Annotated in this window: 91 protein-coding genes, 3 tRNA genes, 1 other RNA gene and 2 pseudogenes; 70 read left to right on the top strand and 27 right to left on the bottom strand. The window is 38.3% G+C overall.

What is annotated here, in order from left to right:
• Positions 1-921 precede the first annotated feature (921 nt).
• Complete coding sequence (locus DB41_RS06925; RefSeq protein ID WP_039385804.1) at positions 922-1,491, top strand: BON domain-containing protein; 570 nt, start codon at positions 922-924, stop codon at positions 1,489-1,491.
• Between the two features lie 379 nt (positions 1,492-1,870).
• Here DB41_RS06925 and DB41_RS06920 read toward each other — a convergent pair whose 3' ends face one another.
• The 4 genes from DB41_RS06920 to DB41_RS06905 all read right to left on the bottom strand — a co-directional run bounded on the left by DB41_RS06920 (position 1,871) and on the right by DB41_RS06905 (position 4,319).
• The gene (locus DB41_RS06920) at positions 1,871-2,251 is read right to left on the bottom strand and encodes a hypothetical protein (protein WP_232044377.1); all 381 of its coding nucleotides are present in this window, start codon (positions 2,249-2,251) and stop codon (positions 1,871-1,873) included.
• A gap of 456 nt (positions 2,252-2,707) precedes the next feature.
• Positions 2,708-3,313: a class I SAM-dependent methyltransferase gene (locus tag DB41_RS06915; RefSeq protein ID WP_039385802.1), complete on the bottom strand. Its 606-nt coding sequence runs from the start codon at positions 3,311-3,313 to the stop codon at positions 2,708-2,710.
• A 28-nt stretch (positions 3,314-3,341) separates the two neighbouring features.
• Positions 3,342-3,854, bottom strand: coding sequence for a hypothetical protein (locus tag DB41_RS06910; protein WP_039385798.1), 513 nt, complete (start codon positions 3,852-3,854; stop codon positions 3,342-3,344).
• 3 nt (positions 3,855-3,857) lie between these two features.
• Positions 3,858-4,319, bottom strand: coding sequence for an Asp23/Gls24 family envelope stress response protein (locus tag DB41_RS06905; protein ID WP_039385850.1), 462 nt, complete (start codon positions 4,317-4,319; stop codon positions 3,858-3,860).
• A gap of 67 nt (positions 4,320-4,386) precedes the next feature.
• Between DB41_RS06905 and DB41_RS06900 the strand changes: the two genes are divergently transcribed.
• Positions 4,387-4,884 carry a DUF4339 domain-containing protein gene (locus DB41_RS06900; protein WP_039385796.1) on the top strand — a complete coding sequence of 166 codons (498 nt, stop codon included), beginning with the start codon at positions 4,387-4,389 and terminating at the stop codon, positions 4,882-4,884.
• A 140-nt stretch (positions 4,885-5,024) separates the two neighbouring features.
• Here DB41_RS06900 and rpsN read toward each other — a convergent pair whose 3' ends face one another.
• Positions 5,025-5,330: a 30S ribosomal protein S14 gene (gene rpsN, locus DB41_RS06895; protein ID WP_039385795.1), complete on the bottom strand. Its 306-nt coding sequence runs from the start codon at positions 5,328-5,330 to the stop codon at positions 5,025-5,027.
• 15 nt (positions 5,331-5,345) lie between these two features.
• Positions 5,346-5,483, bottom strand: a complete 138-nt coding sequence (gene rpmJ / locus DB41_RS06890; RefSeq protein WP_039385792.1) for a 50S ribosomal protein L36 — start codon at positions 5,481-5,483, stop codon at positions 5,346-5,348.
• 318 nt (positions 5,484-5,801) lie between these two features.
• Between rpmJ and rpmH the strand changes: the two genes are divergently transcribed.
• The 3 genes from rpmH to DB41_RS06880 are packed head-to-tail and all read left to right on the top strand — an operon-like array spanning position 5,802 to position 8,279.
• Entirely contained in the window at positions 5,802-5,939 is a 138-nt protein-coding gene (rpmH, locus tag DB41_RS11315; protein WP_042242994.1) for a 50S ribosomal protein L34, read from the top strand.
• The gene (rnpA, locus tag DB41_RS11310; protein WP_080502442.1) at positions 5,936-6,289 is read left to right on the top strand and encodes a ribonuclease P protein component; all 354 of its coding nucleotides are present in this window, start codon (positions 5,936-5,938) and stop codon (positions 6,287-6,289) included. Before rpmH ends, rnpA begins: the two co-directional genes overlap by 4 nt.
• The gene (locus tag DB41_RS06880; protein WP_039385791.1) at positions 6,273-8,279 is read left to right on the top strand and encodes an ATP-dependent helicase; all 2,007 of its coding nucleotides are present in this window, start codon (positions 6,273-6,275) and stop codon (positions 8,277-8,279) included. Before rnpA ends, DB41_RS06880 begins: the two co-directional genes overlap by 17 nt.
• A 272-nt stretch (positions 8,280-8,551) precedes the next feature.
• On the opposite strand, the gene DB41_RS06875 is transcribed toward DB41_RS06880, so the two are convergent.
• Complete coding sequence (locus DB41_RS06875) at positions 8,552-9,592, bottom strand: thioredoxin family protein (RefSeq protein WP_039385788.1); 1,041 nt, start codon at positions 9,590-9,592, stop codon at positions 8,552-8,554.
• A gap of 80 nt (positions 9,593-9,672) precedes the next feature.
• Between DB41_RS06875 and DB41_RS06870 the strand changes: the two genes are divergently transcribed.
• Together DB41_RS06870 and DB41_RS06865 are read left to right on the top strand one after the other, a co-directional pair.
• Positions 9,673-10,143: a DTW domain-containing protein gene (locus DB41_RS06870; protein ID WP_039385785.1), complete on the top strand. Its 471-nt coding sequence runs from the start codon at positions 9,673-9,675 to the stop codon at positions 10,141-10,143.
• 554 nt (positions 10,144-10,697) lie between these two features.
• Positions 10,698-12,065, top strand: a complete 1,368-nt coding sequence (locus DB41_RS06865) for an amino acid carrier protein (protein ID WP_052243980.1) — start codon at positions 10,698-10,700, stop codon at positions 12,063-12,065.
• A 1,355-nt stretch (positions 12,066-13,420) separates the two neighbouring features.
• Here DB41_RS06865 and pgsA read toward each other — a convergent pair.
• Entirely contained in the window at positions 13,421-14,023 is a 603-nt protein-coding gene (gene pgsA / locus DB41_RS06855) for a CDP-diacylglycerol--glycerol-3-phosphate 3-phosphatidyltransferase (protein ID WP_039385782.1), read from the bottom strand.
• A 92-nt stretch (positions 14,024-14,115) separates the two neighbouring features.
• Entirely contained in the window at positions 14,116-15,642 is a 1,527-nt protein-coding gene (gene glgA, locus DB41_RS06850; protein WP_039385779.1) for a glycogen synthase GlgA, read from the bottom strand.
• 544 nt (positions 15,643-16,186) lie between these two features.
• On the opposite strand from glgA, the gene DB41_RS06845 reads away from it, so the two are divergent.
• The 11 genes from DB41_RS06845 to dnaG all read left to right on the top strand — a co-directional run bounded on the left by DB41_RS06845 (position 16,187) and on the right by dnaG (position 25,422).
• Positions 16,187-16,258, top strand: a tRNA-Gln gene (locus DB41_RS06845).
• Between the two features lie 26 nt (positions 16,259-16,284).
• The gene (locus DB41_RS06840) at positions 16,285-17,211 is read left to right on the top strand and encodes a ribose-phosphate pyrophosphokinase (protein ID WP_039385777.1); all 927 of its coding nucleotides are present in this window, start codon (positions 16,285-16,287) and stop codon (positions 17,209-17,211) included.
• 79 nt (positions 17,212-17,290) lie between these two features.
• Positions 17,291-17,854, top strand: a complete 564-nt coding sequence (locus DB41_RS06835) for a 50S ribosomal protein L25/general stress protein Ctc (RefSeq protein WP_039385775.1) — start codon at positions 17,291-17,293, stop codon at positions 17,852-17,854.
• 36 nt (positions 17,855-17,890) lie between these two features.
• Positions 17,891-18,463: an aminoacyl-tRNA hydrolase gene (pth, locus tag DB41_RS06830; RefSeq protein WP_039385773.1), complete on the top strand. Its 573-nt coding sequence runs from the start codon at positions 17,891-17,893 to the stop codon at positions 18,461-18,463.
• A gap of 41 nt (positions 18,464-18,504) precedes the next feature.
• Positions 18,505-18,852, top strand: coding sequence for a 30S ribosomal protein S6 (gene rpsF, locus DB41_RS06825; RefSeq protein ID WP_039385771.1), 348 nt, complete (start codon positions 18,505-18,507; stop codon positions 18,850-18,852).
• Between the two features lie 21 nt (positions 18,853-18,873).
• On the top strand, positions 18,874-19,122 hold the full coding sequence (gene rpsR / locus DB41_RS06820) for a 30S ribosomal protein S18 (protein WP_155117602.1): 249 nt from the start codon (positions 18,874-18,876) through the stop codon (positions 19,120-19,122).
• Between the two features lie 18 nt (positions 19,123-19,140).
• A complete protein-coding gene (rplI, locus tag DB41_RS06815) occupies positions 19,141-19,638 on the top strand; it encodes a 50S ribosomal protein L9 (RefSeq protein ID WP_039385768.1) in 498 nt (165 codons plus the stop codon).
• Between the two features lie 95 nt (positions 19,639-19,733).
• Positions 19,734-20,579, top strand: coding sequence for a 4-(cytidine 5'-diphospho)-2-C-methyl-D-erythritol kinase (gene ispE / locus DB41_RS06810; RefSeq protein ID WP_052243979.1), 846 nt, complete (start codon positions 19,734-19,736; stop codon positions 20,577-20,579).
• A 232-nt stretch (positions 20,580-20,811) separates the two neighbouring features.
• The gene (rfaD, locus tag DB41_RS06805) at positions 20,812-21,798 is read left to right on the top strand and encodes an ADP-glyceromanno-heptose 6-epimerase (protein WP_039385766.1); all 987 of its coding nucleotides are present in this window, start codon (positions 20,812-20,814) and stop codon (positions 21,796-21,798) included.
• A gap of 29 nt (positions 21,799-21,827) precedes the next feature.
• Complete coding sequence (locus DB41_RS06800) at positions 21,828-23,084, top strand: bifunctional heptose 7-phosphate kinase/heptose 1-phosphate adenyltransferase (RefSeq protein WP_238578455.1); 1,257 nt, start codon at positions 21,828-21,830, stop codon at positions 23,082-23,084.
• 550 nt (positions 23,085-23,634) lie between these two features.
• Positions 23,635-25,422: a DNA primase gene (gene dnaG, locus DB41_RS06795; protein ID WP_039385763.1), complete on the top strand. Its 1,788-nt coding sequence runs from the start codon at positions 23,635-23,637 to the stop codon at positions 25,420-25,422.
• A 315-nt stretch (positions 25,423-25,737) separates the two neighbouring features.
• Here dnaG and DB41_RS06790 read toward each other — a convergent pair whose 3' ends face one another.
• From DB41_RS06790 to pgm, 3 genes are all read right to left on the bottom strand, one after another.
• A complete protein-coding gene (locus tag DB41_RS06790) occupies positions 25,738-26,922 on the bottom strand; it encodes an autotransporter domain-containing protein (RefSeq protein ID WP_039385762.1) in 1,185 nt (394 codons plus the stop codon).
• A gap of 162 nt (positions 26,923-27,084) precedes the next feature.
• Positions 27,085-27,495 (bottom strand): thiol-disulfide oxidoreductase DCC family protein, encoded by a 411-nt coding sequence (locus DB41_RS06785; RefSeq protein WP_039385760.1) that lies wholly within the window; start codon positions 27,493-27,495, stop codon positions 27,085-27,087.
• Positions 27,496-28,022: 527 nt separating this feature from the next.
• Positions 28,023-29,687 carry a phosphoglucomutase (alpha-D-glucose-1,6-bisphosphate-dependent) gene (gene pgm / locus DB41_RS06780; RefSeq protein ID WP_039385759.1) on the bottom strand — a complete coding sequence of 555 codons (1,665 nt, stop codon included), beginning with the start codon at positions 29,685-29,687 and terminating at the stop codon, positions 28,023-28,025.
• Between the two features lie 362 nt (positions 29,688-30,049).
• Here pgm and DB41_RS06775 point away from each other — a divergent pair, with 362 nt between their 5' ends.
• From DB41_RS06775 to cyoE, 6 genes are all read left to right on the top strand, one after another.
• A complete protein-coding gene (locus tag DB41_RS06775; RefSeq protein WP_039385757.1) occupies positions 30,050-30,556 on the top strand; it encodes a Dps family protein in 507 nt (168 codons plus the stop codon).
• A 446-nt stretch (positions 30,557-31,002) separates the two neighbouring features.
• Positions 31,003-31,899, top strand: a complete 897-nt coding sequence (gene cyoA, locus DB41_RS06770) for a ubiquinol oxidase subunit II (RefSeq protein WP_052243978.1) — start codon at positions 31,003-31,005, stop codon at positions 31,897-31,899.
• Positions 31,900-31,938: 39 nt separating this feature from the next.
• The gene (cyoB, locus tag DB41_RS06765; protein ID WP_039385755.1) at positions 31,939-33,903 is read left to right on the top strand and encodes a cytochrome o ubiquinol oxidase subunit I; all 1,965 of its coding nucleotides are present in this window, start codon (positions 31,939-31,941) and stop codon (positions 33,901-33,903) included.
• A 2-nt stretch (positions 33,904-33,905) separates the two neighbouring features.
• A complete protein-coding gene (gene cyoC, locus DB41_RS06760; protein WP_052243977.1) occupies positions 33,906-34,514 on the top strand; it encodes a cytochrome o ubiquinol oxidase subunit III in 609 nt (202 codons plus the stop codon).
• A 1-nt stretch (position 34,515) separates the two neighbouring features.
• Positions 34,516-34,881, top strand: a complete 366-nt coding sequence (gene cyoD, locus DB41_RS06755; protein ID WP_052243976.1) for a cytochrome o ubiquinol oxidase subunit IV — start codon at positions 34,516-34,518, stop codon at positions 34,879-34,881.
• A gap of 52 nt (positions 34,882-34,933) precedes the next feature.
• Entirely contained in the window at positions 34,934-35,782 is an 849-nt protein-coding gene (gene cyoE / locus DB41_RS06750; protein WP_039385829.1) for a heme o synthase, read from the top strand.
• 321 nt (positions 35,783-36,103) lie between these two features.
• On the opposite strand, the gene DB41_RS06745 is transcribed toward cyoE, so the two are convergent.
• A complete protein-coding gene (locus DB41_RS06745; RefSeq protein ID WP_052243975.1) occupies positions 36,104-39,160 on the bottom strand; it encodes a glycine--tRNA ligase in 3,057 nt (1,018 codons plus the stop codon).
• A 475-nt stretch (positions 39,161-39,635) separates the two neighbouring features.
• Between DB41_RS06745 and rlmN the strand changes: the two genes are divergently transcribed.
• From rlmN to DB41_RS06675, 13 genes are all read left to right on the top strand, one after another.
• Positions 39,636-40,703, top strand: a complete 1,068-nt coding sequence (gene rlmN, locus DB41_RS06740) for a 23S rRNA (adenine(2503)-C(2))-methyltransferase RlmN (RefSeq protein ID WP_039385752.1) — start codon at positions 39,636-39,638, stop codon at positions 40,701-40,703.
• 112 nt (positions 40,704-40,815) lie between these two features.
• Entirely contained in the window at positions 40,816-41,025 is a 210-nt protein-coding gene (locus DB41_RS06735) for a DUF6444 domain-containing protein (protein ID WP_130589480.1), read from the top strand.
• A 425-nt stretch (positions 41,026-41,450) separates the two neighbouring features.
• Positions 41,451-43,280, top strand: coding sequence for an excinuclease ABC subunit UvrC (uvrC, locus tag DB41_RS06725; RefSeq protein WP_039385746.1), 1,830 nt, complete (start codon positions 41,451-41,453; stop codon positions 43,278-43,280).
• 96 nt (positions 43,281-43,376) lie between these two features.
• Positions 43,377-43,453 (top strand) — tRNA-Val (locus DB41_RS06720).
• A 10-nt stretch (positions 43,454-43,463) separates the two neighbouring features.
• Positions 43,464-45,164 (top strand): threonine--tRNA ligase, encoded by a 1,701-nt coding sequence (locus DB41_RS06715; protein WP_162180928.1) that lies wholly within the window; start codon positions 43,464-43,466, stop codon positions 45,162-45,164.
• An 80-nt stretch (positions 45,165-45,244) separates the two neighbouring features.
• Positions 45,245-45,823 carry a translation initiation factor IF-3 gene (gene infC / locus DB41_RS06710; protein WP_368730546.1) on the top strand — a complete coding sequence of 193 codons (579 nt, stop codon included), beginning with the start codon at positions 45,245-45,247 and terminating at the stop codon, positions 45,821-45,823.
• Between the two features lie 33 nt (positions 45,824-45,856).
• Positions 45,857-46,051, top strand: a complete 195-nt coding sequence (gene rpmI, locus DB41_RS06705) for a 50S ribosomal protein L35 (protein ID WP_039385743.1) — start codon at positions 45,857-45,859, stop codon at positions 46,049-46,051.
• A gap of 96 nt (positions 46,052-46,147) precedes the next feature.
• Complete coding sequence (gene rplT / locus DB41_RS06700; RefSeq protein ID WP_039385742.1) at positions 46,148-46,504, top strand: 50S ribosomal protein L20; 357 nt, start codon at positions 46,148-46,150, stop codon at positions 46,502-46,504.
• Positions 46,505-46,587: 83 nt separating this feature from the next.
• On the top strand, positions 46,588-47,616 hold the full coding sequence (gene pheS, locus DB41_RS06695; RefSeq protein ID WP_039385740.1) for a phenylalanine--tRNA ligase subunit alpha: 1,029 nt from the start codon (positions 46,588-46,590) through the stop codon (positions 47,614-47,616).
• A 91-nt stretch (positions 47,617-47,707) separates the two neighbouring features.
• Positions 47,708-48,583, top strand: a complete 876-nt coding sequence (locus DB41_RS06690) for an RluA family pseudouridine synthase (RefSeq protein ID WP_039385738.1) — start codon at positions 47,708-47,710, stop codon at positions 48,581-48,583.
• Entirely contained in the window at positions 48,580-48,912 is a 333-nt protein-coding gene (locus tag DB41_RS06685; RefSeq protein WP_039385737.1) for a hypothetical protein, read from the top strand. The genes DB41_RS06690 and DB41_RS06685 overlap by 4 nt, the downstream gene beginning before the upstream one ends.
• Positions 48,851-49,648 (top strand): glycosyltransferase family 9 protein, encoded by a 798-nt coding sequence (locus DB41_RS06680; protein WP_080502439.1) that lies wholly within the window; start codon positions 48,851-48,853, stop codon positions 49,646-49,648. Before DB41_RS06685 ends, DB41_RS06680 begins: the two co-directional genes overlap by 62 nt.
• 92 nt (positions 49,649-49,740) lie before the next feature.
• Positions 49,741-51,066 (top strand): hypothetical protein, encoded by a 1,326-nt coding sequence (locus DB41_RS06675; protein WP_039385733.1) that lies wholly within the window; start codon positions 49,741-49,743, stop codon positions 51,064-51,066.
• A 776-nt stretch (positions 51,067-51,842) separates the two neighbouring features.
• Here DB41_RS06675 and DB41_RS06670 read toward each other — a convergent pair.
• Entirely contained in the window at positions 51,843-52,307 is a 465-nt protein-coding gene (locus DB41_RS06670) for an NUDIX hydrolase (RefSeq protein ID WP_039385731.1), read from the bottom strand.
• 310 nt (positions 52,308-52,617) lie between these two features.
• Between DB41_RS06670 and DB41_RS06665 the strand changes: the two genes are divergently transcribed.
• The 10 genes from DB41_RS06665 (at position 52,618) to DB41_RS12115 (ending at position 65,609) form a co-directional block, all read left to right on the top strand.
• A complete protein-coding gene (locus tag DB41_RS06665) occupies positions 52,618-53,283 on the top strand; it encodes a MazG family protein (RefSeq protein WP_080502438.1) in 666 nt (221 codons plus the stop codon).
• A gap of 15 nt (positions 53,284-53,298) precedes the next feature.
• Positions 53,299-53,397: signal recognition particle sRNA small type (ffs, locus tag DB41_RS11305), an RNA gene on the top strand.
• Positions 53,398-53,690: 293 nt separating this feature from the next.
• Positions 53,691-54,305: a hypothetical protein gene (locus DB41_RS06660; protein WP_039385729.1), complete on the top strand. Its 615-nt coding sequence runs from the start codon at positions 53,691-53,693 to the stop codon at positions 54,303-54,305.
• A gap of 77 nt (positions 54,306-54,382) precedes the next feature.
• Complete coding sequence (locus tag DB41_RS10820; RefSeq protein ID WP_162180927.1) at positions 54,383-55,273, top strand: CPBP family intramembrane glutamic endopeptidase; 891 nt, start codon at positions 54,383-54,385, stop codon at positions 55,271-55,273.
• A complete protein-coding gene (locus tag DB41_RS06650; protein WP_039385728.1) occupies positions 55,273-56,541 on the top strand; it encodes a serpin family protein in 1,269 nt (422 codons plus the stop codon). Before DB41_RS10820 ends, DB41_RS06650 begins: the two co-directional genes overlap by 1 nt.
• A gap of 188 nt (positions 56,542-56,729) precedes the next feature.
• Positions 56,730-57,497, top strand: coding sequence for a Stp1/IreP family PP2C-type Ser/Thr phosphatase (locus DB41_RS06645; protein ID WP_238578453.1), 768 nt, complete (start codon positions 56,730-56,732; stop codon positions 57,495-57,497).
• A complete protein-coding gene (locus tag DB41_RS06640) occupies positions 57,481-58,623 on the top strand; it encodes a cysteine desulfurase family protein (RefSeq protein WP_039385822.1) in 1,143 nt (380 codons plus the stop codon). The genes DB41_RS06645 and DB41_RS06640 overlap by 17 nt, the downstream gene beginning before the upstream one ends.
• Before the next feature lie 405 nt (positions 58,624-59,028).
• The gene (locus DB41_RS06635; protein WP_039385724.1) at positions 59,029-60,657 is read left to right on the top strand and encodes an IS1634 family transposase; all 1,629 of its coding nucleotides are present in this window, start codon (positions 59,029-59,031) and stop codon (positions 60,655-60,657) included.
• Between the two features lie 258 nt (positions 60,658-60,915).
• Positions 60,916-63,291 (top strand): leucine-rich repeat domain-containing protein, encoded by a 2,376-nt coding sequence (locus DB41_RS10815; protein ID WP_052243973.1) that lies wholly within the window; start codon positions 60,916-60,918, stop codon positions 63,289-63,291.
• A 422-nt stretch (positions 63,292-63,713) separates the two neighbouring features.
• The gene (locus DB41_RS12115) at positions 63,714-65,609 is read left to right on the top strand and encodes a leucine-rich repeat domain-containing protein (protein WP_052243972.1); all 1,896 of its coding nucleotides are present in this window, start codon (positions 63,714-63,716) and stop codon (positions 65,607-65,609) included.
• A 279-nt stretch (positions 65,610-65,888) separates the two neighbouring features.
• On the opposite strand, the gene DB41_RS06620 is transcribed toward DB41_RS12115, so the two are convergent.
• From DB41_RS06620 to DB41_RS06610, 3 genes are read right to left on the bottom strand one after another with little or no spacing between them, the layout of a single operon-like run.
• Positions 65,889-67,133, bottom strand: a complete 1,245-nt coding sequence (locus DB41_RS06620) for a CNNM domain-containing protein (protein ID WP_039385723.1) — start codon at positions 67,131-67,133, stop codon at positions 65,889-65,891.
• A gap of 6 nt (positions 67,134-67,139) precedes the next feature.
• On the bottom strand, positions 67,140-68,381 hold the full coding sequence (locus tag DB41_RS06615; protein ID WP_039385721.1) for a hemolysin family protein: 1,242 nt from the start codon (positions 68,379-68,381) through the stop codon (positions 67,140-67,142).
• The gene (locus DB41_RS06610) at positions 68,378-68,599 is read right to left on the bottom strand and encodes a hypothetical protein (protein ID WP_238578452.1); all 222 of its coding nucleotides are present in this window, start codon (positions 68,597-68,599) and stop codon (positions 68,378-68,380) included. The genes DB41_RS06615 and DB41_RS06610 overlap by 4 nt, the downstream gene beginning before the upstream one ends.
• 896 nt (positions 68,600-69,495) lie before the next feature.
• On the opposite strand from DB41_RS06610, the gene DB41_RS06605 reads away from it, so the two are divergent.
• Complete coding sequence (locus DB41_RS06605) at positions 69,496-70,092, top strand: superoxide dismutase [Ni] (RefSeq protein WP_039385719.1); 597 nt, start codon at positions 69,496-69,498, stop codon at positions 70,090-70,092.
• 316 nt (positions 70,093-70,408) lie between these two features.
• On the opposite strand, the gene DB41_RS06600 is transcribed toward DB41_RS06605, so the two are convergent.
• The gene (locus DB41_RS06600) at positions 70,409-70,819 is read right to left on the bottom strand and encodes an NUDIX hydrolase (RefSeq protein WP_238578451.1); all 411 of its coding nucleotides are present in this window, start codon (positions 70,817-70,819) and stop codon (positions 70,409-70,411) included.
• A 532-nt stretch (positions 70,820-71,351) separates the two neighbouring features.
• Here DB41_RS06600 and DB41_RS06590 point away from each other — a divergent pair.
• On the top strand, positions 71,352-72,521 hold the full coding sequence (locus DB41_RS06590) for a branched-chain amino acid transport system II carrier protein (RefSeq protein ID WP_039385716.1): 1,170 nt from the start codon (positions 71,352-71,354) through the stop codon (positions 72,519-72,521).
• Positions 72,522-72,785: 264 nt separating this feature from the next.
• On the opposite strand, the gene DB41_RS06585 is transcribed toward DB41_RS06590, so the two are convergent.
• Positions 72,786-73,316 (bottom strand): VUT family protein, encoded by a 531-nt coding sequence (locus DB41_RS06585; RefSeq protein WP_039385714.1) that lies wholly within the window; start codon positions 73,314-73,316, stop codon positions 72,786-72,788.
• Positions 73,317-73,758: 442 nt separating this feature from the next.
• Between DB41_RS06585 and DB41_RS06580 the strand changes: the two genes are divergently transcribed.
• Positions 73,759-74,985: a cation:proton antiporter gene (locus DB41_RS06580; protein WP_238578450.1), complete on the top strand. Its 1,227-nt coding sequence runs from the start codon at positions 73,759-73,761 to the stop codon at positions 74,983-74,985.
• 5 nt (positions 74,986-74,990) lie between these two features.
• Positions 74,991-75,431 (top strand): NAD(P)-binding protein, encoded by a 441-nt coding sequence (locus DB41_RS12315; protein ID WP_039385713.1) that lies wholly within the window; start codon positions 74,991-74,993, stop codon positions 75,429-75,431.
• Positions 75,432-75,924: 493 nt separating this feature from the next.
• Here DB41_RS12315 and DB41_RS06570 read toward each other — a convergent pair whose 3' ends face one another.
• Both DB41_RS06570 and DB41_RS06565 read right to left on the bottom strand, forming a co-directional pair.
• Positions 75,925-76,209 (bottom strand): hypothetical protein, encoded by a 285-nt coding sequence (locus tag DB41_RS06570; RefSeq protein WP_039385711.1) that lies wholly within the window; start codon positions 76,207-76,209, stop codon positions 75,925-75,927.
• The gene (locus tag DB41_RS06565; RefSeq protein WP_039385709.1) at positions 76,209-76,631 is read right to left on the bottom strand and encodes a hypothetical protein; all 423 of its coding nucleotides are present in this window, start codon (positions 76,629-76,631) and stop codon (positions 76,209-76,211) included. The genes DB41_RS06570 and DB41_RS06565 overlap by 1 nt, the downstream gene beginning before the upstream one ends.
• Positions 76,632-76,672: 41 nt before the next feature.
• On the opposite strand from DB41_RS06565, the gene DB41_RS10805 reads away from it, so the two are divergent.
• The 6 genes and pseudogenes from DB41_RS10805 (at position 76,673) to DB41_RS11700 (ending at position 79,854) form a co-directional block, all read left to right on the top strand.
• Positions 76,673-77,383 carry a sel1 repeat family protein gene (locus tag DB41_RS10805; RefSeq protein ID WP_052243971.1) on the top strand — a complete coding sequence of 237 codons (711 nt, stop codon included), beginning with the start codon at positions 76,673-76,675 and terminating at the stop codon, positions 77,381-77,383.
• Positions 77,384-77,699: 316 nt separating this feature from the next.
• Positions 77,700-77,827: pseudogene (locus DB41_RS12310) on the top strand (IS5/IS1182 family transposase); the annotation flags it as partial.
• Between the two features lie 98 nt (positions 77,828-77,925).
• Positions 77,926-78,232: pseudogene (locus tag DB41_RS12985) on the top strand (type II toxin-antitoxin system RelE/ParE family toxin).
• A gap of 18 nt (positions 78,233-78,250) precedes the next feature.
• Complete coding sequence (locus DB41_RS06550; protein WP_039385706.1) at positions 78,251-78,559, top strand: HigA family addiction module antitoxin; 309 nt, start codon at positions 78,251-78,253, stop codon at positions 78,557-78,559.
• A 427-nt stretch (positions 78,560-78,986) separates the two neighbouring features.
• Positions 78,987-79,346 carry a helix-turn-helix domain-containing protein gene (locus DB41_RS06545; RefSeq protein ID WP_052243970.1) on the top strand — a complete coding sequence of 120 codons (360 nt, stop codon included), beginning with the start codon at positions 78,987-78,989 and terminating at the stop codon, positions 79,344-79,346.
• A 184-nt stretch (positions 79,347-79,530) separates the two neighbouring features.
• Entirely contained in the window at positions 79,531-79,854 is a 324-nt protein-coding gene (locus tag DB41_RS11700) for a hypothetical protein (protein WP_130589483.1), read from the top strand.
• Between the two features lie 369 nt (positions 79,855-80,223).
• Here the strand turns inward: DB41_RS11700 and DB41_RS06535 are convergent.
• Positions 80,224-80,305 (bottom strand) — tRNA-Leu (locus DB41_RS06535).
• A 160-nt stretch (positions 80,306-80,465) separates the two neighbouring features.
• On the opposite strand from DB41_RS06535, the gene DB41_RS06530 reads away from it, so the two are divergent.
• The 5 genes from DB41_RS06530 (at position 80,466) to DB41_RS06510 (ending at position 84,168) form a co-directional block, all read left to right on the top strand.
• On the top strand, positions 80,466-81,845 hold the full coding sequence (locus DB41_RS06530; protein WP_039385703.1) for an insulinase family protein: 1,380 nt from the start codon (positions 80,466-80,468) through the stop codon (positions 81,843-81,845).
• Positions 81,846-82,007: 162 nt separating this feature from the next.
• The gene (locus DB41_RS06525) at positions 82,008-82,298 is read left to right on the top strand and encodes a hypothetical protein (protein WP_039385701.1); all 291 of its coding nucleotides are present in this window, start codon (positions 82,008-82,010) and stop codon (positions 82,296-82,298) included.
• 608 nt (positions 82,299-82,906) lie between these two features.
• The gene (locus DB41_RS10800) at positions 82,907-83,566 is read left to right on the top strand and encodes an IS5/IS1182 family transposase (RefSeq protein WP_052243969.1); all 660 of its coding nucleotides are present in this window, start codon (positions 82,907-82,909) and stop codon (positions 83,564-83,566) included.
• 25 nt (positions 83,567-83,591) lie between these two features.
• A complete protein-coding gene (locus DB41_RS06515) occupies positions 83,592-83,777 on the top strand; it encodes a transposase (RefSeq protein WP_162180926.1) in 186 nt (61 codons plus the stop codon).
• On the top strand, positions 83,725-84,168 hold the full coding sequence (locus DB41_RS06510) for a hypothetical protein (protein WP_162180925.1): 444 nt from the start codon (positions 83,725-83,727) through the stop codon (positions 84,166-84,168). Before DB41_RS06515 ends, DB41_RS06510 begins: the two co-directional genes overlap by 53 nt.
• 20 nt (positions 84,169-84,188) lie before the next feature.
• On the opposite strand, the gene DB41_RS06505 is transcribed toward DB41_RS06510, so the two are convergent.
• Positions 84,189-84,446 (bottom strand): transposase, encoded by a 258-nt coding sequence (locus tag DB41_RS06505; RefSeq protein WP_039385696.1) that lies wholly within the window; start codon positions 84,444-84,446, stop codon positions 84,189-84,191.
• A gap of 1,453 nt (positions 84,447-85,899) precedes the next feature.
• On the opposite strand from DB41_RS06505, the gene DB41_RS06495 reads away from it, so the two are divergent.
• The 7 genes from DB41_RS06495 to pdeM all read left to right on the top strand — a co-directional run bounded on the left by DB41_RS06495 (position 85,900) and on the right by pdeM (position 97,224).
• Entirely contained in the window at positions 85,900-86,400 is a 501-nt protein-coding gene (locus DB41_RS06495) for a hypothetical protein (protein ID WP_039385693.1), read from the top strand.
• Entirely contained in the window at positions 86,391-87,917 is a 1,527-nt protein-coding gene (locus tag DB41_RS06490) for an ankyrin repeat domain-containing protein (RefSeq protein ID WP_255350921.1), read from the top strand. The genes DB41_RS06495 and DB41_RS06490 overlap by 10 nt, the downstream gene beginning before the upstream one ends.
• Before the next feature lie 1,285 nt (positions 87,918-89,202).
• Positions 89,203-91,287 carry a tetratricopeptide repeat protein gene (locus tag DB41_RS06485; protein WP_039385613.1) on the top strand — a complete coding sequence of 695 codons (2,085 nt, stop codon included), beginning with the start codon at positions 89,203-89,205 and terminating at the stop codon, positions 91,285-91,287.
• Positions 91,288-91,591: 304 nt separating this feature from the next.
• The gene (locus DB41_RS06480) at positions 91,592-92,596 is read left to right on the top strand and encodes a ligase-associated DNA damage response exonuclease (RefSeq protein WP_039385611.1); all 1,005 of its coding nucleotides are present in this window, start codon (positions 91,592-91,594) and stop codon (positions 92,594-92,596) included.
• Complete coding sequence (locus tag DB41_RS06475; protein WP_039385609.1) at positions 92,593-94,185, top strand: ATP-dependent DNA ligase; 1,593 nt, start codon at positions 92,593-92,595, stop codon at positions 94,183-94,185. Before DB41_RS06480 ends, DB41_RS06475 begins: the two co-directional genes overlap by 4 nt.
• Positions 94,175-96,586 (top strand): ligase-associated DNA damage response DEXH box helicase, encoded by a 2,412-nt coding sequence (locus DB41_RS06470; RefSeq protein WP_039385607.1) that lies wholly within the window; start codon positions 94,175-94,177, stop codon positions 96,584-96,586. The genes DB41_RS06475 and DB41_RS06470 overlap by 11 nt, the downstream gene beginning before the upstream one ends.
• Positions 96,583-97,224 carry a ligase-associated DNA damage response endonuclease PdeM gene (gene pdeM / locus DB41_RS06465; RefSeq protein WP_039385606.1) on the top strand — a complete coding sequence of 214 codons (642 nt, stop codon included), beginning with the start codon at positions 96,583-96,585 and terminating at the stop codon, positions 97,222-97,224. Before DB41_RS06470 ends, pdeM begins: the two co-directional genes overlap by 4 nt.
• Positions 97,225-97,590: 366 nt before the next feature.
• On the opposite strand, the gene DB41_RS06460 is transcribed toward pdeM, so the two are convergent.
• The 4 genes from DB41_RS06460 to DB41_RS06450 all read right to left on the bottom strand — a co-directional run bounded on the left by DB41_RS06460 (position 97,591) and on the right by DB41_RS06450 (position 104,996).
• Positions 97,591-98,895: a tetratricopeptide repeat protein gene (locus DB41_RS06460; protein ID WP_039385604.1), complete on the bottom strand. Its 1,305-nt coding sequence runs from the start codon at positions 98,893-98,895 to the stop codon at positions 97,591-97,593.
• A 58-nt stretch (positions 98,896-98,953) separates the two neighbouring features.
• Positions 98,954-101,323 carry a DUF294 nucleotidyltransferase-like domain-containing protein gene (locus tag DB41_RS06455; RefSeq protein ID WP_039385602.1) on the bottom strand — a complete coding sequence of 790 codons (2,370 nt, stop codon included), beginning with the start codon at positions 101,321-101,323 and terminating at the stop codon, positions 98,954-98,956.
• A gap of 632 nt (positions 101,324-101,955) precedes the next feature.
• Positions 101,956-102,063 carry a hypothetical protein gene (locus DB41_RS12980; RefSeq protein ID WP_368730547.1) on the bottom strand — a complete coding sequence of 36 codons (108 nt, stop codon included), beginning with the start codon at positions 102,061-102,063 and terminating at the stop codon, positions 101,956-101,958.
• 35 nt (positions 102,064-102,098) lie between these two features.
• A complete protein-coding gene (locus DB41_RS06450) occupies positions 102,099-104,996 on the bottom strand; it encodes a tetratricopeptide repeat protein (protein WP_039385601.1) in 2,898 nt (965 codons plus the stop codon).
• A gap of 358 nt (positions 104,997-105,354) precedes the next feature.
• Between DB41_RS06450 and DB41_RS06445 the strand changes: the two genes are divergently transcribed.
• Entirely contained in the window at positions 105,355-108,363 is a 3,009-nt protein-coding gene (locus DB41_RS06445; protein ID WP_039385591.1) for an ATP-binding protein, read from the top strand.
• The last annotated feature ends 168 nt before the right edge of the window (positions 108,364-108,531 follow it).

Raw genomic sequence — 108,531 nt, 5'->3', positions numbered from 1 at the left:
AAAGATATCGCCGAAAAAATAAGGCAGCGTTTTTCAATTGTAGAATGGTCGTAAGTACTTTTTAGATTGTGGTGAGCTAAATGAAATAAAAAACTTTTAGCGGTAGTTCCATTTTTTTATAAGGTTAAAGTGAGTAATTGGTTTATTATTAAATACTTAGGTTTTTTTATTAAAAATTGTAGTCGCCAAAAAATTATTTAGGCTGGTTTTCAGCAAATTCCAGAACCACGCCATCAAAATAGACAAATGCTTGAGGCTTTAAAGATAGAGTTACCAAAAGTTTTACCAAAGAATTATGCGCCTGTAGTCATCAGGAAAAAGCGCCGATAATACGCGTAACTTTTTAATAATCAATAAGTTGATTACTACTGATTATTTCTAAAGAAATGGAACTTCCCGTTTAAAGAAAAATTAAGTCAATCTCTCCTTACCTATTTCAAAAGATGGACGCTATTAAAAAGCTTATAGAAGTTAACTTTAGCTTTTTTCTTTCTTCTTCTTCTTCTTCAATTTTCCTTTAGGTTGTCCTATCCCTCTCCTATAAATATTTGAATAAGAATTGAATAGATTAAAAGTCTAAGCTTTTACAATGGATGATTAAAAAATATAATTTACAATTTTTTTAGATAAGGTATATTACAAAATAATGCCTCCTTTATCCCTAAATGAGCGCTGCTACTTAAAGTTGGTTTTATTCAGCTGTATAGGTGTATTTTACCCAGCATCTTGTTTTGAAATAAGTGCGAATTAAAGGGTGAACTAGCAGCCCAAATAGCTAGGTAAGGCAGGAAAGAAAAAGAGATTTTTAAACTAGGCGCCTTTCTGCCTCATTTTTTAATGCTCGACTTTGCAGCTCTTCCACTAAATTGGCTAGGGGATTAGCAAAAAACAATCATTTACCTATATCTTAAAGGAGATGCTATGAAGATTTCTCTCTCTATTTTTTCTTATACATGCGCGGGGATCCTCCTTGCAACAATGAGCTCGGCTTATGGGCAATGCACAGAGGAGGATTGTCCTATTTTTAATTCTTATTTTGATCATCCTGCTTCTTCTCCATCTAGTTACTCTCTTCAAACTTCGCAAGAGAGCCGAGCTTTCAGCTCGCAAAATAGCTCAAAGACAGAAAGTAAAAGGAAGAATGGCGGGGAAAGCAGGGTGCAGCAAGGCTTTAATCGAGAGGGAAGTCCTAATCAAAGAGAGATAAACAGTAAGCAGATAAGTAGCTATCAAAATAAGGGGTCCGATAGCGTAATCTACTACCAGATTGAAGAAACTTTAAAAAATAACCGTTTAAAGAAAAATTACCCTTTGGTGAATATACGCTTTTATCAGGGCATGGCCACTCTGTCTGGTACGGTAGAAACAGAAGATGATAGGCAACAGGTTGAGAGTAGAGTCCGTGCGATTCAAGGGGTTGCTGATATTAATGATCAGCTGCAAGTCGAATCTTCTACTCCACATAACCAAGGCAGCAAACCTACCAACTAGCAAGCAACCAATTTACCCCGACCTAAAGGCATGAATCTTTTCATTAAAAATACGGGTTTAGAAATAAAGAAGGGAACTCAGAAGAATCAACGTAAAACAAAGTGAGGATTGAATTGGAATTATTCTATCCATAGAGATAATCATTATTATAAGCTGGGTAGGAAATGATGAAGGGTTGCTTGGCCTGGGTGATAGAAGGCAAAAACATACACATGCATAGACAATCAGCCTCAAGAGAAACTTTTGCCAATCAACCCTTTAAGATAATAAATGATTTTTTAAGGCCATCTATTTAGATATCTTTTAAGGGGCGCAAGTAGCTTCTTTGGCTGGGTTCCTCCCTCTAGGGAGAAGGCATCGTAGGCGCGAAATAAAGAATTCAATTTTGGGCACTGAGAAGAATTTCTAATCCCATTTCTTCGGGTATATACTTGTGTTGAAGGTAAACTCGGCGTAAGCATCCCTGCTCATCAAATTGTAAAATAAACTCCATCCAGCCTTCATTAAAGTAATAGGAAAATAAGCTTTTTTGAGAGAAACGATCGATACGAAGAGCAGATTTGAATGCCTCCTCGGCTTGCTGGCGGGGCATATATTTTTTTAAGCGAGTAGATCTTAGCTGAGGGCATTGCAGTTGAGCAACAAACTCCTCGAAAGTCAAGCCATACGAAAACTCTACCCCTAAAGCATGGGCGATATCTTCTGGCAAGGATACGGGATAACGAAATCGTCGTAAGATACGATAGATAAAGTTAAACATTTTCATCTGGTACAGAAAATAAAAAAGTTTTTTTAACAACAGAAAGTGCTGCTATACATTTGCCCACTTTCCGCTCATTTTGAATGACTGACCTCCTATTTAACCAGGCGGAGAAAAAATTCGCAATATATAATTTTAGGTTATTTGCAAAGTAAGATGCACATGAGGCCGCTTTTTCCCGTCGGAATGAGAGCCTAAACATTACTTTTCCTCAAAGGGGTAAAGCATGCTTTAAGCTTTCGCGGATTTTTCTTTACTACTAATCAACACTTGCCTTTTAGCTTTTGCGCTTTTCTTCTTCTTTGCCCACCTGGCCATTTCCTATCTAAAAAATCTTAAAACCTAAAAAAAAAATTTTATCAGTTAGGTATAGCTTATGGTGTTTAGGCTAATAATTGTTTTAAAAGTAAGCGGTTTTTGATTTATAGATGTTTTAATAAGTTAAAGAGAAGGCTTTTATATGACTAGACGCTTTTGAATAAAGAGTAGATGGGGGCTTTTTTTATGTCGATTGATCCATTGATGATGACTGCAGCTCCACTCTAAGGGGTTCAGTTTTTCTACGAGAGATAGCACACTCTGCTCCTCACACTGCCCTTCAGGATGGCCTGGATAAAGGGTAATGCTTATCGCTCCACCTGGTTGAAGCAGCAGCATCGCTTTTTTTATACTTTCTAGAGTAGTTTTTGCGGTAGTGGTTAGCGTTTTATCACCACCTCCTGGTAGATATCCTAGATTATAAGTAATCAATTTAACACTTTCTGGGGAAATTTCCTCGGGAAAGGTAGAATGACATCCTAAAATAAATCTCACTTGTTGAAAATGAACAGAGGGTAATTTTTCATGTAAATATTTTTGAGTAAGCTCTATTGCTCTTGGCAAAATGTCTAAGGCATAGATTAATCCTCCTTTAAGGTCCGCGCATAATTGGGCCAATATTAACGTGTCTTGGCCATTCCCACATGTAGCGTCAATAACAAGGTCACCTTTATGAACTAATTTTTCCCAATATAGGTGGGCAAGTTCTAGATGGGAATTAAAAAGAGGAAATTGAGCTCGCATAGAATTTTTAAAAAGTATTAAAAAATTATTAGGAGGTTTCTTTTTGAAAGCTTAAAGCAAGGACATATTCCTGCTGATAGCCTAGCAAACGAGCTAACATCTTTTTCACGTCATCATTTATGCGTGCCAACAATGCTTTTTGTTTAGCAGAAGGAATATAAGGAAGATCGGCAGTAATTACTATTTTATTTTTTTTGATAAGAATGGAGTTAGGAACCTCTTCTTTAGGAAAGAGCTGTTTCCAATAATCATGCATATATTCTTGGAAAATGTTTTCGTCTAAAAAATAAGCATGATTATCTTTGGAATTAATTTTTAGATAACTTTTCTTTAAATTAGTCCGTAAGTAAAAGATGATAGCCACTCCGATCGCCAAACATCCTATCCCAAATAATGAAAGAAAAAGCTGATCTTTCTCAATAAAAGCTACAAACTCTGCACGAACATGTGGGGAGGCTTGCACCAAGATACTTAGTAAGCCAAGCACCACAAAGAATAGAGAGATAACAAAGGTAAGCAAGGGATAAAAAAATTGGTTCATAATTTAGAACTCATCGCTATAGTCTTCTTGGGTGCTAACCAAGTTTACAGGGTTTGTGACGGGAGAAAGAGATTTCTTGGAATCGGCAGTTACTACATTTTTAAAGACCACATGGACATAGGAGACGTGTAAACCGGTAAGATGGGTAATCTCCTCAGAAACAAGCGTTTGTATTTCTTCAGCTTTTTCAGGGATAGAAATTCCATAAAAGACATTTACCTCAATTTTTATACCTACAGAATGGTTCTTATTATCTTGCTCTGCTATGATTCCACGTGCTCCTTCGGTAGTATTGCGTCCAAAAATACTGTCGATGAAAGTGCTTTCTACCAAAGTAACGCCTTCAATGCGATTCAGGCATTCAAGGACAATTCCTTGGAAGACTTTGTTGTCAACGTCACGAATAAACAGCGTTTCAGGTAGCTCAAATTCTTTTGTATCCACTTTTTTCACATCAATAGGCATTTTCTTCTCCCCCATGCTAAATTGTCCTTATAATAGTTGACAGCATCATAAATAAGAATATAATAAAATGCTAACTGAAATAGTTGATGCTGCTCTATTAAATCGAAATTTATACTTAAAGATAGCAGGATGTGAAGAGAAGCGTATGATGGTTAGTCTTTTTTTACTTTTTTTTCTGGCTGCCTTTTCTGCTTATGTGGCTAAACAAAGGGGACGGGATCCATTAGTATGGTTTATGCTAGGCATACTTTTAGGAATTTTTTCTCTTATTTTGCTTTTTGTTTTAAAACCTTTTGAAGGTGATCACCTAGAACAAAAAAATAAGATAGAAGAGAATCTGACTCCTAAATATGGGGCTCTAGCGGAAGAAATAGGAGAAGTTTCTTATGAGAATAAAGAATGGTTTTATTTGGACCAGGCACACCACCAACAAGGCCCTATCTATTTTAGAGAGCTATACACCTTGTGGCTAGATAACAAAATAACCCCCTTAACTTATGTATGGTCAGAAGGGATGGCTGATTGGCAGCGTATCCACGAGCTTCCCAACTTTATAAATAAATGATGAGCTGAAGGATTGCGAACTTTAAAGATTAGCTAACGATTGAGGTCAAACTAAAAAGGAGGATAGTAAGCTTAAGGCTTTGTAGAATCGTGCGTTATATTCTTTCAACCCTAAACTTACATCTTATGATTTTTTTGCTTTTACCAACTCGACTTAGTCACCCCAGGGATCAATCCATGCAAAGCCATTTCTCTAAAGGTAAGGCGGGATAGTTTAAACTGTCTAATAAATCCTCTTGCACGTCCTGTTAAAAGGCAGCGATTACGTAGACGAGTAGGGGATGAGTCACGTGGCATTTTGTTAAGCGCTACACGAGCTTCATGGCGTTCTTCTTCTGAAATATTGATGTCAGCTGCTGTTTTTTTAAGAGCTTGTCTTTTTTCCCATTTCAGCTTAACAACTTTTTCACGACGTTTTGCTTTTTCTATTGAGGACCTTTTTGCCATATGATTATAATCTTCCTATTTTTTACGAGCAGGGCCTTTTTGCCGCTGTTTACGATTCGGGTCTTTCTTATTAATCACATAAAGACGTCCTTGGCGACGTACGAGGATATCACCCTTCGATGGATCGGCTTTAACGGATGCTTTTACTTTCATATCTATTCCTGCATGTTACAATAATTTGTAAGTTAAGCGATTCTTATATCCTAAACCTTAATTTCCTTTCAATCCTTTTCTTGTAAAGGTAAAGAGAAGAGCTCTCAAGGAGCCTTAAATACTAGGTAGGGATGAGAGGGGCGTATTTATAAAGAGTAGATAGGTAAGCTTAAGTTAAAATACCACTGTTCTCTTTCATTTTTTTAGCTGCCTTCTGATCAGTTTCCTCTACTTCTTTTCTTGCATTTATTTTACCTGTTTTGTATTCTGCTGTTCATATTTATCTAATTGTCGAAAATTTTAATCAAGGAAGTTAATGTGAAGCGCACATACCAACCTAGTAAACGTCGTCGTAAATCCGAGCATGGCTTTCGTAAAAGAATGAAAACTGCTGATGGACGTAAAATCATCAATTCCCGTCGTCGCCGAGGTCGTAAGGCTTTAACAAGGGCGTGAAATACAGCTTTTCCAAGCTTTTTAGATTACGCAAGCGTTATCAATTTCAGAAGTTTACTCACAGCAGTAAACGTTTAATCGGGCGATGGATTACCATAGAAATCCTTCCTAGTCCTTTGCAAATGACCCGATTAGGGATTACCGTCACCAAACGCTATGGTAAAGCTCATGATCGTAATCGGTTTAAAAGAATTACGCGTGAGGCTTTTCGCTATTGCCAGTCAAGTCTTCCATTAGGGCAAGACCTTAATGTAAAGCCGCGCGTTAATGCTAAACAGGCAACGTCTTTAGACATTTATATGGATTTAATGAAGCTCTTAAGTACCAATCATCATGAGCGCGGGACTTAATACTCAGCAGAAGCAAGCTGTGGATACCATTACAGGCCGTGTCTTAATCTTGGCTGGAGCTGGTACGGGCAAAACGCGCGTTCTTACGATGCGTATGGCCCATCTAATCAATAACCTAGGCGTTCATCCTAGCCATATTCTCGGTCTCACTTTTACCAATAAAGCTGCAGCCGAGATGTATCATCGAATGGTCTCACTCGTCCCTCATAAGATAGCCAAGTTGGTTACCTTATGTACATTTCATAGTTTTTGCATTCAAATACTAAGAGAAGAGATCGTACGTTTGGGTTACACCAAAGAATTTACTATTTATCGTGAGTCGGATGTGCAACGTCTCATTTCTACTCTTGCACGTGATATGCTAGAAAGAGAAAAAGATCTGCCTTCGTTAGCCGCTACTTTAGCGGTGATCACGCAGGCTAAAAATAAAGGGCTTTGTGCAGAGCAGATTCAAAATACAGGATCTGCCTGGCATGATCAATTTTCAAGCACTCTTTATCGTCGCTTGCAAGAAAGTATGCGTGCCTATAATGCTGTTGATTTTGATGATTTATTGGTGCTTACGGTGCAGCTTTTAGAAAAGTATCCCGACGTCCTTAACCGCTACCAGGAACAGTATCGTTATATCATGATCGATGAGTATCAAGATACCAACCCTATTCAGTATCGCTTAGCAAAATTGCTTTCTGCTAAATATAATAATTTGTGTGTAGTAGGTGATGATGATCAGTCTATTTACGGCTGGCGAGGAGCGGAAGTACGCAACATTTTAGATTTTGAGCAAGCAGTAGTGATTAAGCTAGAACAAAATTATCGCTCCACCAATAGTATTCTTAAAGCCGCTAATGCGGTGATCAGCAAAAATCAGTCTCGTTATCCTAAGGCTTTATGGAGCACCAAGGGAGAGGGTGATCCCATTGAGATTTTTTATGCTCCTCAAGAGAGTGATGAAGCGGAAGCTGTCGTGTATAGAATGGTAAAAATGAAGGAAGAAAAAGGCCTGCGTTGGAATGATTTTGCTATTTTATACCGTTCTAATGCTCTTTCTCGTGCTTTTGAAACGGCTTTATTAAAATATACGTGGGTAGAGAATGGGCAATGGATGAAAGGGATACCTTATCAAATTTACGGGGGCATAGAATTTTATGAAAGGCGTGAAGTAAAAGATTTATGTGCTTATTTACGGGTGATAGTCAATAATAGAGATCAGGAAGCTTTACTACGTATTATTAATCAACCTCGACGTAATATAGGTGGAGTTTCTTTAGATGCTCTTACGGCCTATAATCGCCAGCAGAATATTTCTCTTTGGGAAGTTTTAAAAATGGTAGGTGATGACCAGCTTAAAGAGGAAGAGGTTAAGAGTTCCTTACCTGCAAAGACTTTGAAAGCTATCCGTGAGTTTGTAGCTCTTATTGAGGAAGCTCAAGAGCGCTTTAAAAAAATGCCTTTAGCAGAAACTTTTGAATGGCTAATTGAAAAAATTGATTACCGTAAAGCTATCGAGGAAGAGGTTAAAAGTTCTCAGATGAGGGAATTTAAATGGGAAAATTGCCTGGAGTTTGTGGAGACGTTGAGAGATTATGCATGTAAGGTGAAAGAAAAACTTCATAAGCAACCCCGACTCTATGATTTTTTAGGCACCGTTTGCTTAGAAAATGATTGGGAGCGTATGGCTCGTCAGCAGCAAACAGGAGAAGATAAAGTCAATTTAATGACTTTCCATAGTGCTAAAGGATTGGAATTTCCAGTATGTTTCTTAGTAGGAATAGAGGATCATATTATTCCTCATGAGAAAAGCTTAAAAGAAACAGGAGTAGAGGAAGAGCGGCGTTTAATGTATGTAGCGATGACGCGGGCGATGCAAAATTTAGTGATTAGCATGGCTTGCTCCCGCCATAAAATGGGAAAGAAAGTCTCTTGTAAGCCTTCACGTTTTCTCTATGAGATCCCCAAAGAGCTCTTGAGAGTCACGGAGTGGGGTGGGTAAAATAGCAAGTCCTTAAGGGTTGTCTTGCCCCTGGTTTAAACAAATATTCCTAAAAAGAGGTGGTAGATAACTGACTAGTCTACAATTTTATGGGGAGATGAGGGTGTAATATGTTTTAAAAAACTAACTCCCCGTACCCCATTGTTTAAAAGATGCCTCTCTATCTAAAGAAAAGGTTTTACAAGGATAGGGGGCATAAAGAATAATTTAAAGGGATAGAATATTCTAAACCGCTGCTTCAATTTTAACTTAAGCTAAACTTCCATTGTTAATTAATGCCTGACCACCGCCGTTTCAGTAGCCATTTGAGATTTAATATTCTTAATAGCAGTTGAGATCTCGATTTTTGCAGTAGGAGGGGCAGACGTAAAAGAACTTTCGGCAAAATTTAGGGCCTCTGTAAGATTATTTCGATCAAAATAAATTTGTGAAATAATCATCTGCAGGCGCCAAAGATGTTCTTTATCTTTAGGGCCAAACTTCTGAATATAATTGACAAGAGAAGCTACAGCTAGATCAGCTGAGCGTTTATCGCCCGCCTCTGTATATCCTTCAAAATCGATAAGAGCCAGATGATAGTGAGTCATCTTTTCGTTGTTAGGATCCATTAGCTGCAACTCTTTCTTTAATGCCGTAGCTTCAGCAAGCCCCGACAGACCTTCTTGAGTCATTTTGCGATAGCGTTCAATCATGAAGAAATGGCTATCTTCCGAATTAACGCCTACTTTAATAATTTGGTTAATATCGCTCTCATATCCAAAATTTTGGGCTACTGCATAAAGTTTTTTAAGTTCGGCGCTAGAATACTTTTGTTTGTTTATAGCCTCTAACTTTTTTTGATAGTCGAAATAGTCCGCGACAATTTTTGAAAGGTGGGCGGCATACATCTTTCCGCCTCCTGCGCGATATCCAGTGATACCGATCTGCTTTTGCTGCTGGCCATCTAAAATGATTAAAGTAGGAAAACTTCGTATATTATATTTTTTTTGGAGTTGTTTGTTTTGGACAGCTAAGGGAGTTGGTAGGGTAGAATTTACTGGAAAATCTAGCCTCATAAAAATAAATTTATCGCCTACCGCTTGTGCAAATTCTGGTGTATCTAAGCTTTCTTGCTCAAGCTTAGAGCACCAATTACACCAGTCTGAGCCAGTGAAAAATAAAATAAGGGGCTTAAAAGTTGCGCGCGAAAGGTTTTCTGCTTCCTCATAATTGGTCATCCACTGGAGGGAATCAGTAGAGATACCTTTAGCAGGAGTAATAAAAAAGGTCACTCCCACCATCATACTACACATATAGGTTAGCAGTGGCCTCATATATTTTTCCCTCTTGAAAATGAATTTAAACTCATGTTACTATACTTTTTTTAATGCATATTAACTAATTAATTTATATCATGCAATCCTTTCCTCCTACTGTAATTTTACGGCACCATAAAGAAAACCTTAAAAAATGTAGTTTAAGGGGTCTAGAAGGAGTTGAAGATTTCCATTTTTATACCTATCCTAAAAGCATTTTACCTTCCCTGGCAGGATATACCATGTTAACGTTAGAGGCTCCGGTTTTATCTTTAGAAGATGCAGGGCAGGGCCTGTTTATTTTAGATAGTACCTGGCGCTATGCAGAAAAAATGCTAAAATTTGTAGAAAGGCATGCCGATCTACCAAAAAGGAGTCTGCCTCCTCATTTTCGCACCGCTTATCCTCGGCGTCAAGAAGATTGCGTAGATCCAGCACGTGGATTAGCCTCTATAGAGGCTATTTATGTTGCTTATACGCTCCTAGGCCGTGATACTACTCAAGTGTTAAACCACTATCATTGGAAGGAAGATTTTTTGAAAATCAATGGATTTGAAAAGAAGAGTTAGATTTTCTATTCTAAAATTTTTTAAAAACTTTATGATACGCTTTTGAGCAGCTTTTTATGTAATCATAGGTTTAATAAAAAGATTGTTGCTACGGAGAGAGCCAGCTTGGAAAAAGGTTAACTTCTTTTTTGTTTATACAGACGGGGTTTCTTTAAAAGGTATAATTTTATTTATAAACTTCAATTTACTTGAATTTACTTGACTTTCATCCGTCGTAAGCCTGATCTGAGCTTTAAAATTGAGAAGTTAAAAAGATTAGAATAACAAGAATGCTTGTAGCTGCCATGAGTAAAAGGTTTGCGATTAAATAAATTTCAGCTCTCTTGTCCTAGTTAGTTATCTATTTAGTGAGGGAAACCGGCCGGCAGATACAAGAGAAAAAATCCATAAAAATCTTAATTTTTTATATTAAAGCTCTCAGCTTGCCAAAGAAAATTTTATTAAGATAACCATACTGAGTAAACTGCGGGAAATTCTTGACTAATACAAGATAGTAAGAATATAATATATTATTGCTCAAATAATTTTTGTAAATCTTTATAGTTTAATATCTAATGCTAGACAATTTTTTTATCCACCTGGAACAGGTGGAAAATATTCTATGGGGATATGTAGCCGTTCCCACCATTCTTCTATTGGGGGTTTTTTTAAGCTTTCAAGCTCGTTGGGTGCAAATCGTTCAGTTTCCTCGTGTGGTAAAAACATTTTTTGGCTTTTTATTTGTGCCAGATAAAGATAAAAGTGGTGTCCATCCTTTACAAGCCTTCTTTGCTTGCGTAGGTGGATGCGTAGGCATTGGGAATATTGTGGGAATTACTACAGCAGTGCAAATTGGGGGCCCCGGTGCTTTATTGTGGATTTGGCTCACTGCTATTGCTGGTATGATGATTAAATATAGTGAGGTATATCTAGGGATTCGTTATCGCGTACCCAATGCCCACGGAGGGTATAATGGGGGTCCCATGTATTTTTTGCAAAGGGTGTTCAAAGGCTCTTTTGTTCCCACTATTGTAGGCGGTCTTTTGTGCATTTACGGAGTAGAAGTTTATCAATTTAATGTGATTGTAAAGAGTGTGACAGCCAATGTAAATCTTTCTCCTTACCTTGTTCTGGCTATCTTGCTAGCTTTAGTGATTTTTGCAGGACAGGGAGGAGTGCGCCGAGTAGGTAATATCTCAGGGATTTCTATTCCGCTTTTTGTGTTTGTTTATCTAGGCATGGGATGTTGGGTACTTATCCAAAATATCGATAGGATTCCCGAGGTTTTAAAAGCAGTTTTTAATACAGCTTTTACAGGCCATGCCGCCGTGGGAGGTTTTATTGGCAGCTCAGCAATGGGAACTATATCGCAAGGAGTTCGCCGAGGATGCTATACAGGTGACCTAGGGGTAGGCTATGCTTCTGTTATTCATAGTGAAAGCTTTGTTAAAATACCAGAAAAACAGGCTTCCTTGGTGATTTTTGATATTTTTGTGGACACTTTCATGATTTGTACCACGAGCATTCTTATCATTTTAGTGACAGATCTATGGCATCAGCCCATTAATTCTAGCCTGCTCATTCAAACAGCTTTAGCTCAATATTTTCCTTACATGGAATGGTTTATGCCTTTGTTTTTGTTTTTGCTGGGATATTCCACTATCAATGCTTATTTTTGCGTAGGTCTTAAGTGCGCTGAATATTTGCACCCTAGGAAAGGTCGTAAACTTTATTATATCTATGCCGTAATTACTTTAGGCGCATTTGCTTTGGTAGATACAGCACAAGCACAGACTGTCATGACGATTGCTGGAGGACTTCTACTCGTTCTGAACTGTTATGGAATTTTTAAATTACGGCATGAGATCTCCTATAATTTCAATTTTCTTCAAAATGAGAAAACAGAAGGACGTTCTATAGCGGTATCAGCGGATCTAGGATGAAAATAGAAATGGGTACTTCCTGGATGTTTTCAACGCCACTAATACACTAACATATGGTTCTAACCCTGCTTAATAGAGATTTGGCATCTATTGCTAGACGCCTAGCTCTTTGCAAAGGATAACCTTATACTATTGAAGGGACTACGTCCCTATAACCCAGAAAAAAAACAAAGCCTTTAAAAGCCGGCCTCTTTCCTTAAGAAACGCATTTCATTAACTAGAGGACGGCATAAAGAACTTTTAAAAAAGCCTATAATGCCTTTTTGAGCTACTTCTTATACAACCCCGTACTTTATAAAATCCCTTGTGTAAGTAGAAAGACAGCTTTCAGAGGATTGGATATGTAGACGGAGTTTTTTTAAACGTATAATTTAATGATGCGGAAATTAAATTTTTTTTCAAAAATCCTCTCCTTCTACCGCGATTACACTTGTTTTTTGCGTTTGTTAATAAGGCCATTAAATGGCTCTTTGGGCCTGCTAGAAATTCTTTTTTACCCTCAATAAATGCTTCTGCTTGTTATCCTAATTGGAGCTACAACTCATCTAGATATTCGGTTTTCAGAGTTCATTTGCTTACCCCTTCCTAGTGGAAGCTCTGCTATCAATATTCCGATCAGGGTATGTCGCAAGTGGGAAAGAGCGGACCATAAACCTTACACTCCTGATCACCAGTTTCTTGGCTTGGTAGGGGCTCAGTAAAAATTAGAAGATTTGGTCCTTAGCTTTAATACCTAGCAATTGAAACCATGATTCATCTTACGCCTATAAAAACCTCCCTTAAATTTTATGATTCATGATAGGTCATCTGCTTGACTTTAAGGATTATATCGTTTAAACACACGACGTCTACGCAGCCTAAAAGGAGAATCACCTTTATGACAGCTCTCTTTTAAAAAAGAAGTTTTTATTAGCTGTATAATTGTGTAAAAAGTTGTCTTAAAGCATATGACGCTGGGATTTATAGCAAATTGATTTAAGTGAGAGTTAGATTGCAAGAAACTCCATCTTGTAGCAAGCGATAAGAGAGGCAAAGATACGATTCCTTTGAGGGCGGGCAATTTGTTGGGCGACCTCTCAAGGCGAGTATTTTGCTTTATTAATTGGCAATACTCTACTATCTTCCACCCTTTTTAGTCGACCTCATGATTTAGACCTCTAATCGCAAGGAGAAAATGTCGGTAAAACCCTCTTTTTTTGAAGATCTTTGTAATTGAAGCTGGGAGGAAGGATAGCTCTTTAAGATAAGACTATCTTTTGGTATCCATCTTCGAAATTAACCATAAGACTCTTTGGTAATCTCCTTTAGGCATGACCTACTAACAAAGGGGTAATCACCTAAAAATTTATGATGGCTTAGGGTTTAGCTGGGTGCAAAGACAATAGCTTGGCAATGTATTGTCTATTGGCATACACATAGTCTACTCCAGAATAAGCAGTATAAATTCCTGCTATACCTACAACCCATGTGCTTATGTATTGTAGATCAGGGCTGGACAGATAACCTAAGGAATGAGGAATCATCAGGATTAATACAGTTAAAGCAGCCATCGCTTGAATTCCTGCTTTAATTTTCCCGCTGGTACGCGCTGCTAAAGCAAACCCTTTAAGCGCACAAATGGTTCGAAGTGTACTAACGACAGAATCCCGATAGACAAAGATAAAAATTAAAGCTAAGGGCAACCTGACAGGCTCTGCGGTAAATGTTAGAAAATAAGAGAGACGTGCAATGCTATCAGCCATAGGATCTAGTATTTTCCCAAAATCTGTTACTTGGTTATATTTGCGCGCCAAATAGCCATCAAAGGCATCTGATAATTCACTAACCCCAAGTAAAAAAAGTAAAACATAGGGTAGAAGAGATGGATTAATTTCTAAATAATCATGGTGAAGATAGACTAAAAGAAAAATGGGGCTGATAAAAATGCGAATAAAGGTAAAGTAATTAGCTATACTCAAGAAGTGACCTATAATTTGAAGGATTTTAGCTTAACTTTTACAAAACTTTAGATTTATTTTCTCTAAAAAAAGATCAACTTGTAAATTTCCCTCTATAAAGGGGATTTTTTAGCCTCTTTTTCGGTGGCTAGGATGCTCTGATAGATGTTTAAATATTCATCAGAAGGAGTATTCCAGCTGAAATCTGTCTTCATTGCACGAATGATAAGCTGACGCCAGCGGTCAGGATAATGGAACCAACATTCAAAAGCTCTATCTAAAGCTGACTCAATTCCTTTAGCATCAGGGTATTCGAAAACATATCCATTTGTCTTTTCAATAGGTTTTCCTGAATAGTCTACATCCGAAATCGTATCTGCTAATCCTCCCGTCTTACGCACAATAGGGATAGTTCCATATTTAAGAGCAATCATTTGCGTTAAGCCACAAGGTTCAAATAAAGAAGGTACGATAAACATATCTGAAGCCGCATAGATCAGATGAGCCAATTCTTCGCTATGATGTAAAATTAGGCGCACGTGAGGGTGCTCATGAAAATGGCGATTAAGCTGTTGAAATTCGGCGTTGATACCCTCGATAGGGCTAGATCCTAGCAATAAAAATTGCCCTTTTTTCTCTAAAGTATAATGAAGAGCGTGTTTAATAAGCTCGATGCCTTTCTGGGGAACCAAACGCGCAATGCAGCCTACAATCGGGCGATGTTCTTCGGCTAAAAATAGACGTTCTCTTAAGAAATTTTTTATGTAAGCTTTTTTATCTAGCGTATGACGATCTTTTTTGCTTTCTGGTGTTTCTCGAGGAGAATAATGTGTAGGAAGATAACGATCGATCTCAGGATTCCAATAGGAATAATCAATCCCATTCAAAATCCCTTTAAATTTGCTTTGATATTTGTATAGTGTTTTATCTAAACCGCGGCCTCCTAGAGGTGTGAGCACTTCTTTTGCATAATTAGGTGAGACGGTGGTGATATGATCTGCATAAATAATAGCTCCTTTTAATAGGTTGATAGCCTCTTTGTATTGAGCATCTTGCATTTTATCTGGCAGAAGATAATGCGAGCCATTTAACCCTATATTATCAAGATCACTACTTGAGCAATGTCCTTGATATTCGATATTGTGGATAGTAAAAACAATTTTAGCTTCTTTAACACATTGGGGTCGATAAAGTTCATGATAGAGAGGGGCAATCACAGCTGTTTGCCAATCATGCAAGTGAATAATATGAGGAGATAACCCTTCTTTTTCTATAAATTCTAAAGCCGCTCGCGAGAAATAAAGATAGCGCTCCATATCATCTGCGCAGCCATAAAAACAACCGCGGTGAAAGAAATGGGCGGGATGATGAGGCTCAATGAAATAGACTTTAAGATTCTCTACCCAGCCTTTCCAGATGGTATTGCGATGCCAAGTTCCTTTATAGAAAGAGGGAAGAGAATCATTATAGATAGCAAAATCGCGGATGCTTTCTGTATCCATGCAATCATATTTGGGAATGATAAGGTCAATATCATGTCCCTTGCATGAAAGTTCTCTGCTTAAACCTAGTAAGACATCTCCTAACCCGCCAACTTTGGCAATTGGAGCTAGTTCAGAAGCAATATTGATAATATGCATAAATGTGTAAGGGCTCGTTTTATCTAGTTAAAATTTTTTTCCCCATCATAGGGGCAAGCCTAAAAAAAATACAGAAAATCTCTTGAAAGCTTTTTATATAGCCTTTGTATCTCATTGTTAAAGCATTATCTTGTAGATTTTTTTCACATCTTGGCGCTTTCAAATGAAGGCGCAGAATATAGAATTTTTTTTGTAAATTCTACTATAGTTTTTTGCTAGGGGTAGGCAAATCCCCAATCGCCAGAAGGCTAGGGAAGTAAATAAAAAAAAAGTCTAGGCATTTTTATAGATTAAATAAAGCTTGGCGTGGGCTTGTTCAGTAAAAGGAACGAGAATAATCATTCTTGCTCACTCATGTAACGTAAGGGCAAGGTAGCTTGTAGAGGGCTACTTAAACTTTAGAACCAGGAAATAAAAATTTAAGAGAACCTGTTCTAGGGCATTGAAGCTAACAAATAAACAAAAAAAATAAAAGGTGTTTGCTAAAAATCTTCCATTCCTGTAGCATATCAAACTTGATTATCGCGCTAAACAGTAATTGTACTGGGGTGTCGCCAAGCGGTAAGGCAGCGGTTTTTGGTACCGCCATGCGGAGGTTCGAATCCTTCCACCCCAAATCTAGTAAGTAGATAAATAGGTTAAATGATACCCACCGCCCCTAACTTTGTAGTCTTTGCCGGTACTTCTCATCCTGAACTATCCAAAGAAGTAGCAAAAGACTTAAAAGTTAAGCTAGGTAAGATTAGCATTCAACGTTTTCCTGACCAGGAAATTTTTCTGGAGGTTTTGGAAGATGTTAGCAATAAAGATGTGTATGTCATCCAATCATTAGCTTTTGCGCCCAATGAGTATTTAATGGAGCTTTTGATTATGGTAGACGCGCTGAAAAGAGCTTCAGCACGCCGCATCACAGCCGTTATTCCTTATTATGGGTATTGCCGGCAAGATCGTCAAGATAAGCCGCAGGTGCCTATTACTGCTAAGCTTGTTGCCGATCTTTTGCAAAAAGCGGGTGTTGCTTGCATAATTGCTGCAGATTTGCATGCAGGTCAAGTCCAGGGGTTTTTTGATATCCCTGTGATCAACCTCCAGTGCATGCCTCTCTTAGCAAAAGTTTTCAGGAAGTTTGAGACTGATAAGCTAGTCGTTGTGACACCCGATGTAGGTAGCATCAAATTAGGGCGTGATTATGCTAATCATCTAAATGTTGGGTTTGCTGTTGTTAATAAACAAAGACTTAAAGCTGGTGAAGTGGAAGCTTTACAAGTGATAGGTGATGTTAAAGGAAAAGATGTACTTCTCGCTGATGATATGTGCTCCACAGGAGAAACATTAACATCAGCTGCGAAAGCGTGCCGAGAGAAGGGTGCTAAAAGAATTTGGGCGTCTATGACGCATGGTTTGTTTGTAGGGGAAGCTCTACCGCTTATCAACCAAAGTTGCATTGAAGCACTGATAACGACAAATACTGTCCCCTTCAAGGGTCTTGCAGAAAAAACCACAAAAAATGTGCATGTTGCCTCTGCAGCGCCTCTCTTTGCTCGAGCTATACTAAATCTCGCTACTTAAGAAGACATCCATAAAAGTTAATCAATATTTAAAAAGAGTATGCTTTTGAATTTAATACTCTTATTCTATCGGAGGCTACATGAAGCTAAACGTTACTAAAAGAACTGCAGGAAAGAAGAGTAGCTCCAAGCAACTTCGCCGCGCAGGTCAAGTTCCTGCTATTATTTATAAGCGTGGAAATGAACAAGCAGACAATATAGCGCTGAACATCAGCGAGTTTAATGCTCTCGGTCGACAAGTTCAGCCAGGACGGCTATCAACAAATGTTTTTACTTTGGTAGATGAAAACGGTCAAGAACGACGCGCATTGCTCAAAGAGATCCAATATCATGTAACCAGATATGATGTACTTCATCTGGATTTTGAAGAATTGGTAGACGATGTACAGGTCAATGTAAAAGTGCCTATTGAGTGCACAGGTGTAGTGGATTGCGTAGGTATTAAATTAGGCGGCGTCTTACGTCAAGTCATTCGCTACTTAAAAGTACGCTGCTTGCCCAAAGATATACCCTCTGCTTTTGTTTTAGATATAAAGAATATGAATCAGCGAGAAACTCGTCGTTTGGCCGATTTGAATATCCCTGAAAGCATTAGACCTTTGGCTGATCTTAACGAAGTAGCAGTAGCTATAGTTAAACGTTAATAAGCCTTAACAGATAGGGATAGTAAGTCATCCAACATGCATCGCCTCTTTGTAGGACTAGGGAATCCAGGTAAAAAATATGAGCTGACCCGGCACAATATTGGATTTATGGTTTTACAAGAGTTGGCTTTAAACCTGGGAGTGCAATTTAAAGAAAAGCCCCAGGTGCAGGGGTGGATAGCTAAAACTGCTTGGAAGGAAACGACAATACATCTATTGATGCCCACCACTTATATGAATGGAAGTGGTCAAGCAGTGCGTCGATATATGGATTATGTGAAGTTAGTACCAGATAACCTTGTTGTCATTGTGGATGATGTGGCATTACCGTATGGGCACATGCGCCTAAGGACAGAAGGGGGAGCTGGCGGACACAATGGCTTAAAAAGCATAGAAGCTTATCTAGGTACGCAACGGTATGCTAGGTTAAGGATGGGGATAGGGTACCATGGAATGGGTAGCCTAGCTGACTATGTGCTGGATAATTTCACCCCTGAAGAGCAAAAAGTTCTTCCCACTTATGTCAAGCAAGCTGTTGATGTGCTTAAGCAGCTAGTGAATGAAAGCATCACTGAGGTGATGAAAACAGTTAATAAACAGCCTCAATAGAGGCTTGGAAGACCTAAATTTATACTGGTCAGGAGAAAACAATGAGTCAAAAACCTAAGAACCTTTACGAAGGAATGTATATCATCAGCGCTACCTTAAGTGATGATGCCCGTCACAAAGCGCTCGATAGAATTCAAAAAGGAATTACAGAGCGTGAAGGGTCAATTTTAAAAATTCACGATCAAGGTCGCCGCCGGTTGGCCTATGAAATTGATGGACATCGTGAAGGGCACTATTTCGTGATTTATTTTGAAGTAATTCCAGCAGCTATTTCCGAGCTTTGGCAGGAATATCATCTTAACGAAGATCTCGTTCGCTTTATCACACTCCAAGCGGATAAAGTTATGGAAAAAATTGAATTTAAACCTTTATTGGAAGAAAGCGCATAAGGAGCACAGATTATGAGAAATATGGGTCAAAGGTACTCTGAGCCAGGCGATTTTCGTTCGAAGAAACGTAAACGTTGTCCATTTATAGCTGCTGGTGTTAAACATATCGACTATAAAGATATTAATACTCTCTCTCGCTTTATTACCGAAAGAGGTAAAATACTGCCAAGGCGCATTACAGGCGTTTCTGCATATTATCAGAAACATCTGACAAACGCGATTAAAAGAGCCCGTCACATGGCCCTGTTGCCTTTTGTGGCAGAAGTTTAAAATTGAGGAGAACTAAATATGGCAAATAAATTGCTGTTGCTCAAGGACATCGAAACGCTGGGGCGTAGTGGAGATATTGTTGGGGTTAAACCAGGCTACGCACGTAATTTCCTACTGCCTCAAGGAATGGCAGTTGTTGCAGATAAGAAGGCTTTGCGTATGCAAGCTCGTCTGCAGGAGGAACGTCAGAAAAAAGCGGCTCTTGATCGCCAAGAATCCGATGAGCTTGCTGCTAAGCTGGAAGGCCAAAATATTACCACCATCGTTAAGGTAGATCATGAAGGACATATGTATGGTTCTGTAAGTACTGGAGATATCGCTGAGCTTTTAGAACAGCAGATGTCCATTACTTTGGACAAACGTACCCTTCAACTCAAGCATGCCATTAAGGTAATAGGCGTGCATAAAATTAGCGTAAAACTTAAAGAAGGCGTTCAAGCTTCCTTTAGTTTAACCATTGAACCTGAAGGTAAAGCTGTTCTTCCTAAGGAAGAAAGCGTTACAAAGTCCAAGTAAAATTTAAGGTCTCTTGTAAGCTGTTTTTACAAGAGACTTTTTGCTCTATTAAATATCTACTTTAAAATAGCAATAAGCCTTAAAACATTACTCCTATGCTCACTCTTTTAGCGCCAGCTAAAATTAATCTTTTTTTAGGGGTTCTAAACCGTCGCTCAGATGGATACCATAATCTGGCTTCCCTTATCCAAACTATTAGCCTGCATGATACCCTTCATTTCGCTCTAGGAAGCCAAGATGTGCTCATGTGTGAACATCCTAGCCTTCCTAAGGATTCTTCCAATTTAATTACAGCAGCTACACATCTTTTTAGAAAAAAAACGGGCTTAAATTTTGGTTTAAAGGTTGTTCTAGAAAAAAATATTCCTATGCAGTCAGGACTAGGAGGCGGTAGTAGCAATGCCGCAACCACCCTATGGGCTCTTAACCAATTACATGGATTTCCTGTTCCTCTAGAGCAGCTAATAGAATGGTCGAGTGAAATAGGATCAGATGTTCCCTTTTTTCTATCTCAAGGAACAGCTTACTGTACAGGAAGGGGTGAAGTCGTTCGTTGCTTAAATCCTTTACCTATTCAGCGCTTGTGGATAGCCAAACCTTATGAGGGGCTATCTACTCCTCTTGTATTTAAGCAACTCGATTTAACTAAAATATCTTCCTACGATCCCGAATTAGCACTACAAAGCTTTTTTTCTAATCAGCCTTTTTATTTTAACGATTTAGAAGAGCCTGCTTTTGAATTAAAACCTTATTTGAAAACAGTTAAAGAAGAGCTGCTAAAAAGTGGATATGAGACCGTCTCAATGACTGGCAGCGGAACAGCTTTTTATTGTTTGGGCCGTGTGGCTCCTCCCATCATTCCTCAAGTTATCTTTTATCCTGCAACTTTCATCAATCGTCCAGCAGAGAGATGGTATCCTTTTGATTCTGCGCGCGATTAAATGCTATTTAAAGCTATTGATAGAAGGCGGGTCCCTTGGGTCTTTAATTAAATGAGTGAGGGTGTTTCAATCTATTCCTAGCTTTGCTAATATTTGCCTATTTGAATTTTAAGAAAATAATTAAATTCTATCCTTATAAAAGGTCCACTAAAGAGGTAGGGAAGGAGTAAATTTAGCTTGGACAGAGAGAACCATTTGGGTAAAATTTTTAATCCTTTAAGTAAGATTTCTTATGAAAGCATTTAGTGATCAGTACATTATCATAACAGGAGGAGCTGGATTTATTGGCTCGGGCGTAGTGCGCTATTTAAATGATCGAGGAATCTCTAATTTGATTCTCGTAGATGATCTAGGGGCCTCTGAGAAATGGAAAAATTTAGTGGGTAAATGTTTTATAGACATTTTAGATAAAAGTCAGTTGTTAACATGGATGGTAGGACGCGAAGATGCCATTAAAGCTTTTATTCACTTAGGGGCCTGCAGTAGCACCTTGGAAAGAAATGCCAGCTATCTTTTGGAAAATAATTACCGTTATAGTGTTAAGCTAGCTGAATATGCATTCACCCATGGCCAACGCTTTATCTATGCTTCTTCGGCTGCAACTTATGGGGATGGCACGCAAGGATTCTTAGATAATGAGAATCAATTAGAGAGCCTGCAACCGCTTAATATGTATGGTTATTCTAAGCATCTTTTTGATTTATGGTTAAAAAATCAAAGAGTTTTGAATAAAGTGGTAGGTCTAAAGTATTTTAATGTTTTTGGACCCAATGAAAATCACAAAGGCCAGATGGCTTCAGCCATTGTGCGCATGTTGCCCGCAGCCCAACATGAAAATGTCGTCCGGCTTTTCAAATCTTCTGAACCAAGTAAATATCCTGATGGAGGGCAAAAACGTGATTTTGTCTACATTAAAGATGTAGCTCGCATGACTTGCGCTTTTCTTTTTAACAAAGTCAATGGAATTTATAATATCGGTTCAGGAAATGCTAGTACTTGGAATGATTTAGCTTCTTCTGTTTTTAAAGCTATTCATAAACCTGTTAAGATAGATTATGTAAATATGCCTGATGAGCTGATAGGTAAATACCAAAATTATACATGTGCTGATATGACTAAAACCCGCCATGCTCTTCAGGAGCAGGCCACTTCCCTGCCTTTAGAGGCTGCTGTGGAAGATTACATCTGTAACTACTTAATTCCCGGTAAAACATGGTAAGGCTGACAGGTCCTTTTAGCAGGCTAGGGGTGTGTAAAGTCCTGGTAGCCGGTGATCTCATGTTAGATACTTATACGATAGGAAAGGCCCTGCGTATTTCTCCTGAAGCTCCTGTAGCTATTATCCATGTGCAGCACGAAGAAAATCGCCCCGGGGGAGCAGGAAATGTCATGCTCAACCTGATATCTTTAGGGGCGGAGGTAGTAGCTGTTGGCCGGGTTGGTAATGATGTTTATGGGCAAGCTTTAAAAGAGCTGCTTTCCCAGGAGAAAATCGATGTCAAAGGGATTGTTACGCAATCGAGCTACTTTACCCCTGTTAAAAATCGTATCATTGCTGAAAATCAGCAAGTGGTGCGCGTGGACCATGAAAAGTTCATGAATTTGGAAGAGCAGCTGGAGCAACAAATTATTGATCATCTACCGGTTCTTTTTCAAGAGGTTCAGGTGGTGGCCTTATCGGATTATGGAAAAGGATTTTTAACTAACACTTTACTTAACGCTATCATTGAATATGCCAAGCGGCTGGGTATACCAGTGATCACCGACCCTAAAGGAAGGGATTTTACTAAATATATAGGCACGACCATGATTAAGCCCAATCTAACCGAGGCCTATTCTGCTGCAAATTTATCCTTAGCCACTGCTCTTGAAACAGTTGCTGAGAAGATTCTCCATCAAGTAGAAGCAGAGGTGCTCCTCATTACTCGCTCTGAGGCAGGAATTTCCATTTTTGAGAGAAAAGGAGAGCGCCAAGATTTCCCTGTGCGCGTGCATGAAGTCAAAGATGTGACGGGTGCAGGTGATACCGTTTTAGCTATGTTGGCCTATGCGATTGGAAACAAGCTTGCCTTAGCGGAAGCCGCTCAATTAGCGAACGTAGCAGCTGGAATTGCTATCGAACATTTAGGATGTGCGCGCGTGACCCTCAAGCAGCTAGCTAGCCGTCTGCTAAAATATGATGGAGAAAATAAGGTGTTCGATGAAGAACATATCTTTGCATTACAGCAAGCTCTAAAAGGGCAAAAAATCACGATTATCAATGTCTCTGGAGTGGAGGGCTTAACTTCTACTATCTTCCAGGCGATTAGGAAGATTGCTCAGCAGGATCATCTGAAGTTGCTTGTCTATATTCGTGATGAAAAGCCTTCAGAGGACTTTATCCATATTTTAGCTTCTTTACAAGAAGTAGAATTTATTATTCTAGCCACAAGCAGCTTAGATAACTTTTGCCAACTGCTTAAGCCGCAAGAACTCCATTTGATTGAGAATGTATATGTGGGTTAAACAGAAAATAATCTGCCCCTTACCCTATTTTATAGCCAGGATATCTTTCTTACCATCTATCTGGCATTTCAAAGCCTATTGCTCATAACACCATAGCCATAGGCAAATAATCTAAGCTAACCCATGAAGAGTCTTGATTTTTTAAGAGAGCTTGATCTGCCTAGGCTTCAAATTTAGTCCAAGTTAAGTAATTTTGCCGTTTAGCTGAATTTCATTATGAATAACACAGGCACTCCACCCTGGTGACAAGGAAGACTTTAATAGAATTTATACTCATTAAGCTACTCCCATTGATGCAGGGTTTTTACTATCGTTCATGATAGGCTTTAGAAAAACTTAAGTCCGTATATCTAACTCTCTGAAAGTTACCTCTCTACTTAATGAGAGGAATTTTATAAAGTAAGGGATTACATAAGAAGTAGCTTGAAAGCGTATAATTTAAGAAACAAAATTTATTTGTTTATCCTAATTCTCTAATTTCTTATTTGCTTGCTAGAGAAAAATTTATGGAGTAAAATCGTTATCAACCCTTGTTCTTAATATATTATTCATGCCACTCTTCACTAAAGAAAGCCTTGAAAATCTCCGTCAAAGAATAGATATTGTCGATGTCTTGAATGCCCACCTTGATCTTAAGCGTGCCGGGGCCGCCTATAAAGGGCTATGTCCTTTTCACGATGAAAAAACACCTTCCTTTATGATTCAGCGGGGAGATACCCATTATCATTGCTTTGGATGTGGAGCGCATGGCGACGCCATTCAGTTCTTAATGGCGCATCTTAAAATGAGTTTTTCTGAAGCCGTTGAAAGCTTAGCAGAGCGTTTTCATGTGCCTTTAGAAATTATGGAGGAGGCCGAATCTAATAAAGGTCCTAGTAAGACTCTCTTAAAAGAAGCCCTTGAGCAGGCTTGTCATTTTTATCATTTCTATCTTCTTCATACTCCGGAAGGCCATGAAGTGTTACATTATTTATATAAAAGGGGACTGGACCTTGATTTTATTAGACGTTTTCAGATTGGGTTAGCTCCCAAAGTTCCTGGCCATTTTCGCCAAGTTATGCATGCAAAGTTTATCAAGGATGAGATTTTACGCACGGTAGGATTGATAGCAGAGGGTAAGGAAGGCCGTTGGCGTGATTTTTTTTCGGATAGAATTACTTTTCCTATTCGCGATGCGACAGGAGCAGTGATTGGATTTTCTGCCCGAAAATATAAGGAGCAAACTTTTGGAGGTAAATATATTAATACCCCTGAAACTAGCCTTTTTAAAAAATCTCGCGTTCTTTTTGGATTAAATTATTGTCGTAGACGTCTTGCTAAAGAAGGGCGAGTAATTATTGTAGAAGGCCAAATTGATGCATTGCGCCTGATCCAAGAAGGCTTTAACTTTACAGTTGCAGGGCAAGGTACCGCTTTTGGAGAGGGACATGCCAAAGAACTATTGATGCTAGGCATAAATTTAGTTTACTTAGCGCTGGATGGAGATAGTGCAGGACAAGAGGCGAGTGTAAAAATCGGAGATCTTTTCCAGCGCGAAGGGGTAGAAGTCCGAATTGCTCAGATGCCTAAAGGATTAGATCCCGATGTTTTTTTAAGGGAAAAAGGGCCTGAAGCTTTTTTGAAGCTACTGGAAACAAGTTCAGATTATCTAGATTTTCTTGTTAAGCATTACTCCCAACAGTATGATTTACGTTCACCTGCTGCCAAGCATCAGTGTATCGAGAGAATTGCCAAGCAGATTCGTCAATGGGATCAACCTGTATTAGTGCAAGAAAGCTTACGTAAGTTAGCTCATTTGATGCAAGTTCCTGAAAATACACTCTTGCTTGAACAAATTCATACACCTAATTTGTATATTAAAAAAGCAGCAAATATTGGATTACAAACTATTGATCCAGATCGTATTTTAGAAATGGACTTGCTGCGTTGGCTGCTTATGATGCCAGAAGAGCGCACTCGTCTTTTAAAACTTGCCCATGAGAATCTAAAACCCTCAGATTTTCGTGTACCTATCTGTCAAAAAATGTATTTAGCCTTGTTGGATGCATGCCAAAAGAATGAATTTATTGATGTCATTTCTCTTGTTTTAAAAACAGATGATTTGGAAAGCCAATTGATAATCTCTGATCTGCTTGAAAAGAAAATTAATAAGGAGAAAGCCGAATCTAATTTTGTGGAAACTCTGCAAAAGATTTTAACGCGAAATTGGATGGGTACTTGTGAACTTATTAAAATGAAAATTCAGAGTGGCCAATGTACGGATGATGAAGTTTTGGAATTAGTCAAAGAATATAATACTCTTAGAAAAAGCCTTCCTAAAGTGAATGTTTCTTTTTAAAAATGTCTTTTTTTGAGGAAACCTAGAGTAGGATAAAAGCTTTAAAAAATTAAACCTGTTTTAATAGGGCTTGCTGTATGCATTCTTCTACCTCTATCCTCACTACAGCCCATCTGCCTAATGAAGTTCTCATGAATATCTTAACGCGAGCTATAGGATAGCCAAGTGTAAAAAGGTAACTTAAGCTGGGAATAAATCTTAAACTATTTGTTTAGAGAGTTTTTTTGTTTTCTAAAAAAACCAAGAGATCTAAAGAAATGGTTCCTAGATCTCTCGGATTTTAGCTACCTATTATCTATCATCCATGAGTACCTATTACCAGGTAACTGTTACGCCTCCAGCAAGGTTCCAGGCAGAAAAACGATCCCACACCTCGCCAGAAAACTCAACATAGCCTTGCCAGCAGTTATAAAAGGTTTTAGCAATATTAACGGAACCTTCAAAACCACTAGTTTTTTGGTGAACGCCTTTGATTCTAAATTGTGAGCCTAGGTTTTTAAAATGGGCTTGAAAACGTTCTTGTAACAAGTTAAAGCGATATTTCCAGGCTGCATCGGCATTTAAATGAAGCTCCCACCAAGGAAGATTAGTGCTTAAGTGTGTTCCTAAATAACCTACAGAGGCACTGATGTTTTTGCCGCGCACATGTAAGTTGAGTGATTGAGCACCATGTTCGCTGAGAGCATGACGACGGTAAGAAGCATGTTCTAGCCGTGCAAAAGGTTGTACATAGAAGTTTTCGTAACCTAAATTTAAGCCAAGTTCTGTAAAAGAGGTCCATTCGCTGACTCTAGCTTTTCCTTTAGCTTTTCTAGTAAGGTTACCCACATCAATAGAGCGTTTGACTCTTACACAGTCGGCACCAAGAATGGTTCCCGAAAAAGAATAGAAGTGGGGATTATTCCACATGTAATAAATAGCTCCTTGCCAATTATTACCTTTACCATGCCCATTTTGCTTAAAATGAATATGGTCTTTTTCATAAGAACCGGCAATACCAACAGTTAACCACGAGTTTAAAAAATTAAGATTCAATGGCTTTTGAGCACCAAAGGTAATATTGAAATTATCCATTCTATAGCCTTTAGCTCCATGAGAGTTGCGTAGACGGCTCTGCCCTCCCCCTACAGCTCCCCACGCTCTATATTCATCACAGTTTTCCCCACAATGTAAGCCTAAGCTATCATTGATGATAGGCTGGTACATCCTACGAATAAATGTTTGGGAAGCTGTTTGATTGGGCTGGATTAAATTAGCATATTGCTCGCCAGACAAATCATTGAGAGCTTCTCTTTGTTCCTTAGAAGAAAGAGCAGAGAGGTTATCAATTACCAGTGCTTCATCGGCAGATACTATACTAGTAGAGCTCCATTGCTGAGCAACATGTCTCTCATTGTAGGTAGAAGTAGAAAATGAGGCACTCATCAAATTGCCCAAAGGACAAATTAAAGTACAACTACTCAAGCAAAGTGTTAAAAGGGTTTTTAAATTATTTTTCATACGCATGTCCTATGCTGGTTGATAATGGAAAAACTCACTGATAGATTTTTCTTAAATTTATCTCAAGAAAAAATTGATAAAGAGGGGGATGGGGCTTGATTTGCTTTATTTGCTTTCTTAGCTTTAAGATTAGCGTGAAGTGCTATTTTCTTAATAAATAATTTAAGGAAGAAAACGATTTTTATCCTGTTCTTTTGGAATCAAGCAGCTATTTTGCAAGAAAAAACGTTGGCGATTTTGGGCTATTAATCGATACACCCAGTTATATAAAAAAGAAGGAAGAAAGGAAATCCAGCCAATAAGCCTCCATCTTCCCCCTAATAACCACAAAACTTGCAAAGCAGCTTGCCCCAATGAATAAACTTCTTTTTGAGAGGAAGTGTAATTTTTAAGAAGAATTAAAGAATTTGCTGTTTGAACCTTTCTAGGCAGAGTTCCTAGCAGCTTTTTTGCCGTTAAGCCTTGTAAAGGTGCAAAGAGGAGTTGCTGCTTGGTATCATGTTTTATAAGAAAATATACAACATGGCTGCAGAGGCCACAGGTGCCATCATAAAAAATTAAATGTTTATCCATGTTGTTTTTTACATCCATCGATTAAGAAAGACAAAATAAAGCTCTAGGAGCTAGCTACCAAAACTCTACGAGCTAAGTTATCTAGGTATAATTTTAATATTAATAAATGTGTTTCATGAGGAAAAATTATCAAGTAAAAATATTAATCATGTTTGCAGTGATCGGGCCTTCAAGCATCTGCTTGGTAATTAGCGCGCCTACAAGCAGCAAGTTCGCTAGGAGGTTAAAATCCTAAACATGCTCACGATAATGTGAAGCTTAAGAAAGGAGTGTTTTTCATAATATCTTTAACTCCCTCTTTAAAGTCCTGATCTTTGAGCCTTTCTTTAAGGAATACCCTAAAGCCTAGCCTGTATTCAACAGGATAATCCGAATGGTTATTCTTTTGCGCTTTCTTCAGAAAAGAATTTAAGTTGCTGTCTCTGGATGGAAAATTGCAAAAAATAGGAAAACTTTTTAATTAATCCTATCCGCATAAGCAATAAGCTAGCCATATTCATGGAGGCCCTCTTAACTGGCTTTTATCCTTAGGGAGTTTTGAGCAAATAAGCCTCTTCAAATGCTTTTCCCACAATCGATTGGGCTTCATTTAATATTTGCTCTAGATGCTCTTGACCTCGAAAGCTTTCTCCATAAATCTTGTAAATGTCTTCTGTTCCTGAAGGGCGAGCAGCAAACCACCCGTTTTCGGTGATAACCTTTACTCCTCCTATGGCAGCATTGTTTCCTGCGGCATGAGTAAAGATACCCTGGATAGCTTCGCCTGCTATTTCCTTTGCTTGTATCTGCAAGGCAGAAAAGTTTTTTAATATTTGTCTTTGCTTAAGGCTGGCAGGTGCTTCTACTCTATCATAAGCAGGGTTGCCAAATTCTCGGGTTAAATCCTGATAAATTTCGCCTGGGTCTTTGCCTTGTTGGGCTGTCATTTCAGCAGCTAATAAGGACAGGATAATCCCATCTTTATCCGTCGTCCAAGTTTTACCATCTAAACGAGCAAAAGAAGCGCCAGCACTTTCTTCGCCGCAAAAGCTTAAAGATTCATTAAGAAGCCCATCGACAAACCATTTAAACCCTACGGGTACCTCATAAATTTTTCGATTTAATTGAGTGGCCACACGATCAATCATTTGGCTGCTGACGAGCGTTTTGCCTATTGCCGTCTCGGGACTCCATAAAGGCCGATGTTGAAAAAGATAAAAGATGGCGGCAGAGAGGTAATGATTAGGGGGAAGTAAGCCTGAACTTTTAGTGACAATGCCATGTCTATCGTGATCTGTATCACAGGCAAAAGCAATATCAAAGCGATTTTTTAGAGTGATTAGCCCTTGCATAGCGTAGGCTGAAGAAGGATCCATACGAATTTGACCGTCCCAGTCTAGAGTCATAAATTGGAAGGTTGGATCAATAGCTTTGTTGACTAGGGTAAGGTTTAGCTTGTAACGTTCCGCTATAGGTTCCCAATAATGAATTCCCGCTCCACCTAGCGGATCTACTCCCAATTTTATTTGGGATTTTTGAATAATCTCCATATTGATTACATTCTTAAGATCGCTAACGTAGGCTTCAAGATAGTTATAGCGCTTAGTGGTAGACAAGTTTAAGGCTTTTTCATAGGGAATTCTTTTAAGGTCTCTTAGCTCATGGCGCATTAGCTCATTGGCTTTTGTTTCAATCCATTGGGTAATATGAAGGTCAGCGGGTCCTCCGCTAGGGGGATTATATTTGATGCCACCTTGACTAGGGGGATTATGGGAAGGGGTAATGACGATACCATCGGCTAAATTTTTGGTGCGATGGCGATTATAAGACACTATAGCATGGGAGATAACGGGCGTAGGTGTATACTCTTCTCCTTCGGCTAACAAAATTTCTATTCCGTTGGCTGCTAATACTTCTATAGCACTCATTAAAGCTGGCTTAGAAAGCGCATGCGTATCCATACCCAGAAATAAAGGGCCATCAATCCCTTGTTGTTTACGATATTGGCAAATCGCTTGGCTAATAGCTAGGATATGATGTTCATTGAAGCTTTTTTGTAATGCAGAACCACGGTGGCCCGATGTTCCAAAAGCTACCTGTTGAGCTGTGTCTAGGGGATCGGGCTTTTCAGCGTAATAAGCTGTGATAAGTTGGGGTATATTTACAAGTTTATCAGAAGGACTGATTTTTCCGGCTAGTGGGCTGACTCTCATTATTTCCTCTTCATATTGTATGATAGCATGTTAGCTTAAAGTTATATTAGGCCCTATATGGAAATTCCTTATTAGGAAAAGGTTATTAATTTTAACTTGCACAAGTAGAATAATTTATTCGCTTTTCAACCTTCTTTGCTTAAAGGATTCTCCAAGCAACTTATGGGTGCCATCTTTGAAGCTTAATATGTGTTTTAAAATATTTTATGTATACAAAATTTATAGGTAACCTTGCAAAAATGTCAAGATGTAGATAAGGTCTGTTCAGGATAAAAAGCAACCATATCTGCTAAAAAGATAAAGATGCTACAAAATTTTTTGGCATTAAGTTAAAGAATAAAGAAAGTTTACTAGGAGCCTACATGAAAAATACATACAAAACTGTTCCCTCTGCCCTGGCAGTGCCCACTCATCTACAAGCGGAAGCAAGTCATAAAATTTCTCAAGTTCTCAATCCCTTAATTGCGGATGCTTTTGCTTTATATGTAAAAACAAAAAGCTATCATTGGCATCTATCTGGCCCCCACTTTCGCGATTATCATCTCTTGATGGATGAGCAAGCCGAGCAGATCTTTGCGATCATCGATGTACTTGCAGAGAGGATACGCAAGCTTGGAGCTCTTACCATCCACTCTATCAAACAGATTAGCCAATTGCAAAATGTGCAAGATGATAACGAGCCATGCATTGAAGCCATCCAGATGCTTAAGCGTTTAGAAGAGGAAAATAGAAACTTAGCTGCTCGCATGCTTGCTGCCCATAGAGTTTGCCAAGAGTATCAGGATGTAGCTACGACTAGTATTCTTGAAGTTTATATCGACGAGGCCGAACGGCGAGCCTGGTTTCTTTTCGAAACGCAGCAGAGCTAAATCCTTGGTTGCCCAGGGCTTAAAATACCGTAACGGAGGGAGCTATTGATTTGGATCTCCAAAAAAGCTTCATTTCTTGGCTTTGGTGCTTTCTTCTTAAAAAATAATTTAAAGCTGGTTGATTTTTTTGCATAGAAAATCCTAGAAAGTAAGGAAAAGCCTTTTGAAGATTACAGGAATAAGCTCCTAACTTAAGGTAGAAACTAATGAGTAAGACTTAAAGGGGATAAAAATGTTTCATCTGCTTGGATTTCTTTAATCTATTCATAGCAAACCATAAAAAAAAGTTGATTTGAATTCGAAAATAAAAGATTTATTGTTCATTCTTTCATTTATCTAGACAAAGTGACTTGGCTCAGATAAAAGGATAAAGAAAAATTTGAATAAATAGATAGGGGTGCCAGCAAAGTAGCTGGTGTCTATTATCTTTTTAGGGATTTAAAAAGATGAGCAAAATCTACAAATTAGCCTTTTTTATTGTTTCTCTTCTTGCCCTCTTCCTCGTAGTAGGATGGTTTGTGCACAATAGCGATATCGCTGTGCTCAATCCCAAAGGAGCGATCGCTCAAAGAGAACTGGACTTAATCATTCAAGCTACTCTTCTGATGTTGATTGTGGTTATTCCAGTATTTATCTTGATGATTGCTATTGCTTGCCGCTATAGAGCCACCAACTCAAAAGCAAAATATACACCCGATTGGGATCATAGCCATCTTGTTGAGTTTATCTGGTGGGCAATTCCTTTTGTAATTGTTCTGGTCCTTTCGGTTATCACTTGGAAAAGCAGTTTTGAATTAGATCCTTTCAAGCCGCTACAGGCCAGCACTAAGCCTCTGACTATACAAGCTGTAGCTCTACAGTGGAAATGGCTATTTATCTATCCTGAGCAAAAAATTGCTACTGTGAATTTTCTTCAGTTTCCCAAAGACACACCCCTTAATTTTGAAGTCACTGCCGACGCTCCTATGAATTCATTTTGGATTCCGCAACTGGGTGGGCAAGTGTATGCGATGCCCGGTATGAAAGCAAAGCTACATCTTATAGCGCATGAGCTAGGAAGCTTTAGAGGCTCTTCTGCAAATTTTAGTGGAGAAGGCTTTGCTGGCATGAAATTTACGGCTGAAGCTACTTCATCCGAAGATTTTGAGCAATGGGTAGAAAAAGTAAAGCAATCACCTAAGCAGCTTAGCTTAAACGAGTATAAAAAATTAATCCTGCCCACTCAAAATTCCTCCGCAGATACCTATACCTTGCAAAAAGAAAATTTGTTTGATTGGATCATTATGAGCTACATGATGCCCATGGACTCACATTCAAGCAAAAGCGACGCCTCTTTAGAATAATTAGTAAGTATTTGATCTTAATCCATATAGGGAAATGACATGTTTGGAAAATTAAACCTTGAAGCTTTCAAGCACGACCCCATTGAAAGTGGTGCGGGTATAGGCATGGCTATAGCTGGCTTAATGATTGTTGCTCTCTTATTTTATTTCCGCAGGTGGAAATGGCTCTGGAATGAATGGTTAACATCCCTGGACCATAAAAAAATTGGCATGATGTATATCATCGTCTCTCTTTTAATGTTATTCAAAGGCGTGGTAGATGCTTTGATGTTACGGGCTCAACAGATACTTGCGGTAGGCGAATCGCAGGGCTTTTTGACCCCTTCCCATTTTCAGCAAGTATTCTCTGCTCACGGTACCACCATGATTTTCTTTGTGAGTATGGGGGCAGTGTTCGGCTTGTTGAACTTAATCGTGCCTTTACAGATAGGAGCTCGGGATGTGGCTTTTCCTTTTATGAATTCCTTGAGCTTTTGGCTGTTTGCAGCGGGTGCATTTTTGGTCAATCTTTCCCTTGTTATAGGAAATTTTTCTGCGACAGGGTGGTTAGCTTATCCGCCTCTTTCAAGTCTACAATACAGCCCTGATGTAGGCGTAGATTACTGGATATGGAGTATACAGATTGCTGGTATGGGCAGCTTGCTCTCGGGGATTAATTTTTTAGTGACCATTTTAAAGATGCGTTGTCCTGGCATGACGCTGATGAAAATGCCTTTATTTACCTGGAGTGCTTTAAATAGCATGGTTTTAGTCATTTTTGCTTTTCCAATTTTAACAGCCACCCTTGTCATGTTGAGCCTAGATCGTACCTTAGGAACCCATTTTTTCACCGCAGATTTTGGTGGCAATCCTATGATGTATATCAACCTCATCTGGGCCTGGGGGCATCCCGAAGTTTATATTCTCATGCTGCCAGGTTTTGGAATTTTTTCAGAAGTTGTGGCAACTTTTTCACATAAGCGCTTATTCGGCTATACCTCCATGGTATGGGCGCTAGCTTCGATTACTTTTCTGTCTTTTATCGTATGGCTGCATCACTTTTTTACGATGGGAGCAGGAGCAAATGTTAACGCCTTCTTTGGCATTATGACCATGCTTGTTGCCATTCCCACGGGCGTAAAAATCTTTAACTGGCTATTTACTATGTGTAGAGGACGTATTCAATTTTCACGGCCTATGCTTTGGTTTTTGGGTTTCGTAGTCGTTTTTACGAGTGGAGGCATGACAGGGGTGTTAATGTCTGTGCCTGCAGCTGATTTCCAAGTGCATAATAGCTTATTTTTAGTAGCCCATTTTCATTCCATGGTTATTGGAGGCGTTTTATTTGCTTTTTTTGCCGGCCTTGCTTATTGGCTTCCTAAGTTTTTAGGATTCAAATTGCATGAAAAGCTGGGAAGATATGCCTTTTGGTGTTGGATTATAGGTTTTTTCCTAGCCTTCATGCCACTCTATCTCATTGGCTTAATGGGGGCCACCCGCCGTTTAAATCATTATGAGGAGGCCACCGGCTGGCATCCCTTATTTGTGCTTGCCGGGGTAGGCGTTTGCATCATTATTGGTGGTGCTTTCCTCCAGTTTTTACAACTTATTGTAGGTGTGATCCAGCGTAAACAAAATAAGGTGGGTAACGACCCCTGGAATGGTAGAACACTGGAATGGTCCACTTCCTCTCCTCCACCCATTTATAATTTTGCTATTATCCCTGAGGTGAACGAGCGCGATCCTTATTGGGCTAAAAAACAGGCGCATGTGCTGGATGCAAAAAAACCTTGTTATCAAGCTATTCATCTACCTAAAAACTCTGCTATGGGTATCTATGTGGCTAGCTTTAGCCTCCTCTTTGGTTTTGCAGTCATTTGGCATATCTGGTGGCTTGCTCTCTTGAGCTTGCTAGGCACTATAATAGGCACCATTATACGTCTCTTAGATGATAATACCGATTACTACCTATCAGCCGCAGAGGTAGAAAAAATAGAGGCAGAACATGCCAGGAGTAGGGGATAGCCATGACAGATTTAACTACGCTTTCATCCATCCATCATGCGGACTCTTCTCCAGCCACCTCTGCTAAAACGCTGTTTGGCTTTTGGATTTACTTAATGACCGACTGCATTTTGTTTGCCACCTTTTTTGCCACATATGCCGTGCTGCACAATAGTACGTATGGCGGGCCTTCTGCTGGCCAATTGTTTAGCCCTACCTTTGCTTTGATAGAAACTCTTATCTTATTAACGAGCAGCTTTACCAGCGGATTGGTTATGTTAGCGGCTCATCGCCAAGAAAAAAATAGGGCGTTAAGTTATTTAAGCTTAACATTTTTATTAGGGCTTTCCTTTTTAACCCTGGAAATAATGGAATTTAACTATCTTATCCAGGAGGGAAATAGCTGGCAAAAAAGTGCTTTTCTATCAGCCTACTTCACCTTGGTTAGCACACATGGCTTGCATATTCTAGCAGGCTTACTATGGGTAGTAGTCCTTGGAATGCAAATTTTGTCACGGGGTTTGAGCGCAAATACGCTTAGACGATTAGCTTGCTTTAGCATGTTTTGGCATTTTTTAGATATTATATGGATTTTTATCTTCACCTTTGTCTACTTAATGGGAGCGCAGTAACATGAAAGATAATCTTTATCCTATAAAAACTCCGCAAGCTTCTAGACATGGAAGCTTTAAATCCTATGGGCTGGGCTTTGCTATATCCATCGTATTGACTTTAGCTGCCTATATAATTGTCCAGGAACATTTATTAACCGGTAAGGTTTTAGTTGCTGCTCTGGTTAGCTTAGGGGTCATGCAAGCTTTAATCCAGCTTTTATTTTTTCTTCATCTTAAAGAAGAGGATAAGCCCCGCTGGAACCTAGTTGCTTTAATTTTTATGATAGCTGTGATCGCCATTTTAGTAGTCGGCTCTCTATGGATTATGAATGATTTAGATGAAAGGCTGATGTCTATGCAAGAGATGTTTCATCCCAGCGAATAGGAAATATGGCTATAAACTCCAGGATTAAATCATAAGGCTATTTAAGACGATGATCATTAAAACTTATTATATGTTGACTAAACCTGGCATCATAGCAGGTAATGCGGTAACAACCTTTGGCGGCTTTATGCTTGCCTCAAAAGGGGCTGTTAACTTCTGGCTGTTCTGCTGGACTTTGATGGGCCTATCTTTAGTGATTGCCTCGGCATGCGTGTTTAACAACTATATGGATCGAGAGATAGATAAGAAAATGGCGAGGACTAAAAATCGAGCGCTTGTTAAGGGTCTAGTCTCTGAAAAAAACGCGCTCCTATTTGGTACTTTGCTGGGCTTGTTAGGAATGGGCGTTTTAGCTTTATATGCTAATTTTTTGACAGCTATGCTAGCTCTAGCAGGTTTTTTATTTTATGTGGTCGTGTATGGTGTATGGAAATATAGATCTTCTTATGGCACAGTGATAGGAAGCCTAGCAGGAGGCGTCCCTCCCGTGGTAGGTTATTGCGCGGCCAGCAATCAATTAGACTTAGGTGCTTTCCTCCTATTTACCATTATGGTCCTATGGCAAATGCCCCATTTCTTTGCGATTACCCTCTATCGCTTAGAGGATTATGCTGCTGCCTCCATCCCAGTTTTACCGCTTGAAAAGGGTATATACACAACCAAAATACAAATGTGGCTATATATCATCGCTTTTATCGTGGCGACTGTCATGTTAACGTTAATGGGGTATACCGGCTATGCCTATTTAACCGTGGCTGTCCTGATGGGGTTAATGTGGTATGTATTATGTTTAAAAGGTTTTAAAAGTGATAATGACAAAAGATGGGCCCGCCAAATGTTTTTATTTTCTATCGTAGTGATTATGGTCGAATGTTTCATGATGGCTATTGATAGGGTTTAAGAGAAATCGATGGCTGGCTAATCAGCCTAATGCCTTTACTTTGCCGTCCATTAAAAAAGTTCAAGAATCAAGATAACCGTTTCCACAGCATTTTTCGCTAGCAAATAGCAAGGATAGATAGACAGTACTAACAGCAACTAAGATTTTATTTTAAGATCCATGCCTAAAAAACTATAAAAGAATCTATTCACGCAAAAAGATAAAGAAATAGCTAAAAAAAAATTCATCTTCGATTTTATGTTTACCTCCTTGCTTTTTTAAAGGTGTAGATTATTAAACCTTTTTCGTCAGCATATTCAAAGCTTTCTAGAGAGTTAAAAACTATTTCTCACTAATTTTACTAAAGTCTAGCAATTGAGAGAACATGTCAAAAACACGCTGCAGCAAAGCTATACGGTTGTCTCGCAATTTTAGATCATCTGCCAAGATTTTAACTTCATCAAAAAGCTGGGCTAAAGCTGGTTGGATATCTGCAATTAGTTCGTAAGCTTTATCATAATCATGCGAGATAATCGCTTGGGTAAGTTGTATTTGCTTTTGGTCTAGCAAAGCATTCAAGCTTTTCTCAGCATTTTCTTTAAGTAATTCTTTTGAAAAGGCAGTACTTGGAATGTTTACTAATTGACCTTTAGCTCTTTTGTAGACTTCAAAGAGAAGGGGAAACTTTTTGTTGGTTTGCCTGAAATGGTGAAGGGATTTAGCTTTGCAAAAAGTATCGTAGATATCACTAAAGTTAGAAGAAAGAGAAGCTTCAATTTCATCTTTAGAAAGTTCATATTCTTGGAAAACTGATTTAATACGATTGGTAATAAAGGCTTCTATCTCTTGTAATAAATGCTCTTTATCTTTTATTAGAGCTTCAGGGAAATGATTTAAACATTGCCGGAAGACCTCCACTAAGGGTAAGCGGTAGCGCCCATTAATAAGCATTTTAATCAAGCCGAGAGTCTGGCGCCTTAGCGCATAAGGATCACTAGAAGAGGTAGGCTTAAGATTTACACAGTAGCAACCAATTAAATTATCGATTTTGTCAGCAAGGCTTACTAAGGTGCCTGTAAGGGTTTGGGGTAAAGGAGCGTTTTCTCCTCGGGGCATCCAATGTTCATCCAGGGCTGCGGCTACCTCGGGATCCTCGCCTGAAGCTAGCGCATAGTATTTTCCTATCGTACCTTGTAGGTTAGGAAATTCATAAACCATTTCTGAGGCTAAATCGGCTTTACATAACCAAGCTGCTCGTTTAGCTTTTTCCAAACTGCCTCTGTTAAGCAATTTTTGCAAAATCTCTACATGGGAAACAATCCGTTTAACCTTATCCCATACGCTCCCTAAGTGAGCTTGGAAAGTCACTTGTTTAAGCTTCTCATTGTAAAAATCTAAGGATACTTTCAAGCCTTGCTCATATAAAAAAGCTCCATCAGAGAGCCTAGCTGATAAGACACGCTCATTACCGGCCCGTATGTAATCCGAAGGATTGTTGTCAGCGGTGATAATGAAGATGTTTTGCAGTTGACCTTGAGCATCGGCAACAGGAAAATATTTTTGATGTTCCACCATCTCAGAAATTAACACTTCTTTAGGAACATTAAGAAAAGAGGCATTGAAGTAGGCATAAGTTACTTGGGGCCACTCCACCAAGTTCAAGACTTGCGGGATGACAGCCTCTCGACAGATAATCTTTGCTTGTAAGGACTGTTCTAGCTTATCTAGAGCAGCAATGATGGTATCTTCTCTTTCCGCCATGTCTACCATCACCTGATGTTTCTTTAAAATTTCCACATACTCTTGGGCTTTATCAAGAGCAAAAGCCTCAGGGCATAGCTGACGATGCCCAAAAGATTTTCGACCGGCCTGAATATTGCCCACGTTAAAGGGAATAATGTGAGTGCCATGAAGGCAGGTGATCCAGCGCAGAGGACGTGCGTAAGAAATTTCACAAGAACCCCAGCGCATTTTTTTAGGAAAATCGAGATTCAAAATGAGATTGGGTAAGTTTTTAGCTAAGATTTGCGTTGTCGGTATTCCTGGTGTTTCCATGGAGGCAAATAGATAATCGATTCCTTTGATTTGCTGAATGCGCACGGAGCCGCAGGGAGCTTCACGGATAGCAGCTAAGGAAATAGGGGGAATGCCAAGAGAGCGAAAGAAACCTTCACCCGCTGGTTTTAATTGCCCATCGATGCTATAGGCTTGTTCTAAAGAGGGCCCTTTTTTTTCTAGGATTTGGGGGGGCTTAAGATAAGGAAGATCTTCAACATACAAGGCCAGGCGACGAGGAGTCCCATAAGTTTTAATATCTCCGTGAACGATACCTTCTTTATTTAAAAAAGCTTTAAATGCTTTTTCTAGATTTTGACAGCCTAAGCTGACAAATGCAGCGGGGAGCTCTTCGGAGCCAATTTCTAAAAGAAAAGCCTCTTTTTTATTAGGATCAAACATTTCGATTTCTTCTTCTCTAGAAAGAGTAAGAGCTATAATCTCTTCATTTCCGGATGGAGGCGCAGAGTTGAATTTGCCTAGTAACGGGTAGTTAAGTTGTTCGCGGCTCTTTGTATAGCTTTCGGCAATTTGCTTAGTAAGATTACGTATACGTGCAATATAACCTGTTCGCTCAGTAACAGAAATGGCGCCGCGTGCATCCAGAATATTAAAAGCATGCGAAGCTTTCATGACAAAATCATAGGCGGGTAGCGGCAAGCCTGCAGCCATTAATGCTTGAGCCTCTTTTTCAAAATCATTAAAGTGTCGAAACCACATTTCGGTTGAAGCATTTTCGAAATTGTAATGGCTCCATTCGACTTCATTACGATGATAAATATCTTTATAGGTAATCTCTTCATTCCATTGTAAATCAAAGATGTTATTGACTTTTTGTAGATACATGGCCAAACGCTCAATGCCATAGGTAATCTCACCGGTGATAGGCTTTAAAATGAGGCCCCCTACGCATTGAAAATAAGTAAATTGGGTAACTTCCATCCCATCCATCCAGACTTCCCATCCTAATCCCCAAGCTCCAAGTGTAGGGGCCTCCCAATCATCATGCACAAAGCGGATATCATGCTCACTCAGGTTAAAGCCAATAGCTTCTAAGGATTTTAGATAAAGATCCTGAATATGCGAGGGTGAGGGCTTGAGAATCACCTGGTATTGAAAATAGTGTTGAAGCCGGTTGGGATTGGTTCCATAACGTCCATCTGCAGGGCGGCGTGAAGGCTCAATGTAAGCTGCACGATAAGGCTCGGGACCTAAGCAGCGTAGAAAGGTGGCAGGGTTAAAGGTCCCTGCTCCTACTTCAAGATCATATCCTTGATGGATAATACACCCTTGCTGTTCCCAAAAAAGCGAAAGACGTCTTAATACTTCCTGAAAGGTAATCATGTAGATACTCATTTTTTATGAAAGGCATGATGTTATCTTATTTAAGAAAAATAACGCTACATTTTCATCATCTTCACTTCTCTCCTCTTCCTTTCCCTTTTATTTTTTATTATATAGCCCAAAAGTTCTCTATTTGCACTTTTTTTTTAAATAGCTTAAGCTGAACCATCTCTAGCTAGCAAATCATGAAAATATAAGAGAAACCCTCTAGCTATTCAATAAGTAGCTCTCTACACCTTTAGATGGATGTATAACTTTTTTTATCCTTACCAGGGAAACTGGCCTTTAATAAAAGAATATTAAGAGGTAAGGCAGCTTGTCTTATCCTAACGAGCAAGTCTTAAGCAGGCTTTACAGATCTTTAGTAGGCTTGTTTTTCTAACATCATCTAAAATAATTAGTAAGGAATTAACTAGTAGTTATTTAATACATATGGTATGCTGCACTATAAATAAAATTATTGATTGAGAAAATAATGACAAATTTTTGTGACCTAACTTACTCAGAGCTTGTAGATTGGCTAGAAACTTATGAGGAAAAAAAGTTTCATGCGCGCCAACTCTTTGAATGGGTGTATAAAAAATCGATCCTGGATTGGGATTTGATGTCTAACCTGAGTAAGCCTCTGCGCGAAAAGCTAAAAAAAGGCTTGTTGTTGCCTACCTTGCAATTGGTAAAAGTTACCCCTTCCACAGACTTAGAAACTTATAAATTTCTCTGGAAGTTAAGGGATGGTAATCTGGTCGAATCTGTACTGATTTGCTCTGGTGATCGTCGTACAGTTTGTGTTTCCTCGCAAGTAGGATGTCCTGCTAACTGCGCCTTTTGCGCGTCAGGAAAGCAAGGTTTTTTTCGTAATCTCCGACCTGGGGAAATTGTCGAGCAGATCGTGCAGATTAACCATTGGTTAAAGCAAAAAGAAGAACGTGTTTGTCATGTGGTTTACATGGGAATGGGTGAGCCCCTTAAAAACTATGAGGCCGTGATGAAATCCATTCATCTGATCATTGATGAGGAAACGCTTAACATTTCTCAAAGAAGAATTACAGTCTCTACGGTAGGAATTGTGGATGGAATCAAGCGTTTAAGCACAGAAAATCTTAAAGTCAATTTGGTTCTTTCTCTTCATGCTCCTAATCAAAATATTCGCAAAAAGATTATTCCCTATGCACGTAAATATCCTTTGGAAGATATTTTAGCTGCTATGGATGAATATAGTATGAAAACGAAGCGCGATATTACCTATGAATATACTCTGATTGCGGGCATCAATGATCATCCTGATCATGCGCATGAATTGGCCCATCTATTAAAAGGCAAGCAATGTACAGTTAATTTAATTCCCTATAATCCTATTCCAAATGTGAGGCTGCAGAGGCCTGATAGAAAAGCGATTAAAGAATTTAGAAGCGTTTTGTTTGGATGCAAGATCGTTAACACTTGCCGTTACACCAAAGGTGATGATATTGCGGCAGCCTGTGGGCAATTGGCAATGCAGCAGCAAAATTTACCAAAGCCTGCCTTAGCGATGATGCCAGAGTAAACATAAGTGATCTACTTTTTAATCAATTGAGAGGAATGCCTTACGCAACTGCTAATCGAGAAGTACGCTTTCAGCACTCTTGCTAAAAAAAAGCTTAAGTAGTAGGTTTTTAATGATGAAGCCCACCTATGAAGATCTTTTCATACTTGTCCAGCATCAGAGCCAAATGGTTTTTGAGCAGGAGCAGACGATTAAGCGCCTTGAAAAGCGCATTCTAGAGCTTGAAAAAATGCTAAATCTTCCTCCAATCAATAGCTCTAAAGAGCCCAGCTCTGAGCGAAAGAAAAATCGTCACTCTCCTAAAAGGGGAGCTAAGCCTTAAGCATAAAGGTTATTCATAACTATTACTCTCTGAAAAATAAGTCAACGCTACCCTCCTTTCATTTTTGCCTATCGGCCAGTTTTGTGGATCCATTAAACCAGAGATTGCTCCATGAATCTCTAGCAGGATCGCATGGAAAAAAAACGACAAGAAAAAATTGTTAAACCTTTAAGAAATTGGCTTAACAAGTGGTTGATGGATAAAATAGGCAGTGGTAGGGTCTAACCACTTGGCAGTAAAGCTTTTTAGGGAGGACCTATTTAAGCTTTCTCTTCCTAGTCGGCTACATTTAAAAGGGATGAAAAGCTTTAAAGAAAAGATTTTTTTCTGGCCTTCTAGGAAGGAAGAGAAAAGCATTTTTATTTATTAGGTTGCTTAAGATAAGAAGCTCCCTTTAAAATTATGCTCTGAAATAAAAGGTATTTATGTCTTTTGATCTCAAAAAACTCGATCTTTTTCCTACCCAGCCTGGCGTTTACTTGATGAAGGGGGAGCAAAATGAGATTCTTTACGTAGGCAAAGCTAACAATTTGCGTCAACGGGTCAAGCAATATTTTGCTGCAGGTAGAGATGGGCGTATAATGGTCCCTTTTTTAATTGCAAAGGTTGAAGAAATTGATACGATTATTGTTAATTCAGAAAAAGAAGCTTTGTTATTAGAAAATAATCTGATTAAGCAATACCAGCCTAGGTATAATGCTTTACTCAAAGATGATAAAAGTTATATTGCTTTAAAAATTAACAATCGACATCCCTGGCCTATGGTCAGTCTTATACGGTATCGAGGTAAACCTAAATCCGATGGTTACTATTTTGGACCTTATACAAGTGCCCTAGCTGCTCGCCATACTTTAGATTTAATCCAACGTATTTTTCCCTTAAGGCAATGTTCTGATCAGGAGCTAGTCCGTCGTCATCGCCCCTGCATTCTTTATGATATCAAACGTTGCATAGCCCCTTGTGTCAATAAATGTACAAAAGAAGAGTATGATCATTATATGGATGGGGCTATCAAGTTTCTAAGGGGGCAAGATAAGGAAGTTTTGCAAGATTTAAAAGCTGAAATGGAGCGTCAGTCGGAAGCTTTAGAGTTTGAAAGGGCAGGAGAGATTTTACAGACCATTCGTCAGATTGAGAAAACGATCGAAACGCAAAAAGTAGATAAACCTCTCGGGGAGGATGCGGATGCTTTTGGGATTTTTCGTCAAGGCGATGAAGCTATTCTTTGCCAGCTTTTATTTAGGGCAGGCAAGCTTGTAGGATCAAGGCGCCATAACTTTAGTCAGATCGCTCAAAATGATCATGAGTTGCTCGAATCTTTCCTATTACAAAATTATGATGAGCAAGCTGAATTGCCTCATGAAATTTTACTTTCCGCGCCTGTTGATAATTCTTCGGCTATTGCTGAAATTCTCTCTAGCCAAAGAAAAAGAGGAGTACGCATCTATCATCCTCAGAGGGGTAACAAATTAGCGATGGTTGAAATGGCTATCGCTAATGCCAAAGCTTCTTTTCATCAAGAAAAAGATTTGCAAGCTGTAAGGGAGAGAACCTTATTAGAAATGGAAGAGAAATTCCATTTGAATAGGTATCCTGAACGTATTGAATGTTTTGATATTTCTAATATTGCAGGCACCTCTATTGTCGCTACGATGGTTGCTTTTACTAACGGCCAAAAAGACTCAAATCGTTATCGAAAGTATAAGATTCGTACGATCGACCAATCGAATGACTATGCTTCTATGCAAGAGGCTTTAAGCAGACGTTATCTAAGAGCTAAAGAAGAAAATGATTTACCTGATTTGCTGATTGTGGATGGAGGAAAAGGACATCTTAACATGGCTTTAAAGCTCCTAGCAGATTTAGATATCGCCACGGTCGATGTGATCGGCTTAGCAAAAGAAAGGGGACGACACGATCGCGGCATGACAGAAGAGCAGGTCTTCTTGCCAGGTGTTAAAGATCCTCTTTTATTGCATAAGACCTCACCTGTTTTGTTTTTACTCCAGCAAATTCGTGATGAAGCTCACCGTACTGCTATCACCTACCATCGCCATTTAAGAACAAAAAAAACAATTAAAAGTTCCCTTGATGATATCCCAGGGATAGGCCCTAAAAAACGTTCCTTGCTCCTAAAGCATTTCGGTAGCGTTAAAAAATTAAGGGAAGCTTCCCTGGAAGAGATCTCTCAACTTCCTCGCCTTACCCAAAAAGATATAAAAGCTTTAACCGAATATTTAAAAAATGCTAAATGATGGGACTGCTTAAATAGTAAAAATTAAGAGATTATTCTTTTTTGATTGAATAAATTCAGCGCTCTCCGTTAACATGCCTTCTTCACTAATCCCGATGGGATATTAGCTCAGTTGGTTAGAGCGCCACGTTGACATCGTGGAGGTCAGCTGTTCGAGTCAGCTATATCCCACCATTTTATGGTTATGACTAATTCGCTAAAAACTCTAAGACAATCTGCTGCAGAGTTATTAGCGCTTGCTATGTGTAGCCTTTTTCCAAAAGCACAGCTATTCCAAGGAGAGGCCACGGATGTGGGCTTCTACTACGATTTTTTTCTTCCCGAAGCTATTACTCACGAGCAATTCTTGTATATCGAAGAGCGCATGCGTGACTTTATGCGTCAAAGCCTGTCCTTCAAGCCCATGGAAATGATGCGCAAAAATGCTATCGAGCTGTTTAAACATCAGGGGCAATCCCTTAAAGTTATTTTATTAAAAGCTTGTGCAGAAACCTTAGTTCATGTTTGTCAAGTGGGTGAGTTTTACGATTGGGTGACGCCTCCTTTTGTTGAGACGACTAAGCAGGTGGGGGTCTTTAAATTATTAGAGATAAGTTCTTTTAAAGTTTCCTTGACTGGTAGGCCTAATCTTTCATTAACACGCATCCAGGGGGCCGTATTTCCTGAAAGCTATAGCCTTAAGCAATTTCTGAAGAAAAGAGAGATTGCCAAGCAATGCGATCATCGGCAACTGGGCAAGCAGATGAACCTATTTACTATCCTGGACGAGACGTGCCCGGGCTGCTGGACCTGGTACCCTAAAGGAGTTCTTCTTCGCGAAATATTGCTAAATTGGTTGAAAGCCGAGTATCAACAGCAGGGATGTCAATGGGTAACCACTCCCGCGTTGCTAAAGCAGCCTTTTGCCGATTCAACAGAGCCTTTGACTTTACGTTTTGAAGCCGAAGGATTAGATTATGCTTTATGTGCGACTAAAGCATCTTTGCATGCTTCTCTTTACAAATCTAAGCCACATTCTTACCAAGAACTGCCCCTCTCTTACGCAGAATATGCTGAATTTTACAATCAAGGGAAAGAGATCCACCAGTGGGGAATGTTAAGGTCGCGTTCCTTTTATGCCGATCAGTCTCATATTTTCTGTTCTGCTGAGCAACTTTTAGATGTGCTCATTTCTTCCTTGCAATTCATTAATAAAACTATTAAGATAATGGGATTTGAGATCCAATGGCATCTGATTGCTAAAAGCACAAAGTATAAGAAGACTCCTAAAAAGTGGGAGGAATCTCAAGCTAATTTAGTCAGAGCCTTGGATGTAAGCGGCTTTAAATATGTGATTGACAAAGAGCCGCAAGATTATTATGGTCCTGCTATAGAGGCGCGATTCACTGATATACTGGGGCGCGATTGGAAAAGCTCTTGCATTTATATTGATTTGTACCATCCCGATAAGATGGGCTTATCCTATCCGGGGCAAGATGGCAAAATGCATGTGCCGGTCATGGTAGGTCAAGCAGTACTAGGTTCAATTGAACGTTTAACAGCTATTCTCCTTGAACACTACGCCGGGAACCTGCCTTTATGGCTTGCTCCTGAACAGATACGCGTGATTCCGGAGATGAATAAAAACCTCGATTATGCTATTCAGGTATTTGAGGAGATAAGAAGAGCTGGTTTCCGTGTGAGCATGGATGATTCTACTCACAGTGCTGCGCTAAAAATTCAGGCCGCTCACCATGAGAAAATTCCTTATCTTGTAAGAATAGGGGATAAAGAAGAGGAAAATCGCACCGTTATATTTAAGAAATATCAGCAAGAAAGCGTGCAAGAGGAAGTTTTAGATAAATTTCTTGAGCAATTGAAATTAGAAAACGAATTAAAAGCTTAAATGAAGTCTACCTCTTTAAGAAAGAGGTCTAATAAAAACTAAGAAGTGCAAGGTGACATCTTTGTGCTTCTATAACGAGGGTGGAATTTCGGTTGAAAGTTAACAGAGAAATACGTGCTCCGCGCGTTCGTTTGATTACGCAAACTGGTGAGCAAATTGGTGTAGTCCCTTTGCATGAGGCCTTAGCTAGAGCTGAAGAAAATGGATTAGATTTGGTAGAAATATCAGCAGGTTCTAATCCACCCGTATGTAAGATTATCAACTACGGCAAGTTTCGTTACGATCAAACGAAAAAGGAAAAAGAGAGCAAGAAAGCTCAACATCAAGTTAAAATAAAAGAAATTAAGGTCAAGCCGAATATTGATATCCATGACCTAGAGACAAAGATTAGACATGCTCGAGATTTTATTGCTAAAGGCAATAAAGTCAAGTTAACATGCATGTTTAGAGGGCGAGAGATGGCTCATCCAGAGATTGGAGAAAAGGTTCTTCGTAAAGTGTGCGAAGATCTTGAAGAAATCGCTACTGTAGAGTCTCCTTCTAAGCTATTTGGAAGAATGCTCATTGTCATATTAGCACCTGGTGGAAAGAAGAAAAAAGAAGGCGCGAAAGGCCTCTCGAATGAGAGCCAGCCTACCAGGGAAGAAGAAAGCGCATAGGCAAAATGAAAAGATATGTAGGGAGAAGTTCACGTGCCTAAGATGAAAACAAAAAAGGCTGTTGCGGCCAGATTCAAATTGACGGCAACTGGTAAGCTCAAAAGAGGGCGTCCAGGTAAGCGGCATATTTTGAATAAAAAAACACCTAAGCGTAAACGCCAGCTATCCAAACCGGCGTTAGTTAATGATGCGCACTTGAAAACGTACAAACGATTAATGTGCGTATAAAATATAGATCTGACTAGCTAAAAGTCAGAAAAATGAATGAAACGATCTAATATTTTAATAATTAAAGAATTAGACAAATAACAGTGGAGATAAGCTATGGTTAGAGTAACCAATGCTGTTGCTTCACATCGTCGCAAAAAAAGACTACTTAAGAGAGCTAAAGGGTTTTTCGGTGATCGAAAAAACCACTTGCGTCTTACAAGTGATGCGGTTAATAAAGCGTTGGCCTATAATTACCGCCATCGCAAAGAGAAAAAACGCGAGTTCCGTAGCTTATGGATCATGCGAATTGGAGCCGCTGCGAAAATCCATGGAATTTCTTATAGCAAGTTTATTCATGGTTTGCAAAAAGCGCGATGTGATTTAGATAGAAAAATGTTAGCCGATATGGCTATTCGTGATCCCCAAGGCTTTGCTGCCGTGGTGAGTCATGCAAAACAAGCCCTTGTATAACAAGGTATTGATTTCCTACATTTTTAGCAGAGCCGCCGAGTGTGACTCTGCTATTTTTTTTATTTTATTTTTTGAGGAAGATTGTGCATAGCTCCATTCAAGCCATTCATAGCGACTTTACTGCCGATATAGCTGCCGTAAAAACCACGGCAGAGATAGAAAATTTGAAAATAAAGTATTTAGGGAAAAAGGGCTTTATCCAAAATTTGATGAAATTCTTAAAAGAGGTTAATCCTGAACAGCGGCCCGCCTTTGGCAAGGAAATTAATGAACTTAAAGAAGATGTCTTGCATCAAATTGAGGAGCATGAAAAGCAGCTGATAGCTAAAGAAGAAGATCAGCAATTGGCTCAAGAAAAAATCGACATTACTTTACCTGGCAGGCGACCTCCTCTTGGACGCAAGCATATAATTACACAAGCCTTAGATAGTATCCTAGATATTTTAGTAGGCATGGGCTTCTCTGTACAATATGGCCCTGACATTGATACCGATTATTACAACTTTGAAGCCCTTAATTTTTCCTCCGATCATCCAGCACGTGATATGCAAGATACTTTTTATATCACTCCTGATGTTCTTCTGCGCACTCATACCAGTAATGTGCAAGTGCGCGTAATGGAGGCTCATCAGCCCCCTATTCGCATCATTACTCCTGGTAAAGCTTATCGCAATGAAACGATTACAGCTCGTTCTCATGTTTTCTTCCATCAGGTGGAAGGTCTATATATCGATAAAGGTGTGACCTTTGCCGATCTTTTAGCTACCATGCAAGAGTTTTTTAAACAACTATTTCGACGAGAAATTGAGACTCGTTATCGCCCAAGTTACTTTCCTTTTGTTGAACCAGGCTTAGAGGTAGATATCTCCTGCCTTTCTTGCAAGGGAAAAGGATGCCAGCTCTGTAAGCACTCCGGTTGGCTCGAAGTTGCAGGGGCTGGAATGGTGCATCCTGAAGTATTAAAAAATGGAGGAATTGACCCGGAAGTCTATTCTGGATATGCTTGGGGAATAGGCGTAGAAAGAATGGTCTTACTAAAACATGGAGTAAAAGATATTCGTCTATTTACAGAAAATGATCTACGTTTTTTAGAGCAATTCACCCATTTTTAATCCTCTCTAACAAAGGATACTTAAGAAGTTGTAGAAAAACGCTAAAAGTAAATTTTTCAGCCTATTTTTGACTTTTTTGTAAGGTTTAATTATGCAATGGATGGTGGATACAGCAGAAAGTGGCCAAAAGCTGGTCAATTTTCTTAAAGGCAAGCTAGGCTCAAGCTATTCTGCTCGCCAAATTAAGAGCAGTATTGAATATAAGGGATGTTATGTGAATCATCGCCTCGAGCATTTTGCTTCCACAGTTCTTGCTAAAGGAGATAAAGTTTCCTTGCCAGCAGGAATTTTAGAGAAAAAACCTCTTTCTTCTTTCCAATTCTTACCTAGTCAGATTATCTATGAGGATAAAGAATTACTTGTCTACAATAAGCCTGCAGGGGTAGCCTCGGATGGTCAAGTATTAACAGAAGCTTTAAAAGCTTATAATGTAAGGTGGGAGCTTTTACATCGGCTAGATCGGGATACGACCGGACTGTTAATGTTCACTCAAGGTAAGGTGTTTCGCGAAAAAATGGTGGCTGCCTTTAAAAAGCAGGAGATCGATAAAGTTTACTTAGCTCTTATTGATGGAATTACTAGGCAAGAAGCAGGAAATATTAACAACTATTTAGGTAAACTTCATGATTATCTAGGACAGTCATTATGGGGAGCTGTCCCTTCCGCTGAGGGCCATCATGCCCTTACAGCGTGGAAAGTTCAGAAAAAAGGCCCCAAAGCCTCTTTAGTGCACTGCTACCCGCGCACAGGCCGCACTCACCAAATCCGCGTGCACATGAGTGAAATGGGACACCCTATTTTGGGGGATCGGCAGTATGGGAAGCTCTTTCATTGTTCTTATCATAGCCCGCGTTGTCTTCTACATGCTTATGAACTATCCTTTATTCATCCCACTCTTCTACGCAAAATGCACTTTCAGGCTCCTATTCCTTTAGATTTTCAGCAAGCCATGGCGCAGGTGTTATGAGAATATTGATCGTTAAAACTTCTTCACTAGGGGATATTATCCATGGCTTTCCGGTCCTTACTTTTCTCCATCAACAATTTCCGGAGATTAAAGTGGATTGGGTAGTGGAAAAGAGCTTTGCCGAAATTGTTAAAAGCCATCCCTTAGTTGAACGCGCCATTGAAATAGATACAAAAAGTTGGCGAAAAAAGCTTTTTAGCTTAAAAACATGGAGCAGTATATTAAGCTTTCGCTCAGCCCTACAACAGCAAGAATATGCTGCTGTGATTGACCTGCAAGGTAACACTAAGTCTGCCATTGCTACTTTTTTTAGCAAGAAGTGCTCATAAAATAGGGTTTGGAGCTAAATCTCTCCATGAGTGGCCTAACCGGTGGGTAACCCATCATCATTTCGATCCTCCCAAGGGGTTAAATGTGCGTGACGAAAATGTATATCTGGCTCAGCACTATTTTCAATGTTATTCTCCCTTGAAAGAAGAAAAATTAATTTTAAATTTAAGTGAGGAACAAAAAGGCGTTTTTGATCTTCTTTGGAACAAGATAAAAGAGCTGCCGGGGCCAAAGATTTTAGTCTGTGCAGGCTCTGCTTGGAGAAATAAAAGGCTTTCTTATGAAGCCCTAGAAAGCTTTTTATATGAAATTTCTAGCAACCTGAAAGTTTCTCTTATTTTAGTATGGGGAAATGCTGAGGAATTAGCCATAGCCCAAAAGCTTCAGGCTGCCCTGTTGACAAACGTAAGCCTTTTGGATAAAGTCTCTCTTGCGGTTTTACAAAATTTAATGAGTCGGATAGATGCTGTCATTGCGATGGATTCCTTGCCTTTACATCTAGCTGGAATGTCGGGGACACCTTCTTTTAGTGTATTTGGAGCTTCTTCTGCTCGTAAATATAAGCCTAAAGGTAGCCTACATGAAGCTATACAAGGGGAGTGCCCTTATGGACGGACTTTTGAAAGGCGCTGCCCTGTATTAAGGTCTTGTCCTACGGGATTGTGTATTCGCGGATTATCAGGAAAATATTTGTTTCAGCAGTTTGCCCATTTTTATTCGCAGTTAAAAAATTAAAAGGGCTATTTTAAGCTTTAATAAAATCTTTAAGAAAGATTGCTATTGTCTATTCATCAGATTAATTCATAGATAATTTTAGGAGGGGCTTGATGAGCTTTAATGTAGACAAAGGGGCGGAAAAGGGAAGAGAGCTTTTATATAGCTTTTATAAAGATATTCGACCTAATGGAGGGCGAGCAAAGCTAAGGAATGCTATTGCAATCTTTAATCGCCTTAAAATTGATAAGACGCTTACCCTTGAAGGGCGCTTACGAGAGGCTATACAGCGCTTATTCGATAGAAATTGCTCAGATAGAGAGACAAAAGTTGAGCAGGCCGTCGCTTATCTAGCTTCTAAAATAGATGATAAAAATCAGGATACAACTAAGCGATTAAAAAAATTATTTGATAAAATCAATCATTCCGAGCGGGAAGCTTTTATCAGCGGGGAAGAAAAAGCCTTTAAAAAAAGCCCCGCTTATAAAAAGCCATGGCTACAAGAGAAAATAGCTCAAAGCAAAAATGAGCGTTTTGCCCTATTAAAAGCTAACCAAGCAATTCTTGAGGATATAGAAGGCCCTTCCTTTATCTACTTATCGCCTTTGATTGAGAAACTTGATGCATTCATTTTAAAAGAGGAAAATCCTCTTCTTTGGCAGCATCAAGCGCATATAATTAAAATCTTGCGTACCCTCAACGATCTCAATAAAAAAAACCTTTCCAAAGCAGAGCAAGCTAGCATGCGCGAATTTCTCGCCGGGGTGGACTGGGGGATTTTCGAGCCTGAAAACATTTCCTACCTTCATCAAGCCAATATTCATAATATTGAAATGCTAAGTGATTTGCCTGCAGGCAATCAACTGCTAGCCTCAGAGGTGAAGAAAACTTTGAATGAAAATGCCTATAAAATTCTAGCGCTTGAGGAAGAGATTGCTGATAAAGAAAGAGAGTTTGATCGATTATATGGCGAGCGACATCAACTGTCTATTCAAAGTCTACTCCCTCCTTCTAACATACACGAAGGGCAAGCTACTCCTCCCTTGCAAGATGGCATTCATCAAAAAGAAGAAAAAGACCTAGCAGACTTATTAGCTGTAATAGCAGCAATGGATGCCGAAGAAGAAAGGGCTAGAGAAGAGCCTAGTGTGGAAAGGGCACCCACACGGGAAGAAAATCATCTTACCCCTGAAAGCTATGATGAAGAAAAAGCCCTAGCAGAAGCATTAGCTGCAAGCTTAGAGGAGTTTGAAAAATTAAACCCATCTAAAAAAAATGAAGGAGAGCAAAAGGCAGCTAAAAACTTTGGCAGAGGCCCTTTATCTCTGCTTGAACGCATGCAACTAACAGAAAAAAAGGTAAAGAGGGGATTCAGCCAGCTACCTCTAACATTCCTCTTTCTGCCCTTAGCACTATTAAAGGAGAGAAAGGAGCGTTAAAAGAGGCTTTTACAGCACCTGACATAACTTCTCAAAAGGGCAGAGCAGGAGTAAGGCCATCTATTCAAGCTTCCCCCTTAAGAGCTGCTCTTGAAGAAAGTGTAGAAGCAAAATTAGACACAGCTCAAAAGGTAAAGGATAAAGGGAAAATGGCTGAAGTTAAGCAAGAATCATCAGTCACAAAGCTTTTCAAGTTTTTAGCGGCCCCTTTTGTTAAAATTGGCCAATGGCTGTTAGCCTGTTTTTGGTGGATTTTTAAAAGAAGAAATTAATGGATAAGCTTAGCTAAAAAGTATGAGAATTGATACAAAGCTAGAAGCCTATCTCTCTCTTAGTGAGGACTAGGTCTCTAGCTTTTTAAGCTTGCCATCTTAAAGCCCTATCTCTATAGATTTTAAGTTCCCTTAAGGTTTACTTCTGCCAGCTTGCTAGCTTTCTCACCTTAATAAAGTATCCTTAACACTAATTTTTGCAATAAAATGAGTGCTTAGCTTCATGGGTTTATCTTTATATGTGGGACAGAGAGTACAAGAATATGAACTTTATGCATTTCGTTGAAAGGTCTAGGGCGGCCAATAGCGGGGCTGACTGGCATGAATGAATCCTTCTTTGGATATCTTTACCTTCCCTTTATAAATTTTTTTATTTTTTTAAGGGAGAGTTTTGCTAGGACTTTCTGTGGAAGCGAGCAGGTAATAAGAATGAAATAGGATTATATAAAGGGCTGCTCGAAAGCATATTACTTTTTTCGAGGACTTCCTTGAGGGGCACATTTTTTAAAAGCCTCTTAAGAAAAGATGGCGAAGCGTTTGCTGGGTTTCCACAAAAATCTCTTCGTCAGGGTTTAAAGCTTCTATCTCTTCTAGGGTAAACCAGCGTATCCCATTAGTCTCGCAAGGATTTTCTTTGATCTCGCCTCCTATGGGGCGGGTAATATAAATAAAATCAACATGTTGATGGGCAGGTTGATCTCCGAAAGGAGGAATTTCTTCTAATAAGCATAGATAGGGACGTTCAAAACTATGCGCATTCCACCGCTCAATCCATATATTTTCTTGAAGAATAATCTCAACCTCAAGACCCGTTTCTTCTTTAACCTCTCGTTTGGCTGCCATAGGGGGAGTTTCGTGAGGATACATATGCCCTCCAGGCGGCAACCATTTACTTAATTTCCGGTGAAAAATGAGTAAGACTTTTTCATTATCAAAAATATAAGCGGTGGCGGTGCATTGTTTTTCCATATAACCTTATCTAAAATTTTAACCTTCTACCCTATCACTTGCGGAAGGATTATTCTAGTTTTTTTACATCACCTTAGTTTATAAATGAAGAGGCTTATTAAGGCTATAAACCTAAAGGTGGAATTTTATTTATAGGGTAGCTAAAGGAATGTTTAATTGTGTTTTGGCCTATCTTGTCTAGTGAATGGCTGGCTTTTAAGCTGTTTTTAGCAGGAAAGAGCCAAAGGATAAAAGATAAAATTCCTTAATAAGGCCTCCATGAACCTGTAATCCTCGATTATTTATTTAATCATCTAAACTTAAAGTGGCTATGCAAGAATTTAATCAACTGATAGAAATTATTGAGCGTTTGCTAGCGCCTGAAGGATGCCCTTGGGACCAAGCGCAAACGTTACATTCGCTAAGACCTTCAGTCTTAGAAGAAAGCTGTGAAGTCATTGAAGCGATAGATTTAGGCAACAATAGCCATATTCAAGAAGAGCTAGGGGATCTTTTTTTTAATGCTGTTTTTCTGTGCAAGATAGCAGAAAAAGAGAAGCGTTTTACTTTTGGTGCCGTGCTTAACGAGCTTAATGAGAAATTAATCCGACGCCACCCGCATGTTTTTGGCGAGGGAAAAAAGATAAATACATCTCAAGAGCTTTCCCATCAGTGGGAAGAAATAAAAAAGCGTGAAAAAGGTAAAGATACGCGCAAAAGCGTCTTGGATGGTATTTCTAAGTGTTTGCCTGCTTTATCACGCGCTCAAAAAGTTCTTAAAAAAATAAAAAATTTTGGATATTTAAAAGATCTACCCGCCGGTGATCTTTCTTGTATCCATAATGAAAATGAATTAGGTAAACATCTTCTTTTCTTGGTAGGAGTAGCTCAAAAACAGGGTCTAGATGCTGAGCATGCTTTAAGAAAAACTCTCGCTCATTTAGAAAAAGATTTTCAACTTTTTGAAAAAAAAGCATTTATAAATAACGAGGAATAAGCTATCCTTATAGCTGCCGGGGACCTTGTGGAATGAAATAGTTCGAACCAGGTCAGGACAGGAATGTAGCAGCCTTAAGGATAATGTTTATGCCTTGAGATAATCTCCGGCACTCTTTTTAATTAAATTCTTCTTAAAGTTAAACGATGGTATGCTTTCTAAGTAAGCTATCTTTCTAACACCTTTTTTCTTGTAACGTATAAGGTCATTATCTTTTTACCTTTCTTCATTCTAGAGAATGAGGTGGGAAAAATATATTCCTTTATTTATTCTTCTCATGCTTGGCTGCTAGCGCTTTGATGTTAAAATTTTTGTAGAAAGATAATAATCTTTTTGATAAAATTTAAAACTATAAAACCCTTTCCTTATTAATAACAGATTTTTATGTACTATTTGAGGCGGAATTAATGAACAAAATTATATTATCTTTAATAATCTGTTTACTTGCTATTTCTTGTGCTTCACGCTATGGAGATTTTTATCCCATGCATGATGATGGTAAAGCCAAACCGCGAGTGGTATTATTGCCTACTGTTGATGCTACGGAAAAATCCTCTAGTGTCGATTATCTTATAAAGCAAACGCGTCATCAATTAAGAGAAAGGGGAAGCTTATATCTTTATCCCCAAGAGTGCGTTGAAAGACAATTAGAAAAGATAAAAAAAGTTTCCTTTTTTGATCCCGATTTTTCTTTTGTGAAAAATTTTGGGGGAGCTGATGTAATAGTAGCTACTGAACTTGTAGAATATCGAAAAGATAGGTATGGAGAGGTAGAAGTGAAGTGCATGCCCCCTCATCTGCATAATAAAAATCTATTAACTATGAAGCTAAAGGTGCGTATGATTGATCTACGTGGAGAGCAACCGACAGTAGTCCTACAAGAGATTATGACAGAGCAGCTTTTGCTCCCTCCTACAGCCTGCGATAGTGATAAAGAAAAGTATTATTTCAAAAAATTAAGCGAGCGTTTAGTAAGAGATCTTATCACACGCTTAGAAAATGTAGCCTTACACGTTCTGTAGATGAAAAAGGAGAGAGGGAGGATCAAGCAAGCCTTGCTCTTTTTAATTTATAAACTTAAGTTTAAGCAATGGAAAACATGCAAGCATTGATGATTGAGCGGTTACAGATTTTCACTAGCGCAAGCTTTATATTTATAATATTTTTGTTAGTGGCCTGGAAAAATGATTATTTTAGCTCCAGTAGAAGATTGCCTGAATCCAAGCAAGCGCTAGCTGTAAAGGTATGGAGTTGTCCTTTTGCTATTTTTTTTCTTTTGCAAATTCTACTCGTTCCCGCCTCTTTTAAGTTGTGGACTTTTTTTTATCCCCACGAAGAGCCCTTTTCTCCTTCATCTCTTACTCCAGAAATACAAGGGTGGTACACCATCTACGCTATTTTTGTAACAGGCATAGGAATAGGTGTTTATTACTTTTCTTTATCTAAAGGAAACCAAGAGATAATTCTAGGAGCATGTGCTTCAAAGGGCAGCCTTTATAAACTACAAGATTTTTTTATTGCTTGCCTAAGTGGGGTGTTAAGTTATCCTTTAGTCATCGCAACAGGTCAATTTATTGCTCTTTTGTTAATGCTCACCTACCAAAATGTTGAAATCGAGCAAGTAGCTGTGCAGCAGATTAGGATGGCAACCTCTTCTCTACCTCTGCTAATGACTTTAAGTGTATGCATTATATTTATCGTCCCTATCATCGAAGAATTGCTTTTTAGAGGTTTTTTACAAAATGGATTAAAAAAATATATGACCTCCAAGCAAGCGATTGGATTGACTTCCTTAATCTTTGCCCTCCTTCATTTTTCTTCCCTGCAGGGCTGGGGAAATGTTGAATTAATCACTTCGCTTTTTGTCTTGTCTTGCTTTCTAGGATTCATCTACGAGCGGCAGCAATCTATTTGGGCATCTGTTAGCTTACATGCTATTTTCAATGCGGTTAATATTATGCTAATTTTTTATACAAAAAGAGGGGTTTAATGAAGCACATCTTTACAAAAACTTGGTTTAAATTAGTGGTATTAGGATGGATAAGTCTATTCTCCCTACCTATACAATCGGAGGAAGAAAAAACCTCTCATGATGAGCTGAATGAAAGGCTTTTAGTCTCTCAAGGGGCCAATGCGTTTGCTGTTGATATGTACAATCAGCTGCCCTCCACGAATAACCTTTGCTTTTCCCCCTACAGTATTTTTTCTTCTTTTGCCATGGCTTATACCGGGGCTGATGAAAATACCCATAAAGAAATCTCCGCTGCTCTTCACTATCCTCCCTCTGTTGATAAATTGGGAAAAGGTTTAGCAGAGCTAAACCATTTTTTTACTTTTTATCCAAGCAGTGCTTCTGATGAAATACGCGTCAGAGTAGCTAATTCTTTGTGGATTCAAACCAATTTCCCGTTACTACCTTCTTACAAAGAAAATATGAAAAAATATTTTAATGGCACATTTAGAGTCATCGACTTTAAAGGACAACCTGAAACTGCACGGGCTACCATTAATGCTTGGGTTAAGCATCATACCTTTGGCAAGATCATTGACATTTTGCATTCCCAAGCCATAGATTCATCAACCCGCATGGTTCTAGTGAGTGCTCTCTATTTGAAAGCAAAATGGAAGAACCCCTTTGATCCCCATTTAACTACTCAACAACCTTTCTTTACAGAGGATGGAGTCGTTCAGACAGCTTTATCCATGACTCAAACAGCTTATCTTCCTTATTTAGATACCCCGGAAGCAACCGTTGTAGAACTTCCTTACATTCTTTCGCGAAAAGAAGGCCCTGAATTTTCTATGATGATTATTTTACCTCATCAAAAAGAGGCCTTGAGGGAAGTAGAAAAAGGGTTAACGGTAAGAAAGCTAGAGGAATGGAGAAAAAATTTAGAAAATACTAAGGTCCTTATAACGATTCCTAAATTTAAAGTTCTCCAATCTAGCAATCTAAAAGATATCTTAGAAAAGATGGGGATGCACACGCCTTTTAGTGAGCAAGCTAATTTTTCAAAGATAAGTGAATTTAAAGGGTTAAAGATTGGAAATGTTTTACATAAAGTCTATCTATCTATGGATGAGAATGGTAGCGAAGTAGCAGCAGCTACCTCCATTAGCATGAATGTTACTTCAATTTTGGAGCCGAAAGCTCCTGTAATTTTTCAAGTAGACCATCCTTTTATTTATATGATTTATGAGAAAAAGACAGGTACTATCCTCTTTATGGGAAGGGTAACCGATCCTAATAAAAGTTAGCTACTAACTCGTTATAAAACTTACCCTCTATCAAGCGCCTAAGCAATTTTGATAGAGGGTAAGACTCACAAATTTGGCTTGTTTTCTTTCTCTCTACTCCCATCTAGTAAAAAATTCTGTAATGGATTATGATTTCTTCATTAAACTGCAGCTGATTAGTAAGGCCTTTCCTCAAAAATTCTATGTTTATGAACCTAAAGTATTATAAGGTCTCTGTTTACGGTATCTCAGACAAAGGCCTTGTACGCTCAAATAATGAAGATTTTTGGACGCATGTGCATGAGTTGGACTTTGTAGTTTTAACAGATGGAATGGGGGGGCATCGTGCAGGGGAAGTAGCTGCTCGTGAGGCAGCTAAGGCTCTTTGTGAGCACTTGCAACAAACACTTGCTATCGCAGGCCCTTCGCTCTCAATTGATGAAGCTCATGGCCTTATTCAGCTATCTATCGAACATGCCAATCATACTGTCTATGAGCTGAGTAAAGCTGAAAAGGAGTGGCGGGGAATGGGAACCACCCTATGCTGCTTACTCTGCCATCCGCAGGGTATTATTTATGCTCACGTAGGGGACAGTAGAATTTATCGTTTACATAACGCTCGTCTTCGACAATTAACTAAAGATCATTCTTTGCTAAGGGAATTAGTGGACTTAGGTCAAGTGAATGAACGAAGTAAAGATAAATTTATTTATAAAAACATTATCACTAAAGCGGTAGGCACAGAAAAATCGGTGGAGCCTTCTGTGCATATTAGCGATGTAGCTAAAAATGACATTTACCTGATGTGTTCAGATGGCCTTACCGATATGCTGAGCACAAAAGAAATTGAATCCGTGCTCAACAGCGTTCAAAATATTGAAGTCGCTGCTCGCATTCTAGTTGCCAAAGCTAATGAAAAAGGTGGGCATGATAATATCACTTTAGTGATTGTTAAAATTGATGAAACGCGTGAATAGAATTTATTTAGATAACAACGCCAGCACGTGTGTGGATCCTCACGTCATCCACGTAATGACCGAAGTCTTACGCACCTATCCGGGAAATCCTTCTAGTCCTCATTCTTTTGGCCGTGAAGCCCGTCAGGTTTTAAGCCAAGCACGCCAGACTATTGCTAGCTATCTTAAAGTACGTCCTCAAGAGATTGTTTTTACTTCTGGAGGCACAGAAGGGGCAAATATGGCCATTCGTGGTATCCTAGGTGCGTTAACTCAAGGGCATATAGTGACCTCTAACGTTGAACATGCCTGTGTGCATAGCGTGATGGATTTATTGCATCATCAAGGAATTGAGGTTACATCTCTTGCGGCAGGTTTGCATGGAGCTGTTCTGCCAAAAGCTGTAGCTGCTGCTATTTGTCCCCATACCCGATTGATTGCTTTAATAGGAGCAAATAATGAAACAGGAGTAAAAACAGATATCAAAGCTATTGCCAAGATAGCAGAAGAGGCAAATATCCCTTTTTTTGTAGATGGCGTAGCTTTGCTTGGTAAAGAGCCATTGGAAATCCCTGCGGGTGTGTCAGCAATGTCTTTCAGTGGACACAAAATTCATGCTCCTAAAGGCTGTGGATTTATTTATCTAAAATCTTCCCAAAAATTACTTCCCTTATTGCACGGAGGGCTGCAAGAATATAACCGTCGCGGAGGGACTGAAAATCTGGCCGATATTGCTGGAATGGCTGCAGCCATACAAATACTGGCCCAAACTTTACCGGAAGCTTCTGAAAAGATGTTAAAGTTAAGGATCTATTTCGAAGAGTCTTTAAAAAGGCATTTAGGCGAGGCAGTGCACGTGAATGGAGAGGGAGACAGAGTTTGCAATACGGTCAACCTAGCTTTTGACGGGATAGATGGAGAAACATTGTTAGCGGCTTTAGATATGGCAGGAATAGCTGCTAGCCACGGATCTGCCTGTGCCTCAGGAGCCATGGAGCCTTCACGTATTCTTCTTAACATGGGGATTCCTTTAAAAAGAGTAAGAGAGTCGATTCGCTTTTCTTTAAGCCGGTATGTCACTCAAGAAGAAATAGATCGTGCAATTAATATAATTGTGAATTTGGTAGCCAAACTAAAGGCTTTATAAGCTATCTTTAAGAATAGAGGCTTGCAAATAAGCCAGACATACATGGAAAAAATTGCTGAAGTTCTTTCTAGAAGAGGTCGATTAATAGTTTTTTATAGCGTATAAAATGTTGCCAGGGGCCCTGCCTTATAAAAATTTCTCTTTAGCTCTTAGAGCGCTTTAAAATATTTTGGACATCCTAGAAAGCTTAAACTTTCTCTTTGCATTAAATTTTTGTTTTATTTCACTTAAATTTCCGTGGCCATCCAAGAATACCTTTGTTTTCCTTTACTGAGAAACAAGAAGTTTCTTTTTTCAAGATAAATTTATATCTTACATTCCTCAGCAAAAAAAATAATTAGGAATTTTGAAGACTAATCGAGTAAGATGTTTTCTTTAAGGGTTTAAGCTAAACGACTAAAAGCTATGCAAATAGATACGCAAAACGTCGATCATTTAGGGTTGATAGCTGGAATGTGTGAGGAGATAGGGTTAGTTGACCTTATTGATCAAACAGTAGGTGATCAGGCGAAAAATAAGCATCTAACCTATGGGCAAGCTATTAAATGCATGATCTTAAATGGATTGGGATTTGTAAGTCGGACGCTTCACATGTATTCTGAATACTTTGAAGACAAACCCATCGATCATTTGCTAGGTACACCAGTCATTCCCGAGCAAATTGATGATAATGTCTTAGGGAGAGCGCTGGATAAGCTATTTGAATTGGGAGTGACCGAGCTTTTTACTAAAATAGCTTTGCATACGATCAAAGTGCTTGGTATCCAAGTAAAAAGTTTACAGTTAGATGCAACAAGTTTTCATGTAGTTGGCAACTATGAGAGCCTATTAGAACAAGGAGAAGCATGCATTCGTCTAGTGCAAGGCTACAGTAGAGACCACAGGCCTGATTTAAATCAAGCCGTTTTGCAACTCATCACTTCCAATGAAGGCAATATCCCTTTATACATGCAAGTGGCCGATGGCAATAGCAGCGATAAAACAGCCTTTACACAAATTGTTGCCGAACATCTTAAAAGCTTTCGGCAAGCCGTAGAGAATCGTTATATAGTAGGAGATAGTGCTCTTTATACGTCAGCCACCTTACAAGCTTTTAAAGAAGAACAAAGCTTATTTGTCACGCGTGTGCCCATGCAAATCAAAGAGGCTAAAGAACTTATGTTTGAAGTACCTTACGACAAGACGATAGAGATAGCAGAAGGCTATCGAGCTTTTGAAAGTACCTCTTGCTATGCCGGTGTTGAACAAAGATGGGTAGCCATCTTTAGCCAAGCGGCCTATCAAAGAGAATGCCATACTGTAGCCAAGCATTATCTTAAGGGCAGTGAAAAAGAAACCAAAGTCTTTATTAAGCTCATGCAGCAAGAGTTTTCATGCCCAAACGATGCTAAGCGCCAATTAGATAAGTTTGTAAAAAAACTTAAATATATACAGATTATAGAACCTCAAATTATAGCAACTCAAAAGCATGCTAAATCTGGTCGACCCAAATCTGGGCAAGCACCTTCTATACTTAGCTATCGCCTAGAAGGAACAGTAGCTTGCTCTTTGCTTAACAAGGCAGAGTTAGAAAAAATTAAAGGATTTTTCATCATCTTAGCGACTAATGACATGGATATGACCGCTTTTCCTGCTCAGGAAGTGTTAAAAACATATAAAGCACAGCAAAGTGTAGAAAGAGGGTTTAGGTTTTTGAAAAGTCCTGATTTCCTGGTCTCTTCTTTCTTTCTAAAAAAGCCAGAAAGGATAGAAGCTCTTTTAATGGTAATGACTTTGTGCCTTTTGGTCTATTCTACGCTTGAATATGAAATTCGAGAAAAATTGCGAGAAAATGGTGAAAACTTCTTAAATCAACTTAAAAAACCTACGCAAAAGCCAACAATACGCTGGGTGTTTTTCTGTTTCCTAGGCCTACATATGGTCTTTATTGATCATAAAAGATTGCAAATTACCAATCTGAAAGAACGCCATAGAATTATCCTTAGATGCTTAGGGCCTCCTTACCAAAAATTCTATTATTCAGAAATGTGGTGAGAAATCACAGTTATATCTTACTTCCTAAGAAATTTTTCTCCATGTCTTTCTTTATAGAAAGTATAAAAAAATATAAGAGGTATGAACAACCGCCCAAGCTCTTATGAAACATAAATTTTTTGATCTCTTATAATAAGAATTGCTTAGAAAAAAAGAAAAAGAATAAGTTAATGGAAAAAAGGTAAGACACGACCTTAAGGAGCAGGTTACACCAGCACTTAAGGCAATCACTTATCCTAAAAATTTAAGGAGCTTATTATGATTCCTTCACCTTCTACTTCTAGCAACCAGGTAACTTTCCGCACTACAGTCTCAGAGAATATAGAAGATGCGGTTTCAGGTGAGCTGATGACTCGGGCAGTTACTTTGTTTCCTTGTGGTCATACCTTTAACGAAGATACCGTCATCCAATGCTTAGCGCGCAATAAGCTTTGTCCTCTAGATAGAAGGCTTATTGAAAGGCATGCACCCAATTACACGGTGAGGCACCTGGCCGAAACAGCTGAATCTCATCCATTAGAAGAATCTAAGCATGAGCCTAGCCAAGAAGCTGTAGGACATTTCTTACGAGGTAAAGAACTTGCTGAACAAGGAGAGCATGCCACTGCTATAGAAGCTTTACTCCAAGCTTTGCAATTAGCTCCTACTTATGAAAAGGCCCAAGCCTATCTTGAATTTTGCCTTAAGCGCTCTTCAGAAGCTTCTTCATCTTCACAACCACTCCCTCTTTCTTTTCAGGATAAAGATAAAGGCCAAGAAAAAAGTCTTTCTTCAAAAGAGCGCTATACAGAACTCTTACTCAATCTTTTAGGAGAACCCTCCATTCAAGAACACTCTATTTTAAAGAGAATACTAGAAAATCAAGTGGAAGAATTGATAAATCAGGAAAGTGAAGAGCTGACCGAGCAAGAAAAGACAAGCTATAAATGGGCGGAAAAATTATTAGGAGACAATAAAAAGGTTAGCCAATTTGCCGTTGAAAAACTGCGCCAAATCCACCCAACCTCTTCCTCTCTTGCCACAATTGCTCCTCAACCTTCTATTTCTATCTTCTCTTCATCTACGACCTCGGCTACTAAAATTCAAGCTCTCTCTTCTCCATCCATCAATCCTATTTCCATAGTCTCGCTTTACAACGCCATCCTCCAAGTTCATTTTCCTGAGGGAAACGGCGATTCCATAACACAAGCTGGTATTTTAGATAAGATTTATGGAATTGAGCCTACTCTTTCTATGGAAAAAAAAGTGCCTTATATCTTTCAAAAGCTCTTTACCTTAGCCGTTTCTCTTTCTCCTACAGAATTTGAAGAAAATCCTAAAGAAAGCAAGGTCTTGACCCTTTCTAATTATTCCTCCTATCTGCTGAATATTAACCGTCTCTTACTCTGGCAAAAGTTACCCGGAGGAATACAGTATTTAAACCAAGCGCATATTAAAGCTCTACCTTTAAAGAAAAAAGGAGAGCTGTTAGCGCAGTGGATAGAAGAGCATGGTAAAAATATCGCCAATCTAAACTTATCTATGTCAGGCTTGACGTCTTTACCGCCAGAAATAGGGCAGCTTACTAAGCTGCAAGCGCTTTCTTTATATGGCAACCAGCTAACCTCTCTTCCTGCATTCCTGCGGCAGCTTACTAAGCTGCGAATGCTTTGGTTAGACAATAATCAGCTAACCTCTATTCCTGCGGAGATTGGACACCTTTCTCAGCTGCAAACGCTTTACTTAAACTTCAACAAGTTAACCGTTATTCCTGCTGGGATAGGACAGTTTTCTCAGCTGCAAACGCTTTACTTACATAACAACCAGTTAAATGCTATTCCTGCAGAGATAGGGCAGCTTTCTCAGCTACAAACGCTTGACTTAAGCATCAACCAGCTAACCGCTCTTCCCGCTGAGATAGGGCAGCTTTCTCAGCTGCAAGAGCTTTGGTTAAATCGCAACCAGCTAACTGCTATTCCTACTGAGGTGGGGCAGCTTTCTAAGCTGAGATGCCTTGCCTTAGACGGCAACCAGTTAACGGCTATTCCTACATCTATCGGGCAGCTTTTTCAGCTGCAAGTGCTTTGCTTAAATGACAACCAGTTAGCTGCTCTTCCTGCGGAAATCGGGCAGCTTTCTCGGCTGCAAATGTTTAGGTTAGATAGTAACCTGCTAACCGCTGTTCCTGCAGCCATTGAGCAGCTTTCTCAGCTGAGAGAGCTTCACTTACATAACAACCAGTTAACTGCTCTTCCTGCGGAAATCGGGCAGCTTTCTCGGCTGCAAATGTTTAGGTTAGATAGCAACCTGCTAACCGCTGTTCCTGCAGCTGCAGCCATTGGGCAACTTTCTCAGCTGAGAGAGCTTTACTTACATAACAACCAGTTAACTGCTCTTCCTGCAGAGATATGGCAGCTATCGCAGCTGAAAACTCTTGACTTAAGTAATAATCAGCTAGCCACTCTGCCTACAGAGATAGGGCAGCTTTCTCAGCTACAAACGCTTGACTTAAGTAATAATCAGCTAGCCACTCTGCCTACAGAGATAGGGCAGCTTTCTCAGCTGCAAACGCTTGACTTAAGCAGCAACCGGCTAACCGTTATTCCTCATCTTCCTAAGCTAAGATCACTCAAGATTGATGGTAATCCCCTTTAGATGGCGTTATGAAGGCAATCCTATCTTTTGTACGCTTGTTTGCTTTGGTGAATAAACGGGAATCTATCTTTCCTAGCCTTTGGGCCAAGGTTTCAGATAGGTAGCCTATAATTAGCAAAAACTTTTCCTTTCAAGCCTTTTAGCATGTTATGCAGGCTATAAAATGAAAGGTTTGAGATCAAAAACTTTGAGAGGCTAATCTAAAGGGATGAGAAGATAATTAATAGAAGAATAAGGGAAACAGCTAAACCTTTTATATAATACCAACAAGGTTTTTCTTTCTTTTCTCTTAAAATAAAAATTGATTAATAAAGAGGAAAAAGAGTAAGTTCCTGACAAAAAGGTAAGGTAGATCCTTAAAAAGACAGTTTACATCTGCACCTAAAGTTATAGCTTACCCTCAAAACTTTAAGGAGCTTATTATGATCCCTTCATCTTCAACTTCTAGCACTCAGGTAACTTTCCGCACTACAGTTTCAGAGAATATAGAAGATGCGGTTTCAGGAGAGTTGATGACTCGAGCAGTTACTTTGTTTCCTTGTGGTCATACCTTTAACGAAGATACCGTCATCCAATGCTTGGCGCGCAATAAACTTTGTCCTCTAGATAGAAGGCTTATTGAAAGGCATGCGCCTAACTACACGGTGAGGCACCTAGCTGAAACGGCTGAATCTCATCCCTTAGAAGAAATTAAGCATGAGCCTAGTGAAGAAGCTGTAGGACATTTCTTACGTGGTAAAGAACTTGCTGAAAAAGGAGAGCATGCAACTGCTATAGAAGCTTTACTGCAAGCTTTGCAATTAACTCCTACGTATGAAAAAGCCCAAGCCTATCTTGAATTTTGCCTTAAACGTTCCTCAGAAGCATCTTTACCTTCACAGCCGCTCCCTCCTTTTCCGCCTTCTTTTCATAGTAAAGATAAAGTTAAAGAAAAAAGCCTATCTTCTACAGAGTCTTCTAAAGAACGCTATACTGAACTTATATTCAATCTGTTAGAAGAGCCTTCTATTCAAGAAAACTCTATATTAAAGAAGATATTAGAGAATCAAGTCGAAGAGCTGATGAACCAGGAGAGTGAAGAGTTAAATGAGAAAGAAAAAGTAAGCTATAAATGGACTGAAAAATTACTAGGAGAAAATAAAAAGGTTAGGCAGTTTGTGGCTGAAAAACTGCGCCAAATTCACTCAGACTCTTTCTCTCTTGTCCCAGTCGCTCCTCAGTCTTCTATTTCTTCTTCTCCTATCTCTTCTAAAGGGATTCAGCCTTTTGCTCCTCCATCTACTACTCCTATTTCCATGGCCTCGCTTTACAACGCTATTATGCAGGTTCATTTTCCTGAGGGAAGAGGGGATTTCATAGCACAAGCTGGCATTTTAGATAAAATTTACGAAATTGAGTCTACTCTTTCTATTGAAGCGAAAGTACCCTACATCTTTCAAAAGCTTTTTACCTTAGCCGCTTCTCTTTCTCCTTTAGAATTTGTTGGAAATGCTAAGGAAAGCAAGGCCTTCACTCTTTCTAATTATTCCTCCTATCTACTAAATATTAACCGCCTCTTAATCTGGCAAAAGCTACCTGGAGGGACAGAGTACTTAAATCAAACACAGATTAAAGCTTTACCTTTAAAGAAAAAAGGAGAACTGTTAACGCAGTGGATAGAAGAGCAAGGTAAAAACATTATCAAACTGGACTTAGATGATGAGTTAGATTTGACCATTTTACCGCCAGAGATTTGGCAGCTTTCTCAATTGGAATGGCTTAACTTAAGTAATAATCAGTTAACTACTCTTTCTCCAGAAATAGGTCAGCTTTCTCAGCTGCAATCGCTTTGGTTACATAACAACCAGCTAACCGCTATTCCTGCTGAGATAGGGCAGCTTACTAAGCTAGAAGTGCTTAACTTAGGCGATAACCAGCTAACCGCTATTCCTGCTGAGATAGGGCAGCTTACTAAGCTGCAAGGGCTTGCTTTAGGCTTTAACCAGTTAACCATTATTCCTGCAGAGATAGGTCAGCTTTCTCATCTGCATATGCTTCACTTAGGAGATAACCAGCTAACCATTATTCCTGCAGAGATAGGTCAACTCTCTCAGCTGCAATCGCTTGACTTAAGTAATAACCAGCTAACTATTATTCCTGCCGAGATAGGGCAACTTTCCCAGCTGACGAGCCTAGACTTAAGTAACAACCAGCTAACGACTATTCCTGCATCCATCGGGGAGTTTTCTTGGATGGCACTTGACTTAAGCAATAACCAGCTAACCGTTATCCCTCACCTTCCAGAGGTAATACTTAATATTGAGGGCAATCCTCTTTAGACGGCATTATGAAGAGGGGATTATCTTTGGTTTATTTTTTTAATTTGTTTTGGTAAATAAACGAGAATCTATCTTCCCTAGCCTTTGAGCTAAGTTTTCAGATGGATAGCCTATAACCGTCAATAATATTTCCTTTTAAGCCTTTTAGCATATTATAGAAGCTATAAAAGAGATTGGAAAGTTAACATCTTAAGAAACTAGCCTAAAGAGGTGAAAGAAAATTGATAAAATAATACATTTAATTTCAAGAGAGGAAAATTTTTATGCTTTTTCTAGTTTTCAGATTTGAAGAGTGGTAATCATCACGCTTTTGATTTCTAGTAAAGTCGCTTCGTTGACTGTAATAACGAAGGGCTCGATATAAATCGATTCTCCCTCCTCAGGCATGTGCCCTAGCTTCGAAAGGACTAGTTCAGATAGTTTTAATTTTTTCTCATCAGCTAGCTTTACATCAAATTGTTTATAAAACTCTTCAATCGTCATATCACCTGGCAGGGTTCTGTCAATGATTAATTGATTAGGTAAAGCGTCTTGCTTGTGGATAGGGTGATGGTGAGGGCCGAAGATGGCTTGCATAATGCAATCAAGGCTAAGGATGCCGGAGGCTTGTCCATTGACATCTAAGACAACGGCTACACTTTGATTATTGCTTTTAAATTGTTTGAGGATTTGCATGATGTTAGTATTTTGGGTGATAAACCAAGGAGGAAGGCAATAGTCACGCAGCCGTTTATTATCGGCAGCGCGAATCAATAGCCGCGGGAAAGCTATTCCTATAATATGATGCATTTCCCCGAGGTGAACGGTTAAGAAACGCTCTTTTGTCTTAGCCATTAAACGTTTAGCATCTAAGATCGTAGCAGTAGCACCTATGGTAGGAATTTGGCCAATAGGGATCATGAGCTGGCGTGCTTCCTTATTATTCATCTTAAAGATATTGGCAGTAATCGTTTCAAATTCCTTGTTTTCAGAGCTGTGGAGTTTAATGTCATCTTGCTCTTCTAAAAGCTTCTGAAGCTCTTTTTGACTAAGATAGAAGTTGGCATTAGATTCTCGTCCTCCAATTAAATAATTGGCTAATTTTGAAAGTCCGCTAATCACCCATAAAATGGGGGTCATCAATTTGGCAGTAAAATAAACAATTGGTACTCCCATCATGGCAATATGCTCAGGATAGCGCCTAGCCGCCAAGATAGGAGCTAACTCGCCGAAAATTACGACTAGGATAACCTGCGATAAAGGGGCAAGATCAGGATCAAGGCCTATACTTTGATGAAAAACTCGAGCACATTCCGATCCAATCACCATGGCTAAATTAACGATAATTAAGGTAGTCCCAAATAATCGCGAAGGGTTATGAAGAAGATCGTTAAGCCAAATTGCTCGTGTATGACCTTTGCTATAGTAATATTGCAGTCTTATCTTATTAAAAGAGACACAAGCCATTTCTGCCATAGAGAAAAAAGCTAAAACGAAAATAGAAAAAATATTAAAAAATAGCCACCAGCCTGCCGAAAGATTCATTTAATGCTACCTGCTTTTAAGCCTTCGAACGTATATTCTTCTTATCCTATTTGGATCAGCCGATAAAACTTGAAAGAGAAAGGTGTTGTTTTCAAATTTAGTGCCACTTTTAGGGATATCTCCCAGTTGTTCCGTTAACCATCCCCCTAAGGTAACCATACTTTCACTTTTCAAATCCGTTTCAAAATAGTTATTAAATTCATCCAATTCCATTTTCCCACTTGCAATAATCTCGTCTTTTCCTGCTTGGGTAAAAATAACTTTTTGATCGCGTAAATCTTTAATTTTCCCTACGACTACTTCGACGATATCTTCATAGGTAACTAAGCCAGAAATAGAGCCATATTCATCTACCACCAGAGCTATTTCTTGGCCACTTTCCTCGAATCGCCTTAATAAGGTACGCGAAGGAGTGGTCTCTGGAATATAATAGGGGCGCCATAAGAAATTTTTTAAATCTTGGGAGGTATGGATGGCTTGCCGATGGAGAAAATATTGTTTAGCATCAATGATCCCCAAAACATTTTCAATGCCGTTTTCACAGACGGGGAGACGAGTGCATTGCTTATCCACGAAAAGATGAATTAATTTTGTTAAAGGATCTTCTTTATTATAAAATAGGATTTCTTGGCGCGGACGCATGATTTCTCTTACATTCGTATCCTGAAGATTTAAATATCCTCCAATTAATTCTCGTTCCTCATGGTTAAGAATCCCAGCTTCTTCAGATTTTTTTAGCACGTGATGAAGTTCTTCGCGCGATATAACGGCATCTTTTTTTAGAAAGAAAAAAAATACACGCGAAATGGGAGAGAGAATGTAGATGATAAATGTTTTGATCGGGTATAGCAGGCGTTGTAGAGAAGCTAAAGCGGGTGCGGTATGCTTAGAAAGTTTAACATTGTTTTGTATCCCCAGGTATTTGGGCACAATCTCGCCAAAAACTAATAAAAGTACAAAAGGTAAGCCTACGGCCATTAGCCACCCACCTGCGTTTGTAAAAGCATTTGAGATAACGTTTTGCAGGAGAATATTGACGATCGTATTAAGAAGAAAAACGGTAATTAGCAATTCACGTGGCTGCGCAAGCAGTCTAGAGATCAAGCGTTCGCGTGAATCTTCACTGTTTTTAAAGCTTTTAATTCTTGTAGAAGAAAGAGAAAAAAGCGCTGCTTCAGAAGCAGAGCACCAACCAGAAGCAAGTGTGAGCAATAAGATAACTACAATTAAAATTAAACTACTTATCATGGCTTGCTTGCCATCGATTTATCAAAAAAGACTTTAATTTGTCCCTCGGGCACAAGACCTAAACCTTTCATAAGAACTTGCTCGACCCACGCCGGATCGCTTTGGCTATTAATTTCAATTAAAAGCTTTTCTTGCAAAGCATACGCTTCTTTCTTTTGTTTTTCTAGCTCTTGGTAATGCTCTTGAAGGGTAGCATACTCTTTATCTCGTACTTTCATACCCTGTTCCAATAGCATATAGATAAAAAGGCCAAACAGAATGACCCACCAAGCTTGAAAAAAAAACTGTTCTACGTATCGATTAATTTTAAGAAGAAAGAGCTGCATACATCAAATTTATATTCTTTTACTGTTTTTCTATCCAGCGTTTTAACACAAGTTAACCATCTGGAAGCTTATCAATCTGAGGGAGCATGAAAAATATCTAGATTGATGGACTAACACCTGTTTCTTATTTGATAAGAAAAAGCGAAAGAATGATCTTCTTATTGGATTTTTCAAGGGCAAAATTTTAGATGAAAGTCTTCTTTGTTTTTTAGAATCTATTTGGCTTAAGCTAAGCCTAACTCTTTCAGATTAAAATTCAACCCTTAGGCCATTTTTTACCTAATCGCAGAGCTTTTATAACTCATTCTAAGTAGCAAATATATTTACTAAAACTTTTTTAAAGGCCCTTTAATTTTTTTCTATAGAGGAGAGCCTAGCTTTCATTTCTAAGAAAAAATGCCTAAAAATAAAAGTGGTAAATCTTAAAGAAGATTTAACTGAATAAATCGCTATTTAAGTGGAAGCAGGATAGGCTTTTACTGCCGCCCTGCAGCCAGCTTTTTTGTCTATTGATAAGGTTTTTTTATCTCTTTCTATTTTCTTTATTTATTACAGAAATTAGGCTTTAGACATGCCCTTTAAGCTTTATAATTTTTTTATCGTTAACAAAGCAAATGCTATGTTTTTCTAGCATTTTCTAAATTATTAAAGTAAGCAAGCTCTTGTCAAATATTTTTAGATGAGATAAAAGCCTATCCTGCTTATTACTTTGCTAAAACCCATAAATTTTTCTTAAGTTTTCGTTTAAAACAACAACACTTAAGGGATGATTAAAAAAAGGAGAATCGATGAAAAAAACTATTCTGGTCCAGGGGATAATAGTCTTACTCTGCCATACAGGATCTTTAATGGCCCACTGTCAAATGCCTTGTGGAATCTATCATGATGAGCTGGTGTTCAACCAAATCGATCAATACATCGAAACTATGTATAAAGGGATCACCGAGCTTAATAATAGTAAGTTTTCTACTCCCTTTGAACGCAATAACTTCATCCGATGGGTAAAACTTAAAGATTCAGCTTCAGATGAAATTGCCAATCTTATTACGGAATACTTTCTTCAGCAAAAGATAAAGCCGGCTGAAGCTGACACTCCTAAACGTTTAATAAGTGCTCATAAAATGCTATTTGAGCTTACGGCCATTAAGCAGAACGTAAATATAAAGATGATAGAAGCCTTTGCTGACGAGTGGGAAAATTTTAAACAGATGTTTCACGTGATTAATTATGAATGCCAGATTGATCTCATTAAGCGCAGAAAACGAGAGAGAGATTTTCAACTTAAAGATCAGCGGGAACTAAATGATAAGCATTCCTCTGCGGGAAATCCTCCTTCGGATAAGCAGCATGAGCATTCTTCAGCTGAGCATGAGCATACCCATTAAAGATAAGAGCTTATTTTTTTAAAAGCTTGGTCTAGGCAGATATTAAAGAGAGTGGATGAGTCTGGAAATAATGAATATGAATGTTCTAAACTTCCAGCCCTAGAAAAATTTAAATCTGCTTTTCTGCCCTTTTCAAGTTTCTTATCCTTTAGGAAAGTGCCACACCTTTTCCTAAAGGATAAGAAAGATAAGGGGGGCGCTTTTTATTTGCTCTTCCGGGTTCTGCTTAAATTTTTTTCTCGTGAGTTTTTATTGAGGAGGATTATTTAAAAGGTACGCAAATGATGGTTTGGCTTGAAAGCAGATTTTAGGCAGCTTATTCCTTGTTTTTCATCAAAGTCATTAAAAAGCGTAAAACCCATGTGGGATGCTTAAAAAAATATTTTATTAGATTTATATAGGTTACATGATTTAATGATCGATAAATAACGTGAGACTCGTTTCTAAGTGCATCTTGAAGCCATTCTTTATGTAAGAAAAAAAAGTGGCTAGGAAGTTGTTGAAGGGGGAAAAAATCAATCTCTCTTGTTTCGGCGCCTTTTTGTAGTTCTCCCTTTAAAGGGGAACATTCATAAATTTCAGTAAAGCGCGAAAGTTTATTGATAGGAGTATATTCGGCTACTTTCCTTAGGACTTTTACGGTGAGACCCGTTTCTTCTAGCACTTCTCTAATAACAGCTTGGCAAGAGTTTTCATTATCCTCGACGCCCCACCAGGTAGGACCCAAAGAGGAATATCTTGACGTTTGACTAGCAAAACTTGAGATTTATTGGAATTAAAAATCACACCTATTGCGGCATTTTTTCTCATATAAATAGAGGTCCCAGAGGCAGTTAAACGAATAGTGTAAAGCATAGAATCATAAGAAGCAAATGAAGTATTTTTAACAGGTATAACTAGCTTATTCTTTATATTTTGCTGCCATTATTGTTAATTGACATAGAATAGCGTTTTCTATATAATTAGTCTGCTAAGCCTCTCTTTGAGGCCTGATATTGAACAGATAATTAATTAGCTAAAGTTTTTTTAGGCATTTTTTCTAAAGCTCTTAAAGGACTGCTTGAAGAAAAAAACAAGGAAGGGAGTGTTGTTCACTATTTTCCTCTTTAACTCATCGATTTTTTTCTTTTTTAGTTCATCTTATCCTTTTGAATCTCTAAGGCTTTTAGCGCACGCGCCTTTTGAAAAAGTTTATTGCCTTTTTGAAGAGTTTAATTGTATTATTTATAGCTTTGCTTATTATTTGAATGGAGAAAAACATGTCTCTTAAAAAGTCATCCAGTGTAATGGCAGCAGGGTTAGCATTATTTTCCATGTTTTTCGGTGCCGGGGATCTCATTTGGCCCTTAATCTTAGGAGGAAACGCTGGCGATAAAAACTTTTTTGCTATGCTGGGCTTGCTAGTAACAGGTGTAAGCCTACCTTTATTAGGCTTGATAGCCATGATGATGTTTCGAGGTGACTATCGACAATTTTTTGGCCAAACAGGTAAATGGCCAGGGCTTATTCTAGTATTTATCATACAGGCAATTTTGGGCCCCATTGGCTCTATTCCGCGCTTAATTACGCTTTCCTTTGCTACTTTAAAGCCTTATATGCCTGGAAATGTGACTCTTTTTACCTTTAGCATTTTATCCTCTCTACTGGTTTTGGGCTTTACTCTAAGAAAAAATAAAGTGATTAATTTTTTGGGATTAGTTTTGACTCCTCTTCTATTACTTTGTCTAGGATGTATTCTTGTTGTAGGTTTTATTAATCCACCTGAAGCCCATCTAGTTACCTGGGCACCCGTAGAAGCATTTAATCAGGGTTTACACGTGGGTTATAATACTTTAGATTTAATTGCAGCTTTCATCTTTGCTCCTTTAGTTTTAAGCCATTTTATGACTGATCAAGAAGAGGCTAGCAGCGGGGAGAAACGACATGAGATTTTTAATAAAATGCTTAAAGCAAGCCTTTTAGCTGCAGGCCTACTCTCTGCAATGTATATTGGCCTGACCTCAGTGGCTTCCTTTTATACTCATGTATTGCCTGCCAATCATTTACCTGAGGAGCGCTTGTCAGCTATTGCGATGCATTTATTAGGCCCCCAAGGTGCTTTTGTGGCATGTTTAGCCGTAGCCATGGCTTGTTTGACCACAGCAATTCCGCTGGTAAGTATCTGCGCCGATTACATCCAGAATGACCTTTTGCCTGTCGACAAAGGTCCTTTATTACCTTTGGGCATTACATTAGGTATCTCATTAGGAATTGCTAATTTAGGCTTTAGTGGGATTGCAAGCATGCTTGCCCCTTTGCTTAATATCTTATGTCCTAGCCTAATCGTGTTAAGCATTTCAAATATCATCAATAAGCTATACGAGATTAGAACACGAAAAGCACCTATTTTCATTACTTTTGCTTTGTCTACTATGAATTATTTTATTTAATAGGGTAGGGTTTGCCTCATCCTCTGCATTCTAAAAACTTTTTGGAAAAGAACGTTTGATCACCTTTAGAAAAAGACATTAAGTTTTTTGGAAGCCATTAAATAAATAGTCTTTCTTCAAGCATTTCTATGCTGATTTTGTAAGAAAGCTAGTTTGGATTTTCCTAGATAGAAGCAGATATGTTTTTAAGAAAGGCAAAGGAAAACTGCCGTGTTTTTTCTATCCGCGCTACTATTGCGCCCCTACCATAAATCACTTCTTATTTTAAGCTTGAAGAGACTCTCGGAGGGGATTAGTGGCTTTCTGGATAGCTAGGCGAAAAGGAATTAATAATACAAAATCAAAAAGTATTTTAATACTTAAGTCACTAAGAGCCCAATTCATCAGCGGAACAGGCTCTCCCCAAAACGCTAGACTCCAAAAGATGCAAGTATCTACAAAAGATGCTCCTATTGAAGCAAATAAAGGGGCAAACCACCATGTCCTTTTTCGCATAGAAGCAAAAATGCTGATATCTAATAGCTGAGAGATCAAAAAAGCTAGCCCTGAAGCACAAGCTATCTTAGGTGTAGACAACCAAATAGATAATAAAAATGCCAGCATAAAGCCTACATAGACGACGCGTTTAGCAACTCTAGGGCCATGCAAGCAATTATTAACTTCAGTGACCAAAAATGATAGTGGATAAGTAAAAGATCCCCATGTAAGCCAATCATTAATAGGAAATTGAACCAAAAAATTGCAGCTGGTAACGATAGCAATCATGGCAAGGTAAGCGAATTGAATACTGAACATACAACCCTCTGATTAAAAGCGTTATCTTACATAAAATGAGAATTATATGCCTACCATTTGTGTGTTTTCTTTGCTAATAAATATTTCTTTTTTCTCTTGATAGAATCTCTGTATGTTTAAATTTAATTTATAACCTTAAGCAAGTTTTGCTTGATTACTATAAACCAATTCTCAAAGTTGCTCAATTGAGCCAGTGAATAGGAAAAGACGCCGCCGAACAAAGAAGCTCTATCCTGGTTTTCAGAAAATTTTTACTGGTTATTATTTTGAAATTTTTCTTAGAGCTCATGGATAGGCTTTATAGCCATTCTTTTTTTATGATTGACCTTTATTCTCACGTATGCGAATAAATAATTTTACTGTTTTTTTGCTTGCTTACTAGAAAAATTTGGAACTTATTTTGTTCTTAAGGGTTTTCAATCTTAAAGAAATTGGGGAAGATATGTCAGAAGAGTTAAAGATTATCTGGATTTTAGCTATAGGCTTTGGGCTAGCGTGCCTTTTGGGATATTCTGCGCATCGCATGAAATTATCACCCATTCTAGGGTATGTAATTGCTGGATATTTGATTGGACCTAACTTTCCCGGTTTTGTCGCCGATCCGCGTTTATCAGAACAATTAGCTAACATCGGGGTAACTCTGCTGATGTTCGCCGTAGGCCTTAATTTTAAGTGGAATGATTTGGCAGCTGTAAAGAAGATTGTATTGCCCGGTGCCCTCATTCTTTCCGTTCTCTCTATTGGAGCTGGCATATTTTTAAGCGTTTATCTGGGTCAAACCATGCAAGCTGGATTTGTGATTGGCTTGGCTATTTGTGTCTCTAGTACAGTAGTTATTGTAAGGGGCTTAGTGGATCAAAATTTGCTTCAAACTCCTCAAGGTCACACAGTATTAGGATGGACGATCGTAGAAGATATCATTTCCGTCTTAGGACTTATTTTATTGCCTACTTTGGTGCATTCTAATTTAGGTGGCGAAAATTCTGGTGTAGAATTTATGTACTCACTAGGAACTTTAATTTTAAAAATCATCGCCTTAGGGGTCATCATTTATTATGTAGGAGAAAAGCTGGTTAAAGAAGTTTTAACTGTTGTCGCTCGGACCCGCTCGCATGAATTGTTTACTTTAGCAATTTTGTCTTGCGTCTTTTTTATTGCTATTGGTAGTGCTTATCTATTCGGAGTGTCTTTAGCATTGGGCGCTTTTATTGCCGGAACTGTCGTAGGAAAAACAGAAGTGAGCCATCAAGCTGCTGCTAATGCCTTACCTATGCGCGATGCTTTTGCCGTTATTTTCTTTCTATCCGTAGGAATGCTCTTTAATCCTACGGTAGTTAAAAATAATTTGCCTCTTTTTTTCGGCTTGCTTTTTATCATTCTGGCTTTAAGACCGATGATGGCATTTTTAATCATTAAGTTAGCCAAGTATCCGCAAAGTATAGCGATTTCAGTAGCAGTGGCCATCAGCCAAATAGGTGAATATTCCTTTATCTTAGCCGAAGAGGGAAACCAGCTGAAGATATTGTCAGACAACGCCTATGATATTTTAGTAGCCTGCGCCTTTATAAGCATTATGTTAAATCCTCTTTTATTTCAGCTATTTAGACCTTTAGCTTCCAAAAAACAAAAAAACTTTTTCCTGAAAATAAGGAGGCTGATCAATCCTTAGAAGCGTTGTATAAAAATGTGGATCTTCAACAATCTTTTCTACCCCGAGCTTTAGTCATCGGTTATGGTCCTGTCGGCCGGGCCGTCACCCATTATCTTAAGGAAAGCAACTTTCATCCTCTCGTGATAGATCGGAATATCGATACTGTGGCTGCCATGAAAGAGAAGGGGATTGAAGCGATATTCGGCGATGCCACCCAGTTTCAGATCCTGGAAAAAGCTGATCTTACTAACCTTCAGCTAATGGTAGTCACTACGCCCGATTTGCATATAACTCAATCGATTATTCAGGTGGCCTATCATATTAACCCCTATATTAAAATCATTGCACGCTCCCATTATAAAGTAGATCATCAATTTCTTAAATTTGCAGAAGTACCCATGGTGTGGGATGAGGAAGCTGCTGCCGAAAAGATGGTTTCTCTTCTTCGTACTCAATTAGCTTAAGTTTCCTTATAGCATTTGAACGATAAAAAAATTGAAGGGGAATGTGTTTAACAAAATTAAGTAAGTAAAACTACGAGTTAATTTTGAATCACGCAGAAGATGTTAAAGTAGGGTGAGCTGATTTATAGCACTTTTTCTTGCTAACGGAAGATTTTAAGGATGGACCTTAGTTAAGATTGCTATATTTCTGGGGAGCAGCTTATTACTCTGTCATGATAGGGATGCAAACAAGCTTGGGCTTGATACGAGCACCCTCAAAGCAAACATCTCCCTTTGACTATCCCAAGACTGTTAATGAAGCTTATAATACCTCTTGAAGAAACTTTATTTGTATAGCTAAAAAGTGAATTAACCCTTTAAGTTGGCTCTCTCCTTAAAAACACAGTTTTATTAAGCATAGGCTTGCATAAAGAGCTGCTCAAAAGTGCATAACATAGAAAAGCAAACGCCTAGATTTTTTGAAGGTATGGTTAATGATAGCAATGCCAGTTCTTTAATTGCGCTTTAAGTCAGGTTTATAAGGATTCAGCGTACCCTCGTTCCAGAAAATCTTTAACAATCTGAATGGCGTTGGTTTGTTGCTTTTTTGGATCCCACCCATCGCCTCTATCACGCCGTTTTTTATTCTTTCAAAAATCTTTAAAATATGATCTTTTAAATGGATGGTTGCTTCAAAAGGGGCTAGTGCTCCTTCTGCCACCTGGCTTAGTAAATCGAGAGCCAGTGTTCTTCCTTCTACTTCTTCTTCAGCATCGATTTCGTTAATCACTTCATCCACTATGTCCTCCGTTGGGGATAAATATTAGACGGTTGCGAAGGATGCATCTGTGTATGCCAAGGAGGAAAAAGAGGTGGTGGATAGGAAGGGAGGGGTAATATACCTTGAGAGTAATAGTGAGGTTGTGGAGGAGGAGGTAAGGGTAAAGTAGAAAAGACGGCAGCAGATTCTTCGTTTTGCTGATTTTGTAACTTTTGGGAAAGGGTGTGTCTGATTTTCTTTGCACGATTGATTTCTTCCAACCTTACAGCTTGTATTTTTTCTGCATGAGAAGCATGTGGGGAAAGGGAAGCATGGCTTGATTCTTCGCTCGAAGGGGCTGGAGCTTCTCTTTTTCTTTTCTTTTCTTGAGTTTTTTTGAAGATATGAAGTATTAGAGCTAGGACCTGGAGGTGGTATCGGGCTAGATATATATTTTCCAAATAAAATATTATACTAAATAAAATAAATGATAAGGTTGATTATGTTTATAAATGATTCAATTATAAGTGGTAATTATAATCCTCCCTTAGTTAAGGGGCAAGAAGTAAAAAACACAAAGATTAGTTTTGAACTTTCTAGACTCCTTGAAAAAATTGAGTGGTGCAGAAGTAAACGTTTTGTAGAACTTGCGGACGAAAATGCCAAAAAAAATTTAGATTACATTTTAGCAGCAGTGGTAGATGAAAACAATCAGACTACATTTTATGATGGGTGCCAATTTACCCGCTTCATTCAAGAAGTTGATGGAATATATAGTCCATCTACACAAGCAAAAATTAAGGATATTTATTATTATTTTCTCAATCCCAATAAACAAGAGCTTCAGCCTTTGTTTACCAAAAAAGATTTAGAATCTCCTCTTTATTGGAATTATTTATTTGCTAATGATTCTCTTTTAGAAGAAAGTGCTAGGGCAGAATGTTTATTTCAGTTAGGAAATTGTTATTATCAGGGAAGCGGTGTAGAAGTAAATATGAAATACGCTTTAGAATATTACAGACGAGCTATAAATCTAGCGAACCATGCAAAAGCGGTATTGATGTTGGCTTACTGCTATGAAAATGGAGAAGGAATAGAAAAAAATGGAGAATCAGCTCGCTATTGGTATAGCCAGGCAGCATTTCATTCTTCTGATCCAGTTGTAAAGCAATTGGCAAGTCAAAAGCTTGCTTGCTTTGAAAAAGAAGTTTAGCTTAAAAAATCATACTTTAGCGAAGATTAAAGCTAAGTAAGAGAGCTTATATATGTTTGACGCAGAAGGAATAGTTATGGAAAAGGTAATTCTTCCGGTTCTTTCCTCTACGTAAGAATTTTTCTAGGTTGGATAATACCTTAAAATTAAAAAAAATTACTTACAATTAGAGAGGGTGTTTTTACACCCACTTCTTCAAGAAGTTTAAACGTATGTTCAGCTTCTTGAGAAGCAGATAGAGTTACGGATAAGTCCAATTTAAGAGCTGCTGGCAACAACTCAGGAACTTAAAGTCCGCTTAAAAACGCTTTCCTGTGATGAGAATGTGATCGAGCTTTTCAAACAATTTAAAATCCTAGCAGATCGCTTCAGAAATAGACGTAAAAGATTTACACTTCGCTTCAGCTTAATCGCAAAATCTATAACTTGGAATTAAATATGTAGGCTTCGCAAGAGGCCTGCTCTGTTTTAAGGTAACTAGATTTTTTTATACTACATTATATCGATATTTGATATAATGGAATAAAAATGAGATAAAAAGCTTGATTCAATCATTTGCTGACGACGCCACCGCAGACATTTTTCACGGGATAAACTCGAAGCGTGCAAGGAAAAGATTAGATCCCTCATTATACCCAATTGCTTGTAGAAAGTTAGATATGTTAAATGCCTCCATTAATTTAAGTGACCTTAAAGTGCCGCCAGCAAATAGGCTGGAGGCTTTAAAAGGAGGCTTTAAAAGGAAGCTTTAAAGGTAAATACAGCATTCGTATTAATGATCAATATCGAATTGTATTTTCTTGGGGTATCCGAGGGCCAGAGCTAGTTGAAATTATGGATTATCATTAGGCAAGAAAAGAGGAAATCATGCTTCCAAAAAATAGATCACCCATACATCCTGGAGAGGTATTGCTAGAAGAATTTCTTAAACCTTTTAAAATTTCGCAAGCGCAATTTGCTAGTTACCTGGGAGGGACTTGGACTCAACCTAAAATTAGTGAAATCATCAGCAAAAAACGAGGCGTAACGGAGGCAATAGCTCTAGATTTTGCGGATGCCTTAGGGACCTCGCCTGAATTTTGGCTTAATCTTCAAAATGGATATGACCTTTGGTTTGCAAGGCAAAACCATCAGCCGATTCCTCGAATACCTGCACTAAAAGCCGCAGGTTTTTAATTTTAATGCTCCTTTGATATTCAATCGAATAACCGTCAGCGATTTAAAGCTCTCTTCTCTTTAATGCAAGGATGACTTCTTAGGGTCATGGGTGTAAGAAGTACACGCTAGGCTCTTATTGCCAATGCCTATGAGCCAACAGATTAGTAGGCCTGTAAATGTATTTAATTAAAAAATTTCAGGAAACCGACAGCAAAGCATTCGTTTGTTTTCTTAACGAACAGTTTGAAGATAATGGATGGAAGAAAGAGAATGAGGATAAGCTGAGAAAAAGAGTTCTCTCTTGTTTACAAGCCATGAAAGACTACTTTTAAATCTAAAAAAGATAGAAAGCAACAGCTTAAAAAAAGATTGAGAAGCCAGCCCAACGTCGCTTAAAAGATGCAGAATTTCTATATAAGGAATTGAAAGAGAAAGGAAGACAGTTATGAAAAAAGTGATTAAGTACGAAGAAAGTTCAGGGAATGTATTTGCTGATCTAGGCATTGAAAATCCTGAGGAAGCTTTAGCTAAAGCTGAGCTTGCTCGTCAGATTGCTAAACTTATTAAAAAGAAAAAACTCAAACAAAAGCGAGCTGCCGAAATTTTAGGAATAGCCCAACCAAAAATCTCTGCTTTAATTCGCGGAAGATTGCGTAGCTTTTCACTTGAACGACTTATCCGCTTCCTCAACGAATTAGGCCAAGATGTTAGCATTATGATTAGTCCTGCCAAATCCGCATCACGCGGTCACACTTGGATGAGTGAATCCCATTCGAATAAACCTATTGCTGCCTTAGGAAAATAAGAGGAATGGCTTAAACCCTAGATGATTTACAAATTAGAGATATGAATTCTGAGGATATTGCACGGGTTTCTCGGACCTATGCTGAAGCTTTTCCTAGATAAGCTCTTTTCTGAGCCATGTATCACATGTAACTTAATGCTTACCCTCGAATGAGAGTCTTTGTGGGCGAAATCGAGAGAAAATTGTGAGATATATCCAATATACTGTCATCTTAAGGTCTCGGATTGCGGTCGAAACTTCACCGAAAGTCAGTCTTCCGGCTATGACAGCAAATAGGTTTGTTATCCACTATCCCAGAGGATGTAGAAGGGAAGTGAGTGCCTTAGAGATTAATGATAAGCTCGATATTTATTTGAAAGGCCTTTGTCCTAATCCAGAAGATGTAGAGCTATATTTAGTCATGATGGAAGCTACCTTTAAAGCTAAAGAAGGTGATAGAGAGCTGCAGCTCAGCAAATTCAAGAGCCAGCTAACTAACCATGAAGCTAGCGTACCTAAATTTGATTAACAAGGATTTATAACAGGCGAGCTGGAAGCTGACTCTTATAACCGTCTCAAACTTCATAGTCGGAGTCAAATGGAGAAATTAAAGCTTGATAGGGAAGCACTAAAGGTTTAATGATACAGCCTTTGAAATATAGAGCAGGTATATGGCATTAATCTTTTGACACATATGGATGCCTACTTCCAAATGGTGCCTTGGGATGTGAAACGGAAAATGCTTGTTTTTATGTAGGTGGAAAATTAGTTTTTCAATAGGGAAATTATCGAGCCGAGGGAATGAACCTAACCCTATCTCTTATCTTGCAGAAAAACAACGAGCTACAAAATGAAAAAACCGGAGACATTGTCATTTCTGAAAATTTCTCCGGCAATGTGCCCAAGATAGGACTCGAACCTACACACCTTACGGCACCAGAACCTAAATCTGGCGTGTCTACCAATTTCACCACTTGGGCTCAAATATTACAAATATGCGGCTAGGTTAAGCAATTTCCACCCTTCTTGTCAATGTGTATTACTTAAAATCAGCAAAAGGAGAAGAAGTTTCTTTAATATTTCTTAACAATCCCTTGTTATACTCCGGAATAATATTTAATTTTTTAAAAACAACCGTTTATGCCTGGTAAAATTTATCTTTTTTTTCTCTACATCTTGCCTTTCTTTTCTCTTAAGGGCTTAGAAAACGCTAAATCTTTATCCTTCGATCCCGAGAATTTTGTCCAAGAAGTAGTTTTTGATGGAAAGGAAGCTTCTACTCTTCCTATAAGTGAATGGCGCTTGAAGAATGGTATGAAAGTCATATTGAAGCAAACAAATGATGAGGAAAATGAAATCTCTGTGCGTTTGGTGGCCCTAGGGGGTTATGGATCTGTGGAACCTGAAGATCGTGCTTCAGCTGAATTGGCAGCAAGCGTAGCTATGGAATCCGGAATAGGGGAATGGTGCCCTGACAAGTTAGCGGCGCTCTTATATGATCAATCCATAGAATTGAATATTAAAATAGAACCTTTCGTTAGATCCATTGACGCTTCTTTCCCCCCTGAAAGTCTGGAAATATTTTTTACGTTAGTTAAGAAGATTTTTCAACAGTCCAGATGTACTCCTGAAGCTTTCAATCAGGTGTTAAAAAGTAAAAAGGATGAATTGACGCGAAGAGGCAGAGAAGTAGATAGCGATAGGCTTTTAAAGGTTATTGCGGTGCACGAGCAGCATGCTTTAAACCCTTTAAATTTTACAGATCTTAAAAAAGCTAGGGTGAGTCAGTCTGAAAGGTTTTTTCGTGCAGCTTTTTCTAATCCTGCAGACTTTGTTTGCATTATTGTAGGTAAAGTTAATCCCGAAAAAATAAAAAAACTTTGTAGTGACAGTTTTTCTGCTTTGAATGTCCAAAAGGTAGACCAGAAATTTATCCTTCCTCATTATAAGAAAGCTCCTAAAGTTAGGATGACTAAAATTCACCATCTTCCTCATAGCCAAGAAAGTTTAGTTTATTTGTCTTTGCCTCTTCATCTCTGTTTGGATCCTACCCGCTTAGAACATTTGGAGCTTGCTTGCCAGATGATAGAAACTCGCTTAAGAAATCATATAAAAACCTATTCTTCGGAAAGTAGGGGAATGGATGTAAGGTATGAGCTGCCCTTATATCCTTCTTTAGAATATCCGTGGATAACCGTTCAATTTCATGTGGATGATAAACAGATTAATTCTACTTTAGACTTAGCTCTACAGCAGATAAAAACTATATGTAGAGAAGGCTTTTCTTTAGATGAAGTTACAGCTGCCTCTCAGCTTAAGCAAAAAAGGGCAAAGCTATGGGAATGTAGTCACGATTATTGGATTATTCTTTTGTCTAATCATTATCTATGGAAATGGGATTCTAAAAAAATTGTAGGAAGATTTCAAATGCCTCAAGTGATAGATCCTAAAGAAATTCATTTTACTCTTTGTCATTCTTTATTAATGGATGAATACACCCCTTTATATTTAGAAGACTAGTATTTTTCTTGTTCCTTTTGCTTTAATTTTGATAAATTAGAGAACTTAACAAAGGATTTATATCCTGAGTGAATGTTCTAATAAATTAATAATAAATATTGCTACTATTTATAACATTTTTTATACTTGATTTTTAAATTATTATTTAATAAAAGAGGATATATGGAATTAATCGATCAAATTCAGTTTTATAGTACTCGGCTAATCAATGGAGACTGTCTTAACAATTTTCGTTTTAATAACACTTCAGAGATTCGAGAAATATTGATAGCCAGGATAGCTTCTGTGGCACTTATAGCGGGTATAATAACAGCCTTTTTTACTATTACTTGGGCTCCTATGGTATTTATTGTTGCAGGAGTAGCAGCTTTTGCTTACTACACAGCCGAAGGATTAGAGCCGCCTTCTAAGGAGTATGTAACAAACGTCATCGAAAAGATAAGAACAACTTGATAAAATGTTTAGTCAAGAGTTTCTTTTCCCTTCTTTTTGCTTACTTAAAAGGATAGACCTTCTTGAGAATTTTTAAGAGGAAAGTTAAAAAATAAGAGGTTGCTAATAAAACAATTTCTATCCAATTAAATAATTGCTTGTTTGGGGAATAAAAGTTAATCCTAAAAATATTAACGTGAAAGCTTTTGAACCCCCTTCTTTTGATAATTTTTGAGTAGTTCTTAGCGTTGAGGGGTAAGAAATAATTATCTTCTCCCACGTAAAAACTCTCTACCTCTACTTCACTTTCGCGCGACATGCTCCTACCTCTATAATGTGTGAAGAGGTCTAAAGGAAATAATTTCATAAAATTGAGTTTTAAGCTAATGATTTTGACTATATTTAGTTCGACATAATTTAAAGCATTTTCTCCCTGAGACAAGATTTTAGGAGCGTTTTTCTCAAAAAATGCTATATTTTTTTTACAAGTAAATCATTACCAAACCCCCTAATTTCTTGCAAAGTTTACTATGAAACCAAACAAGCCAAATAACCAACAAGGCCGCCTTTTTAAATCCCGCTTTAGCAATGGAATTAACTAGAATCATCCTCTTGTCCAGCTATCCAAGTTGATTGAATGGAAGCAGCTGGAAGAAGAGTTTGATAAGCTATTTGTAGAAAATGTAGGCCAACCAGCTAAGCCTGTAAGGCTAGTTGTAGAGCTTTTTATCTTGCAACACATGTATGGACTTTCGGATGAAAATGTGGTGTATCGATGGGTAGAAAATCCTTATCGGCAATGTTTTTGTGGATATCATCATTTCCAGCATGAACTGCCTATCCACCCTACTTTTTTAATTAAATGGAGGTCTAGGTTAGGAGAAGCTAGATTTAGCAAGATTTTACAAGGAACGATAGCAGCAGCTGTTTTGACAGGCACAGTGAAAAAAAAAGCCTTAAAAAAAGTCATTGCCGATACAACAATGATGCCTAAAGCTATCGCTTTTCCTACCGATGCCAAGCTTTACTTTAAGTCTATTCAGGCACTTGTAAAAATGGCTGATAATTACCAAATCACTCTGCGACAAACTTACGAGAAGCTAGCTAAAACAGCTTTGTGCATGCGTGCTGGCTATGCATATGCTAGCCAAATGAAAAGAGCTAAAAGAGAAGAAAAAAGGCTGAATGGCTATTTAGGAAGGTTAATACGCGATTTTGAAAGAAAGACAGAAGAGCAAGCCTTTGAGCCAGAAAGCTCTTTTTTTAGAAACTATCACATGTATTTTTAACCAAAAAAGAAACGATTCACCTAAGGTGTATAGCCTGCATGAGCCCCATGTGGAATGTATTGCTAAAGGTAAAGTTGAGAAAAAATATGAATTTGGCTGCAAAGCTTCGCTAGTGATTGCTCATCAAGAAGGGGTAGCGTTAGATAGCAGAGTCATCCATGGCAATCCGTACGATGGGCACATGCTTGAAGAAGCCATTAAGAAAGCTTAAGCATAATAGCGGCAAGAACATCGAAATAGCTTTTGTAGATAAAGGTTATCGAGGTCATACGGTAGAAGGCAAAACCATATTTATTTCTGGGCAAAGAAAAGGCTTAAATTATTGGATCAAAACTCAAATCAAAAGACGCCAAGCGATAGAACCTCATATCGGCCACATGAAAAATGATGGCAAACTTGGACGCAATTATCTTAAAAGCCGATTGGGAGATTGTTTTAAACCCATTTTATGTGGAATTGGTCATAATATGCGTTTAATTTACAATTGGCTAGTCGCTCAAAATTTTCCCAAGCGTCTTTATTCAGGCTACAAAAGTTCATTTTCTCTTTTAATTGCATTAAAACCCTATCTTGAAGGCTACCCCCTGCTCCAAAACTCTTAATTTTTAATCAATTTTCATCTTCAGCAACAAAATTTCTTGAATTTTTGCTTTTTTAGATCAGCACTAACAAATAGTTCACAATTTTTCTTTCTAAAATGGATGCAATAAGGAAGTCTTTTTGCCATGGGTTCGATAGATTTTCTTTCTCCATCTAATATTAGTCCTGAAATGTATAATCTGCACCAGTAGACTCTTTCTGATCTTCCTAAGTAGACTTTAAAAACGTTGATCCATTCATTAAGTTGTTCGCGAATGGAATTTAATTGATCAAGATCCATTGTCCCCTCCTTAATTAACAAAACTTACTTACATTAATATCAGAAAGGCACTTAACGAAGTAGTATTATATAGTAGGAGATAGTGCTCTTTATACGCCAGCTACCTTACAAGTCTTTAAAAGAGAACAAAGCTTATTTATCACGCGTGTGCCCATGTAAATCAAAGAGGCTAAAGAACTCATAGGAGTGTGGAGTAACTTGCTGACAACCAAAACTTTATTGAAACGATTCACCAAGGTTTTAGAGAGATTAACAATCTTTATGCAAACGACAATCCGACATATTCTCTTGGCAACCCCTTAATCACGACTTTGTGTGCAATCCTTGCAGGAGCCAACATGCTAGTTGGGATCCAAGCCTATGCAGAGATTAAATAAAAAATGTTTAAGCGTTTGTGAGGGATAGATAAAGAACCAAGCTATTAGATCCATACCATATCGAGAAGTATTTTGTAAAATGGATGCTATCCTTACCAGAAGATGGAAAAAAGCAAACTGGATTGCCATTGATGGTAAACATCTTAAAGGATCTGCAAGAAGCAAAAAAATATCCTTAGTTTCTGCTTAGAATAGTCGGCGTAGTTTATTGCTGAGGCTGATAAAAGCAGACGAAAAATCAAATGAGATAATGGCGATCCCTGAATTGCTTGAGGTTATGGATATTAATGTTACGATCACTATGAGAGGGGTAGGGAGGGCTGCGGTAAATTGCTTTATAAGGTAATCAAGAAAAGTTACTGTCTAAAAGCTGAAAGTTTTTTTGAGCAAGCAAGAACAATCGGCTATAAAGAAGCGGAGTGCAAAGCAGTATTCAATGGCGAGAAAAGGCATGGGAGAATAAAAGAACGTGGAATGTAGCTACCAATGACTTTGCATGGTTAGGTTGCAAAAAAGATTGGAAGGACCTATAGCTTCCTAATAGAAGTGACCTCTACTCTAACAATTTAAGGAAAAACAACGGAAGCAAAAGCTATTATATCTGTAAATATTGTGCTTACGTCAAAAGAGGCAGGAAAGAATGCTAAGAGCTATGGGACCGTAAAAAATTATTTGCATGGAAATAGTGATGTGAATTTTAAAGAAGATAGTAGCTTGCCAGCCACAGATCATGCAGCTGAAAATCTAGTCATTCTCAGAAGATTAGCAAGCACCCTGATTAGAATAGACTTTGGGAGGTATACGTGGAACTGCCAAGCGAAGAAGACAGGCTGTTCGGGATGATTCTTGGACCCTAAGGTTTTTGTCAATAATAGTTATGGTGATCTGTAAAAAAATTTTAATTAAAATGCCCTGCTACCCACTCAGTTCCAAACATTTGCAATTTGCTTGCGAAAAAATAAGGCTTGTATAAAAATTATATCAATTTAATTAGTGCTATTTTGTAAATAATAAAGTTTGCCTATCATATTTTCTAGGCAAAAATTAATAAAAAATTTAGCCGGGGAGTAAACCTTATGGAGCCTATAGTAAACCATTTTTTAAATAACTTTTTTTATGAAAAAGATCAACTTGAAGCATGCAAGAATCGCATGTCTTTTGTCGAAAAAAGGCAAGATAGAAGACCATACGAGAATCCACTCTTAGTCGAGTTTGGCCCCAAGCACTTATGTCAGACAGGCATTGAGGAGAAAAATAGGATTTCTAAAATTCAAATTTTTGCCGAAAGAAAAATTTTTCTTATAAAATCAGAAGGCGAGCAAGTAGAACTTTCCTCCTATTTTAGTAATATACCTTCTTTAATGGCAACAAACGGGGCTAAATCGTATGTAGAAAATCATTTTTTCAAACTTCATCAATTAAGTAGCGGGGATTACAAATTGGAATCTTATGCAAGGGGCTTGGGGGGAGGGAAAGCAAGGGCTATCCATAAAGCAGTCAAAAAGGGAAATGTAAAGCAGCTAAAGAAAATTATTGAAATTGAAATTAAAAAAAGAATCGTTATTCCATTGATGTAGTAGATGAAAAAAATAATACCGCTCTAGTCTTAGCCTGCGCTAGCAAAAAAACTAATCTAGAAATAATAAAAATTTTAATTGCAGCAGGGTCTGAATTAGATTTTAGCGGAAGCCATACTCCCTTAACTGCAGCCTGCAGCGTGGGCGATCTTAGCCTTGTTAACTATTTGATAGAGCAAGGAGCGAATGTAAATACAGTAGATCAATCTAATCAATCCCCCCTTTATCATGCCTGTAATGAAGCACAAATTCATTTTGACATCATTCACAGCCTTATAAGTGCAGGGGCTAATCTTCATCAAACTACCGACGATAACCAAACATGCTTGCATACTGCCTCCGAAAAAGGTAATGTGGAAGTTGTAAACCTTCTAATCCAGCAGGGAATAGATGTACATGTTTTGGATAAAACAGGTCGAGCTGCACTTCATTACGCCTGCTGCGTTAATGGTAATCAGAGCCTAAAGATTATCGAGTATTTAGTTAACGCTGGTGCTGACCCCAATCAGAAAGATAACGCTAACAAGACTCCTCTAATGTTTGCTTACAAACATTCTAATTTTGCAGCCGTTCATTATCTTATTCCCATAACAAAAGATCTTGATACATATGATGAAGAAGGCTACTCAATCCTGCATAAGGCTTGTATATTGAGGCAGGAATCAATTGTTAGGCTTCTACTTGAATATGGAGCTGATGTAAATCTTGTGGCTTTGAATGAAGGAGGCTCGACTCCCTTAATGGAAGCTTGCTTTTTACATAAGACTGAGAGGAATGCTAATATTGTAGATTTATTGATAGACGCAGGTGCTGACATTAATATAGCAAATGAGGTAAATTCTGACACTGCGCTTATTTTTGCATGTCGAGGTCGAGGAAATGTTGATATGAAAATTGTGCATAGATTAGTTGAAGCAGGCGCAAACCTCAATCATGTTAATCGTGAAGGTGTTACAGCATTAGGAGTAGCTAAGTCATGTAAGGTTTCAGCTTGCGTTGCTTATTTAAGTTCAAATCCTCAACCGGTTCACACGAGCCATAATCGCCCCGCTTTTGTACGTAAAGCCTATAATGAAGCAACTAAAGAATGTGCTACTCAAGTAGCAAGTAGATCAGTTAGAATGCTTATAACGACGGGCAAAAATATATCAAGCCAAGAACGTAAGGAAATTTTTACCATTATTATTGATCAGTTAGGTTCTAGTGACTTTTTTGCTTCGTTAGTGGGGGATGACTATGAAAAAACTAATTCTAGAAATAAGCTTGCTGAGGAGATTAAGAAAGAATTAGATTTATTATTTAGCAGTGGGTTTGAACTCAGTGAAGTCAAGCAAAGTATAAAATATGCCATCGCTCAATGGAAAGCATTGCAAGCGCCACGTCCATCTGCTTACCTCCCCCAGGAGGGGTCGACCACGACAACACAAGCCACTGACAGCCACGGTAACTTGAGCGACACGGCATCAATAATAAGTGGTGCAGCACAAATTGCTGGTACTGTATTTAGTGTGCTCTAAGCGATAGAATTCTGTTTGCCCTAATCACAACAAATGGATAGCTTTAATTACGATTGCAGATTGAAACGGGCAAACAGTCTAACCCTACTTCTGAATATAAGAGAAAAAATTCCTTTAAATAATCCATTTCCCTATAAGCCCACTTTATGGTGGGAGTAGAGACTTAGCTTACAAGTCGGAGGTGGATGTGGATTTGTCAAGCGAAGAAGGTGAGCGGCTTGGGATAATTCTTAGACCTTAATGCTTTTGCTACGGATAGGTGTGGGCGAATTATAAAGAATTTTTAGGTAAAAGGCCTTGGCTTTACAGCCTGGAAAATAATCCAAAATGTTTTGATATTGGATTAACTGCCCTCACTTTTGTGGAATAAAAAGGCTTCGCCAGGCAAAGTACTTGATGCTTATTTGATTATAAAGGGAAGAGCAAAAGCATGGATGGGGTAAACATTGTTAAGGAATTTGTAGGAAACAAACTTAGCAAGTACTCAATTATAGGCTTAGCCGCTAACCAGCCGAGGCTTGACGAATATAGAATATAACAGCTGCCGTAAGCTTTTAATAGATAAAGATAACCTCTAAAATGCTAGGGCAAGCTTAGTTTTAATGGGAGTAGATTTTTTTTAGCTCATGACAATAGGGCAAATATTTACTTTAACTATTCCACAGGATGAGCCATCGTAAGGTTCTTAAAGAATATTTTAAAGTGCTAGTTTAATATTTTAAATCTTCATTCTTTAGGACTTATTATTAAAGGGATATCAAGGTCTAGCGTGCTTGTTCTAACAGTCTTGGTAATAGGACTAGCTTTAAATAATAAAAAGCATTATCTCTAAGATAGGCCGATTAATCTTTGGGTAAGTAATATATTTCTCATGAGCCTATTGACGGCTAGGCAGCGAGAATGAGTAAGTAGTGAAACTTTTTTTGTTTTCACCTTGATGAGCTGTTTTTAGAGGTAAAATAAGCTGTATTATGGGTGACACAAGAGCCTAGTAAAAATCTCTGTATGAATAAAGGCGAACAATTGAAAATTATAATGATTTTTTAACGATTATTTAACAGTTCTTTTAGTTTTATGTGCTTGATAATAAGCTAAATTTATTGATAAGGCTAACAACTTTTTGAAGGGACGATAAGCAGCGAGGGCTGTATACAAAAAAGTTGAGGTAGACATAATAAAGGATCTTGTATATCAATAAGATGAGCCTAAAGAAGGCTCATCTAGGTAAATATTGTAAATTATCTTAAAAAAGTATAACATTTTATGAATAATAAGATGGTCGTTTATGGATAATGACATTTCAATTTCTAAAAAGCTGCAAGAAATTATAGAAAAAGAAGCTTTCGATTTATTAGATAGCTTCACCGCTTCCTATAACCTCCATTCTTTAGGGAATGAGGAAAAAATTCTTTTAGCTAAATTATTCATTAAAAAAGGTGAGTTAGAACTTAAAAGAGGAAGTGTAAATTTCCACGAGAGTTTTGCCTTGGCTGAAAGCCTGACCCCTTCTCATGCTATTATTTATTTCCTTAAAGGAAAGGTTTTTGCTTCTCAAAAAGAAAATGCTCGCTGTCTTGCTGCTGCCATAGAAGCTTTTGCCCAAGCTATTGCTAGGGATGCTAACTTTTTCGAAGCCTACTTAATGGGGGCGGAAACTTTAATCTTAAGCGGCTTATTTCATCAAAATCCTTATTATTTTCAAAAAGCCCAGTATAAGTTTCAGGCAGGGTATGCTCTGTTAGAAAATCAGCCGGTAGAAGTTAAATCACATTTTTTTTGGAAATGGGGATTAAGTTGCTACCTTATGGGCCTTTCTTCTGAAGAGCCTATAGATTTTCATCAAGCTATCCAAAGATATCGACAAGCCCAGCAATTAGGCCACCAATGTGCAGATTTTTGGCAAGATATGGCAGAAGCATTAGTGGAACTCAGCGAGCTTATCAAACAGCATAAATATTGCGAAGAGGCTGTGGAGTACTATCATTTAGCTGTTTGTGAAGAGCCTGAAAGCTCCGATCGATGGCTTAAGCTTGCTCTTTGCTATGAGAAGCTCTACGAACTTAAGGGTGATTTGCAGCATTTTGAACTTGCTCAAACTGCTTTTGAGGAGGCTTCCAAGGGGCGGGAAGCTAACTTTTTTTTATGGCTACGTTGGGGGAAACTCTATTTAAATGCTTGTAAGCTACAAAAAAACCCTACTTATAATGTTGCTTGCATTGAGAAATTTACTAAAGCTGCCGAAATTGACCCAGATCATCCCTTACTTCTTGCTTTCGGAGGTGAGGCTGAAATGATTTTCGGCATACATACTGAGTCTCTTGCTCTTTTGCATTCAGCAGAGCACAAGATTACGCGTAGCCTTAAATTAATTCCTAAAAATCCACACATTTGGGCCTTATACGGTGCTTGCTTAAATGAGCTCGGGCGCTACTTTAGTGAGGAAAGCTATTATGTGCAAGCGGTAGATAAATTCCAGCATGGGCTTACTCTTCAGAAGCAAGATTCTGCATTATGGTATGGCCTGGCCACCTCGTATTTTTATATTGGTGAATATTGGAATGATTCTCAGCAAGTGGAAAATGCTGTTAACTGCTTTCAAAAAGCTTGCGATTTAGGAGGACAATCTTCTTTTCAGTTTTGGAATGATTGGGGCTTAGCTTTAATGAAGCTTTCGGAGCTTACAAATGACAAAAATTATTTGGAAGCAGCCATCCAAAAATTTGAGAAGGTGATTAATCTACAGGAAGAAGTTTTTTATCATCGACACTATGAACCTGAATGGCTTTATAATTATGGCTGTGCCCTTGATTTTTTAGGGGATTTTTCAGAAGAGGTTTCTCATTATGAAAAAGCTATCACTGTTTTAAATAAAGCTTTAGAAATGGATCCCAATTTTACGAATGCTCGCTATAATTTAGCCGTAACTTTATCTCATCTAGGGGAAGCGACCTCAGATGTAGATATTTTGCACAGCGCTATTGAACATTTTCGGGTGGTCTTGAATATAGATATCGAAGATGAAATGGCTTGGAATGATTGCGGATTAGCTTTTTTAAATATAGCAGAATTAGTGCATGAAGAAATTCGCCCAGAGCGCAGTAAAACTTATTATCAGGAAGCCGAGCAAAAATTTATGCATGCGTTGGCGCTAGGCTGTGCCCACACTTTTTATAATTTAGCTTGTATGCATTCTTTATTACAGAACTATCCTTCGGCTATGCATTATTTAGAGCGAGCCGAGCAGGCGGGAACGCTGCCAGCCTTAGAGGATATGCTTAATGATGAATGGTTAGAAAACCTAATTGACACGCCTGCCTTTAGGCAATTTATCTCTCACATTGCCTCTAAACAAAACCATCTAGAAGATTGAAGGTCCTCACGAGGAGATAAAGAAACTAAAAAAGCTGTAAGATGAATAAAGGTAAGATGCTAGCTAGCCAAAGAACTGCCTAATTTAAAATTTTTACTTAAGTAATTTCTAAATATTCTCCTTTGCTTGGATACTTAGCTTAACTATTGGCCCATTTAAGGAGAGAAAAAGATAGCTTTAGCAAGGGATTTGCGGTTGGTTAATTCATTTAATTCTTGTTAAGGATCGTGGGTTAGATAAGAAAACCGTAGATGCTAGCAAAGAAGCTTTTGCACGTTAAATTTATTTACTGGCAAAGGTCTAAATGAAAATTCCCTTAGAAGTGAGACGGGAGGGATTATATTGTTGCCCTGGGCAATTTTATATTGATGCATGGAAACCCGTGCCCTTATCTATCATTACCCATGCCCATGGAGACCACGCGTATCGCGGCCATCAACATTATATCACTTCAAAAGATTCTAAAGATTTACTGCTACATAGATTAGGAAGTCATATTTCGTTACAGGTGCTTTCCTATGGTGAAAAGATAAAAATAAAAGATTGTTGGGTATCGCTTCATCCGGCAGGTCATATTCTAGGCTCTTCGCAAATACGTATAGAAACAAATAACACCGTTACCGTTATCTCCGGGGATTATAAAAGAGCTTTAGATCCCACTTGTCAGCCCTTTGAAACATTAGAATGCGATATATTTGTTACCGAATCTACCTTTGGCTTGCCTATCTATCGCTGGCAAGATAGCTTGGAAATAGCTAAGGAGATGTTTGAGTGGTGGGAACAAAACAAAGCCAACAATCACCCTTCCATTATTTATTCCTATTCATTAGGAAAAGCCCAGCGTATTCTCTCTTTATTAAAGTCTTTTACAGACCAATCCGCCTATTTGCATGGAGCTATGATGTCATTGACGAAAATCTATGCAGAAAAGGGGATTGAAATGCTGCCCTTTATCGCCTGTAGTGAACAGCCAAAAGGCTATACATTCTCAAAAGATCTGATTTTAGCGCCTCCTTCTGCCGCAGGCTCACCTTGGTTAAAACGTTTTCCTCACTTTCGCGCAGCAGCAGCTTCTGGATGGATGCTGGTAAGAGGCGCCCGTAAAAGGAAAGGCATGGACCAAGGATTTGTGCTATCCGATCATGCGGATTGGGAAGGATTAATACAAACGATTAAGCAGAGCCAAGCTAAAGTTGTGTTAACTACCCATGGGAGCACGGATGTACTAGCAAAATATTTGCGTGAGCAGCTGCATGTGGATGCTAGGGAATTAAGAGGATTAGATGTTTTAGAGGAAGAGATCGATTGAAAAATTTTACGGAATTGTTTGATCTGATTGATCAAACTTCATCAACTAATGAAAAGCTACGCTATATGGAAGAATACTTTAAAAAAGTTCCTTCCGAAGATGGCGCCTGGGCATTATTTTTCTTAAGTGGACATAGGTTAAAAAGGCTAATAGGTTCTAAGACTTTACTCTCCTGGTGTGGAGAAATTACCCAGTTGCCAGCCTGGCTGATTGAAGAATCCTATGCTTCAGTAGGGGATACCGCCGAAACAATATCTTTATTGTTAGAGCAATCTTGTAGTAAAAATCATTTGATTGATTTGCCTTTGTCTGCCTGGATGGAAAACCTTATTCTACCTTTAAAGTCCAAGAAAGAGGAAGAACAAAAAAGTGCGGTTGTAGAAATTTGGAAGAGCCTCAGTAAAAAAGAAATTTTTATCTTTAATAAGATTCTTACAGGGGGCTTTCGCATCGGTGTTTCTCAGCTATCGGCTATTAAAGCTGTAAGCCAAGCTCTTCAGGTACCGAAAGAAGTGCTAAGTCAACGCGTCATGGGTCATTGGCAGCCTACTGCCAATTTTTTTGATAGCTTAAGAGTTGTCGAAGAAAAAAATAACTACTTAAACCCTTACCCTTTTTACCTAGCTTCGCCTTTGGAAGGAAACTTGGAAGCTTTGATCCATCCCCATGAATGGCAGGCAGAATGGAAGTGGGATGGTATCCGCGCCCAAGTTGTTTTTAGAGAAAAAGCAGCAGCCATTTGGTCGCGCGGTAATGAGCTTATCTCCGATCAATTTCCTGAGATCTTAGAAGGAATACAAAAATTTCCCCATGGAACAGTGCTAGATGGCGAAATCCTTGCTTATGAGAATGAAAACCCTTTATCCTTTGGGGTATTACAAAAAAGGCTAGGAAGAAAAGCACCTTCCAAAGCTATCCAAAAGGAAGCACCTGTCGTATTTATGATTTATGATCTTTTAGAATACAACAGTGTAGACCTTCGAAAAGAAGCTTTAATCAATCGACGTAAGATTTTAGAAGAATTAGCAGAAATTCATCCGAAATTTCTAATCTCTCCTCTCATTGCTTTTAACGCATGGGAACAGATCCATGAAAAACGCTTAATGGCTAAGCATACTTTAACCGAAGGGATTATGCTTAAGCGCTTAAACTCTCCCTATGGTACAGGGAGGCAAAGAGGAAATTGGTGGAAATATAAAATAGATCCTATGACCATCGATGCCGTCCTTCTTTATGCTCAAGCGGGTACAGGTAGAAGAGCAAATTTATATACAGATTATACTTTTGGCGTGTGGCATCAGCAGGAACTCATTCCTATCACTAAAGCCTATTCGGGATTATCTCAGCAAGAAATTGATAAGCTCGACCGATGGATTAGGCGTAACACCGAAGAAAAATTTGGCCCTGTGCGTAAAGTGAAAGCTGAACAAGTTTTTGAAATAGCTTTTGAAGGCATCCAAAGTTCTAAAAGGCATAAATCGGGGATTGCTTTACGCTTCCCTCGCATTGCACGCTGGAGAACTGATAAGCCTTTTACTGAATGTGACACTCTGCAACAAATTAAGCTAGAATTTTTGAATGAGCAATAAAGAATTAGCTTTCATTCTGGATTGGTTAAAAATAAAAGAATGGAGCCCTCTTGCCTTTCAGCAAGAAGCTTGGAAAGCCTTTTTTGAAGCAAAGGATGGGTTAATTTCTGTCCCTACGGGGGCAGGTAAAACCTATGCCGCTTACCTTGCCGCTTTATCCCATCTCCATCATCATCGCGCTAAAGGGGGGCAAATTCTCTATGTTACCCCTTTAAGAGCCTTGGCTAGTGATATTCAACTAGCGCTTCAACAGCCTATCCTTGATCTTAAGCTTCCCTATCGAGTAGAAAAAAGAACAGGAGACACCACGACAAGCCGAAGAGTTAAACAAGCTAAAAATCCTCCGGAGATTTTGCTGATCACCCCTGAAAGTTTGGCATTAGTGATAAGCAATGCAGAAGCCAAGCAGCAGTTTGCCCACTTACAGGCCATTATTATCGATGAGTGGCATGAACTTTTGGGCACAAAACGTGGAGCCTTACTAGAACTTTGTATAGCTCGTTTAAAAAGCTGGAGTAAAAGTGTAAGGATATGGGGGCTGACAGCGACGCTTGGCAATCTAGAGGAAGCAGCTCAGGTTTGTGTAGGCATAGATCGTAAAGCTTCTTTGATTGTGACTAAGATGCCAAGGGAAGTGATCTTAGAGACTTTATTACCGAGTAGCGTAGAAAAGCTGCCGTGGGCAGGAAAATCGGGTCTAGGCATGCTTCCCTATGTCCTTGCCAAGCTCTCTCCTCACCAATCGACCTTGATATTTACCAATACTCGCTCGCAAGCCGAGCGCTGGTATCAAGCAATAGAGGAGGCTAAACCCGAATGGAAAAATTTAATAGGCCTGCATCACAGCTCTATCGATAAAAAAGAAAGAGAACTCATTGAACAACGTCTGAAAGAGGGGATCTTGAAATGCGTAGTGTGTACTTCTTCGTTAGACTTAGGAATTGACTTTTCTCCTGTCGAGCAAGTGATCCAAGTAGGATCGCCCAAAAGTATTGCCCGTTTATTGCAAAGAGCAGGTCGTTCCTCCCACCGTCCTCTTACTCCTTGCCGCTTGTTGATTGTTCCTACCCATGCTTTAGAGATTGCTGAATTGAAAAGTTATCGTAAAGCCTTACAGCACCAACTGATTGAAAATCGTATGCCCTTGACGCATACATTCGATGTTCTTATCCAGCACTTAGTGACTTGTGCGATTGGTGGAGGATTTAATAAAGATGAAATGTTTAAAGAGATTAAAACGACCTATGCTTTTAAAGATCTAACACTAGAAGAATTTGATAGCTGCCTAGAATTTTTAATTCATGGAGGGAAAGCTTTAACGGCCTATCCTGAATATAAAAAGCTTATTATAGAAAAAGATCTTTATAAGGTTGTCGATAAAAAAATTATACAGTTTCATCGCCTAAATATCGGTACGATCACCTCTGAACCTCATATTCCTGTGAAGATGGCTAATGGAAAATCTTTAGGGATCATTGAAGAAAATTTTTTATCCAGCTTGAAAAAAGGCGATCGTTTTTTATTCGGGGGACGTCTCTTAGAACTTATTCAATTTCGTGATCTAACAGCTTATGTGCGCCTTAGTAAGGGGGTGCCTAAGACTGCCGCCGTATGGCGCGGTGGCAGGCTTCCCTTTTCTGCTCCTTTAGGAAAAATGTTAAGAGAATCATTAAACCCCTCTCAAGAGATCTACCCGGAAAATGCTTTTTTAGAGCAAATTCTTGCCATACAAAAAAAGCTCTCCTCCATTCCCAACGAAAATGAGATGCTTATCGAGAGTTTAAAATCACGAGAGGGTTGGCATCTTTTTTTTTATCCTTTTGAAGGCAAAGCTGTCCATCAGGGGCTTGCTTATATTATTGCTTCTCGCTTATCTAAAAGTAACCCAGGTACGTTTACCTTAAGTTCTAACGATTACGGTCTTGAAATTCTTAGCTGCGCGCCTTTCAATGAAGAAAGTTTAAATAATGCTTTATTTGCTTTCGATAAGCTTGAAGAAGAGATCACCTCGCTGATCAATCTTCATGAGTTAGCGCGCTCTTCTTTTCGAGACATCGCCCGCATTTCAGGGCTTATTTTTCAAGGGTATCCAGGTAAACATAAAACTCATCGTCAAGTGCAGGTGAGTAGCAGCTTGCTCTATGAAGTTTTTAGTAAATATGACCCTTCGAATTTATTAATACAACAGGCAAAAAGTGAGGTAATCCATCAGCAATTTGAGTTAGATAGAATTTTGCAAGTGTTGAAAAGATTGTCCACCTCCCTTATCATTCTTACGCACCCCCCCAAATTAAGCCCCTTTGCTCTTCCTCTTTATATAGAAAGAGTAAGTGGCCATCTCACCAATGAAACTTTAGAAGAGCGTATTGAGAAAATTAAAAGTAGCTGGAAAAGAAAATGATAACGATCAAAATCCGCGAGCAGACTATTCAATTGTTACCACAAAGAGCTGCTTATTGGGAGGAGAATAAGGCCTTAATAGTTGCTGATATTCACCTCGGAAAAGCAGCCACTATGCAAAGAGCGGGAATTGCTGTACCTGAAGGGGCTATGGATCAAGACTTGCTCAACCTTAAAAATATAATCGAACATACAGGCGCTCAACGCTGTATCGTGGTAGGCGATCTTATTCATGCCCAAAATGGCCTCTCTGAAGGCGTGCAATCAAAATTTGGCGAGTGGCTTTCTATCATCAATTGCTCAGTAGATCTTATCCTGGGCAACCATGATCAAGTGTTAAAAAATTATATGCCGGCAAGCTGGAACTTACAGGTCCATCAAGAATACTTGGCGATCAAGCCTTTTTACTTTAACCATTTTCCTATAACCATAGAGAACCACTTTGTTTGGTCAGGGCATCTTCACCCTCAAATTTTGCTCAAAAGTAGGCACGATCAGCTAAATTTGCGTTGCTTCCAAATTTCTGACTCTTTAGGAGTGTTGCCAGCCTTCAGCGATTTCGTAGGAGGCTCTACTGTCACTAAGAATGCAGACAATCGCATCTTTGCGCTAGCCGGTAAAAAGATAATCGAAATATAGGCAGCAAGTCTTATTGTCATGCTGTTTTAGTATAAGGCTTTATCTTTTTTTTGAGCTTTGTGTCAGATTGTTATCTGAGCGAGTAGTTTATCGATATATTCACTCATTATTTTTGCCTCTTTTGAGAGCAGGGTAGAGCATATCCTCAAAGTTGGGTAATCTGCAAAGGCACTAAGTCTGCATAGTCATACAAGCTTAAGTTCATTTCTGCGTGCTAGCTCAAAGCATTTGTCCTTTTGCTTGAAATTTTCGAGGCTATAGTAAATTATCCCTAGCTTCTTAAAGCCTTCTGCAATGCATAGATGGTTTTTGCGGGAAACCCTAAGATTAATCTTGAGAGATTTTTTTAGGTGGATCATCGCTTTATCAAATTTTTTTTTGATCTAAGTAGATCAGTCCCAAATTGCTGTAACACGTAGCCACATTAAGATGGTTTTCATCTGCAAATATCCTAATATTGATAGCGAGCGCTTTCTTGATATATTCAGTTGCCTGATATAAATTCCCTTGAGCTTTATGAATCATTCCTAAAGTGTTATAGCATGTTGCCACATTGGGATGATTTTCATCTGGAAACATCTTACGGTTGATATCGAGCGCTTTCTTGGCAGCTATGGCCGCTTCCCTAAATTTTTTTAGATGCATGTAGACAACTCCCAGGTTATTGTAACGAATTGCTAAATTTGGATGGTTTATTCCAAATTTCTCAATATCAATGGTAAGGGCTTCATTAAAACACTGGGCTGCCTGTTCTAACTTTTCCTGGGCGTAGTAGATTGTCCCTAGCGTACTGCGATCGATTGCCACATTGGGATGATTTTTACCAAAAAGCTTAATGTTAATGTCGCATGCTTTATTTGCAAACGTTAGGGCTTTCTTTAATTTTTCTCCTCCTCGATTTTTATATATTGTTGCCAAATTATTATAGCGTGTTGCAATGCTAGGATGATCTCCACCAAAGAGATTAATGGCAATGGCTAATGATCGCTTAAAGTACTTAGTCGCCTCTTTCAGTTTTCCTTGTTCTTGGTAGATCAATGCTAAAGTATTATAATTGATTCCTACACGGAAATGATTTTCACTAAAAATCCTCTGGTTAAGGGTGAGAGCGCGATTGACATATTCAGTTGCTTTGTTTAACTTGTTTTGATCTAGATAAATTTTTCCCAGATTATTGTAATATGTGGCCAAAGTAGGATAATTTTTTCCAGCAATGTGTATCGCTCGCTTGGCGCATTCAGCGGCTTTTCCTAAATTCCCTTGAGCTTGGTAGATTTGTCCTAAATTATTGTAAAGAATTGCCATGGTAGGGTGATTTTTATCAGTACTCTTTTCTATTGCTTGATTAAAGTACAAAGTAGCGTTTTCTAAATCTTTTTGAGAGTAAGCAATCGTTCCAAGATTGCTATAATCTCTTACTATATTGAGGTAAGGCGTATTAGGACATTTTTCATCGATTGCGCGCGCACTCTCAACGCATTTAATCGCTTCATCTAACTCTCCCTGATCGCAGCAGATCATTCCCAGGGCATTTAGCACCCTTACGTTTTCAGGGTTTTCTTGTAATGCTTGACTGTAAAAACCTTTAGCTTCTTTATATTGAAAAAGCCGTGCAGCTATATCTCCTTGCGTCTGGGGGGAGTCATCTTCTAAATTTGAAAATTTAAGCATATCTTCATTGCCTGCGAAAAATTCCTGAATAGATCGACAGAAAGGTATGAAAATCTGATTAAATTTTTTTTATCTTTTTTAAAGCTTCAGGATCTAAAGCGAACTGCTTTTTAATAATGACAGAAACTTCAAAGCCAAAAGGTTTAATTAGAGGGTTCATTGTCTCCTGTTGCGCTTGATAATGAGAATAAGTCTTAAGGCGCATGAATAATGCTATACTCATCCAATCCTTCATTTTTTCAGATGCAGTTTGTGTTAGAACCCCTTGCTTGTTTAACTCATCAATTCTAGTAAATGTGTCAGAAGCTTTTACTTTTTTAAAGAGGGCCAAACGGTCCAAAGCTAGGTGAGGAAAACGGTAAAAATCGTTTTTAACTTTAAATAGCATGCCTTGCCTTTCTAAATCATCCATTCCTGGTTCGAAATTTGTCATATCGGCTTGAAATAAGTGATGCCTGGCTAAGTACTGACGAAGATGAGGCTCTTTTTGATGGAGAGTATTAAGCTCTTCTTGAACTTTTTGACTATATTGCTGAGTTAGCTCATTATTCCCTAGCAAATGAGTAAAATTTAGCAATTCCATAGGAAGGTGAGGTTCTTTCTCATACCACCACTGATCTTCTTCGTCTTTAGCAATATATTGGGCCATTTTTTCAGGTGTTTGTATGAGCTCGAAAGTTGTGCCATTACCCAAAGGAGTTTTACAGCCTTTTCCTTCTACTCCTGCTCCATCAAAGGCAAAACCTCGTGGTGTAATGCTATCAAAGAAATCAATGGCTTTTAAGCAAGGAATGTTTAAGGCAGGAAGGATGGTTTCCCCTAGATTGATAACCTTTAAATGGATAAGAGCAGTAAGGCACTTAAAGTATTCTCTATAGGAATCAGTATCTTCTTGTATAAGAATGCCAAATTCTAAATCAGAATAAGGAGTCATTTCTTCTCTAGCTAATGAGCCAAAGCCTATCATGGCATATTTACAAGGCGCAGGATCTAATTGATGTAAGGCCTGTATTGTAAGCTGCCTAAAGAAAATTTTTATTTGGCGAGCTATCTCACCATAAAGCTCTCTTACCTCTTGAGAATAAGGGTCTTCTGGTAAAGCTTGAATTTTCTTCTCTATTTCTTCTCTAAATTTTTTTAATTTGCTACGGTTGCGTTCAAATTGTTTCTCCATTGCCAGAGGATCAAAAGGTTTACCTTTACATTCTCTAACGAGTAAATTTTGTACTTGGGAGAGTTTATCCCTAAGAACTTTTTGACGCTGTTGAGGAGCAAGGCGTAAAGCATAATTATAAAGACCTGCCGCTTGCAGAAGCGTTTCCGATGTTTGTTTTCTTAGATAAATGTCACCTAATTCTTCTATGCAAAAGCTCTCTTGAATAGGATCTTTCTCTTGAACAGCAATTTGTAAAGCTTGCGTATAAGTTTGTTCTAATTCTTTTATGTTCTCGTCTGATAAAAGCTCCAGGCTTTCCAATGTCTTTAGGGGGCTTTTTAGTGCATTCATCGATAGAGAATTAGAAAAAAGAATATCGGAAGAGGTTTTCGACTTTGAAAGAAGAGTTTTATCTTGTTTTACGGGCTTTTGAGCATAAATAAAATGACCACCTACATCCACTATAAGAATATATTCTTGAGGCCTTTCTTCTTGGGAAACAGTTTTCCATTCATGGGATCTATTATTTTCTTCTAGGCCTGCTTGTGAAAAAATTAACCTATCATGAATACCGCAAATCAACCCTTCTTCATTAACCGTTACTAACCTTATAGGAATAGATAAAGCCGAGGCTAACAGATCTCCTTCGCCTAAGCCACTTACCCAGCTTCCTTTTTCTATTATTTCTTCTGCTCTTTTACTGTCTCTGTGTTTAACAATGTCTGAGAGCACTTGCCTCAAATATGAAGTTTTATCTGGATGCTCATCTAGCAAAGGAATTTTTCTAGAGAGGGAATTATAACTTCCTAAAAAAGCGCTAAAAAAGCAGTCACCGTCACCTGCAACCCCTTTTAATTCAAAGCCTTCTTTATGTAGATAGGCAGCTACAGTATTTACTTTTGCTTCTTGCGAGTCGCTAATAATAGTTGAAGAATCATACCATAAAGACTTAGCTATTTGAGAGGGGCTCCAGTGAGGCGGAGAAAGATTTAAGGAATTTGCTTTATTATTAGCAAGTTGATTATTTGTTGGTAAATTACTTTTAATTTTCTTTAAATGAAGCCTTTTCCATCCATCCATTTGCTCAATTAATTGCTTCCACTCTTTACAAACGCCTCGTGCGTTAGAAAGATCTTGCTGACTCAGCTCTTTGAAAATCTTTAAGCTAATCTCTGCATAGGGGCCAAGTTTTAGATAAGGCTGTTTTCTTTTTTCTATTTCCTCAAATCCAGGAAATATAAAAGGATTGATAGATAGGTTTACTGAGCTCATAGGTTTATTTCTCTTTTATCTGTGTTTAGGTAGAGGTGCAAGGTAATGCTCGTATATGATTGCTTATTATTTTTTTGCCTCTCAGCAGTTTGCTAATAGAGATATAAAAATAATATACTTTCGAGCAGCTCTTTATGCAAACATATACTTAAAAAAACTGCTTGTAAGAAAAGAGTCAGCTTTTAAGGGTTAAATCTCTTATTAGACTATACGCGCAGCATTCTTCTATATATTAAATAATTTTTTTCAATATTTTGTTCTTTCTAATCAAAAAAATATTAAAACTTATTTTTTAGCTTTTAATATATTACTCGCATTTTTTTCATGCTTTAGATTGATATTCTCGGTTGCCTTTCATGGTTTTCTAGATCTTGGTAAGCGGTCACGGAGTAAGCCCAGTTGTAGATGTGATTATGCGGGCCTTTGCAAAGCCAAAAATGCTTGTAAATAGTTTTTTTCTATTTACTGCACGTTCTGCTTTACATTATCTTTTGTGGATTAAGAGTTTAAGCAGCTCTGTCGCCTGTGTGACCGCTCACAGATCTTATCGATTTAACTTAAATTATTAAAATTATTTCTCTTGTGTAACTCTTTCTATTTAGCTTTGCAATGATTTCGTGTTCTTGAATAAACTAATTAATAGTTGTTTTGTTGTTGCCTTGCTCTATATAGAGCATTGCCAAATTAAACACATCTATTACCAAACTAGGGTGATCTTCTCGATAAATTTCGCTATTGATTCTAAATGTCTTATGTGCACACTCTAATGCCTCTTTTAATTTTCCTTGAGCTTGGTAAAGTGCCCTAAATTGTTGTAGAAAGTTGCCGTAGTTGGATGTGTTTCGCCAAAAAGTTTTTGACTGATCATGAGTGCTTGGTTGACATACTCAAAAGCTTTTTTTATATTTCCCTGTTTTTTATAGATTTTAGCTAGGTTGCTATATCCTATTGCCACATGGGGATGAGTTTCGCCAAAATGCTTTTTGTCAATCTCGAGTGCTTGATTGACATACTTAGCCGCATCCTCTAAATTTCCTTGAGCTTCACGGATCATCCCCAAGTTGTTATAGTATATAGCTACCTCTGGATGATTTTTACCAAATAGCTTTTCGTCGATTTTGATTGCTTGATTAATATGCTTGGTTGCCTTTATCAACTTTCCTTGAGCTTCATAGGTCATTCCCAGGTTGTTGTAAAGGCTTGACATAGTATAGCTATTTTTTCCATAGGGTATGTGCTCGCAAATATTGAGCGCTTCATTAAAACACTCTATCGCCTTTTCTAAATTTTCTTGATTTTGATAGATTTGTCCTAGATTACTGTAATCCCTTACCAAGTTAAGGCAAGCTTCATGCATACTATGTTTTTTGCCAATATTTCTTTGATCGTGATAAATTTGTCCTAAATTGCTGTAATCTTTTAGCACGCTGGAATATGTTTCATCCATATGTCTTTTGTCAATTTCGAGTGCTTTATTAACCCATTCCAATGCTTGATCTGATTGTTCTTGTTCATGGTAGATCAATCCCAAGGCATTTAGCACTCCTGCATTCCGAGGGTCTACTTGTAAGGCTTGAAGGTAAAAATTTTTAGCGTGTTCATATTGAAAAAGCCGCGCTGCTATATCCCCTTGCGTCTGCGGTGATTCCTCAGATAAATCTGAAAGCTTAAGACTGTCTTCATTATCTGATAAAAACTGGTGGATAGCATTATAAAAAGGAATAAAAATGTAATAAATTTGTTTAATTTTTTCTAAGGTTTTCTGATCTACAGCAAGCTGCTTTTCAATAAGGACAGGATCCTCAAAGCCAAAAGGTTTAATTAGAGGATTCATCATTTCTTGTTGTGCTTGATAATGAGAATAGGTCTTAAGGCGCATGAATAAGGCTATGCTCATCCAATCTCTCAGCTTTTCAGAGGCGGCTTGCGTTAGAACCTCTTGCTTATTTAGTTCATCAATTCTAGTGAGGGTATCTGAGGCTTCTATTTTATTGAGGAGGGCTAGGCGGTCTAAAGCGAGGTGAGGAAAACGGTAAAAATCATTTTTAACTCTAAAAAGCATTCCTTGTCTTTCTAAATCGCCTAGTCCTGGATTGAAGGTTAACATATCAGCCTCAAATAGATGCTGCTTGGCCAAGTACTGACGAAGATCAAGGCTTTCTTGATAAGGCATGTTAAGCTTTTCCTGTACTTTTTGGCTATATTGCCTTGTTAAGTTAATGCTACCTAGCAAATGAGTAAAGGTTAAAAGCTCCATAGGGAGATGAGGCTCTTTCGTATGCCACCAATTGCCTTTATCATCTTTACCAATATATTGGGCCATCTTCTCAGGAGTTTGGATTAGCTCAAAAGTCGTGCCATTACCAAAAGGAGTTTTACACCCCTTTCCTTCTACTCCAGCTCCATCAAAGGCAAAGCCTCGTGGTGTGATGCTATCAAAGAAATCAATGGCTTTTAAGCAAGGAATGTTTAAAGCAGGAAGAATGGTTTCTCCTAAGTTGATCACTTTTAAGTGAATTAGAGTGGTCAGATGCTTAAAATACTTTCTATTTTTTGTATTGTCATCTGATATAAGGATGCCAAATTCCAAATCGGAGTAAGGAGTCATCTCTTCTCTAGCTAGAGAACCAAAGCCTATCATGGCATATTCACATGGGGGAGGGCCTAAAACATCATTGGCTTGATCTACAAGACTTTTAAAGAAAACTTTTACCCCTTGAGCAATCTCACAGTAAAGCTCTCTGACTTGTTCAGAAGAAGGTGTTTCAGTCAGAGTGTGAATTTTCTCTTTAATTCCCTTTCTAAAATTTTTTAATAATTCGCGATTATCTTCGAATTGTTTCTGCATTTGTTCAAGGTTTATAGGTTCTCCTTCGCATAGCTCAATAAGTATCCTTTGAACATTAAAAATCTTTTCTTTAATTATTCCTTGCCTATCTTTAGGGGCAAGGCATATGGAATAAATGTAAATTCCGGCTGCTTGAACAAGCTGCTCGCGCTTTCCTTTAAGGTAATAAACATCGCCTAATATTTCTAAGTATAAGCTCTCTTGAATAGAGTCTTTCTTTTCAACAGCATGCTTTAATAGTAGTTTGTAAGCTTCTTCTGCTGCCTCTAACCTATCTCTTGATAAAGAAATAACATTTCGATCCATAGAATGAACAAGCCGTTCTAAATAATTTGCAAGTTTGCAAAGATAAGGTTGTAGTTTTAGAGGTTGATAGTAAGTCAAGAATTTGAAATTGCTGGGCATATTTCGTTTAAATACTTGCGCACATGTTCTTACATCGAGAATTTTTCTTAAGTCATCGGGAGTTAAACTATCAAACGAAAGGAAAATACAGTGATAGATATGGGAGGGGAGAGAGCCTAGAGAATAAGAAGCATTAATAATTTTATTATTAGCAACAGATGGGATAGCAATAGGCTGTTTCAAGTGGTGAAGCTTGGCTGTAGGAAGTTGTTGATAGAGCTGTTTAAATAAATTGCTAGTATCAATAAGCTGCTTCCATTCTTTACAAACCATATTTATTTGACAAAGATCTTGCAGGCTCAATTTTTCAAATATCTTTAAGGCAATTCCTGCGTATACTTGCGAGTCTTTCTTAGGGAAGGGTAGATCTTTAAACACCGGAAATATAAGAGGATTGCTAGATAAAATTTTTAAACTCATAATCTACCTAATATTCAAAGGTTAAGGAAATTTTTTGACTTATATTAGGGGATTATTCACTATCCCTAATAGTCAAACTCAGCTTTTAAAAAAGAATATACTAAGCGGTAAGATTGCATTCTATTTAAATTTGTACTTTTTTTAACTTAAATCTAGGTCTAATGATATGTCGGTTTCCTCATCAAAAGCACTTTTTCCACTCACCAGAGGCTCTTATCCAAAACTAGGAAATATTTTACCTCTTTACGCAGCAAATAAGCCACTTCCCTGTGTTCTTTTTCATTCGATATCGGTATCTACTGCATTCCGCACCCTGAGGACAAATCATCAATATATTTCGACTTTTAAGCATAATAAAATGCCTAGGACTATCATTACACAAGTATGTCCAGGTCATTCTCTTTCCTCTCCCTGGCCTAAAAATAGGTGCTCTTACAGCAGAAAAACAAAGAACCAGCCTTCAGGAGAATTACGAGAACAAGTAAAAAATATTAATGCCGAACTAAAATCTCGGTTGGGACAAGCGGAAGGTGACATTAAAACATTGCTTGGAGAATCAAAAAGCGAGCTCGGAGTATTAAAAGATAAAGTGAATTTACTACCCACGGAAGTAGTTAATAACATAAATAAATCCAAGCGGGGAAAGTGGATAATAAAGTTTTTCGTTGGTGCTCTGGTGGCAATACCAAGTGTTATATTTCAGGACCAAATTACTGATTATTATAATAAATGGCTTAAAGGGGGAATTAAACACATCGATTTTTCGAACAAAATTTCCTCCTTTAAAGAACAATGGATTTGTACAGATAACATCACTGAATTAGATAATGTATTTAAAATGCAAAAATCAACAATTCAAAAATTGTCGCTTATAGGTATACCTGGATCGGGAAAAACTACTTTGGCCAAACAATATGCCCTATATTATGAACAAGAAAAGAAGGATCAGCCTGAGGGCATAAGAACGGTATTTTACGGTGATATGAGAGATGATGAAAATTTTGAATACTCCTATAAGAAATTTGCAGAAGATTTAGGTGTTGAGGTTTCTGCTAATGCTCCTATTGAGGAGATCATTAGTGAAGTCAACAAAAAGCTTGTCAAGAGGCCGGATTGGCTATTTATAGTTGATAACCTGGATTCCAAGGATCTCAAGAAATACGAAAAGCTGCAAGCTTTTCTTCCAAAAAGGCCGGAAGAGAGATCAGATTTTTATCCAAAATGGCCTGAAGATTTAAAAGCATTTATTAAGAACAGCTTAAAAGGAAAAATTTTACTCGTTGCTCAGGAGGATATAGATGGGGTTGAATCATTCAACATGCAAGCACATTTAATTAGCGAGGATGAAGCTCTTAAGATTTTCAATCTTACCTTGGGAAAGGAACATGGGGCATTTAATCAAGCCAGTACTTCAAAACGCAAGCTGCTTCGTCAACTTTCTTACTTTCCATTGGCTATTAAGCAATCCGCTATTCATTTTAAATATGCGAAGCCGACTGATTCCTTTGATTCTTTAGTGGATTCGTATCTAACGCAATTAAAAAGCGTCATAAAAATGCGTACAGATGGCCATAAGGAAACAGTCGATGCCTCCAAACTTTTAGAAGCTATGGAATCTTGGCAGAAAAAGGAACAACAAGCAGGCGGCAGCTTTTTCAATGATCTATTAAAGCTTAATAAGGATAAGCTAACGCTTCTTATTAAATCGAGGGAAGAAGGTTCTTCTAGAATTCTAGTAGATATAGGTCCGCTTCTAGAAGCGATGCAACTTACTAGTATAAAAAGTGATGAGAGACAAATAAAGTTCAATTCTAGTGATAGTTTAATGACATCCTTTATTGGCGAGTTACAAGATCTTATTCTTATAGGAATAGAAAAAACAGATCTCAATCTAGTGGAGGCTGATAAGCTTTTAAAAGCTATATACTCTCTAAACATACAAGAATGCAAGCAAGCTAAGAATGAATCGGAATTTCTTTTTTCTATAATTCCTTTTCTTAATCCTTATTTTATCCATGAATCTTTACTTCGGCTCTGGTTCGAAGAAGAGAAGAAATCCAAGTTATTTGAGTCTGTGATAAATCTTCTTGAGAATCATTCATTAATTAGTAGGGTGGGGCAAGAAGGATGGGAAGTCCATCCATACATGCAAAAATTAATCGAAGAAGCATATAAACCAGAGGGGAACAACAAAAAGGTTTTTAAAGAATTTATTTTATTTCTTGAAAAAAATTATAAATTAGATATGCGGTTTGTAGATAGCTACAATCCTAAAAGAGGTCTTGTCAATCAGATCGAACCCCTTTGGAAGCTTGCAGGAGAGCATAGCTTGCAAGATGAATTAAAATATTGTTTTGTGCATCTTTATAATGTGTTGGGTAATTATCACTTGCAATCCAATAATCTTCTTGAAGCGCAAAAAGCTTTTAAGAAAAGCTTAGAATTGGCTGGAGTTCAACCCGAAAATGATACGGCTGAGACTATTTGTAAGCTTGCAGAAAAACACAAGAAACTTCCTGCTTTATGTGCTCAAGCCATCCATTACCTTGGTAAATTTTATTTTCATGAGCAAGATTTAACTCAAGCCGGCAACCATTTTAGCAAAGCCTTTGCTATTCAAGAAGAAGTATCAAGTAAGTCTGCTTTGTACGATAACCCAAATCCTTTTGATATTATAACTTTCCAGCGGCAAGGAATTGGCTCGCTTCTTTTAAAGGGCGAGAAGGAAGATCTGGTGGAGGCAGAAGGCCTTTATCTTAAAATATTTGGCGAAAAAAAATTTGTAAGGCCTGGAGAAAAGCGTGATGAATTTAATGAATGGTATTGCAATCTTCAATTGGGTAGAGTTTACCATAAGTTAGCACAAGCTACATCTGATAAAGTAGAAAAAGAGACATACTACTACAATGCACAACAGAGACTTGAAAAAGTTGATAGTAGAGATAAAGCTGCCTTTGAAGGAGCCCTTCAGATGTTTAAAAAAGACCACCTTAAAGCCGGAGAGATTTTCCTTATTTTAGGCAAGCTTTATTTAGATAGTAACTGTCCTTTTGCGAATGCTGAGGTTGCAAAAAGCCATTTTAAGAGTGCGTTTAAAGCTGCTTCAAATTCTCTCAAAAATGATTGGAGGATTTGTGGTAAATCTAAGTATTATCTTGCTAAGCTTTATTTGAAAGAAAAAAACCTTAAGCAAGCGCTTATAGCCCTCAATGAATCAATTTATTATTACAACAAATTAGGAAAAGGACTAACTAGAATCCCTCCTAAAGAAGCTGAAAAAGCTAAGCGATTAAAAAATTGGCTTGTAGAAAGAATGGATCCATGCTGTTATAGTAATAGTGCAGATTGTCCAGCAATTTTTCTGTAAAATCTGAGATCTTTTTTTCTTAACCTAATTTTTTTTAAGTGTTTTGCCCTTTTTAGATTGTTTGCATCAATTTTAATGAGCCCCCCCTTCATTTGAGTGGGGGTGGGGCACGATTAAAATTGATGCTCACAATCTTAAGAGGCAAAAATATTATTTATCTTTTTTGGT

The sequence above is a fragment of the Neochlamydia sp. TUME1 genome, from assembly GCF_000813645.1.
In the GTDB taxonomy this organism is placed as follows: Bacteria; Chlamydiota; Chlamydiia; order Chlamydiales; family Parachlamydiaceae; genus Neochlamydia.
This window is presented reverse-complemented; position numbering and strand designations above follow the sequence as displayed.

Coding starts and splice junctions, on each gene's coding strand:
- DB41_RS06925 (WP_039385804.1), top strand. CDS start 922: ATGAAGATTTCTCTCTCTATTTTTTCTTATACATGCGCGGGGATCCTC.
- DB41_RS06920 (WP_232044377.1), bottom strand. CDS start 2,251: ATGTTTAACTTTATCTATCGTATCTTACGACGATTTCGTTATCCCGTA.
- DB41_RS06915 (WP_039385802.1), bottom strand. CDS start 3,313: ATGCGAGCTCAATTTCCTCTTTTTAATTCCCATCTAGAACTTGCCCAC.
- DB41_RS06910 (WP_039385798.1), bottom strand. CDS start 3,854: ATGAACCAATTTTTTTATCCCTTGCTTACCTTTGTTATCTCTCTATTC.
- DB41_RS06905 (WP_039385850.1), bottom strand. CDS start 4,319: ATGCCTATTGATGTGAAAAAAGTGGATACAAAAGAATTTGAGCTACCT.
- DB41_RS06900 (WP_039385796.1), top strand. CDS start 4,387: ATGCTAACTGAAATAGTTGATGCTGCTCTATTAAATCGAAATTTATAC.
- rpsN (WP_039385795.1), bottom strand. CDS start 5,330: ATGGCAAAAAGGTCCTCAATAGAAAAAGCAAAACGTCGTGAAAAAGTT.
- rpmJ (WP_039385792.1), bottom strand. CDS start 5,483: ATGAAAGTAAAAGCATCCGTTAAAGCCGATCCATCGAAGGGTGATATC.
- DB41_RS06880 (WP_039385791.1), top strand. CDS start 6,273: ATGAGCGCGGGACTTAATACTCAGCAGAAGCAAGCTGTGGATACCATT.
- DB41_RS06875 (WP_039385788.1), bottom strand. CDS start 9,592: ATGAGGCCACTGCTAACCTATATGTGTAGTATGATGGTGGGAGTGACC.
- DB41_RS06870 (WP_039385785.1), top strand. CDS start 9,673: ATGCAATCCTTTCCTCCTACTGTAATTTTACGGCACCATAAAGAAAAC.
- DB41_RS06865 (WP_052243980.1), top strand. CDS start 10,698: ATGCTAGACAATTTTTTTATCCACCTGGAACAGGTGGAAAATATTCTA.
- glgA (WP_039385779.1), bottom strand. CDS start 15,642: ATGCATATTATCAATATTGCTTCTGAACTAGCTCCAATTGCCAAAGTT.
- DB41_RS06840 (WP_039385777.1), top strand. CDS start 16,285: ATGATACCCACCGCCCCTAACTTTGTAGTCTTTGCCGGTACTTCTCAT.
- DB41_RS06835 (WP_039385775.1), top strand. CDS start 17,291: ATGAAGCTAAACGTTACTAAAAGAACTGCAGGAAAGAAGAGTAGCTCC.
- pth (WP_039385773.1), top strand. CDS start 17,891: ATGCATCGCCTCTTTGTAGGACTAGGGAATCCAGGTAAAAAATATGAG.
- rpsF (WP_039385771.1), top strand. CDS start 18,505: ATGAGTCAAAAACCTAAGAACCTTTACGAAGGAATGTATATCATCAGC.
- rpsR (WP_155117602.1), top strand. CDS start 18,874: ATGGGTCAAAGGTACTCTGAGCCAGGCGATTTTCGTTCGAAGAAACGT.
- rplI (WP_039385768.1), top strand. CDS start 19,141: ATGGCAAATAAATTGCTGTTGCTCAAGGACATCGAAACGCTGGGGCGT.
- ispE (WP_052243979.1), top strand. CDS start 19,734: ATGCTCACTCTTTTAGCGCCAGCTAAAATTAATCTTTTTTTAGGGGTT.
- rfaD (WP_039385766.1), top strand. CDS start 20,812: ATGAAAGCATTTAGTGATCAGTACATTATCATAACAGGAGGAGCTGGA.
- dnaG (WP_039385763.1), top strand. CDS start 23,635: ATGCCACTCTTCACTAAAGAAAGCCTTGAAAATCTCCGTCAAAGAATA.
- DB41_RS06790 (WP_039385762.1), bottom strand. CDS start 26,922: ATGAAAAATAATTTAAAAACCCTTTTAACACTTTGCTTGAGTAGTTGT.
- DB41_RS06785 (WP_039385760.1), bottom strand. CDS start 27,495: ATGGATAAACATTTAATTTTTTATGATGGCACCTGTGGCCTCTGCAGC.
- pgm (WP_039385759.1), bottom strand. CDS start 29,687: ATGAGAGTCAGCCCACTAGCCGGAAAAATCAGTCCTTCTGATAAACTT.
- DB41_RS06775 (WP_039385757.1), top strand. CDS start 30,050: ATGAAAAATACATACAAAACTGTTCCCTCTGCCCTGGCAGTGCCCACT.
- cyoA (WP_052243978.1), top strand. CDS start 31,003: ATGAGCAAAATCTACAAATTAGCCTTTTTTATTGTTTCTCTTCTTGCC.
- cyoB (WP_039385755.1), top strand. CDS start 31,939: ATGTTTGGAAAATTAAACCTTGAAGCTTTCAAGCACGACCCCATTGAA.
- cyoC (WP_052243977.1), top strand. CDS start 33,906: ATGACAGATTTAACTACGCTTTCATCCATCCATCATGCGGACTCTTCT.
- cyoD (WP_052243976.1), top strand. CDS start 34,516: ATGAAAGATAATCTTTATCCTATAAAAACTCCGCAAGCTTCTAGACAT.
- DB41_RS06745 (WP_052243975.1), bottom strand. CDS start 39,160: ATGATTACCTTTCAGGAAGTATTAAGACGTCTTTCGCTTTTTTGGGAA.
- rlmN (WP_039385752.1), top strand. CDS start 39,636: ATGACAAATTTTTGTGACCTAACTTACTCAGAGCTTGTAGATTGGCTA.
- DB41_RS06735 (WP_130589480.1), top strand. CDS start 40,816: ATGATGAAGCCCACCTATGAAGATCTTTTCATACTTGTCCAGCATCAG.
- uvrC (WP_039385746.1), top strand. CDS start 41,451: ATGTCTTTTGATCTCAAAAAACTCGATCTTTTTCCTACCCAGCCTGGC.
- DB41_RS06715 (WP_162180928.1), top strand. CDS start 43,464: ATGACTAATTCGCTAAAAACTCTAAGACAATCTGCTGCAGAGTTATTA.
- rplT (WP_039385742.1), top strand. CDS start 46,148: ATGGTTAGAGTAACCAATGCTGTTGCTTCACATCGTCGCAAAAAAAGA.
- DB41_RS06690 (WP_039385738.1), top strand. CDS start 47,708: ATGCAATGGATGGTGGATACAGCAGAAAGTGGCCAAAAGCTGGTCAAT.
- DB41_RS06685 (WP_039385737.1), top strand. CDS start 48,580: ATGAGAATATTGATCGTTAAAACTTCTTCACTAGGGGATATTATCCAT.
- DB41_RS06675 (WP_039385733.1), top strand. CDS start 49,741: ATGAGCTTTAATGTAGACAAAGGGGCGGAAAAGGGAAGAGAGCTTTTA.
- DB41_RS06670 (WP_039385731.1), bottom strand. CDS start 52,307: ATGGAAAAACAATGCACCGCCACCGCTTATATTTTTGATAATGAAAAA.
- DB41_RS06665 (WP_080502438.1), top strand. CDS start 52,618: ATGCAAGAATTTAATCAACTGATAGAAATTATTGAGCGTTTGCTAGCG.
- DB41_RS06660 (WP_039385729.1), top strand. CDS start 53,691: ATGAACAAAATTATATTATCTTTAATAATCTGTTTACTTGCTATTTCT.
- DB41_RS10820 (WP_162180927.1), top strand. CDS start 54,383: ATGCAAGCATTGATGATTGAGCGGTTACAGATTTTCACTAGCGCAAGC.
- DB41_RS06650 (WP_039385728.1), top strand. CDS start 55,273: ATGAAGCACATCTTTACAAAAACTTGGTTTAAATTAGTGGTATTAGGA.
- DB41_RS06645 (WP_238578453.1), top strand. CDS start 56,730: ATGAACCTAAAGTATTATAAGGTCTCTGTTTACGGTATCTCAGACAAA.
- DB41_RS06640 (WP_039385822.1), top strand. CDS start 57,481: ATGAAACGCGTGAATAGAATTTATTTAGATAACAACGCCAGCACGTGT.
- DB41_RS06635 (WP_039385724.1), top strand. CDS start 59,029: ATGCAAATAGATACGCAAAACGTCGATCATTTAGGGTTGATAGCTGGA.
- DB41_RS10815 (WP_052243973.1), top strand. CDS start 60,916: ATGATTCCTTCACCTTCTACTTCTAGCAACCAGGTAACTTTCCGCACT.
- DB41_RS12115 (WP_052243972.1), top strand. CDS start 63,714: ATGATCCCTTCATCTTCAACTTCTAGCACTCAGGTAACTTTCCGCACT.
- DB41_RS06620 (WP_039385723.1), bottom strand. CDS start 67,133: ATGAATCTTTCGGCAGGCTGGTGGCTATTTTTTAATATTTTTTCTATT.
- DB41_RS06615 (WP_039385721.1), bottom strand. CDS start 68,381: ATGATAAGTAGTTTAATTTTAATTGTAGTTATCTTATTGCTCACACTT.
- DB41_RS06610 (WP_238578452.1), bottom strand. CDS start 68,599: ATGAAAGTACGAGATAAAGAGTATGCTACCCTTCAAGAGCATTACCAA.
- DB41_RS06605 (WP_039385719.1), top strand. CDS start 69,496: ATGAAAAAAACTATTCTGGTCCAGGGGATAATAGTCTTACTCTGCCAT.
- DB41_RS06590 (WP_039385716.1), top strand. CDS start 71,352: ATGTCTCTTAAAAAGTCATCCAGTGTAATGGCAGCAGGGTTAGCATTA.
- DB41_RS06585 (WP_039385714.1), bottom strand. CDS start 73,316: ATGTTCAGTATTCAATTCGCTTACCTTGCCATGATTGCTATCGTTACC.
- DB41_RS06580 (WP_238578450.1), top strand. CDS start 73,759: ATGTCAGAAGAGTTAAAGATTATCTGGATTTTAGCTATAGGCTTTGGG.
- DB41_RS10805 (WP_052243971.1), top strand. CDS start 76,673: ATGTTTATAAATGATTCAATTATAAGTGGTAATTATAATCCTCCCTTA.
- DB41_RS06550 (WP_039385706.1), top strand. CDS start 78,251: ATGCTTCCAAAAAATAGATCACCCATACATCCTGGAGAGGTATTGCTA.
- DB41_RS06545 (WP_052243970.1), top strand. CDS start 78,987: ATGAAAAAAGTGATTAAGTACGAAGAAAGTTCAGGGAATGTATTTGCT.
- DB41_RS06530 (WP_039385703.1), top strand. CDS start 80,466: ATGCCTGGTAAAATTTATCTTTTTTTTCTCTACATCTTGCCTTTCTTT.
- DB41_RS06525 (WP_039385701.1), top strand. CDS start 82,008: ATGGAATTAATCGATCAAATTCAGTTTTATAGTACTCGGCTAATCAAT.
- DB41_RS06510 (WP_162180925.1), top strand. CDS start 83,725: ATGGCAATCCGTACGATGGGCACATGCTTGAAGAAGCCATTAAGAAAG.
- DB41_RS06505 (WP_039385696.1), bottom strand. CDS start 84,446: ATGGATCTTGATCAATTAAATTCCATTCGCGAACAACTTAATGAATGG.
- DB41_RS06495 (WP_039385693.1), top strand. CDS start 85,900: ATGGAGCCTATAGTAAACCATTTTTTAAATAACTTTTTTTATGAAAAA.
- DB41_RS06485 (WP_039385613.1), top strand. CDS start 89,203: ATGGATAATGACATTTCAATTTCTAAAAAGCTGCAAGAAATTATAGAA.
- DB41_RS06480 (WP_039385611.1), top strand. CDS start 91,592: ATGAAAATTCCCTTAGAAGTGAGACGGGAGGGATTATATTGTTGCCCT.
- DB41_RS06470 (WP_039385607.1), top strand. CDS start 94,175: ATGAGCAATAAAGAATTAGCTTTCATTCTGGATTGGTTAAAAATAAAA.
- pdeM (WP_039385606.1), top strand. CDS start 96,583: ATGATAACGATCAAAATCCGCGAGCAGACTATTCAATTGTTACCACAA.
- DB41_RS06460 (WP_039385604.1), bottom strand. CDS start 98,895: ATGCTTAAATTTTCAAATTTAGAAGATGACTCCCCCCAGACGCAAGGA.
- DB41_RS06455 (WP_039385602.1), bottom strand. CDS start 101,323: ATGAGCTCAGTAAACCTATCTATCAATCCTTTTATATTTCCTGGATTT.
- DB41_RS06450 (WP_039385601.1), bottom strand. CDS start 104,996: ATGAGTTTAAAAATTTTATCTAGCAATCCTCTTATATTTCCGGTGTTT.
- DB41_RS06445 (WP_039385591.1), top strand. CDS start 105,355: ATGCCTAGGACTATCATTACACAAGTATGTCCAGGTCATTCTCTTTCC.